Origin of the sequence: Flavobacterium sasangense DSM 21067 (assembly GCF_000686885.1) — a bacterium.
GTDB classification, from domain to species: Bacteria; Bacteroidota; Bacteroidia; order Flavobacteriales; family Flavobacteriaceae; genus Flavobacterium; species Flavobacterium sasangense.
On the sequence record NZ_JMLU01000007.1, the window covers coordinates 1 to 115343 of the forward strand.

The 115343-nt window shown below is 32.3% G+C and carries 106 protein-coding genes, 1 tRNA gene and 1 pseudogene (1 of these 108 running past the window's edge); 63 read left to right on the plus strand and 45 right to left on the minus strand.

The genetic code is table 11. From position 1 onward, the window contains the following. From BP92_RS0106740 to BP92_RS0106750, 3 genes and pseudogenes are all read right to left on the minus strand, one after another. A pseudogene (locus BP92_RS0106740) lies at positions 1–225 on the minus strand (IS982 family transposase); the annotation flags it as partial. A gap of 169 nt (positions 226–394) precedes the next feature. Continuing rightward, positions 395–571, minus strand: a complete 177-nt coding sequence (locus tag BP92_RS17095) for a hypothetical protein (RefSeq protein WP_160169119.1) — start codon at positions 569–571, stop codon at positions 395–397. A gap of 19 nt (positions 572–590) precedes the next feature. Further along, a complete protein-coding gene (locus BP92_RS0106750) occupies positions 591–806 on the minus strand; it encodes a hypothetical protein (RefSeq protein WP_026725363.1) in 216 nt (71 codons plus the stop codon). Between the two features lie 153 nt (positions 807–959). Here BP92_RS0106750 and BP92_RS0106755 point away from each other — a divergent pair, with 153 nt between their 5' ends. The 10 genes from BP92_RS0106755 (at position 960) to BP92_RS0106805 (ending at position 9403) form a co-directional block, all read left to right on the plus strand. After that, positions 960–1694, plus strand: a complete 735-nt coding sequence (locus tag BP92_RS0106755) for a metallophosphoesterase (RefSeq protein ID WP_026725364.1) — start codon at positions 960–962, stop codon at positions 1692–1694. Between the two features lie 39 nt (positions 1695–1733). Next, entirely contained in the window at positions 1734–2231 is a 498-nt protein-coding gene (locus tag BP92_RS0106760) for a DUF6646 family protein (protein ID WP_026725365.1), read from the plus strand. 117 nt (positions 2232–2348) lie between these two features. Beyond that, positions 2349–2924 carry a PhnA domain-containing protein gene (locus BP92_RS0106770; protein WP_026725366.1) on the plus strand — a complete coding sequence of 192 codons (576 nt, stop codon included), beginning with the start codon at positions 2349–2351 and terminating at the stop codon, positions 2922–2924. A 461-nt stretch (positions 2925–3385) separates the two neighbouring features. Continuing rightward, positions 3386–3664, plus strand: a complete 279-nt coding sequence (locus BP92_RS0106775) for a T9SS type A sorting domain-containing protein (RefSeq protein WP_026725367.1) — start codon at positions 3386–3388, stop codon at positions 3662–3664. A gap of 53 nt (positions 3665–3717) precedes the next feature. Then, positions 3718–5124, plus strand: coding sequence for a T9SS type A sorting domain-containing protein (locus BP92_RS15900; protein ID WP_051604411.1), 1407 nt, complete (start codon positions 3718–3720; stop codon positions 5122–5124). A gap of 130 nt (positions 5125–5254) precedes the next feature. Further along, positions 5255–5791, plus strand: a complete 537-nt coding sequence (locus BP92_RS0106785; RefSeq protein ID WP_026725368.1) for a T9SS type A sorting domain-containing protein — start codon at positions 5255–5257, stop codon at positions 5789–5791. 53 nt (positions 5792–5844) lie between these two features. Further along, positions 5845–7251, plus strand: a complete 1407-nt coding sequence (locus BP92_RS0106790) for a T9SS type A sorting domain-containing protein (RefSeq protein ID WP_026725369.1) — start codon at positions 5845–5847, stop codon at positions 7249–7251. Between the two features lie 422 nt (positions 7252–7673). Continuing rightward, positions 7674–8012 carry a type II toxin-antitoxin system RelE/ParE family toxin gene (locus BP92_RS0106795; protein ID WP_026725370.1) on the plus strand — a complete coding sequence of 113 codons (339 nt, stop codon included), beginning with the start codon at positions 7674–7676 and terminating at the stop codon, positions 8010–8012. 1 nt (position 8013) lies between these two features. Beyond that, a complete protein-coding gene (locus BP92_RS0106800) occupies positions 8014–8313 on the plus strand; it encodes a helix-turn-helix domain-containing protein (RefSeq protein ID WP_026725371.1) in 300 nt (99 codons plus the stop codon). 262 nt (positions 8314–8575) lie between these two features. Next, on the plus strand, positions 8576–9403 hold the full coding sequence (locus BP92_RS0106805; protein WP_026725372.1) for a hypothetical protein: 828 nt from the start codon (positions 8576–8578) through the stop codon (positions 9401–9403). A gap of 81 nt (positions 9404–9484) precedes the next feature. On the opposite strand, the gene amaB is transcribed toward BP92_RS0106805, so the two are convergent. From amaB to BP92_RS0106820, 3 genes are all read right to left on the minus strand, one after another. After that, a complete protein-coding gene (amaB, locus tag BP92_RS0106810; protein WP_394331852.1) occupies positions 9485–11035 on the minus strand; it encodes an L-piperidine-6-carboxylate dehydrogenase in 1551 nt (516 codons plus the stop codon). A gap of 95 nt (positions 11036–11130) precedes the next feature. Beyond that, the gene (locus BP92_RS0106815) at positions 11131–11670 is read right to left on the minus strand and encodes a 3-hydroxyanthranilate 3,4-dioxygenase (protein ID WP_026725374.1); all 540 of its coding nucleotides are present in this window, start codon (positions 11668–11670) and stop codon (positions 11131–11133) included. Positions 11671–11764: 94 nt separating this feature from the next. After that, positions 11765–12883, minus strand: coding sequence for an endonuclease/exonuclease/phosphatase family protein (locus BP92_RS0106820; protein WP_026725375.1), 1119 nt, complete (start codon positions 12881–12883; stop codon positions 11765–11767). Between the two features lie 139 nt (positions 12884–13022). Here BP92_RS0106820 and BP92_RS0106825 point away from each other — a divergent pair, with 139 nt between their 5' ends. The 4 genes from BP92_RS0106825 to hflX all read left to right on the plus strand — a co-directional run bounded on the left by BP92_RS0106825 (position 13023) and on the right by hflX (position 19034). Continuing rightward, positions 13023–15803 (plus strand): TonB-dependent receptor domain-containing protein, encoded by a 2781-nt coding sequence (locus BP92_RS0106825; RefSeq protein ID WP_026725376.1) that lies wholly within the window; start codon positions 13023–13025, stop codon positions 15801–15803. 11 nt (positions 15804–15814) lie between these two features. Continuing rightward, positions 15815–16393 (plus strand): choice-of-anchor J domain-containing protein, encoded by a 579-nt coding sequence (locus BP92_RS0106830; protein ID WP_026725377.1) that lies wholly within the window; start codon positions 15815–15817, stop codon positions 16391–16393. A 5-nt stretch (positions 16394–16398) separates the two neighbouring features. Next, complete coding sequence (locus BP92_RS0106835) at positions 16399–17721, plus strand: DUF5689 domain-containing protein (protein WP_026725378.1); 1323 nt, start codon at positions 16399–16401, stop codon at positions 17719–17721. An 89-nt stretch (positions 17722–17810) separates the two neighbouring features. After that, the gene (gene hflX, locus BP92_RS0106840; protein ID WP_026725379.1) at positions 17811–19034 is read left to right on the plus strand and encodes a GTPase HflX; all 1224 of its coding nucleotides are present in this window, start codon (positions 17811–17813) and stop codon (positions 19032–19034) included. A gap of 26 nt (positions 19035–19060) precedes the next feature. On the opposite strand, the gene BP92_RS0106845 is transcribed toward hflX, so the two are convergent. From BP92_RS0106845 to BP92_RS0106900, 12 genes are all read right to left on the minus strand, one after another. Further along, positions 19061–19564 (minus strand): DUF2480 family protein, encoded by a 504-nt coding sequence (locus tag BP92_RS0106845; protein ID WP_026725380.1) that lies wholly within the window; start codon positions 19562–19564, stop codon positions 19061–19063. A gap of 81 nt (positions 19565–19645) precedes the next feature. Next, complete coding sequence (locus tag BP92_RS0106850; RefSeq protein WP_026725381.1) at positions 19646–19969, minus strand: SUF system Fe-S cluster assembly protein; 324 nt, start codon at positions 19967–19969, stop codon at positions 19646–19648. A 33-nt stretch (positions 19970–20002) separates the two neighbouring features. Continuing rightward, positions 20003–20419: a GxxExxY protein gene (locus BP92_RS0106855; RefSeq protein WP_026725382.1), complete on the minus strand. Its 417-nt coding sequence runs from the start codon at positions 20417–20419 to the stop codon at positions 20003–20005. A 72-nt stretch (positions 20420–20491) separates the two neighbouring features. After that, entirely contained in the window at positions 20492–20911 is a 420-nt protein-coding gene (locus BP92_RS0106860; RefSeq protein ID WP_026725383.1) for a SufE family protein, read from the minus strand. A 2-nt stretch (positions 20912–20913) separates the two neighbouring features. Continuing rightward, complete coding sequence (locus BP92_RS16710) at positions 20914–21663, minus strand: META domain-containing protein (protein WP_051604412.1); 750 nt, start codon at positions 21661–21663, stop codon at positions 20914–20916. 11 nt (positions 21664–21674) lie between these two features. Further along, the gene (locus BP92_RS0106870; protein ID WP_026725384.1) at positions 21675–22889 is read right to left on the minus strand and encodes an aminotransferase class V-fold PLP-dependent enzyme; all 1215 of its coding nucleotides are present in this window, start codon (positions 22887–22889) and stop codon (positions 21675–21677) included. A gap of 71 nt (positions 22890–22960) precedes the next feature. Continuing rightward, positions 22961–24118, minus strand: a complete 1158-nt coding sequence (locus BP92_RS0106875; RefSeq protein WP_026725385.1) for a hypothetical protein — start codon at positions 24116–24118, stop codon at positions 22961–22963. Further along, positions 24105–25103, minus strand: coding sequence for a DUF2157 domain-containing protein (locus BP92_RS0106880; protein ID WP_026725386.1), 999 nt, complete (start codon positions 25101–25103; stop codon positions 24105–24107). Before BP92_RS0106880 ends, BP92_RS0106875 begins: the two co-directional genes overlap by 14 nt. A 149-nt stretch (positions 25104–25252) precedes the next feature. Continuing rightward, positions 25253–26569, minus strand: a complete 1317-nt coding sequence (gene sufD / locus BP92_RS0106885) for a Fe-S cluster assembly protein SufD (RefSeq protein WP_026725387.1) — start codon at positions 26567–26569, stop codon at positions 25253–25255. A gap of 67 nt (positions 26570–26636) precedes the next feature. Beyond that, positions 26637–27386, minus strand: a complete 750-nt coding sequence (gene sufC / locus BP92_RS0106890) for a Fe-S cluster assembly ATPase SufC (protein WP_026725388.1) — start codon at positions 27384–27386, stop codon at positions 26637–26639. Positions 27387–27522: 136 nt separating this feature from the next. After that, positions 27523–28971, minus strand: a complete 1449-nt coding sequence (gene sufB, locus BP92_RS0106895; RefSeq protein WP_026725389.1) for a Fe-S cluster assembly protein SufB — start codon at positions 28969–28971, stop codon at positions 27523–27525. A gap of 10 nt (positions 28972–28981) precedes the next feature. Next, positions 28982–29311, minus strand: a complete 330-nt coding sequence (locus tag BP92_RS0106900) for a HesB/IscA family protein (protein WP_026725390.1) — start codon at positions 29309–29311, stop codon at positions 28982–28984. Positions 29312–29456: 145 nt separating this feature from the next. Here BP92_RS0106900 and BP92_RS0106905 point away from each other — a divergent pair, with 145 nt between their 5' ends. The 12 genes from BP92_RS0106905 (at position 29457) to BP92_RS0106960 (ending at position 44542) form a co-directional block, all read left to right on the plus strand. After that, positions 29457–30317, plus strand: coding sequence for an MBL fold metallo-hydrolase (locus tag BP92_RS0106905; RefSeq protein ID WP_026725391.1), 861 nt, complete (start codon positions 29457–29459; stop codon positions 30315–30317). Between the two features lie 72 nt (positions 30318–30389). Beyond that, positions 30390–31985, plus strand: a complete 1596-nt coding sequence (locus BP92_RS0106910; protein WP_026725392.1) for a S8 family peptidase — start codon at positions 30390–30392, stop codon at positions 31983–31985. A 75-nt stretch (positions 31986–32060) separates the two neighbouring features. Further along, positions 32061–33941 carry a M1 family metallopeptidase gene (locus BP92_RS0106915; RefSeq protein WP_026725393.1) on the plus strand — a complete coding sequence of 627 codons (1881 nt, stop codon included), beginning with the start codon at positions 32061–32063 and terminating at the stop codon, positions 33939–33941. Positions 33942–34089: 148 nt separating this feature from the next. Beyond that, entirely contained in the window at positions 34090–36210 is a 2121-nt protein-coding gene (locus BP92_RS0106920) for an elongation factor G (protein ID WP_026725394.1), read from the plus strand. Between the two features lie 137 nt (positions 36211–36347). After that, entirely contained in the window at positions 36348–37037 is a 690-nt protein-coding gene (locus BP92_RS0106925) for a hypothetical protein (protein ID WP_150111884.1), read from the plus strand. Between the two features lie 24 nt (positions 37038–37061). After that, positions 37062–37433, plus strand: a complete 372-nt coding sequence (rnpA, locus tag BP92_RS0106930; RefSeq protein ID WP_026725396.1) for a ribonuclease P protein component — start codon at positions 37062–37064, stop codon at positions 37431–37433. Between the two features lie 71 nt (positions 37434–37504). Next, positions 37505–39139, plus strand: a complete 1635-nt coding sequence (locus BP92_RS0106935) for a S41 family peptidase (protein WP_026725397.1) — start codon at positions 37505–37507, stop codon at positions 39137–39139. Between the two features lies 1 nt (position 39140). After that, a complete protein-coding gene (locus BP92_RS0106940; RefSeq protein ID WP_026725398.1) occupies positions 39141–39995 on the plus strand; it encodes an OmpA family protein in 855 nt (284 codons plus the stop codon). Positions 39996–40106: 111 nt separating this feature from the next. After that, positions 40107–40763, plus strand: a complete 657-nt coding sequence (locus tag BP92_RS0106945) for a response regulator transcription factor (protein ID WP_026725399.1) — start codon at positions 40107–40109, stop codon at positions 40761–40763. A 73-nt stretch (positions 40764–40836) separates the two neighbouring features. Then, a complete protein-coding gene (locus BP92_RS0106950) occupies positions 40837–41136 on the plus strand; it encodes a hypothetical protein (RefSeq protein WP_026725400.1) in 300 nt (99 codons plus the stop codon). A 48-nt stretch (positions 41137–41184) separates the two neighbouring features. Further along, entirely contained in the window at positions 41185–41874 is a 690-nt protein-coding gene (locus BP92_RS16715) for a GLPGLI family protein (protein ID WP_160169120.1), read from the plus strand. Between the two features lie 7 nt (positions 41875–41881). Next, the gene (locus BP92_RS0106960) at positions 41882–44542 is read left to right on the plus strand and encodes a TonB-dependent receptor (protein WP_026725401.1); all 2661 of its coding nucleotides are present in this window, start codon (positions 41882–41884) and stop codon (positions 44540–44542) included. A gap of 138 nt (positions 44543–44680) precedes the next feature. On the opposite strand, the gene BP92_RS0106965 is transcribed toward BP92_RS0106960, so the two are convergent. The 4 genes from BP92_RS0106965 to BP92_RS0106980 form a co-directional block, all read right to left on the minus strand. Further along, positions 44681–45127 carry a GNAT family N-acetyltransferase gene (locus BP92_RS0106965; RefSeq protein ID WP_026725402.1) on the minus strand — a complete coding sequence of 149 codons (447 nt, stop codon included), beginning with the start codon at positions 45125–45127 and terminating at the stop codon, positions 44681–44683. Between the two features lie 36 nt (positions 45128–45163). Further along, positions 45164–46147, minus strand: coding sequence for a DUF4837 family protein (locus tag BP92_RS0106970; RefSeq protein ID WP_026725403.1), 984 nt, complete (start codon positions 46145–46147; stop codon positions 45164–45166). A 15-nt stretch (positions 46148–46162) separates the two neighbouring features. After that, positions 46163–47707, minus strand: a complete 1545-nt coding sequence (locus BP92_RS0106975; protein WP_035693056.1) for a lytic transglycosylase domain-containing protein — start codon at positions 47705–47707, stop codon at positions 46163–46165. A gap of 67 nt (positions 47708–47774) precedes the next feature. Beyond that, a complete protein-coding gene (locus BP92_RS0106980) occupies positions 47775–48962 on the minus strand; it encodes a phosphoglycerate kinase (RefSeq protein WP_026725405.1) in 1188 nt (395 codons plus the stop codon). A 157-nt stretch (positions 48963–49119) separates the two neighbouring features. On the opposite strand from BP92_RS0106980, the gene BP92_RS0106985 reads away from it, so the two are divergent. From BP92_RS0106985 to BP92_RS0107015, 7 genes are all read left to right on the plus strand, one after another. Then, the gene (locus BP92_RS0106985) at positions 49120–50271 is read left to right on the plus strand and encodes a DNA polymerase III subunit (protein WP_026725406.1); all 1152 of its coding nucleotides are present in this window, start codon (positions 49120–49122) and stop codon (positions 50269–50271) included. Between the two features lie 2 nt (positions 50272–50273). Then, entirely contained in the window at positions 50274–50663 is a 390-nt protein-coding gene (locus BP92_RS0106990) for a DoxX family membrane protein (RefSeq protein WP_026725407.1), read from the plus strand. A 72-nt stretch (positions 50664–50735) separates the two neighbouring features. After that, positions 50736–51329 carry a TetR/AcrR family transcriptional regulator gene (locus tag BP92_RS0106995; protein WP_026725408.1) on the plus strand — a complete coding sequence of 198 codons (594 nt, stop codon included), beginning with the start codon at positions 50736–50738 and terminating at the stop codon, positions 51327–51329. Between the two features lie 7 nt (positions 51330–51336). Continuing rightward, entirely contained in the window at positions 51337–52671 is a 1335-nt protein-coding gene (locus BP92_RS0107000) for a TolC family protein (RefSeq protein WP_026725409.1), read from the plus strand. Positions 52672–52684: 13 nt separating this feature from the next. Continuing rightward, complete coding sequence (locus tag BP92_RS0107005; protein WP_026725410.1) at positions 52685–53773, plus strand: efflux RND transporter periplasmic adaptor subunit; 1089 nt, start codon at positions 52685–52687, stop codon at positions 53771–53773. Between the two features lie 3 nt (positions 53774–53776). After that, entirely contained in the window at positions 53777–55000 is a 1224-nt protein-coding gene (locus BP92_RS0107010; protein ID WP_026725411.1) for an ABC transporter permease, read from the plus strand. A gap of 3 nt (positions 55001–55003) precedes the next feature. Next, positions 55004–55678: an ABC transporter ATP-binding protein gene (locus BP92_RS0107015; RefSeq protein WP_026725412.1), complete on the plus strand. Its 675-nt coding sequence runs from the start codon at positions 55004–55006 to the stop codon at positions 55676–55678. On the opposite strand, the gene BP92_RS0107020 is transcribed toward BP92_RS0107015, so the two are convergent. From BP92_RS0107020 to BP92_RS0107045, 6 genes are all read right to left on the minus strand, one after another. After that, a complete protein-coding gene (locus BP92_RS0107020) occupies positions 55667–57943 on the minus strand; it encodes a helix-turn-helix domain-containing protein (RefSeq protein WP_026725413.1) in 2277 nt (758 codons plus the stop codon). The two genes, BP92_RS0107015 and BP92_RS0107020, sit on opposite strands and share 12 nt — an antisense overlap. Positions 57944–58020: 77 nt before the next feature. Next, a complete protein-coding gene (locus tag BP92_RS0107025) occupies positions 58021–58596 on the minus strand; it encodes an OmpH family outer membrane protein (protein WP_026725414.1) in 576 nt (191 codons plus the stop codon). A 241-nt stretch (positions 58597–58837) separates the two neighbouring features. Beyond that, positions 58838–59686: a class I SAM-dependent methyltransferase gene (locus BP92_RS0107030; protein ID WP_026725415.1), complete on the minus strand. Its 849-nt coding sequence runs from the start codon at positions 59684–59686 to the stop codon at positions 58838–58840. 103 nt (positions 59687–59789) lie between these two features. After that, on the minus strand, positions 59790–61661 hold the full coding sequence (gene mnmG, locus BP92_RS0107035) for a tRNA uridine-5-carboxymethylaminomethyl(34) synthesis enzyme MnmG (RefSeq protein WP_026725416.1): 1872 nt from the start codon (positions 61659–61661) through the stop codon (positions 59790–59792). Between the two features lie 55 nt (positions 61662–61716). Then, complete coding sequence (ybeY, locus tag BP92_RS0107040; protein ID WP_026725417.1) at positions 61717–62136, minus strand: rRNA maturation RNase YbeY; 420 nt, start codon at positions 62134–62136, stop codon at positions 61717–61719. Next, on the minus strand, positions 62129–65458 hold the full coding sequence (locus BP92_RS0107045; RefSeq protein WP_026725418.1) for a DUF4175 family protein: 3330 nt from the start codon (positions 65456–65458) through the stop codon (positions 62129–62131). The genes ybeY and BP92_RS0107045 overlap by 8 nt, the downstream gene beginning before the upstream one ends. 210 nt (positions 65459–65668) lie before the next feature. Here BP92_RS0107045 and gltX point away from each other — a divergent pair, with 210 nt between their 5' ends. Next, the gene (gltX, locus tag BP92_RS0107050; protein ID WP_026725419.1) at positions 65669–67171 is read left to right on the plus strand and encodes a glutamate--tRNA ligase; all 1503 of its coding nucleotides are present in this window, start codon (positions 65669–65671) and stop codon (positions 67169–67171) included. Between the two features lie 33 nt (positions 67172–67204). Here gltX and BP92_RS0107055 read toward each other — a convergent pair whose 3' ends face one another. Next, a complete protein-coding gene (locus BP92_RS0107055; RefSeq protein WP_026725420.1) occupies positions 67205–67852 on the minus strand; it encodes a hypothetical protein in 648 nt (215 codons plus the stop codon). Positions 67853–67951: 99 nt separating this feature from the next. Here BP92_RS0107055 and BP92_RS0107060 point away from each other — a divergent pair, with 99 nt between their 5' ends. After that, entirely contained in the window at positions 67952–68929 is a 978-nt protein-coding gene (locus tag BP92_RS0107060; RefSeq protein ID WP_026725421.1) for an SPFH domain-containing protein, read from the plus strand. 451 nt (positions 68930–69380) lie between these two features. On the opposite strand, the gene BP92_RS0107065 is transcribed toward BP92_RS0107060, so the two are convergent. Further along, positions 69381–71063, minus strand: a complete 1683-nt coding sequence (locus tag BP92_RS0107065; RefSeq protein WP_026725422.1) for a glutamine--tRNA ligase/YqeY domain fusion protein — start codon at positions 71061–71063, stop codon at positions 69381–69383. Between the two features lie 97 nt (positions 71064–71160). Here BP92_RS0107065 and folB point away from each other — a divergent pair, with 97 nt between their 5' ends. Further along, positions 71161–71520, plus strand: coding sequence for a dihydroneopterin aldolase (folB, locus tag BP92_RS0107070; RefSeq protein WP_026725423.1), 360 nt, complete (start codon positions 71161–71163; stop codon positions 71518–71520). Positions 71521–71535: 15 nt separating this feature from the next. Here the strand turns inward: folB and BP92_RS0107075 are convergent, their stop codons facing one another. Then, positions 71536–73455 (minus strand): LTA synthase family protein, encoded by a 1920-nt coding sequence (locus tag BP92_RS0107075; protein WP_026725424.1) that lies wholly within the window; start codon positions 73453–73455, stop codon positions 71536–71538. Between the two features lie 123 nt (positions 73456–73578). On the opposite strand from BP92_RS0107075, the gene BP92_RS0107080 reads away from it, so the two are divergent. Next, a tRNA-Cys gene (locus tag BP92_RS0107080) sits at positions 73579–73649 on the plus strand. A gap of 225 nt (positions 73650–73874) precedes the next feature. Here the strand turns inward: BP92_RS0107080 and BP92_RS0107085 are convergent. From BP92_RS0107085 to rnr, 3 genes are all read right to left on the minus strand, one after another. Further along, a complete protein-coding gene (locus BP92_RS0107085; protein WP_026725425.1) occupies positions 73875–74570 on the minus strand; it encodes a LysE family translocator in 696 nt (231 codons plus the stop codon). Positions 74571–74680: 110 nt separating this feature from the next. Beyond that, entirely contained in the window at positions 74681–75349 is a 669-nt protein-coding gene (locus BP92_RS0107090; protein ID WP_026725426.1) for a head GIN domain-containing protein, read from the minus strand. Positions 75350–75381: 32 nt separating this feature from the next. Then, a complete protein-coding gene (gene rnr, locus BP92_RS0107095) occupies positions 75382–77559 on the minus strand; it encodes a ribonuclease R (RefSeq protein WP_026725427.1) in 2178 nt (725 codons plus the stop codon). Between the two features lie 116 nt (positions 77560–77675). Here rnr and BP92_RS0107100 point away from each other — a divergent pair, with 116 nt between their 5' ends. The 3 genes from BP92_RS0107100 (at position 77676) to BP92_RS0107110 (ending at position 79828) form a co-directional block, all read left to right on the plus strand. Continuing rightward, the gene (locus BP92_RS0107100; protein ID WP_026725428.1) at positions 77676–77915 is read left to right on the plus strand and encodes a hypothetical protein; all 240 of its coding nucleotides are present in this window, start codon (positions 77676–77678) and stop codon (positions 77913–77915) included. 623 nt (positions 77916–78538) lie between these two features. Next, positions 78539–78970, plus strand: a complete 432-nt coding sequence (gene rpiB / locus BP92_RS0107105) for a ribose 5-phosphate isomerase B (protein ID WP_026725429.1) — start codon at positions 78539–78541, stop codon at positions 78968–78970. 24 nt (positions 78971–78994) lie between these two features. Further along, a complete protein-coding gene (locus BP92_RS0107110; RefSeq protein WP_051604415.1) occupies positions 78995–79828 on the plus strand; it encodes an NAD(P)H-hydrate dehydratase in 834 nt (277 codons plus the stop codon). Here the strand turns inward: BP92_RS0107110 and BP92_RS0107115 are convergent. Further along, positions 79793–80065, minus strand: coding sequence for a DUF1294 domain-containing protein (locus BP92_RS0107115; RefSeq protein ID WP_026725431.1), 273 nt, complete (start codon positions 80063–80065; stop codon positions 79793–79795). The genes BP92_RS0107110 and BP92_RS0107115 overlap by 36 nt on opposite strands. 53 nt (positions 80066–80118) lie before the next feature. On the opposite strand from BP92_RS0107115, the gene BP92_RS0107120 reads away from it, so the two are divergent. Further along, positions 80119–82245: a Tex family protein gene (locus BP92_RS0107120; RefSeq protein WP_026725432.1), complete on the plus strand. Its 2127-nt coding sequence runs from the start codon at positions 80119–80121 to the stop codon at positions 82243–82245. Between the two features lie 76 nt (positions 82246–82321). Here BP92_RS0107120 and tatA read toward each other — a convergent pair whose 3' ends face one another. Continuing rightward, the gene (tatA, locus tag BP92_RS0107125; protein WP_026725433.1) at positions 82322–82528 is read right to left on the minus strand and encodes a twin-arginine translocase TatA/TatE family subunit; all 207 of its coding nucleotides are present in this window, start codon (positions 82526–82528) and stop codon (positions 82322–82324) included. Positions 82529–82658: 130 nt separating this feature from the next. Here tatA and BP92_RS0107130 point away from each other — a divergent pair, with 130 nt between their 5' ends. The 13 genes from BP92_RS0107130 (at position 82659) to BP92_RS15915 (ending at position 95608) form a co-directional block, all read left to right on the plus strand. Further along, positions 82659–83531 (plus strand): murein hydrolase activator EnvC family protein, encoded by an 873-nt coding sequence (locus BP92_RS0107130; protein WP_026725434.1) that lies wholly within the window; start codon positions 82659–82661, stop codon positions 83529–83531. A gap of 1 nt (position 83532) precedes the next feature. Then, entirely contained in the window at positions 83533–85023 is a 1491-nt protein-coding gene (locus tag BP92_RS0107135) for a GH3 auxin-responsive promoter family protein (RefSeq protein ID WP_026725435.1), read from the plus strand. A gap of 2 nt (positions 85024–85025) precedes the next feature. Beyond that, positions 85026–85904 (plus strand): carboxypeptidase-like regulatory domain-containing protein, encoded by an 879-nt coding sequence (locus tag BP92_RS0107140; RefSeq protein WP_035693062.1) that lies wholly within the window; start codon positions 85026–85028, stop codon positions 85902–85904. After that, a complete protein-coding gene (locus BP92_RS0107145; protein ID WP_026725437.1) occupies positions 85904–86716 on the plus strand; it encodes a carboxypeptidase-like regulatory domain-containing protein in 813 nt (270 codons plus the stop codon). Before BP92_RS0107140 ends, BP92_RS0107145 begins: the two co-directional genes overlap by 1 nt. Positions 86717–86758: 42 nt before the next feature. Then, entirely contained in the window at positions 86759–88450 is a 1692-nt protein-coding gene (locus BP92_RS0107150; protein ID WP_026725438.1) for a DUF6909 family protein, read from the plus strand. A 6-nt stretch (positions 88451–88456) separates the two neighbouring features. Next, on the plus strand, positions 88457–89407 hold the full coding sequence (locus BP92_RS0107155; protein WP_026725439.1) for a hypothetical protein: 951 nt from the start codon (positions 88457–88459) through the stop codon (positions 89405–89407). Then, complete coding sequence (gene rfbB, locus BP92_RS0107160; protein WP_026725440.1) at positions 89407–90420, plus strand: dTDP-glucose 4,6-dehydratase; 1014 nt, start codon at positions 89407–89409, stop codon at positions 90418–90420. Before BP92_RS0107155 ends, rfbB begins: the two co-directional genes overlap by 1 nt. Beyond that, a complete protein-coding gene (rfbA, locus tag BP92_RS0107165) occupies positions 90420–91277 on the plus strand; it encodes a glucose-1-phosphate thymidylyltransferase RfbA (protein ID WP_026725441.1) in 858 nt (285 codons plus the stop codon). Before rfbB ends, rfbA begins: the two co-directional genes overlap by 1 nt. Before the next feature lie 85 nt (positions 91278–91362). After that, positions 91363–91914 carry a dTDP-4-dehydrorhamnose 3,5-epimerase gene (gene rfbC / locus BP92_RS0107170; RefSeq protein ID WP_026725442.1) on the plus strand — a complete coding sequence of 184 codons (552 nt, stop codon included), beginning with the start codon at positions 91363–91365 and terminating at the stop codon, positions 91912–91914. After that, on the plus strand, positions 91908–92771 hold the full coding sequence (rfbD, locus tag BP92_RS0107175; protein WP_026725443.1) for a dTDP-4-dehydrorhamnose reductase: 864 nt from the start codon (positions 91908–91910) through the stop codon (positions 92769–92771). Before rfbC ends, rfbD begins: the two co-directional genes overlap by 7 nt. Beyond that, positions 92771–93868, plus strand: coding sequence for an acyloxyacyl hydrolase (locus BP92_RS0107180; protein WP_026725444.1), 1098 nt, complete (start codon positions 92771–92773; stop codon positions 93866–93868). The genes rfbD and BP92_RS0107180 overlap by 1 nt, the downstream gene beginning before the upstream one ends. A gap of 1 nt (position 93869) precedes the next feature. Further along, on the plus strand, positions 93870–94640 hold the full coding sequence (locus BP92_RS0107185) for a GIN domain-containing protein (protein ID WP_084329680.1): 771 nt from the start codon (positions 93870–93872) through the stop codon (positions 94638–94640). A 2-nt stretch (positions 94641–94642) separates the two neighbouring features. Next, a complete protein-coding gene (locus BP92_RS15915; protein ID WP_035693064.1) occupies positions 94643–95608 on the plus strand; it encodes a glycosyltransferase family 2 protein in 966 nt (321 codons plus the stop codon). 7 nt (positions 95609–95615) lie between these two features. Here the strand turns inward: BP92_RS15915 and BP92_RS0107195 are convergent, their stop codons facing one another. Beyond that, positions 95616–96563, minus strand: a complete 948-nt coding sequence (locus BP92_RS0107195; protein ID WP_026725446.1) for a glycosyltransferase family 2 protein — start codon at positions 96561–96563, stop codon at positions 95616–95618. A gap of 12 nt (positions 96564–96575) precedes the next feature. After that, the gene (locus BP92_RS0107200; RefSeq protein WP_084329682.1) at positions 96576–98060 is read right to left on the minus strand and encodes a glucosyltransferase domain-containing protein; all 1485 of its coding nucleotides are present in this window, start codon (positions 98058–98060) and stop codon (positions 96576–96578) included. 113 nt (positions 98061–98173) lie between these two features. Between BP92_RS0107200 and BP92_RS0107205 the strand changes: the two genes are divergently transcribed. Continuing rightward, complete coding sequence (locus BP92_RS0107205; protein ID WP_026725448.1) at positions 98174–98734, plus strand: hypothetical protein; 561 nt, start codon at positions 98174–98176, stop codon at positions 98732–98734. A gap of 39 nt (positions 98735–98773) precedes the next feature. On the opposite strand, the gene BP92_RS15920 is transcribed toward BP92_RS0107205, so the two are convergent. The 6 genes from BP92_RS15920 to gmd are packed head-to-tail and all read right to left on the minus strand — an operon-like array spanning position 98774 to position 105187. After that, on the minus strand, positions 98774–99541 hold the full coding sequence (locus tag BP92_RS15920; protein WP_051604416.1) for a glycosyltransferase family 2 protein: 768 nt from the start codon (positions 99539–99541) through the stop codon (positions 98774–98776). Next, positions 99538–101034 (minus strand): oligosaccharide flippase family protein, encoded by a 1497-nt coding sequence (locus BP92_RS0107215; RefSeq protein WP_160169121.1) that lies wholly within the window; start codon positions 101032–101034, stop codon positions 99538–99540. Before BP92_RS0107215 ends, BP92_RS15920 begins: the two co-directional genes overlap by 4 nt. A gap of 8 nt (positions 101035–101042) precedes the next feature. Beyond that, positions 101043–101987 (minus strand): hypothetical protein, encoded by a 945-nt coding sequence (locus tag BP92_RS0107220; protein WP_026725450.1) that lies wholly within the window; start codon positions 101985–101987, stop codon positions 101043–101045. A gap of 15 nt (positions 101988–102002) precedes the next feature. Then, positions 102003–103169: a DegT/DnrJ/EryC1/StrS family aminotransferase gene (locus tag BP92_RS0107225; protein WP_026725451.1), complete on the minus strand. Its 1167-nt coding sequence runs from the start codon at positions 103167–103169 to the stop codon at positions 102003–102005. Then, the gene (locus tag BP92_RS0107230; RefSeq protein ID WP_026725452.1) at positions 103162–104088 is read right to left on the minus strand and encodes a GDP-L-fucose synthase family protein; all 927 of its coding nucleotides are present in this window, start codon (positions 104086–104088) and stop codon (positions 103162–103164) included. Before BP92_RS0107230 ends, BP92_RS0107225 begins: the two co-directional genes overlap by 8 nt. A 13-nt stretch (positions 104089–104101) precedes the next feature. Further along, on the minus strand, positions 104102–105187 hold the full coding sequence (gene gmd / locus BP92_RS0107235) for a GDP-mannose 4,6-dehydratase (RefSeq protein WP_026725453.1): 1086 nt from the start codon (positions 105185–105187) through the stop codon (positions 104102–104104). 426 nt (positions 105188–105613) lie between these two features. On the opposite strand from gmd, the gene BP92_RS0107240 reads away from it, so the two are divergent. Genes BP92_RS0107240 through BP92_RS0107270 form a run of 7 tightly spaced genes read left to right on the plus strand, consistent with a single transcriptional unit; the run spans position 105614 to position 113246 of the window. Beyond that, positions 105614–106549: an O-antigen ligase family protein gene (locus BP92_RS0107240; protein ID WP_150111885.1), complete on the plus strand. Its 936-nt coding sequence runs from the start codon at positions 105614–105616 to the stop codon at positions 106547–106549. A gap of 11 nt (positions 106550–106560) precedes the next feature. Continuing rightward, the gene (locus tag BP92_RS0107245) at positions 106561–107712 is read left to right on the plus strand and encodes a glycosyltransferase family 4 protein (protein ID WP_026725455.1); all 1152 of its coding nucleotides are present in this window, start codon (positions 106561–106563) and stop codon (positions 107710–107712) included. Positions 107713–107769: 57 nt separating this feature from the next. Then, positions 107770–108876 carry a DUF1972 domain-containing protein gene (locus BP92_RS0107250; RefSeq protein ID WP_026725456.1) on the plus strand — a complete coding sequence of 369 codons (1107 nt, stop codon included), beginning with the start codon at positions 107770–107772 and terminating at the stop codon, positions 108874–108876. Beyond that, entirely contained in the window at positions 108818–110152 is a 1335-nt protein-coding gene (locus BP92_RS0107255) for an O-antigen ligase family protein (RefSeq protein WP_026725457.1), read from the plus strand. The genes BP92_RS0107250 and BP92_RS0107255 overlap by 59 nt, the downstream gene beginning before the upstream one ends. 2 nt (positions 110153–110154) lie before the next feature. Next, positions 110155–111138, plus strand: a complete 984-nt coding sequence (locus tag BP92_RS0107260; protein ID WP_026725458.1) for a UDP-glucuronic acid decarboxylase family protein — start codon at positions 110155–110157, stop codon at positions 111136–111138. Further along, positions 111139–112491 carry an exopolysaccharide biosynthesis polyprenyl glycosylphosphotransferase gene (locus tag BP92_RS0107265; RefSeq protein ID WP_026725459.1) on the plus strand — a complete coding sequence of 451 codons (1353 nt, stop codon included), beginning with the start codon at positions 111139–111141 and terminating at the stop codon, positions 112489–112491. It abuts the gene before it with no gap. Continuing rightward, complete coding sequence (locus BP92_RS0107270) at positions 112491–113246, plus strand: glycosyltransferase family 2 protein (RefSeq protein WP_026725460.1); 756 nt, start codon at positions 112491–112493, stop codon at positions 113244–113246. Before BP92_RS0107265 ends, BP92_RS0107270 begins: the two co-directional genes overlap by 1 nt. A 30-nt stretch (positions 113247–113276) precedes the next feature. Here the strand turns inward: BP92_RS0107270 and BP92_RS0107275 are convergent, their stop codons facing one another. Next, a complete protein-coding gene (locus tag BP92_RS0107275; protein ID WP_026725461.1) occupies positions 113277–114587 on the minus strand; it encodes a phenylacetate--CoA ligase family protein in 1311 nt (436 codons plus the stop codon). A 112-nt stretch (positions 114588–114699) separates the two neighbouring features. Between BP92_RS0107275 and purD the strand changes: the two genes are divergently transcribed. After that, positions 114700–115343, plus strand: partial view of a phosphoribosylamine--glycine ligase gene (purD, locus tag BP92_RS0107280; RefSeq protein ID WP_026725462.1) — the 5' portion only. Its footprint extends 628 nt past the window's final position; only the first 644 of its 1272 coding nucleotides appear in the window; it begins with the start codon at positions 114700–114702; its stop codon lies off the right edge, out of view.

Here is a 115343-nt window from a genome sequence, read left to right on the forward strand (position 1 = left end):
AAATTGACTACGCTCAATTAGATTGGAAATTTCACCTGGTAGTAGCTGTTTGAAAAGTGAATTTTCGCTGTCTATTGACATAAATTCTGCTGTCAAACTCAAGGCAACTACTTCTATGTCAGACATTTTTGGCTTTCTGCCAATTCCTGATTTAAAATCCAACTCAAAATTCAAAGAACTTATAACTTCTAATACTCTAAAATAATTTTTAACTATATTTGTCATAAATGTTGGTTGTTTTGCGACTTCAAGATACTGATTTTCAGTATCTTGACCAACATTTTTTCAATTTATTTTACTTCAAATAATTTCACCCAACGGGTTAAATAAAGTTATAACCTGTTTCAATTAAAAAAAATTGCTTATAAACAAAAATACTATTTAATGATAATTATTAATCTTTTTTTACAATTATTATAGGTGTTCGCGAATTAATTGCTCTTTCAACTTTGATTTTTTCTGTTTTTTCAATTTTATAAGTCATAACTTTTTCAATTGAATCGTTCTCTACATTATTTGACATCGTGGACAAAAAAATAGAGCTTACTATTAACACAACTATTGTTTTCATTTCTTTAATATTTTAAAAATTAATCTTTTCTAATTATTATTACTATAGGCGTTCCATCTTCAGCAATCGTAGCATTCTGAGTTTCTGCTACATCTCCTTCTGTAAATTGTTGATTTTGGATATTTTCTGTTACTTTTACACTTTGTTCAAGTGCAGCATCGTACTCATCGGTTGTACATGAGAAAAAAGTAATTCCTACTAATGCTAAAGCGAATAATTTAACTGAATTTTTCATAAGATTTTGATTTTAAAGGTTTTGTTTATTTGTTTGCAATGGGTTTATTAACTTGAAATACAAATTTAGATACACTACGAAAATTAATTGCTGTAGTTTTTCTGCATATTTTTCTAAAAATTGAATAAAAATTGAATAAAAATTGAATTATTTATGAGAAAATTCGTACTAGGAGATATTCATGGTGGATTAAAAGCCATTCACCAAGTTTTAGAAAGAGCTAATGTTACTAAAAATGACACTTTGATTTTTCTTGGAGACTTCGTAGATGGTTGGAGCGAATCGCCAGCCGTTTTAGATTTTTTGATTGCATTACAAAAAAAACAACCTTGTATTTTTATTCGTGGCAACCACGACGAACTTCTATTAGACTGGCTATTAGGTAATAACGAAAATATTGATGAAAAATTGTGGTTTCAACACGGTGGTGAAGCTACTGTAAAATCATATCAAAATATTGACACTGAAACGAAAGAGAAACATATTCATTTTCTACAATCGCTTCAAAATTACTATTTAGATACTGAAAACCGATTGTTTATTCATGCTGGTTTTACGAATATGAAAGGTGTAGAACACGAATATTTTAAACCGCTTTTTTATTGGGACAGAACCCTTTGGGAAACCGCCCTAGCTCTTGATCCGAATCTTTCTAAAGATGCCATCACTTATCCAAATCGGCTAACTATTTACAAAGAAATTTATATCGGGCATACTCCAGTTACCAAAATTAACGAAACGATTCCAGTTAATAAAGCTTGTGTGTGGAATGTAGATACCGGTGCCGCTTTCAAAGGAAAACTTACGATTATGGATATCGACACGAAAGAATTTTGGCAAAGTGATGCTTTACCTGAGTTATATCCTAACGAAAACGGAAGAAATTAAAAAATTGTATCTTTGTATAATAATAAAAAATCGAAAGCTATGAAAAATATTCTGACAGTAATATGTTTGTTTGTTACAATTCAAATGGCAAATGCGCAAGTCTTTAAAGGTAAAGGAGATACAAAATTCCAAGTAGGTGCCAACATTCAGGAAAAAGGAACTGGAGTAATTGCTACGTATGATAGAGGAATCGGAACTAATATGTCGTTTGGTTTTACCTCATTATATTTATTAGGAATTGAAGAAGTTGCAGGCGAAAAACCAAATTTTGACGACCGTTTTGATCTTAGAGCCCGTTTTAGTGCCAACATTGCCGATGTATTTGGTATTGAAAAACAAGTGGATATCTATCCTGGATTAAATATCGGAATTAAAAATTTTGGAGCACATTTAGGCGCTCGCTATTTTATTACCGATGGTTTCGGGTTGTATTCTGAAATCCAGTTTCCAATAGCACATTACGATAACAACCCAGTTGGATTTGAAAAATACAACAATCAGTTTAATTTCTCTATTGGAGCAAGTTTTAATCTGTAAAGCATTATTCGAATTTATTTTAAAGCAACTCCTCAAAAAAGTTGCTTTTTTTTATGCTGTTTTGTTACAATTTATACCTTTGCTTCAAATTATTTATTTACGTAAAATCCATTCAAAATGAGTGTAATAGAAAAAAAACTGAAAGACCGTAGTGGTTCAGTTTGCGAAATTAGTGGTACCGAACACGATTTAGTTGTGTACACGTTGCCACCTCACACTGCGGAAAGCTTAGAACATTCGGTTTTAGTTGCGAAACATTTAAAAGACCAAATTGAAAACCTAGAAACCATGAATGAAAACGACTGGAGAGGGTTATCTGAAAGTATGTGGAATGAGCATTTGCCGGTTCAAATTTTATCTTGGCGCATGTTAGCGCGTTTGAAAAACAACGATTTGCTTGACATGATGTACTTAGATGAAGAAGCCTTAGAATGGGCAAAAGCAACAGGCGAAGGCGCAGAAGAAGACGAAAACAAAATTGTACATAAAGACAGTAACGGCGTTATTTTACAAGATGGCGACTCGGTAGTGTTGATTAAAGATTTAGATGTAAAAGGCGCTACTTTTACTGCAAAACGTGGAGCTGCTGTGCACAACATTAAATTAGTTTGGGACGACGCAAACCTTATTGAAGGTAGAGTGGAAAACCAAAGTATTTACATTTTGACGCAATACGTGAAGAAAACGAAGTAGTTTTTAATGTGCCAATGTGGCAATGTGATAATATAAAACCCTGCAAATTTGATTTGTGGGGTTTTTGGTTTTTGATAACTTTCTGTTACCATTAAGACAACTTAAATATTTAATGCTATATCCGTGTTATATCAGTGCTGTAACAGTGCTATATCTATAAAGAAAACACCAACTTGACTACTTAATTATAAAAGTTGACTTTACTTTTTTTAGTTACAATTTGTTATCTTTGATTGAAATGAACCACGCGAAAGGATTCGCGCGGGAGCGGGGGCACGGAATGTAATTCCGCGCTATAGGTTTTTCTATTTTCTACGAGGCCTTTTTGATCATGCTTATATAATTAGCATTTTAATAAATATTTCACTAGCTTTGTTTGAAGGAACTTGTGGGCACGGAATGCAATTCCGCGCTATCGGGTATTTGAAGTAGATATCCCATGGTGTAACTCTTCAAGTAAAATGAATTACGAAAGTGAAGATAAGCTAGTAAGTACTAATAGTTTTAGTATGTATCCTAATCCAGCTGCTACCCAAGTGACGCTTGCTTATACTATGGAATTAGAGGGTGCCACCTTAGAAATTTATGATTTGACAGGCAGAAATATTGCTAAAAAAGCCTTATCTTCGGCTGATAAGGAAGTCACTTTAGCGATTGACTCTTATCCTGCAGGTATTTATATGTTAGTTGTAAAACAAGCAGGTGCTATCTTATGGCAAAACAAGTTAATTATTAAATAGAATAACCCTAAACAGGTACGCTTTTAGCGTACCTGTTTTTAAACTAAGAAATTATGCTTAAAAAAATTACTTTATTCTTTTTATGGGTATCTGCTTCTACTTATGGTCAATGTTATAATGGTTTTCAAATTGGCGACTATCATGTTGCTTCTATCAAATCAGATGGCACTCTATGGGGGTGGGGATTAAGTGATATAGGACAATTGAGTAATACCCTTTTTTCAAATCCTACTCCTTTTCAGTTATCTCCTGCAACAGATTGGTCTAAAGTAAGTGCTGGAGACAATAATACTTTTATTATCAAGAGCAACGGTACCTTATGGGCTATGGGAAAAGGAAGTTATGGACTTTTAGGTAATGGTTCTACTACCCAATCAAATCCAACGTTACAACAAATAGGAACTGCTGCTAATTGGCAAAAAATATCCGCATCGACCGATATGACCATTGGATTAAAAACAGATGGCACCATTTGGGGCTGGGGGCAAAATGATCAATATGAAATGGGGAATAATACGTGTTGTGCTAATCAACTTACTCCCATTCAAATTGGTACAGCCAATCATTGGGTGGATATTGAAACTAGTCGAGGCGCCTCTGTTTTTGCTTTAAAAAATGATGGTACTATATGGGGGTGGGGATTGAATCTTGGAGGTTTATTAGCTGATAATACCGTTATGGCTCGAAGTGTTCCTACTCAATTGAATACGGATACCGATTGGGCTAGTATTCATGTAGGAGCTGCTCATATTTTAGCTTTAAAAACCAATGGCACCTTGTGGTCTTGGGGGGGGGGGGAATATGGCCAAACAGGCGATGGTTTGTCTCCTTCATTATATCGTTCGTATCCAAGACAAGTTGGAACAGATACTTGGTCTAAAGTATTTGCTGGTTGGAAAGTATCCTTTGGGATTAAACCAGACGGTACTCTATGGGCTTGGGGTCGTAATGATGTTGGACAATTAGGAATAGGTAATACTACTAACCAATTTACTCCTGTTCAATTGGGTACTGATACTGACTGGGTTGATGTTGTTTCAGGTGGGGCTGGTAATGACCAGTTTACTATTGCTACAAAATCAGATGGTACGGTTTGGGCATGGGGAGATAATCAAGTGGGGCAATATGGTAATGGTACCGTTGGAAATCCGGTTTATGTACCTACCCTAATGACGGGGCTTTGTGCTACCTTAAGCACTGATGAATTTGAACAAGAAAATGTTTTTACGATGTATCCCAATCCTGCAAAAGATGTGGTAAATTTAGCTTATAATTTAACTGATGCTAATGCAACTTTTGAAGTTTTTGATGTAACTGGTAGGTTGATTCAAAATGTGGCTTTGAATTCTGTTACAGGAAGTAGTGAGCTGAATGTTAGTGCTTATCCTGCTGGGGTGTATTTGGTTTTGATTAAGCAAGGAGCTGCGGTGGTTTCTAGTAGTAAGTTGGTTGTTGAGTAGCGGGTTACGAGTTTTAGGTTTCAAGTTTCAGGTTGTTGACTAAACTGCGTTTAGTGAGGTGCCTAAGGTTAGGAGATTCCTAGCAGGCTCGGAATGACAAGAGAGTAAATACTTGGAAAACAGCAAAATAATGATTTATAGTGGTATGACAATTCCTTATCAAGTGACATTGAGTGAAGAGACGAATCAAGTAGTACTCCTCCCTTCTTCGTTTACCTTACAACCAGGACAAAATGTAATTCAAGTAACCGTTATTCCACAAAGTCCTTTTAACGGAGGTGTATTGACTTGGATTTTGCAAGGAACAGTGCCTTACAAAGAAGTATATGAATTGTGTATCACTAAATTTGATGTTGATGTTGCAGGATGTGATTCTACTGGAAAAATGGCTAGTGTAGATAAGAATGAAGTTAATTCTAACCCAACTAGTTTTAGTTTGTATCCTAATCCAGCTGTTACAGCCGTAACCCTTTCTTACTCTCTAGATTTAGAGGGTGCCACCTTAGAAATTTATGATTTGACAGGCAGAAATATTGCTAAAAAAGCCTTATCTTCGGCTGATAAGGAAGTCACTTTAGCGATTGACTCTTATCCTGCAGGTATGTATATGTTAGTTGTAAAACAAGCAGATGCTATCTTATGGCAAAACAAGTTAATTATTAAATAGAATAACCCTAAACAGGTACGTTTTTAGCGTACCTGTTTTTAAACTAACGAATTATGCTTAAAAAAATTACTTTATTCTTTTTATGGGTATGTGCTTCAACTTTTGGTCAATGTTTTGATGGTTTTCAGATAGGAAGCTATCATGTTGTCTCTATTAAATCAAATGGAACTTTATGGGGTTGGGGTGAGAGCGATGCTGGAAACTTAGGAAATACCAATTCCATAAATTCTTCCTCTTTTCAAATAGGGTCATCTACTGATTGGTTGAAAGTAAGTGCTGGCCCATACAATACTTTTATTATTAAAAATAATGGTACTTTATGGGCTATGGGAGATGGAAGGTACGGACTATTAGGTAATGGTTCTACGACTACAATAAATCCTACTTTACAACAAATCGGTACAGCTTCTAATTGGCAAAAGATATCCGCTTCATCTGAAATGACTATTGGTTTAAAAACCGATGGGACCATTTGGGGCTGGGGACAAAATGATGAATATGAAATGGGAAATAATACGTGTTGTGCCAATCAACTTACTCCCATTCAAATTGGTACAGACAATCATTGGGTGGATGTTGAAACTAGTTTGGGTGCCTCTGTTTTTGTTTTAAAAAATGATGGTACTATTTGGGGATGGGGATTGAATCTTGCAGGTTTATTAGGTAATAGTACTGTTATGGCACGAAGTGTTCCCACTCAATTGAATGCAGATACCGATTGGGCTAGTATTCATGTTGGCGCTGCCCATATTTTAGCCTTAAAAACCGATGGCACCTTGTGGTCTTGGGGGGGGGGGGAATATGGCCAAACAGGCGATAATTTCCCTTCATCCTATTATAGAGACACTCCAACTCAAGTAGGCACTGATACTTGGTCTAAAGTTTTTGCTGGATGGAAAGTATCCTTTGGAATTAAACCCGATGGTACCCTTTGGGCTTGGGGACTTAATGATGTTGGACAATTAGGAATAGGCAACACCACTAATCAATTTACCCCCGTTCAAGTGGGTACTGATACCGACTGGGTTGATGTGGTTTCAGGTGGCGCTGGCAATGACCAGTTTACCATTGCTACAAAATCAGATGGCACGGTTTGGGCATGGGGAGATAATCAAGTGGGACAATATGGTAATGGTACTGTTGGAAATCCAGTTTATGTTCCTACCCAAATGACGGGGCTTTGTGCTACCTTAAGTACTGATGAATTTCAACAAGAAAATGTTTTTACGATGTATCCTAATCCTGCTAAGGATGTGGTAACCTTACAATACGATTTAACAATAAACAATGCTACTGTAGCCATTTTTGATGTAACTGGTAGGTTGATTCAAAATGTGGCTTTGAATTCTTTTTCAGGAACTAATGAGTTGCATGTGAGTTCTTATCCTGCAGGAGTTTATTTGGTTTTGGTTAAGCAAGGAGAAGCTGTGGTTTTTAGTAGTAAGTTGGTTGTTGAGTAGAAAATTTCGGGTTGTGGATATTTTTTTTACACCGAGCTACACCGAGTTTTTTTTGATAATCTTTGTCATTAAAGAGTTACACCGAGGCGTTACACTTTATATCTTCAGGTTACGAGTTTTGGGTTAACTTTTTTGTAAAAATTATCTTAGTAGCTTTGTTTTGAAGTAGATTGTGGGCACGGAATGTAATTCCGCGCTATCGGGTAACTTTTTTGTAAAAACTATCTTAGTAGCTTTGTTTTGAAGCGGATTGTGGGCACGGAATGTAATTCCGCGCTATCGGGATTGCATTCCGTGCCCACAAAGAAAAACAAAAACCCTGCAAATTTGATTTGTGGGGTTTTTACTTGATTATCAACAACTAATTATCATAATTAGAAAATTAATTTGGAAAATGTTAACTTTTAAGATAACTTTGCGGTATGATTAGAAAAATTATTTTTCATGAAAATCACTTTATTAGCTTTTACCAAAACCAAGATGAAAAGGTAAAAACTAAGATTTTATATGTTTTAGAATTAATTAAACAAGTGGATCGTGTTCCTGAGAAATTCCTAAGACATTTAACGGGTACAGATGGTCTTTATGAAATAAGAATAGAACACAAATCAAATATTTACAGGTTGTTTTGCTGTTTTGATGAAGGTAAATTGGTGGTTTTATTTAATGGCTTTCAAAAGAAAACACAAAAAACACCCAAAGGAGAACTAGAAAAAGCATTAAGATTGATGCAGGACTATTTTGAACAAAAAAATAAATAAGATGAAAAATTACGAAAACATAAAATCATTTGACGAGCTAATTGAAGTGGAACACGGCAAAATAGGAACCGAAAGCCGTAACAAATATGAAGAAAACTCTCAAATGTTCATTATTAGCGAAATGCTAAAAGAAGCCCGCAAAGAAGCAAAACTAACACAAGAACAATTGGCCGAAAAAACAGGAACAAAAAAAAGTTATATCTCAAAATTAGAAAACGGAAAAGGAAATATTCAACTTTCTACCCTAATTCGAATTTTTGAAATTGGTTTAAACAAGAGAATTGGTTTAACTTTTTTGTAAAAATTATTTCAGTAGTTAGTTTTGAAATGGATTGTGGACACGGAATGCAATTCCGAGCTATCTGAAAAACCAAAATATTTATATTTTAACACAATACGTGAAGAAGACGAAGTGATACTTTTTGTCATTCTGAACTTGTTTCAGAATCTAAAAAGAGAAGCTGAAACAAGTTCAGCTTGACAGAATGATAATAGAAAACCCTGCAAATTTGATTTGTGGGGTTTTTGGTTTTATAATAAAATCTTACATTTACAAAAAAAGCATGAAAAAAACATATCTTTTATTCTTATTGTTCTTTTTAGAAATTTGTTTTTCACAAATACCAGTTGAGTCCTATAGAAATGAAATATCAAGTTTAAAATCTATTGATGAGGTAAGTATTTATTGGGATAAACTTTTAGATATAGATCAAAATGTTTTATTGAATGAAAAAGATTTAATAAAAAAGGATTCTATCTCAACAAGTTTAATGATAAGAACAATTTTAATGTTTGAGTATCATAATGAAAGCACCTTTAGATTGTATAAAATTGCGCCTGTTATGAATATGGCACATTGTAGTAATTCAAATTCAGCAAAACTATTTTGGCCAATTATTGAAAAATATAAAGTTGTAATTAATCAAATAATGAAAAACTATCCTGCGTATCCATTAGAAAGCATTAGTTTAAATTATTACGGATATTCTTTATTAAATCAGGATAAAATTTATGACAACCTTATTTCGAAATTACAGAACACCTTTTCAAATGAAGAATTAATTTCAAAATTAATAACGTCTCACAAGAATTTTAAAGCTTCTCATTCATTAAAAGAGATAAAAACAATATTTAAATGGCAATTCCAGCCTTTTAAAGACAGGAAGGAAGAAGGTTTTTTCGAATTTGTAAAAATGTCAAATGGGAAATTGTATAAAAGAACGGATGACGGAATTTTACAGAAAATTAATTTGATTTCTAAAAAAGATGGTTTCAAATATTATCAAATTGAAGGAGAACCTTTTGGTTGGATTTATAAACTTGGAAAAAACGGAAGCTTAACTTTGTTAAATGATGATGAAATTCTCATTGAATACACAAGAATAGATTAATTCAATACCAACAAAAAACCCTGCAATTGCAGGGTTTTTCTATATCCAAAAGTAACTAATTACTTTTCACTCTTCGCTTAATTAAAAATCAAACTTAATACCTTGTGCTAATGGTAACGCTGTTCCGTAGTTAATGGTGTTGGTTTGTCTTCTCATGTAGGCTTTCCATGCATCAGAACCTGATTCACGACCACCACCTGTTTCTTTTTCTCCACCAAAAGCACCACCAATTTCAGCACCCGAAGTTCCAATGTTTACGTTAGCAATACCACAATCTGAACCGGCAGCAGAAAGGAATAATTCCATTTCTCTCATGTTGTTCGTAAAGATAGAAGAAGATAATCCTTGAGGAACTGCATTTTGCATTTCGATAGCTTCTTCAATTGTGCTGTATTTCATTACGTATAATACTGGAGCAAATGTTTCGTGCTGCACGATTTCGAACTCGTTTTTAGCTTCGATAATACATGGTTTTACATAACAACCGCTTTCGTATCCTTTTCCTTCTAAAACACCCCCTTCTACTATAACTCTTCCGCCTTCTGCTTTTGCTTTTTCGATAGCGTTTAAGTAATCTTGAACCGCACCTTTATCGATAAGTGGTCCCACGTGATTGTTAGCATCTAATGGATTTCCAATTTTTAACTGCGCGTATGCTTTTGCTAAAACGTCTAAAGTTTTATCATAAACACTTTCGTGAACAATTAATCTACGAGTTGAAGTACAACGTTGACCAGCTGTTCCTACCGCTCCAAATACCGCTCCAACCAATACCATTGATAAATCCGCTTCTTTAGAAACGATAATCGCGTTGTTTCCACCTAATTCTAGGATAGTGTTTCCAAAACGCTCAGCAACCGTTTTTGATACGTGACGACCAATTCTTGTAGAACCTGTAAACGATACTAATGGAATACGTTTGTCATTATTAATTAAATCTCCAGACTCGTTACCCACTACTAAACAACTGATTCCTTCTGGTAAATTGTTTCTTTCTAATACAGTTTGAATGATGTTTTGACAAGCTACACCACATAAAGGTGTTTTAGAACTTGGTTTCCAAATACAAACATCACCACAAATCCAAGCTAACATCGTGTTCCAAGACCAAACCGCTACTGGGAAGTTGAAAGCCGAAATGATTCCAACAATTCCAAACGGATGCCATTGCTCATACATTCTGTGCATTGGACGCTCAGAGTGCATTGTTAATCCGTGTAATTGACGTGATAAACCTACTGCGAAATCACAGATGTCAATCATTTCCTGAACTTCTCCAAGACCTTCTTGATACGATTTACCCATTTCAAAAGACACTAATTTTCCTAATGCTTCTTTATTTTTACGTAATTCTTCTCCCATTTGACGCACGATTTCTCCTCTTTTTGGAGCTGGAACCAAACGCCATGTTTTGAACGCTTCTTCTGCAGCACTCATAGCTGTTTCGTAATCTTCTTTTGTTGAAGATTTTACTTTTCCAATTAACTCACCAGTAGCTGGAGAATATGATTCGATAATTTTTCCGTTAGAAAACCACTTGGTTCCAGTAGAAGTTCCTTCGTTAATTTCTTTAATGCCTAATTGTTGCAAAGCTTCTTGCATACCAAATTGAATTGCTGCTTCAGATATCATTTTATAACTTTTTATTCGGTTTTTGTTAAATTTTCACAAATGTAAAAAATATATTTTAATAATTGTGTCTCTCAAGTTACACAGCTATTTTTTAACTATTTCTTGGTCGTAAACTTAGGATTGGTTTCCATTACAGTGCCACATTTTTTACATGTTCTTTTTTCTTCCGAATTGTAGAACGTACTGAAATGAGGTAAAAAGTCTTTTTCAATGTCGTGTAATTCGAAATAGACTTCGTGTAATTTATGATTGCAATTATCGCAAAACCACAACAAACCATCATTGAATCCTTTTCCCGCGCGCTTTCTTTCGATTACCAAACCTACTGAACCTTCTGTCCTTGCTGGCGAATGCGGTACTTTGGCAGGATGCAAATACATGTCGCCTGGCCCTAATTTCATGGCTTTCTTTTCACCATCTTCCTGAATAAAGACGGTAATTTCTCCTTCTAATTGATAAAATAGTTCTTCGGTTTCATTGTAGTGATAGTCTTTTCGGGCATTGGGTCCACCCACAATCATTACAATATAATCATCTGAATCAACATATAAATTCTTATTACCTACAGGTGGTTTTAATAATCCTTTATTATCTTCAATCCACTTTTGCAAATTAAACGGTTTTCTTATTGCCATCTTTTTTGAATTTAAAAACGTAAAGTTACTAAAAAGAAAAAAGGTTAGCCGCATTTTATTGCAAACTAACCTTATTAAATTATTAAGACTGAAATTACTTCACTTCTTTCACTAGATAAATATAAACCGGGAAGTGATCTGAAAATCCTGGAACTCCATTTTGATTTCTCAGTGGATATCCTTTGTATTGTCCTGTTTTTTGGATTAAGAAAGGTTTGTTGTAAATTCCTGCTTTCCAATATTTGAATGAACCATAATCGTTATTATCAGCTGGAATTAATTGCTGACTTACCATGATTTGGTCGAAAATATCACCTGAATCTCTATAAAACAATGAAGCATGTCCGTCTTTTGCCATTTGCTCAAACGGGTTATAAACATCTCTTGGTTCTTTTAATTCTGATTTTTTTAGTTTAGCACCAATACCTTGTTTTACACTTTTATTGTACGCTCCGTCATTTAAATCTCCCATAGTAATAAACTTAGCTTTTGGATTGATTTTGATGATAGAATCCATAATTTTTCTATTCAATCTTCCAGCAGCTTCTCTGTATGGGCTACTTTTTTTCTCTCCACCAGAACGTGATGGCCAGTGGTTAACAATTACGTTAATTTCTTCTCCGTCTAATAAACCAGTAACCAAAAGTTGATCACGTGTATAAATACGTTTTGTTTTTTTATCGTAGTTTACATTTTCCTCAACTTCTTTTTCTTCTTCTTTTGTACTTTTCTTATCAGAAGTAGTTTCTGTTTCATAAACATACAACGGCACATTTATGTAACTAGTTGGCTGAAAATACTTTTCTTGATATAAAAATCCAACGTCAATTCCACGTTTGTCTGGAGAATCAAAATGGACTACTTTGTATCCTTTATTAATTAAAGTAGGATGCTTAACTAAGTCTTCTAGCACTCTTCTGTTTTCAATTTCACAAGCGCCAATAATTACTGGAGAATTTTTTTGACTTTCGCTTGTACCTAATTCGATAAGAACACGACTTAAGTTATCTAATTTCTTTTGATAATTCTTTTTTGTCCAACCATTTACAGGAGTATACTCTTCATCATAAGTATCTGGATCATTAATTGTATCAAATAAATTCTCAAAATTGTAAAATGCCACGGTATGCACTTTAAATTTTTTATCCTGTGAAACAGCACTATTTACAGACAAAATCACAGTAAAAACAGCCAAAAGGTGTTTAATTTTCATAAATCAAATGTTATATTAATATCAAGTTTATTACAAATTGGGTGCCAAAGGTAAATAATATTATTAAAAGTTATACATTTGTAGGCTGTTAAGTTTGTAACTACTTAACATTAAATTAGTATTAATTTTAATATTCTTTATGAAAAAACTTGTATTGAGCACGTTATTAGTGCTGCAAGCTGTTTTTGTTTTTGCACAGCAAAATCCAGCCTTAAAAGGTAAGGTTATCGATGCTAAAAGTCAAAAACCATTACAAAATGTTGTTGCAACCATTCAAAGTACGAACCAATCTGCTTTGACTGATTTTGATGGAAACTTTGTTTTTCAAACTATCCCAACGGGTGAACAAGTGTTGACAATCAAAACTTCTGGATACACGCAACAAACTTTTATGTTAGAACCTTCTGCTAATGGCGAAACTCTTGATTTAGGAGTAGTTGTGCTAGAAGAAGACATTACATCTGAACAACAATTAAGTTTAGTAACAATTACTGAAAATGATTTAGGAGATGACAACAGTGGTTCTGAAAGTACTTCTGGGCTTTTACAAGCAACTAGAGACACGTATCAACAAGCTGCAGCATTTAACTGGGGTTTAGCACGTTTTAGAATTAGAGGTCTAGATAATGAATATGGAGTTACCATGATTAATGGTTTGTCTATGAATAAGTTATATGATGGAAGACCACAATGGAGTAACTGGGGTGGTTTAAATGATGCAACAAGAAATCAAGAATTTACAATGGGTTCTGCTCCATCTGATTACACATTTGGTAGTGCTTTAGGAACTCAAGAAATTAATACAAGAGCTTCTTTTTACCGTCCTGGAACAAGAATTTCGATGTCGGGTACTAACACCAACTATAGCTGGAGAATGATGGGAACTCACGCATCTGGTATGAACAAAGACGGATGGGCATTTGTGGTTTCAGCTTCTAGAAGATGGGCAGAAGAAGGTTATTTTGAAGGAACTGACTATAGTGCAAACTCATTATTTGCTAGTGTTGAGAAAAAAATTAATGACAAACATAGTTTGAATTTAACTGCTATTTATGCTCAAAATAGTAGAGGAAAAAACTCTCCAAACACTAAAGAAGTAAATGATTTAATGGGAATTAAATACAATTCTTATTGGGGATGGCAAGATGGCAAAAAACGTAATTCAAGAGATAAAGATGTTGAAGAGCCAATTACAATGTTATCTCACTACTGGAAAATTACTGAAAAAACAACTTTAAATACAAATGTTGCTTTTCAAACAGGTAAAATTGGAAACTCTAGATTAGATTACCAATTAGGAAACAATCCAGATCCAACTTACTATAAAAACTTACCAAGTTACTACAGTAATTTAGGAGGTTATACTCCAGACCAATTAACTCAAATTGGAAATGGATTTAGATCAAATTCACAAATTGACTGGAATGCTATGTATATTGCGAACCAAAATAGTGCTTTTGCAGGAAGAAGTGTTTACGTTTTATACCAAGACAGAACGGATGACAATCAATTAAGTGCTAACAGTATCTTGAATTCAAGTATTTCTGAAAATGTTAGCTTAACAGCAGGAGCAAATTTCAGAAAATTACGTTCTCATAATCACCAAAACTTATTGGATTTATTAGGAGGTCAATACTTCTTAGATATTGACCCATTCTATACAGGAAATGCTAGTCAGTCTGACTTAAATAATCCAAACAGACAAGTTGTAGAAGGAGATACTTATGGGTATAATTATTTATTACATGCTTTAACATTTGATGGATTTACTCAATTTAAATTCACTTACGACAAAGCTGATTTTTATTTAGCTCAATCGTTCTCTAGATCAGAATACCAAAGAGAAGGTCTTTACAAAAATGGAATTTATGCAAATAATTCTTATGGTAAAGGAGAGAAAATTATATTTGAAAACTTCGGTTTCAAAGGAGGTTTAACTTATAAATTAAACGGTAGAAATTACTTAGATTTCAATGGTTTATATCAAACAAAAGCACCAAGTTTAAGAAACTCATTCTCAAATGCTAGAATGAACAACATGATTACTCCAGACTTACAAAGCGAAAGCATTACAAGTGCTGATGCAAGTTACATCTTAAGAGCACCAAAATTCAAAGCTCGTTTAACTGGATTTTACTCTAAAATTCAAAATGCAACCGAAATTTCATTCTTCTACGGAGAAGGAATTGGTGGTGGTGACGATGGTGGTGACGAAGACACTTTCGTTAGTGAAATCGTTACTGGAATTGACAAACAAAACATGGGTGCAGAACTTGGTTTAGAATACCAAATTACATCTACTATTAAAGCTACAGCTGCTGCTTCTTACGGACAGTACATCTATTCTGATAATGCTAAATTAAAAACAAATGATGATGCATTAGCTGCTGCTGGAAATGAAAGTTTAACAGATTTTGGAACTGTTTACATGAAAAATTACCACCAACCAGGTATGCCACAAACTGCGGCTTCATTTGGTTTAGAATATAGAGATCCTAATTTCTGGTGGATTGGAGCAAATGTTAATTACTTAGCTAACAGTTACATTGATTTTGCTAACATTTTAAGAACTGATAACTTTAGTATTGATAGTAATACAGGAGATAATTACTCTGGAGCTACTCCTGAATCAGTAAGAGATATCTTAAAACAAGAAAAATTTGATAGCTTTACATTAGTAAACTTGACAGGAGGAAAATCGTGGAGAATTAGTAAAGCAAATCGTAATACAGTGGGATTCTTTGCTTCTGTAAACAACGTTTTTGATGTTACTTATAAAACAGGTGGTTTTGAACAATCTAGAAAAGCAACTTTCCCAGATTTACAAGCTGATCAAGCTAACGGAACTCCTTCTTTTGGATCTAAATATTTTTACGGATACGGAAGAACATTCTTTGTTAACTTCTACATTAACTTCTAAAAAAATATACTATGAAAATAAATTTTTTAAAAACAATTTTTTTGTTAGCACTTAGTACAAGTGTATTAACAAGTTGTGTAGGAGATGATGATTATGTTATTCCTACAGTTTATGACTATGCCTTTACGGATGGATTTGAAACTAATTGGGCTGATTGGACAAAATATAGTGTGAATGGATCCCAAGAATGGCAATTAGACACACAGTATGGAAATCCTGGAAATTGTGCTAAAATGTCAGGTTATGCTGGCACAAGCAATGCCAACGAAGATTGGTTAATTTCTCCTGAAATTAATTTAAGTGAATTAACTACTGCCTATTTATCTTTTCAAACAGCTTCAAAATTTACTGGAAATGTATTAGAAATAAAAATTTCTTCTGATTATAGTGGTGGTGATCCTAATACTGCAACATGGACAAATTTATCTGCTACCTTAGATTCTTCAAATGCTTATACATGGACAAATTCTGGAAACATTGACATTTCTTCTTTTGTAGGTGGAAATGTTCACGTAGCATTCAAATATACATCTACTTCTTCTGCTTCAATGACTTGGGAAGTTGACAATGTTAAAATCACTAAAAATTAATAGCTATGAAAAGATTAAAATTAGTATTAACAACTGCTGTTTTAGCATCTTTAGTTGGATGTGTTAATGGCGATGATTATGGAACACCTGATTTATCGAATGATTGTATTAGTATAGCTGCAACTAAATCTGTACAAGATATTGCAACTTTAGCTAATACTACTGTTCAACAATATCCAGATTCTGATTACATAGAAGCTTATGTTACTTCTAGTGACGAAGGTGGAAATTTTTACAAATCGATATCATTTGTTTCTGTTGACGGAGCAAAAGGATTTACAATGCCGATTGATGATTACAACTTATACACTAGATATGAGCCAGGAAGAAAAGTAACTATTAACATGAAAGATCGTTATTATAATTTTGATAGTCAAATATCTTCTTTAGAAATTGGTTCACTTTTTGAAGGTAGTGTAGGAAGAATTTCTGGTGTTGAATATAAAGATGCTATCTTAAGAAGTTGCGATAAAGTTGATGAAGAAACTTTAGTACAGCATATTACACTTTCTGATATCAATGATACTTATTTACACAAATTAGTAGAGTTTGATGAGGTGCAATTTGCAAATGCTTCTTTAGGACACACTTATCACGATGAAGCATTATCCTATGTGGGTGCTACTGCTACTAATCATTCCGTAATTGATGCATCTGGAAATTCAATAACTGTTCGTAATAGTGCATTTGCTACATTTGCGACAGAAGAAATTCCAAGTGAAAACGGTAAAATTCGTGGTGTTTTAACTAAATATAATGGTACTTTTCAATTAATGTTAAGAACTCTTAATGATGTTAAGTTAACTAATCCAAGATTAAACCCTGCAATCGAAAACTTTGAATCTTTTGCATCAAACACTGCTATTTTTCCTAATTATTTTAATTTAAAAGTTGTAGGTACTAACGATTGGTTTGTGGGTTCTTTCAACGGAAATAAATATTTACAAGCAAGAAAAGGTAACAGTACAGGGGCAACTAAAATTTTCTTTGTAATGCCATATAATTTTGACATGCATACAAAAGTTTCATTCAAAACTTTATATGGTTACATGTCTCAAACATCAACTCCTATAATGAAAGTGTATTACTCTACAAATTTCAATAGTGCTAACCCTACTGCTAACCTTGTAGATATCACTAGTAGTTTTACATTCTCTAATCACACAGGAACAGGATGGGCTTCTGGCTTTACAAACTCTGGTATTCATACCTTTACAGGAATGTCTGGACAAGGGCATATTATTTTTGCGTATGATGTAGCTGCAACCTCAACTACTAATGCAGAAACTAGACCAGGTGCTCAAATAGATAATATTTTATTTCAATAAGTTATAAGAATAAATTATAAAAGCGACTCTAATCGAGTCGCTTTTTTTATGCTTGCTATTTCGTACCTTTGTATTCTTAAAGAACGATTATGTTAGAGAAAGAAGTTATTGACTTTGAAAAATCAATTATTGTTGGGATAGTAACACAAAACCAAAGTGAAGATAAACTAAACGAATATCTTGACGAATTGGAGTTTTTGACATTTACCGCTGGTGGAACCGTTATCAAGCGTTTTTCACAAAAAATGGATAAACCTAATCCTAAAACATTTGTAGGAACTGGAAAATTAGAAGAAATCAAATACTTCATTAAAGATAACGATATTAAAACTGTAATTTTTGATGACGAATTAACACCTTCACAATCGAAAAATATTACCAAAGAATTAGATTGTAAAGTCTTAGACAGAACCAATCTTATCTTAGATATCTTCGCGCAACGTGCCGAAACTTCGTATGCCAGAACACAAGTAGAATTAGCACAATGCCAATATTTGTTACCTCGTTTAACCGGAATGTGGACCCACTTAGAACGTCAAAAAGGGGGAATCGGAATGCGTGGTCCTGGAGAAACTGAAATTGAAACCGACCGTCGTATTGTACGTGATAGAATCTCTTTACTAAAAGAAAAAATTAAAGTAATCGACAAACAAATGGCAACGCAACGCAGTAATCGTGGTGCCATGGTTCGTGTAGCTTTAGTAGGTTATACCAATGTTGGAAAATCTACTTTAATGAATGCTGTTGGAAAAAGTGATGTGTTTGTAGAAAATAAATTATTCGCAACCCTTGACACTACTGTTCGAAAAACTGTAATAAAGAATTTACCGTTCCTTTTAAGCGATACGGTTGGATTTATTAGAAAACTACCAACACAATTAGTTGAGTCGTTTAAAAGCACGTTAGATGAAGTTAGAGAGGCTGATTTGTTGCTTCATGTGGTAGATATTTCGCATCCTGACTTTGAAGACCATATTGCTTCGGTAAATCAAATTCTGCAAGATATCAAAAGCGCAGACAAACCTACGATTATGGTTTTTAATAAAATCGACGCATACAAATCAGAGCATTTTGATGAAAATGATTTAAGTGTTGAAAAAACTACCAAACATTATACTTTGGAAGATTGGAAAAGAACTTGGATGAGCAAATTAGGTGATAAAAACACGTTGTTTATTTCAGCTACTGAAAAGGCAAATTTTGAGGAATTCAGAGAAAAAGTATACGAGGCAGTAAGAGAGATTCACATTACAAGATTTCCTTACAACAAATTTTTATATCCAGATTATAAAGATGCCGTTGAAAACGAATAAAAAAAGACCTCAATTGAGGTCTTTTTTTATTTTGATTTATATAATGGAACTGCTGAACAAGCTTCGCCAAACATTACGCTTTTAGCAACTTTCATTAACTTTTGAATCGCTAACGTATACACTTGATTAGGAACTGATTTTTTAGAACAACCTTTAAGAATTACTGGCTTTTGAAAATAGTCAGTATAATCCAATTTGCTCAAAATATCCTGATACCATTCTATTGTAGCATGTTCTTTATTTCCATGAATAACCTTTAAAGCATACGGAGCTAAATAAACCGAAACTAAAGCAAATGTCCAAGCAGGTAAAATAGCATCCGTTGAACAATACAAAGCCACATATTTATCTTCAAATTGTGACCAGTCTGTTTCTTTCAATTTTATTCTAAAATCAGATTCTTTTAAAATAAACCCTTCTAATAACCATTGCGAAATATCTAAATCTACCACATGATTATCTGGATAGTAATCCTCTAAATCGAATACCATCAAGGAACTTTGCGCTACTTTATTTATTATTTCGTCCATATTTTAGTCGCAGTTTTCAGTCGCAGTTTTCAGAAGTAAGTGTAAAAACACTGTTAACTGTGACTGCGACTGCTTACTATTTTAAAGCATTCCTAATTCTAATTTAGCTTCTTCGCTCATTAAGTCTTTGCTCCAAGGTGGGTCGAAAGTAATTTCTACTTCACATGATTTTACCTCATCTATAGATTTTACTTTTTCTTCCACTTCTTGAGGTAACGTTTCCGCTACTGGACAATTAGGTGATGTTAAGGTCATTAAGATTTTTACATCGTTATCTTCGTTAATCATCACGTCGTAGATTAAACCTAATTCGTAAATATCTACTGGAATTTCTGGGTCGTAAATTCCTTTTAAAACTTTGACTACGTTTTCGCCTAAGTTGATTGTATCGTTAAATTCTTCCATTTTTTTTATTTTTAAACATATAAGTCATATAAGTTAATCCCATAATGTCTTATATATTTCGTTTACATATGTTTGTTGTCCTTCGTAATAAATGTTCTTTACATTAAAATTAATTAATAATCCTATTGGTTTTTGCAATAAGTTCATATAAGTTAAAAGTTGCGCTTCATAGATTGGATTCATCTCGGCAACTGCTTTCAATTCAACTACTAAAATGTCTTCAACCAAAATATCACATCTTAACTTTGATTCCAATTCAAATCCTTTGTAATTAATTGGAATATTGTATTCTGAAATTGAATTTATATTTCGTAATTCTAATTCCTTAATCAGACACTGGTGATAAACGGTTTCGAGCAATCCTGGTCCTAATCTTTTATGAACTTCTATTGCTGCTCCGTTAACATGATAAACTAAATCTTTTAATTGTGTTTTTGTTACATTCTTCATGGCTTATATTAATTTTAGTGGTGTATATCATATTATAAAACTTATATGGCTTATATGTTTAAATTTTTCAGTTTATTGCTTCGATTGAAATGCCAAAGCATACATTTTAATTTGTTTTATCATCGAAACTAAACCATTTGCACGTGTTGGCGATAAATGTTCTTTTAAACCAATTTCATCTATAAAATCGGTATTCGCATCTAAAATATCCTTTGGTGATTGATTAGAAAAAGTACGAATTAAAATAGCAATAATTCCTTTGGTTAAAATCGCATCGCTATCGGCTGTAAAAACGATTTTTCCGTCTTGCTCTTCGCCGTGAACCCAAACTTTTGATTGGCAACCTTTGATGATGTTTTCGTCTACTTTGTATTGTTCATCGATTAATGGAAGCGACTTCCCTAATTCGATGATGTATTCGTAGCGTTGCATCCAATCGTCAAACATAGAGAACTCGTCTACAATTTCGTCTTGTATTTCTTTAATTGTCATTCTTATTTTTTTGTTGCTTTCAAAACTACTTTATTATTGCTGTCTAAAAGAAAAATTGTTTTATCTTCCATTTCAAAATGAGAAACATTAGAAGCAGTTTTGAACCAAAGATCTTCATTTTTCATTTCATTTTCACAATATTTTTTTGTTACCATCAAGGGTGAAATAGTTATATTTTCATCATTCAGTTTATACGTTCCTGAATACATATTGCATCCCATAAAGCCAGAAATTTTATCGTTATCAAAACTAATAAAATAGTTTTTTTCAACTACGTTAACTCCAACTAATTCTTCTACAACATAACTTCCTAAAATTGGATTTTTAAAAACAGAATCATCAGCAATTTTATTGATATAATCGACAAATTCTTTAATTTTAGCAGGCGGAATTGTATGATCAAATCCTTTAGTTGTATAGGTTTTATCTTTCACCACAATTGTCATGTCAGCATGAGGTTTCCCATCATACGCACGCTCCATAGTTGGACCTTCTAAATCGTTGAAAGTTTTTAAATCTATTTTACTATATAATTCCGCTAACTTTTTCCATTGTGCATCTGTTAAATTGACAACACTAGGTTTTCCATCTCTTTGACTAACTAACGAGAATGTCCCATTTTCAATTGTTATCATTCTGTGATAACCTCTTGTATTGGCACCATAAACAACTTTAACATCAGATAATTCTTGGTCTTGCGCACAACCTTTTGAAAGGAAAATAGACAAGAAAATAGTAAGCATAATTTTCATAATTTTACTTTTTAAGATAACATCATTTGCGCTTTTTTAACCGCTTCTACAAAGATATCAATTTCTTCCTTGGTATTGTAAAAAGCGAAACTCGCTCTAATCGTTCCTGGAATATTGAAAAAATTCATAATAGGTTGGGCGCAGTGATGACCAGTTCTAACCGCTATACCTAACTTATCTATAATTGTGCCAATGTCATACGGATGAATGCCTTCAATATTAAACGAAATTACTGAAGCCTTGTTTTCACTTGTGCCGTAAATCGTTAAACCTTCAATTTCTAGTAATCTTTTGGTTCCGTAATCTAATAATTCTTGTTCGTAAGCCGCAATGTTATCAAAACCTATCGAATTCATATAATCGATAGCAGTTCCTAAAACAATTCCGCCTGAAATATTAGGAGTTCCAGCTTCGAATTTATGTGGTAAATCTGCGTAAGTTGTTTTTTCGAATGTTACCTCAGCAATCATTTCACCTCCGCCTTGATACGGTGGCAATTTACGTAACCACTCTTCTTTTCCGTACAAAATTCCAACGCCAGTTGGTCCGCAGACTTTATGACCTGAAAACACATAAAAATCACATTCCAATGCTTGTACATCTGGACGTAAATGTGGTGTTGCTTGTGCTCCGTCGATTAAAACAGCTGCTCCTACTCCATGTGCTTTTTTGATGATGTATTCAATTGGGTTAACCGTTCCTAACGCATTTGAAATGTGATTTACGGTTACGATTTTCGTTTTTTCGGAAAGTAATTTATCGAATTCGGAAAGGATTAATTCCCCTTTTTCATTCATTGGAATTACCACCAACTTCGCTCCTGTTTTTTCACATAAAAATTGCCACGGCACAATGTTACTATGATGTTCCAAAGCCGAAACCATTACCTCATCACCTGCTTTTAGCAAACTTGCAAAACCATTCGCCACCAAGTTAATTCCGAAAGTAGTTCCCGAAGTAAAAATGATTTCGTGATTGTATTTCGCATTTAAGTGGTTTTGAATCGTATTTCTCGATACTTCATACGCATCGGTAGCCAATTGACTCAACGTATGCACACCACGATGTATATTCGCATTGATTTCGCTGTAATATTTTGAAATAGCATCAATAACCACTTGTGGCTTTTGCGAAGTAGCGCCGTTATCAAAATACACCAAGGGTTTTCCATTTACTTTTTGCGATAAAATGGGAAAATCAGCTCTTACTTTTTGAACATCAAACATTTTTGTACAATTTGAGTACAAATTTACAATTTCATTGTTTATAATTAGAATAAATAAAGGTTAAAATCAAATTAAAACTTCTCTCCTACTCCGCCGCCACTAAATCCGCCGCCACCAAATTCCATTGGATTGGTTTGAGTTGGGGCTGGTGTGGTAGCATTTGCTAAAGATAAAATAGCTTGAGCGTTGAATAACAAAGAATCATCGGAATCTCTATCGGGTTGGAACGTGATACCTTCGGTTTTATTTTTTAGCTGTTGGATAAACAAATAAGCTAATCCAAAAAGTAAAATTCCGCTGATTACCATAACGTATTCTATTGGGAAGAAATAGTAATAATGACGAATGGAGTAAAATCCGAATACTAAAGTGGCTAATCCGGTGTATAAAACCAATTTATCTTTCCATTTGATTCCCAAAAAGAAATAAAGCAACGGAATTAAAAACGTCAATCCATAAAAAACAAATGCAAGCGGAACATCGGATTTATTAGTGATTTCTAAGTTCATTAAAGATTGAGATAATTCGCGAACTACTAAATAATTCATTGACAAATAACCTAAAAGCAAACTCGCAATTCGGATTGTATCGAACGTTTTAAAATACGGATAATAATTTTGGTTTTTACTTAATTGAACTACAAAAAAATAAACCAAAATTGTTAAGATCAATCCGACAAAAGACAAATAAAACTTAGGCATTACATCATGCTCGACTATTAAATTGAAAAATATCCCAACCAATCCAATAAATGCCATTAAAGCCGAAATTGTATTGATAAATCGAATAGCGAAAAACACCCCTAAAACCAACATCGTGATTAAAACGGGTAATATGGCTTCTGTAAGAATTCCAATACCAATTGAAAAAGATATTTGAGAAGTAAGCACGAAAGCGTCATCTAATCCATGTCGAAAAAACTTCATTCGAACCAAAACTTCTAATCCAATGTAAGCCACAATCGCATAAAAGAAGAAAATGAATTCGAAATCCTCTGAAATTAGTGGAAATAAAATTAATCCAAAAGCGCTGATAATAGTTGAAATCAAGAAACTTCCTAAGAAAAAGAAACCAATTCTAAAGAAAATATTAGCATTCGATTTTAATTGGACTAATTGCGCGAAAATGATTTGCAATTGCTCTTTGGAAAGGAATTTCTTTTGATATAATTTTTTCGCTTCTTCGGCCAAAAAATAGTTTTCTAATTCGGATTTATTATACGCTTGCATTCTTTTTGGTATTAAATTGTTTGACTAATCGGATAAACAGATAAATACTCGCTACCACATAAAATGGAGCTAACATAGTTAGAAGTTGGTAAATAAATTCAAAATGGATAAACGAAATAATTCTCCCACCCAAAATATTCACTCCGAAATACCCATACAACAACATAAAAGCGAAAAGTGATGTAGCAAAAACGCGATAACTAAATCGGTAGAAATAATAAATAAACCCTAATAAAATTGGAATAAAAACAAACCAATGTTCCGAAAGTAAGCCAGCAATAATACAAACGCCCAACAAATGCAAAGCAAACGTAGCGTAAACAAAGTGAAAATGCGCTTTGATTTTATGTTTCAACGAATATTCCATCCAAACCAATAAAAGTATTCCTAAAATCAATCCCGAATAGGTTAATTCTAGATTGGAATAGACTTCGTTTTGAAACAAACTTTTTGGTGTTATGCTGATTCCAATGAAAGCCGCCAAACTCGTAATCGCCATAGAAAGTACAATTCGATTGTCGAAATAATAAGCAACAGCAAAACATAAGACGGCTGAAATTAAGGAAACATAAGCATACGAATCATCAAAAATTTGATATTGAAAATTGATGTAACCCAAAAAGATACACGCCAACAAACTTCCGGTTAAAACCAAATAATCATACAACGGATTTTCGAACAAAACCTCATCATTGAAATATCCTTTTGCTTTTTTAAAACTGAAATAAAAGCAAACCAACATCAAGATAAAATTAGCCGAAAGTATCGCTAAATGTCCGATAGAATCGATGTTGTTGTAGACAATTACTCCAATTCCAGAAGTAAAAAGGATTATTGAAACGTAAATCATTAAAAGCAGTTCGCTTCGCAAGGAAAAAATACCTTTCTTTTGATAATTAGCAATTTCTTCCAAATGGTTATCGTTCAAAAATTCCTTTTGATGAAGTTTTTGAAGTTGTAGTTCTGAAAAATGTGGTTTTTCCATGAAGTAAAGTTTGAATAAAGATAAGGAAATTCCTAATTGTTTGAATAAAACAACGCAAATCCATTTTCTAAAATAGAAAAATAAAAAAGAGCACAAAGTAGAAAACCTTGCGCTCTTAGTGTATTACTTAGTGTCTTTGTGGTTTGATATTACAAATCAAATCCCATATTTACGCCTAATTTATCAGCAATAATTCTACCAATTTTAGCTTTTAATTCTGGTATTTTAATGCTGTTCGTTACTTCGCTGGTAAAGGCATACATCAACAAAGCTTTCGCTTCTTTTTTCGGAATTCCGCGTTGTTGCATGTAAAACATTGCGCTTTCGTCTAATTGTCCAATCGTACAACCGTGTGAACATTTTACATCATCGGCAAAGATTTCCAATTGTGGTTTTGCGTTGATAGTCGCTTTATCGCCAATTAAAATGTTGTTGTTTTGTTGGAATGCATCGGTTTTTTGTGCTTCTTTTTCAACGAAGATTTTCCCATTGAAAACTCCTGTTGAATTATCATGTAAAATCGTTTTATAGTTTTGGTGACTTTCGCAATTTGGTTGCGCATGGTGCACCAATGTATAATGATCTACGTGTTGTTTGTCGCCAATAATAGTAATTCCTTTTAATGTGGAATCGATTCTTTCTCCTTGGTGATAGAAATTCAAGTTATTTCTGGTGATGTTTCCACCAAACGAAAACGTGTGCACCGCTACTCTACTCTCTTGCTTTTGGGCAATGTAAGTATTATCAATCAAATTCGCAGTTTGTACATCATTTTGTACTTTGTAGTAATCTACAATCGCACGTTTTTGAGCGAAAATTTCGGTAACCGAATTCGTTAAAACCGGATTACTATTCAAACTTTGATGACGTTCTACGATTTGCACGTGAGCGTTTTCTCCAACGATGATTAAGTTTCGAGGTTGTACCATCAAAGCCGCTTCATTTCCGGTTGAGAAATAGATGATTTCGATTGGTTTTTCAACCACTTTACTTTTTGGAATATTGATATACGCACCTTCCAATGAAAAAGCCGTATTTAGAGAAGTTAAACTCTCTTCTTTGCTTGCAATTTGATTAAAATAGGTATCAATTACCATTTTATATTTAGGTTTGGTCAATGCCGAAGCCATCAAACAAACATCTAAACCATCATGTGTAGTAGAAGACAAAAACGAACTGAAAATTCCGTCGATGAAAACTACTTTGTAGGTGTCAATTTCGTGTAAGAAATACTTTTTTACATCTTTAAATTCGATGGCGTTATCCTTTTTTGGGAAAACCGAAAAGTCATTTTTTAAAATGGCATTTAACGACGTGTATTTCCAAGCTTCCTCTTTTTTAGTAGGAAAACCTTTGTTTTCGAAATTTTTTATGGCGTGATTTCGAACTTCGTGCAAATCTTCATTGTCTTTGATTTTTTCTTCAAAGGCCATGAAGGAAGCTAATAATTTATCTTTTAATTCCATTGTATTTAGTGTTCAGTCGCAGTGTTCAGTCGCAGTGTTCTGATAACTGTGACTGAGACTGTAAACTCTAGTTCAATTCATTCTTTATCCAATCGTATCCTTTTTCTTCTAATTCTAAAGCTAAATCAGCTCCACCCGTTTTTACGATTTTTCCATCCATTAAAACGTGAACGAAATCTGGAACAATATAGTCTAACAAACGTTGATAGTGCGTAATCACTAATACCGCGTTGTTTTCGTTTTTCAATTTGTTTACACCATTGGCTACAATTCGCAACGCATCGATATCTAAACCTGAATCGGTTTCGTCCAAAATTGCGATTTTTGGTTCTAACATTGCCATTTGGAAAATTTCGTTACGTTTCTTCTCACCACCCGAAAAACCTTCGTTTAGAGAACGTGACAAAAATTTTCTGTCCATTTCTAATAATTCTGATTTCTCACGGATCTTCTTCAGCATTTCATTCGCTGGCATTTCTTCTTCACCATTCGCTTTGCGCTTTTCGTTGATAGCGGTTTTGATGAAATTCGTTACCGAAACACCTGGAATTTCCACTGGATATTGGAACGATAAGAACACGCCTTTGTGCGCTCGTTCTTCTGGAGCTAATTCTGAAATTTCTTCTCCGTCTAAAAAGATTTCACCTTCAGTTACTTCGTAATTTTCGTTTCCAGCAATGATAGAAGATAACGTTGATTTTCCGGCACCGTTTGGTCCCATAATTGCGTGCACTTCTCCTGCTTTAATTTCAAGGTTGATTCCTTTTAATATGTCTTTGTCTTCTACCGAAGCGTGTAAGTTTTTTATCTGTAACATTTTATTTAGTTTCAGGTTTAAAGTTTCAAGTTTGTAAAATGTTGTTCTTGAAACGTTTATATTAAATTATTTTTAAATTCTTTTATAATTGTTTTTTTGTTCAGGTATAACTTGAAACCTGAAACTTGAAACAAAACTATCCTACCGAACCTTCTAACGAAATTTCCAATAATTTTTGAGCTTCCACTGCGAATTCCATTGGTAATTTATTCAATACTTCTCTACTAAAACCGTTTACGATTAAAGCAATGGCTTTTTCGGTTGGAATTCCGCGTTGGTTACAATAGAACACTTGGTCTTCTCCAATTTTGGAAGTCGTAGCTTCGTGTTCAATTTTTGCCGAAGCATTTTTACTTTCGATGTAAGGAAAAGTATGTGCTCCACAATTGTTTCCCATTAACAATGAATCACATTGTGAGAAGTTACGAGCGTTTTCTGCTCTTGCTCCTATTTGTACTAATCCTCTATAGCTGTTTTGTGATTTTCCAGCTGAAATTCCTTTAGAAATGATGGTCGATTTTGTGTTTTTTCCCAAATGAATCATCTTTGTTCCAGTATCGGCTTGTTGGAAATTATTAGTTACGGCAATCGAGTAAAACTCTCCAATTGAATTATCGCCTTTCAACACACAAGAAGGATATTTCCAAGTTACCGCCGAACCTGTTTCTACTTGCGTCCAAGAAATTTTTGCGTTTTTCTCGCACAAACCTCTTTTCGTAACGAAATTGTAAACTCCACCTTTACCTTCTTTGTTTCCAGGATACCAGTTTTGAACAGTTGAATATTTAATTTCAGCACCATCCATGGCAATTAATTCTACAACGGCTGCGTGCAATTGATTTTCATCACGACTTGGAGCGGTACATCCTTCTAAATAAGACACATAACTCTCTTCATCAGCCACCAATAACGTTCTTTCAAACTGACCCGTTCCTCCTTGATTGATGCGGAAATACGTTGATAATTCCATAGGACAACGAACGCCTTTTGGAATGTAACAGAAACTTCCATCAGAGAAAACCGCCGAATTTAACGCAGCGTAAAAATTATCTTTCATCGGAACAACTGTGCCAATGTATTTTCTAACTAGTTCTGGATGTTCTTTGATGGCTTCCGAAATCGAACAGAAAATAATGCCTTTTTCGTTTAATGTTTTCTTGAAAGTCGTAGCTACAGAAACTGAATCTACCACGATATCAATCGCCACGTTATTCATTTTCTTTTGCTCATCAACCGAAATTCCTAACTTTTTGTACATCGCCAAAAGTTCTGGATCAACGTCTTCTAATTTTTTATTCGGATCCGCTTTTTTAGGTGCCGAATAATATGAAATTGCCTGAAAATCGGGTTTTTCGTAATTTACGTTGGCCCATTCTGGCTCTTCCATTTCTTGCCAAGCGCGAAAAGCTTCCAAACGCCATTCGGTCATCCATTCAGGCTCTTCTTTTTTCTTCGAAATCGCACGAACAATGTCTTCATTTAAGCCAATAGGAAACGTTTCCGAGTCCAATTCGGTGTAAAATCCGTATTCGTATTCTTTATTTTCTAATTCGACTTTTAAGTCGTCTTCTGTATACTTACTCATATTTTTTGATTTATAGAGAGAAACTCTCTCCACATCCACACGTTCTTTGTGCGTTTGGATTGTTAAACACAAATCCTTTTCCGTTTAAACCACCTGAAAACTCTAATATAGTTCCTGCCAAATAAAGAAAACTCTTTTTCTCAACGGCAATTTTTACATTATTATCTTCAAATATTTTATCGTTTTCTCCTATTTCTTTGTCAAATTTTAAATCATAAGACAAACCCGAGCAACCACCACTTTTTACGCCTACTCGAACGTAATCTTTGGCTGCATCAAAACCATCTTCTTGCATCATAGCGATGATTTTTTTACTTGCTGTATCAGATACTTTAATCATATTCTTATTTTGATTTTGTCTAAATTAACCGCAAAGATAAGCCATAAATTGCTTTTCACAAGAGTTGCTAACATTTTTATAACTTATAGATTCATAGTTTCTATTTATAGTATTTTTTGTAATTTGGCTGAAAATTGTTTTGATCATGAAATTACATCCTATTGAAGCTGGAAATTTTAAATTAGATGGTGGCGCTATGTTTGGCGTGGTGCCTAAAACCATTTGGAATAAAACCAATCCGGCCGACGAAAATAACCTAATTGATATCGCTGCGAGATGCTTATTAATTGAAGACGGGAACCGATTGACGTTGATTGATACCGGAATGGGAAACAAACAATCGGAGAAATTTTTTGGATATTATTCGCTTTGGGGCAATCATTCTTTAGACAAATCATTAAAAAATGCTGGTTTTCATCGCGATGATATAACGGATGTTTTTATGACGCATTTACATTTCGACCATTGTGGTGGAAGTGTAAATTGGAACAAAGACAAAACCGGTTACGAAGTCGCATTTAAAAATGCCAAATTTTGGACCAATGAAAACCATTGGAAATGGGCAACAGAACCAAATGCGCGTGAAAAAGCCTCTTTCTTACACGAGAATTTATTTCCAATGCAAGAAAGTGGACAATTGCATTTCATAAATCGTCCTGATAGTGATTTTGGGTTTTCAAATGAATTAGGTTTTGATATATTTTACGCTGATGGTCATACCGAAAAACAAATGTTACCGCACATCAACTACAACGGAAAAACCATTGTTTTTTGTGCCGACTTACTAGCAACTGCTGGACATATTCCAATTCCATATGTGATGGGTTACGACACTAGACCTTTGTTGACATTGGATGAAAAAGCAAAATTCATGAACGCTGCGGCTGATAATAATTATTATTTATTCCTAGAGCATGATGCCCACAATGAAATTATTACGGTAGAGCGAACCGAAAAAGGGGTGCGTTTGAAAGAAGTTTTCAGATGTGAAGACCTTTTAAAATAATGTTAAAAAGAAATATTATTGTAACAAATACAAATCACTTCAGTCCAATAACTGAAATTAATTAATTGAAAAATGAAGAGAATTTTTAGACCGCTTTATTTAAGTTTAGCTTTTGCATTCGCATTAGCAAGCTGCGGAACTCAGCAAATGGTTTCAACTCCGGTTGAAAATATTGATAACTTACCCTTAAAAACTACTCCAGTCGCAGAAAAAGATTTGCAACGTTGGAGTCATTTAGATTTAGTAAAAGATACACTTCCTGGAATGAGTGTTGATAAGGCTTACGCTGAATTATTAAAAGGGAAAAAAGGGAAAAAAGTCATTGTTGGAATCGTAGATTCAGGTGTTGATATCAACCATGAAGATTTAAAAGCGGTTATTTGGACCAATCCAAAAGAAATTGCAGGTAACGGAATTGACGATGACAAAAACGGTTATATCGACGATATTCACGGATGGAATTTCTTAGGAAATGCTGTTCATGAGCAATTAGAAATGACACGTATCGTTAAAAAAGGTCCTGGAACTCCTGAATATGACAAAGCAAAAACAGAATTAGCAGAAGAATTAAAAGGAATTCAACCTCAAAAACAACAATTAGATTTCATTCTAAATGCTGAAAAAGCCTTAGTGGGCTATTTCAAAAAGAGTGATTTTACATTAGAAGAAGTAAAAGCAATTCCTGCAACAGAAACTTCATTATCTCAAGCTAAAGCTGTTTTTACACAAGTTTTAAGTAATAGCACAAAAGCGGATTTTGATAAACAAATTGAAGAATTCAAAGATTATATCTACGGACAAGTTAACTACAACTTAAACGTTGATTTTGATGGAAGAAAAATCGTTGGTGACAATCCAGATGATTTAAAAGATACTAAATACGGAAACAACAACGTAGTAGGTCCAGAACCAAAAGAAGCAAAACACGGAACGCACGTAGCTGGAATTGTAGCGCAAGTTAGAGGCAATAATAAAGGTGGTGATGGTGTTACGAATAATGCTGAAATCATGGCGTTAAGAGCTGTTCCAAATGGAGACGAATATGACAAAGATATTGCGTTGGCTATTCGCTATGCTGCAGATAATGGTGCGAAAGTAATCAATGGTTCTTTTGGAAAATACTATTCACAACACAAAGAATGGGTTATGGACGCTATTAAATATGCTGAATCTAAAGATGTGTTAGTAGTTATCGCTGCTGGAAACGAATCTTATGATTTAGATGTTACGAACAAATATCCAAACGACACTTACGATGGAAGTCCAGAATTCGCTAAAAACGTATTAATCATTGGAGCACTTTCTCCATCTTACGGAACTAAAATGGTAGCAAGTTTTTCTAACTACGGAAAAAACAATGTAGATATTTATGCTCCAGGAGATAAAATTTATGCTACTACTCCATTAAATACGTATGAATATTTACAAGGAACTTCAATGGCTTCTCCTAACGTAGCTGGTGTTGCAACATTAATTCGTTCTTACTATCCAAGTTTAACTGCAGTTCAAGTAAAGCAAATCATCATGGAAAGCGGAACACCATTAAAAAACACAGTTACAATTGGTGAAGATAAGCATAAAGCAAACTTTGCAGACGCTTCTAAATCTGGAAGAATTGTAAACGCTTACAACGCTTTAGTTTTAGCGGCTAAAATGGCGAAAAAATAATTTGTAAATTCATTTAATCTAAATAATTCCTACAAGGTCGCAAAAGCCTTGTAGGTTTTCTTTTAAAAAGCAACTATGAAAAAATTTCTTTTTTTAAGTCTCTTCCCAATCTTAGCATTGGCACAAAACAATCCAAATCCAGGGTATTGGCAACAACATGTTGACTATAAAATGGAGGTGAATATGGATGTGAAAAAATTCCAATACAAAGGAAAACAGGAAATTGTGTACACAAATAATTCACCTGACACCTTACACAAAGTTTTCTATCATTTGTACAACAATGCGTTTCAACCAGAAAGCGAAATGGATGCCAGACTTCAAGCTATTTCTGACCCTGATAAGCGAATGGTGAAAACGTTCAAAAAAGAAGGAAAAGAGGTTAAAGAAAGTAGAATTAGTACTTTAAAACCAAATGAAATTGGGTATTTAAACATCGCTAATTTTAAACAAGATGGAGTTTCTGCAACCACAAAAGTAGTAGGAACTATTTTAGAAGTTACTTTAGTAAAACCTATTTTACCTAAACAAAAAACAACTCTTTCATTAGATTTTGATGGACAAGTGCCGTTGCAAATTCGTCGTTCAGGAAGATTGTCTGAAGAAGGCGTTGCTTTATCAATGACCCAATGGTATCCAAAATTATGTGAATACGATTTTGAAGGATGGCACGCTAATCCATATATAGCAAGAGAATTTCATGGTGTTTGGGGAAATTTTGATGTAAAAATCACAATTGACAAAGCCTACACGATTGGTGGAACGGGTTATTTACAAAACAAAAACGAAATTGGGCATGGATATCAAGATGCTGGCGTGCAAGTTGTTTATCCAAAGAAAACCAAAACTTTGACTTGGCATTTTTATGCGCCAAACGTACATGATTTTGCTTGGGGAGCGGATAACGAGTTCATTCACGACATGATTTTAGGTCCAAATAATGTGGAATTGCATTTCTTGTACAAAAACAAGAAAGAAAATTTAGAAAATTGGAAAAAAATGCAACCTAAAACTGCGGAATTATTAGCGTTTTTTAATGAAAATGTTGGACAATATCCATACAAACAATATTCTGTAATCCAAGGCGGTGATGGTGGAATGGAATATGGCATGTGTACTTTAATTACAGGAAATAGAGCATTTGGAAGTTTAGTTGGTGTAACCGCTCATGAAATGGCGCATTCTTGGTTCCAATTTGTATTAGCAACTAACGAAACCAAACACGAATGGATGGATGAAGGATTTACTTCATACATTTCTAACTTGGCGATGAACAAGGTATTGCCTCCAAAAAAACCTGAAGTTCCTTATGAAGATGCATATAACAATTACATTTATTTAGCCAAATCAGGTAAAGAACAACCGCTTTCTACACACGCTGACCGTTACGATATCAATATGGCGTACGGAATTTCAGCATACAGTAAAGGAGAAGTATTTTTAGTACAATTGGGTTATTTAATTGGGCAAGAAAACCTCAACAAAACCATCAAACGTTATTACAACGACTATAAATTCACGCACCCAACTCCAAATGATATTAAGCGTGTGGCGGAAAAAGTTTCAGGTGCTAATTTAGATTGGTATTTGTTAGATTGGACATTAACCACCAACACGATTGACTACAGCATCAAAGAAGTTTCTGAAGCCAATGCAGCCAATACTAAAGTAGTTTTTGAAAGAAAAGGCAGAATGCCAATGCCTTTAGACGTTATGGTAGAATATACCGATGGAACCAAAGAATTCTTCTACATTCCAAATACGTTAATGCGTTGGGAAAAACCAAATCCATATGCAGGAATTAAAGGAAATGTTTTGAAAGGTTGGGATTGGGCTTATCCAACGTTCACTTTTGAAATTGCAAAACCAAAAGATAAAATTAAATCCATCACCATTGACCCAGAAAATATGATGGCAGATGTGAATAAAGAAGATAATATTTTTCCGAAAAAATAAAATTTAAAGCGACTTTCAAGTCGCTTTTTTTATGTTGATTTTGAATAATTGAGATGATAATTATCATGATTTACGTGTTTGGTCTTTCGTAATTTTAATGTGCTAAAAATGCAGTTAAAATTAGTTATTCATTTAAACACATAAAGTCATGAGCATTGCAACCAAAGACATTAGAAACGTGGTATTTCTTGGGCATTCAGGATCAGGAAAGACCACTTTTATCGAGACCATGTTATTTGAAAGTGGAGCAATTCCACGCCGTGGTTCGGTAGAAAATCACAATACCATTTCGGATTTTACCGATTTAGAACACGAAAGAGAAAACACCTTATACAGCCACTTAATGCACGTTAAATGGCACAACAACAAAATCAACATCATTGACACTCCGGGTTTCGACGATTTTATTGGTGAAGTAGTTTCTTCCCTTAAAGTTTCCGATACCGCTGTAATTCTATTGAATGCGGCTTCTGGTGTAGAAGTGGGAACGGAAATCGTTTGGGAATACGTTCAAAATTATCAAACACCTGCTTTTTTTGTCATCAACCAAATGGATCAACCGAAAGCAGATTTCGAAACTACTTTGGAACAAGCGGTGAATCGTTTCGGAAACAAAGTGATTCCGATTCAATATCCTTACAATTCAGGTGAAAAATTCAATAGTATTATTGATGTACTTCGCATGACGATGTATGTTTTCCCAGAAAATGGTGGAAAACCTGAAAAAATGCCTATTCCTACATCTGAATTAGAAAAAGCAAATGCGCTTCATAACGCCTTAGTAGAAGCGGCTGCAGAAAACGAAGAAGGTTTGATGGAAAAATACTTCGAAAAAGGAAATTTAGACGAAACCGAATTAGCAAAAGGATTAACTATTGCGCTTGCTAACCAACAAATATTTCCTGTTTTCTGTGCTTCTGGATTAAAAGATATGGGAAGTGGAAGAATCATGGGATTCATCGATGATATTGCGCCATCTCCAGCAGATAGACCAGCAAAAAAACTAGAAAATGGTGGCGAATTAAAATGCGATGCTTCTGACAAAACCACGATTTTCATTTACAAAACGCTTTCAGAACCTCAAGTGGGAATGGTTTCCTATTTCAAAGTGCTTTCGGGCGAATTGAATGCTGGTGATGAATTGGTAAATGCCGATAACGGAGAAACCGAACGCTTAACCCAATTATTCGTAGCAGAGGGAAAACAAAGAACTTCCATTGATAAATTAGTCGCTGGTGATTTAGGAGTTACCGTTCGATTGAAATACGGACATTCCAACAATACGTTGAATGCAAAAGGTGTGGAAAGAAAAGTTAGAAAAATGCAATTTCCAGAAAGTCGCATCAGAAAAGCGGTTACAACTGCTAATCTAGCCGATATGGAAAAAATGATTAAAGCCTTACATCAAATCGAAGAAGAAGATTTAACTTTCAAAGTAGAGCAATCTTCGGAACTTAAACAAACCATAGTGTATGGTCAAGGGCAATTGCATTTGGATTTAATCAAACATCGTATCGAAAGCGAAAACAACATCGAAATTATTTTTGAAGAACCAAAAGTGCCGTATCGCGAAACCATAACTAAAGCTGCTAAAGCAGAATATCGTCATAAAAAACAAAGTGGTGGTGCTGGGCAATTTGGAGAAGTTCATTTAACTATTGAGCCATATTACGATGATATGCCAGAACCACAAGGTGTAAACGTTCGAAACAAAGAAATTGAAGAATTGCCTTGGGGCGGAAAATTTGCCTTCTATTGGTGTATTGTGGGTGGTGCTATCGACAATCGATATGCCACAGCCATTAAAAAAGGAATCATGCAATCCATGACCGAAGGTCCATTAACGGGTTCTAATTGTCAAAACATTCGCGTTTGTATTTACGATGGTAAAATGCATGCAGTAGATAGTAATGATATCTCGTTCCAATTGGCCGCTTCTCATGCATTTAAAGAAGCTTTTAATGAAGCAAGACCTCAACTTTTAGAGCCTTACTATCAGCTTGAAGTACTTTGCGAAGATGCTTACACTGGTGACGTCATGGGCGATTTACAAACCCGAAGAGCCATCATTCAAGGAATGGATACCGATGGTCATTATCAAAAAATTATTTCCGAAGTGCCGCTAGCCGAACTCAAAGATTATGGTTCTACACTTCGTTCTTTAACACAAGGAAAAGCAAAATTCAAATTGGAATTTAGTTCTTATCAACTGGTTCCTCCTCATGTTCAGGAAAGTTTAGTTATAAGCAATGCGGTTTTATCTGAATAAGGAATGGATTTTGTATTTAGAAAAGCTTCTTCGGTTTGAGGAAGCTTTTTTTATGCTTATTTTTGTAGGCTTAAAAATAAAACTACAAAATAAAAAATATACTACTGATTATTAGTAAATTAGTATAAAAATAAAAGGTGGAAATCTTAGATAAAAATAAAACGGTATCCCAATTAACAATACTATACATTTTAGTGGTTGTTGCCTTTTCATTTTTAAATCTGAAATCATTTCCCGTTCTTGAATTCCTGTTAGGTAGTATTCGAATTCCGATTCTTATTTTGATGTATTTTCTTGCTTCCAAAATCAAAAGTACGCTTTATTTTAGTGCTTTAATTTTGTTCTTTTTTGCCTATTTATTCTTTAGGGAAAATACGCCTTTTTTTAATTTTATTGGAGCTATCATTTCTCTTGCTTATCGGATTTTAATCTTTATCATCGTTTATAAAAGTATCGAAAATAAAAATTGGTTAGCGATAGTGTTGGCTTCCATTCCGTTCTTTTTTATCTATTTGTATGCGTTACTTTTGATAGAAAAAGAAGTGAAAATGGATTTTTATCCATGGGTTATAAATGGCTTTTTAACTTCTTTCATTGGCGGAATGGCAACTTTCAATTTCCTTTTTCAAGACAAAAAACGATTGTATTGGTTATTCATAAGCGCTATTTTATTTGTGATTCAAATCGGCGTGTTTTTAATCAACAAATATTATTTTCCTGATGAAATTTTAAGAACACTAACCATAATTTTATTTGGAATTTCCAACTTCACTTTTTACAAATTTGTGATTCTAAAAGAAGAATTAAAACTTAAATACACATCTTAATTTAAAGTTTTCTAACTTTGCTTCATGAAATTCACTTATCCCAAACACGAAAAATTAAAAAGCAAAACTACGATTGACTTGTTGTTTTCGGAAGGGAAATCAGTTTCAAAATACCCGTTGCGTTTGGTTTATGTTGAAAATACAGAGCCTAATGCGGAACTGATTAAAATGGGTGTTTCCGTTTCTAAAAAATACTTCAAAAAAGCGGTCGACCGTAATTATTTCAAGCGTGTTTTGCGCGAAACCTATCGTTTAAACAAGCATCTTTTGATTGATTATTTAGAAAAACCGCATGCGTTTATGTTTTTTTATCAAACAAAAGAGCGTCTTTCTTATCAAGAAATCGAAGAGAAAACCATCCAACTTTTTCAAAAATTCAACGAAAGGCAGAAGTAAATTGCACTTTTGGTTTAATTTTTGCTCAAGATTCTTTACTTTCGTAAACTGGTATAATTCAATACTTCAACATGAAAAAATATTTCAGAGGAAAAATAATCATTCCTGTTCTGGCAGCGGGTTTCTTATTTGTGGGTGTTAGTTTCAAGAACGACTTTTTTGAAATTGCCAAGCAAATTGAAATCTTTACTGGACTTTTCAAAACCGTTAACCAAAATTACGTGGACGAAACCAATCCGGGTGAAATGATGGATAACGCCATAAAAAACATGTTGAAAGAATTAGATCCGTACACGGTTTTCTTCAACGAACAAGATGTTTTAAAATTCAAAATCAACAATACGGGCGAATACACAGGCATAGGTGCCATGGTGCAACGCAAAGAAGGCAAAGTTTTTCTAAAAGAAATTTACAAAGGGTTTCCAGCCGATAAAGCCGGATTAAAAGCAGGTGATGAGGTAATTCAAATAGGCGATATCAGCCTAAAAGAATACAAAGAAGACGCTTCGCAATTGTTTCGTGGTGCAAAAAATACGAAAGTTGAAATTCAATATATTCGTCAAGGAAAAACCCAAAATGCAACGATTGTTTTAGACGATGTTGAAATAAAAGCCGTTCCGTTTTTCTCGCTTTTAAAAGACAATACGGGTTATATCGTTTTAACGAAATTCACTGAAAAAGCGAGCTTTGAAACCAAAGCCGCTTTGTTAGAGCTTAAAAAACAAGGAGCAACCAAAATAATTTTAGATTTAAGAGGGAATCCAGGTGGTTTATTGCACGAAGCGGTAAACATTTGCAATCTTTTTGTACCTAAAAACGAGTTAATTGTTACGACAAAATCGAAAAACCCAAAACACAATTTAGAATATCGCACTAAAAACGAACCTATCGATTTAGAAATTCCGATTGCAGTTATTGTAGATGGAAAAAGTGCTTCGGCTTCTGAAATTGTTGCGGGTGCGATTCAAGATTTGGATAGAGGAGTGATTTTAGGAACTAGAAGTTTTGGAAAAGGATTGGTACAACGTCCACTAGATTTGTCTTACGGAACACAAGTAAAAGTTACGATTTCAAGATATTACACCCCTTCTGGAAGATGTATTCAGGCTTTAGACTATTCTAAAAAAGACGCAAACGGAAAAGCTATCAAAAAATCTCAAGATGAATTCAATGCTTTTAAAACCAAAGCAGGAAGAACCGTTTATGATGGCGGTGGTGTTTTACCAGATATAGAAATTGAAGAAACAAAAATGGCAACCATTACGGATGCTGTAGTTAAAACAGATGCAATTTTTAACTTTGCTACGCAATGGTATTTTAAAAACCCAACCGTTTCAGGAATTCCTACCATTTCAGATGCTGATTTTATTGCTTTTAAAGCGTTTTTAAAGCAAGAGAAGATCAGTTTAGATACCGAAACTAACAAAGCACTTAAAAACGTGCTTGAAACCGCTAAAAAAGAAAAAATAGACACTCAAATTTCAAATGAATACAAACAATTAGAGTTGGCTATAGAGAAAAATCAGGAAATAGAATTGGACAAAAACAAGAACCAAATCAAAAAACTGATTCAGGAAGATTTAATTACACGTTACCAATATCGCGAAGGTTTATATCAATTTTACACAAAAGAAAACTTAGAAATTGAAAAAGCCATTGCTTTATTAAATAATCAAACGCAATACAAATCAATATTAAAAAAATAAGATGACACGTTTATTTTCCCTACTATTTTTACTTTTTTCATTAGTAACTTTTGCTCAAGAAGATGAGGAAGTACACTCAATATTCTTTGAATTTGACAAATACAATTTAAAAGAAGAGCAAGCGAATGCCGTGGTAGCTTTCGTTAGCAAAATTGATACTACGCGCATCGAATCCGTTCAAATTTTTGGCTATTGTGATGATCGTGGTAAAGATGCTTACAATTATACTTTATCTACCAATAGAGCTAATACCGTTAAAGATAAACTGATTGAAAAAGGAATTAAAAGTAAAATTATCATTACGTTGGAAGGAAAAGGTAGAATCATGCTTGACGAAGACATGCAAACCAATGTTCCAGAAGCCCGTTCTAAAAACCGAAGAGTAGACGTAGTAGTAAACTTCAAACCTGTTGTAATTGAAGATTTAAAAATTCCTGGGATTTACAGTACAATTAAAAAAGACCGAATTGTAGGCGATAGAATATACCTTGACCACGTTTTATTTGAAAGAGGCAGTAGCCAATTAACCTACAAAGCCAAGAAAGAATTAGACCGAATTGCTTTAGAATTACACAAATACAAAAATATTCATTTCGAAATTCAAGGACATGTTTGTTGCACCCCAACTTTTCAAAAAGAAGCCATTGATCGCGACACCAAAAAACGTGAATTATCTACCAATCGTGCTAAACGAGTATACAATTACTTTTTGATGAAACGCATCAGTAAAACCCGTATGACGTATAAAGGATATGGCAATACGCAATCCTTAAAAAAAGGTAGTACTTTAGACCGAAGAGTAGAGCTTTTAATTACTAAAAATGAGGTAACTCCTACAGAGCAAACTAAAAAGTAATTACGTTTTAACATAAAGTATGGTTTTTATATACATTATGTTAAAAATCACTAAGGTGCTTTTTTTATTAAAAACTTTTAATAATTTGCTTATCAATATAAGCCATTTATTATGAGAGTTTTAATTACAGATGACCATCAAAACATGATTGATTCACTCAAAACCATACTAACGTATGCTTTTGAAAGTGAAAAAAACGTTCATATTGTAGAAAGTTTAAATTGTACTGATGCTATTTTAGCAATTAAAAAGCATACTGAAGCCGATGAACCTTTTGACTTAGCAATATTAGATTATTCAATGCCGGGTAATCCTGAATATGAGATTTTTAATGGTGGTGATCTCTGTTTGTTTCTTCGAGAAAAAATGCCTTTATGTAAATCGTTCTTTTTTACTGCGCATTTAGAAGATTTTACTGTGATGGATCTCGACCAACGAGTAAAACCTGATGCTATTGTAATTAAAAGCGATGTCAGTGGCAGTGAATTAATGAATGCTATTAAAGATGTTGTAAAAGGGAACAAGTACAAAAGCACATCTGTTTTACAAAAAACCCACAAAATGTGGGAAGAAGAAATTTTCACTAAAGAAACCAACCGCAAAATTGTTAAATTAATAAGCAGTGGTTATAAAATTAGAGAAATTGCAGACGCACTTTCATTAACTGAAGTTGCCATTCAAAAAAGGATTGCAAAAATAAAAAAAGGATTAAATATTACGGATGATACAAGCATTTTACGCGAAGTAAAACGCAGAGGTTATCTTTAACCATACCAACACGTATGGTTTTTTGATACATTTTGTTAAACGTTATTGTCGACATTTGGAAATGCATTTTTAAATGTTAAAATTTGAATTGGATATCCAAAAACAAAACATTAATTTTAAAAATTTAAACAAAATGCAAAAAATGATTTTTAGTGCCGTAGCACTTGTAGCGTTTTCTTTTGCTGGGATGGCAAATGAAATTGAAGAGAAAAAAATAGAACTTAAACCAATTGAAAAAGAATATGCCACTATATTAAAGCCATGTTATGCTGTTTATTTAGACACTTACCAGTCTGCAATTGATAATGGTGCAAATGAAACACAAGCAGGAAATGTTGCTTGGGCTGCATATTCCTCTTGTACAGGATTATAAAACATTAATTCCTGTGCCATGATTATGGCACAGGATAAATTAATTAACATGAAAAAAATATCTATATTCTTTATTCTCATTTGTTTCCATTTGTTTTCACAAAATAAATCGGGAAAAATTACCTACAATGTTAACCTTGGATTTGATGAAGGATTTTCAAATTCTGAAACTTTAAAAGATTTTTATGAAAAAGCACGGTTAGGAGTGAAAAACATTACATTCTCTTTGCTTATAAATAGTGAAAATTCACTGTTTACAATGAATGACATGATAAGTAATGAAGATATTAATTTTGCAAAAGCCTTTATCGAAGCTTCAACGATATATTACACAAATATTAAAACTAACAATAATATAAAGCAGATTAATAACCACTTAGGAAAATATGTAATAAATTATTCTGCAAAAACAGAATGGATATTAGAAAATGAATCTAAAATGATAGGAACCTATTTATGTTATAAAGCTACCTCTGAACTAAGAGTTAAGAACAGAAAGGGAGAGTTCAAATACCCTATTATTGCGTGGTATTGTCCATCTATTCCTTTTAATTTTGGACCTAAAGGATATTATGGTTTACCTGGATTAATACTGGAATTACAAGAAAGAAATACAACTTATGGTGTCATTAAAATTGATTTAAAAAAAGAGAATACCCCTATAGGTATACCTAATGAAGGAAAAGTTGTCAAACAAGAAGAATTCAATGAAATTGTTTCAAAACCTCCAACTTTTTAATTTTTAAATGCCAAAATTCTTAATTTTATTCCTACTTTTTCCATTTTTTACATTTTCCCAAACCCTAACCGGCACGGTAAAGGACACGGTAGGAAACCCATTACAAAATGCCAATGTAATTGCCAAACCTTTAGTTGAAAAACAAGGATTAAAATTTGCTATTGCCGATCATTTGGGGCTTTATAAATTAGAATTAGAAAAAGATGTCCCGTATGAAGTTAGGGTTTCATATTTAGGTTTTAAAGAAGAAATTTTAAATCTTCCCGCTAATTTTTCGCAAAAGGAACATCACTTTAAACTTAAGGAAACAGGGCAACAACTCAAGGAAATTGTTATTACCTATGATTACAAACCCGTTATCGTAAAAAAAGATACGTTAATTTATGATGTAAAAGCCTTTGCCAATGGAAACGAACGAAAACTCAAAGAACAATTAGAAAAACTACCAGGTGTTGAAGTAGATAAAAACGGTGGCGTAACGGTTCAAGGCAAAAAAGTAACCAAGTTTTTAGTAGAAAACAAATCATTTTTTGGAGGTGGAACTAAATTAGGTGTTGAAAATATTCCAGCAGATGCAGTTGATAAAGTAGAAGTAATTGACAACTTTAACGAAGTAGGTTTTCTAAAACAAGTTTCCGATTCTGAAGACTTGGCGATGAACATCAAACTGAAAGAAGACAAAAAGAAATTCATTTTTGGCGATGTTGATGCAGGGGCTGAAGTCGCTAACGACAACGGATTTTATTTAGGTCACGCTGCTTTGTTTTATTATGCACCAAAAACGAATGTGAGTTTCATTGGCGACCTCAACAACATTGGTAAGCGCACTTTTTCTTTTCAAGACATGATGCGCTTTCAAGGTGGTGCTAGTAGTTTTATTTCAGGAAGAAAACAATTGACTGATTTGTATTCCTTTGCTAGCGACAACACGGATGTCATTGAAAACAAATCGCAATTTAGCGCTTTGAACTTTCGCCAAGAAATCAATTCTAAATTAGACGTAGAAGGTTTTGCTATTTTTTCTAAACTTTTTACCAGCACTTTAACCGAAAGTTCTATCGAATATCTTCAAAACACAACCGCCACTTCAGAAGAACGCATCAATAAAGGTGAAAATAAATCGATTTTAGGCATTGGAAACGTAAAACTAAACTACACGCCCAACACTAAAGAGAAATGGTTTTACAACGGTCAATTTCAATCGAGCGCCAATGATATGACTTCGGTTTTAAATTCAAGACTCGATGGACAACAAACTTCTTTTGAAACGTTAAATTCAGCTGATAATGTTCAAATCAAGCAGTTTTTAGAATGGCACAAACAAGTAAATTCTAAACATACGACCACTATAGTCATTAATCAAAGTTACGATAACCAAAAACCCATCAATACTTGGCTTACCGATACTGAATTCTTAACCGGATTAATTCCGTTAGAAAATGATTCGTTTTACAACATTCAGCAAGTAAAAAAAGTAAAAAACAGCAGTTTTGATGCGCTTTTTAAACATTATTGGATTATCAACAATTACAATCATTTGTATACCAATGTTGGAAATAATTTAGGAACCACACAATTACAAATCACCGAAAAACAATACCTAACCGATGGCACTATCAATGATTTTGCTACCGATGGTTTTGGGAACGACATGGATTATTTGTTAAACGATTTGTATTTAGGTTTAGAATATAAGTTTAAAATTGGAAAATGGGTGAACAAACCTGCCATTTATGCCCATTACTATCATTTGAAAACCGAGCAAATTGCAAACAATTATACGTTAAACAACACGTTTTTACAACCAAGTTGGTTAAGCGAATACGAATTCAATCAATCCGAAAACTTAAAATTCAATTACCGTTTAGTGAATGAATTCCCAGAAGCGAATCGTTTGTTAGAACGTTATACGCTACAAAGTTATAATTCGGTTTTTAGAGGAAATGCGTTGTTGCGAAACGAACGTTTTCATAATGCAACTTTAAACTATTCCAAAACCAGTATGTATCGCGGCATCATGTTGTTTGCTAATGCAAGTTTTACCAAAAAAGTAAGAACCATTCGTAATGAAATTGGTTTAGATGGCATCAATCAATTTACAACGCCAACCATTACTGATAATCCAGAAACTACATATCGTGCTTATGGAAATATTGATAAAAAAATCCACAAATTTAGATTGGGCTTAAATGCTAATTTATCTTGGTTCAACTACATTCAAACCGTAAATAATCAAACAATAACCAACGATAGAAACAATCAAAGTATTGGAATTAAGTTACGAACAGCCAACAAAAAATGGCCAAGTGCGAGTGTAAGTTATAACAAAACATTTAGTCAATTTTCAGGATTAACGAATTCGAAATTGACTACAGATCGATTGGGTTTTGATTTTGATATCGATTTTTGGAAACATTTTAATTTTAAAACTGATTATGAAGTAACCTTCAACGAAAACAGCAACAACATTGCGACTGATTTCAGAATTGCAAATGCGTATTTGAGTTATCAAAAGAAAAACAACCCGTTTAGATTTGAACTTTCGGCACAGAATTACTTAAACAATGGAACTAAAATCAACAACTCATTTTCTGATTTTATGATTTCGAGTTCCACCACTTACACGTTACCAAGAATTGTAATGTTGACAGTTAGTTATAAGCTCTAAATAAGTTCGCAGTTGAGGTTTTCAGTCGCAGTAAAACTACATTTCTGAACTTGGAATTTCTTAGTTCGTATTTGATTATAATTACCTATAATCTGTGTTACTAGCGGTTGAGTTGTGACTGAAAACTGCGACTAAAAACTAAGAACGCTTCATCTGAATATGAGGAATATCGTCTTCCAAATACATTTCGCTAGTTTGGATAAATCCGTGCGATTCGTAGAATTTTTTTAAATATTCTTGAGCGGAAATGGTTATAGCGGTTTCGTTGAAATTTTCTTTAATTGCTTCAATAGAAACGCGCATTAAATCGTGACCGAATTTTTTATCACGGTATTTTGGGCTTACCACAACTCTTCCTATCGAAGTTTCCTCAAAATAATATCCTTTGTTGAACAAACGAGAATATGCAGCCAAATCTCCGTCATAATACCCTAAAACGTGAAGTGCTTTCTCGTCTTTGCCATCAATGTCTTGATAAACGCAATTTTGCTCTACCACAAACACTTCTGAGCGAAGCTGAAGCAAAGAATATAGTTCAACCGTAGAAAGTTCTTTAAATCGCTTTATTTTGAATTTTATTTCCATGATAAAAAAGAAGTTCCCTATGAAGGGAACTTGATATTATTTTAAAAACTTAACTGATTGAATAATCGCTTCCAATTCGAAAACCAAATCACGTTTCGATTTTGACGGATTATAAGTGAATCCTTCTAAAATTAAATAACGATTGTTTTTAGTGTCTTTAATGGCGTAATTAACAAAAGGTCCCGCCATGAAATCGTTTTTTAATTCCCAAGTTCCTTTGGTTAAATACGTTTTTTTACCTGCAACTGTTACGTCAAACAAATAAGGAGCATAAGCTGCTTCTGTAATCATCCAAGTGTTTGGTAATGTCCCGTGAATATTAGCTTGTCCAATTTCATCTCGCATTACAGTAATATTGGCAATGATATTGTTATCTTTTTCTACTTTTTCAATTGGAACTTGATAAATTAAAATACTGTTATAACCTGATTTAAATTCTTTTCGTAACCAAATAAAATTGTCTTTGACCATATCGTATTTATAACCAAAACCAATTTGCAAGCTAACACCAAACATTTTCTGAACTTGAGCATCTGAAACCAATGATTTTTTCATTCGAATTTGATTCTCAGTAACCTCAGCAGCTTTAATAGTTTTAATAATTTCGGCTGATTTTTCTTCTAGAACGTTTAATACATCTTCTGTATCTGTACCAGAAATAAAAAACACATTTTGTGGTTTAGCAAATTTATTAGTGTTCGAAGAAAATCCAGCTTCTTTCCCTTTTTTTACAACAATAATATTGCGGCTCTTACGAACGAATCCTTCAAAAACTTTTGTTGGATATTGATTTAAAGTAAACAACGGCTCTTCTTGCGGTAAACCATCTACTGGAGCAGCAAATTTTTTACGAATACTATCTCCAATTTCTCCATTCCACAAATTGTCATCAATGATAATCGAAACATTATTGATTTTTCCGTTGGACTCAGAAAGTATGGCTTGGGTTTCTTCTTTAGAAGTTTCTTTACAAGACAAAAACGATAGGGCAACAAACGTTAGAACAGCTAATTTTTTCATGGTGTAGATTACATTTTATCCGTTAATTTTTAATTTCATTCCAGGTTGTATATTATCACCGCTAATATCGTTCCATTTTTTAATATCATCAATGGAAACGCCTGGAAACTGTTTTGAAATCGAGAATAACGAATCACCGCTTTTAACCGTATAAGTCCCGTCGTTATTAGACTTAGACTCGGTTTTAGCAATTATTTTTTTGTCGGAATAAATTTTTAATTTTTTTCCTGCCTGAATATTATTTCCTTTTATATTGTTCCATTTTTTAAGTTCGGAAATAGAAACATTGTATTTATCAGCAATCTTACCTAAACTTTCACCGCTTTTAATGGTGTGAAACTGTGTTTTTCGTTCAAATTTAGGCTTGTTTACAACCGTTGAAGTCGAATCTATACCAGAAGCTATTGAATCTTTTGATGTTGAAGCAATAAATTCAGTTTTTGTTTTTTCTTTATACGTTTCCAGATAATTCAAATACGCGTAAATTTTCTCCTCATTCGAAACAAAAACTCCCATTTTATTTTTCGGTAAACGTAAATAATGAGGTTTATCCGCTTCAAAAGGAATAACTTTTAATTTATAAATCGGATTTAAAAACTCCAATTGATCAACAGGAATATCTAATAAATCAGAAATTTGTTTGAACGACATTTGTTTTTTTACCATAATAGTATCGGTTTCAAAGTAAGTAACCGGTGCTTTTTTAGGCTGAATTCCATGTTCTTTTTTGAATTCGTAAATGTAAAAAGTAGCTAAAAAGGCTGGAACGTAATTCGCAGTTTCTTTTGGTAAATTTTTACGAATGTTCCAATAATTTTGACTTCCACCCGAACGACGAATTGCTTTTGAAACGTTTCCTGGTCCACAATTGTATGCTGCTAAAACCATGCTCCAATCTCCAAAAATTCCGTATAAACTTGATAAATATTGACAAGCAGCTTCAGTCGCTTTTAACGGATCATAACGCTCATCTACATACGAAGTAACTTCTAAATTGTATTGTTTTCCTGTTGGATACATAAATTGCCACAAACCTGAAGCGCCAACACGAGATTTCGCTCTTGGATTTAATGCTGATTCTACAATAGCCAAATATTTCAACTCTAACGGAATGTTGTATTTTGCTAAATGCTCTTCAAACATTGGAAAATAATATTCTGATACCGCCATTAATCGCTCAAAAGCTTTTGGTCGATTTTTTAAAAAGGCTTTAATAGTATTTTCTAAAGCTGGATTATATTCAATATTGAAAGGCGATTTAGCATCCATTTTTGCCAAACGCTTTTTTAGTAATTCTGTAGATAAGTCGTAACTTACTTCTGAATCAATGTTAATATCTGCAATATCAGAAAACATGTTGTCAGATAACTCAGTGCTCGCTAATTCCGTCAACCATCTTTCATCGATACAATTACTCGTGCTATGATTTACAAACGTTGTCTTCAATGAATCCAAGTAGGACATTTTAGGCAACGGAAGTAAATTTTCTTTTTCTGCAGTTTCCTGCGCAAAGCTAAAAAGCGACAGAAAAAGGGATGTTATAATAATTGTTTTTTTCATTCTGTTTTTTGTTTTTTTGGGGCATGTTAATCATTAATAACTTAATAACCAACGTTTTATTGTATTCTTAATCTAAAATAGCTGCAATTCCAGGTAAGGTTCTGCCTTCCAGCATTTCTAACATCGCTCCACCGCCGGTAGAAACGTAACTCATCTTTGGTTCTAATCCAAATTGCTTTACAGCCGCAACGCTATCGCCGCCACCTACAAGTGAAAAAGCACCATTTGCAGTAGATTCTGCAATATATTCTCCTAACGAAATGGTTCCGTTAGCAAAACTTTCCATTTCAAAAACTCCTAATGGACCATTCCAAAGAATTGTTTTTGAGTCTAATATAATTCGTTTGATAATTTCTAATGATTTTGGACCTGCATCCAATCCTTGCCAACCGTCTGGGATTTGTTTAACATCCACCACTTGCGTATTGGCATCGTTTGAAAAAGCATCAGCAGCCACAACATCCACAGGTAAGTGAATTTGAACGCCTTTTTCTTTTGCTTGTTTTAAAATTTCGATAGCCAATTCTAATTTGTCGTCTTCGCAAATAGAATTTCCGATTTTTCCACCCAAAGCTTTAATGAACGTAAAGGTCATTCCACCACCAATAATCATGTGGTTTACTTTATCTAAAATATTTTCAATCACCGTGATTTTTGAAGAAACTTTACTTCCTCCTAAAATCGCAACCACTGGTTTTTCTGAATTTTTCAATACTTTTTCGATGCTTTCAATTTCTTTAGCTAACAAATAACCAAAGCATTTCGCATCATGAAAAAATTGCGCAATAATTGTAGTTGAAGCATGTGCTCTGTGCGCTGTTCCAAATGCATCGTTCACATAAATATCACCTAAAGAAGCTAATTTTTTAGAAAATTCAACATCTCCTTTTTCTTCTTCGGCATAAAAACGTAAGTTTTCTAATAATAAAATTTCGCCCGGTTTAAGATTTTTTGCTGCATTTTCAGCAATTTCTCCAATACAATCCGAAGCAAAATGCACTTTTTGACCTAAAATTTCTTCCGTTTTTGAAACAATGTGTTGTAACGAATATTTCGCTTCAACTCCTTTTGGTCTTCCTAAGTGACTCATTAAAATTACACTTCCGCCATCTTTCAAAATTTTATCAATTGTAGGCTTTGCTGCCTCAATTCTAGTAGCATCTGTTACTTTAAAATTTTCATCTAAAGGCACGTTAAAATCTACTCGAATAATTGCTTTTTTGTTATTGAAATTGAAGTCGTTAAGTGTTTTCATTTATATCGAATTTTAATTTGAGCGAATGCAAATATAATTTATTGTATTTTAAATCTTTATAACAAATATCATATTTTGCATTTTTTTAAATTCTTCTAAAACCAACTTTTTGATTTCTTTTCTACCAATTTTGGTAATTTTTGATTAGGTTTGTTCCATGCTTTTCAAAGATATTTTAGGACAGGAACATATTAAAAATCACTTAACTAAGAGTGCCGAAGCCGGAAGAATTCCGCACGCACAATTGTTTGTTGGCCCTGAAGGTTGTGGAACACTTCCGATGGCGATTGCCTATGCGCAATATATTTTGTGTGGCAATGTTGGCGGAGAAAATGTAGGTGAAAACACCACTTGTAACCTAAAATTCGAACATTTTTCGCATCCCGATTTACACTTTGTTTTTCCTGTTGCTTCAACCGATAGCGTTAAAAGTCATGCCGTTAGTGATAATTTCATGGTCGAATGGCGCCAATTTTTAACTGAAAGTCCATATGGAAGTTTGTTTGATTGGTTGAAAAACCTCGGAATTCAAAACAAACAAGGTTTAATTGGTGTTGATGAAGCTACTGAAATCAACAAAAAATTAGCGCTAAAAGCTTATGAAGGTGGTTACAAAGTCATGATCATTTGGATGGCGGATAAAATGAATGGTTCTTCAGCCAATAAATTATTGAAATTATTAGAAGAACCGCCAGCTAAAACCGTTTTCATTTTAATTACCGAAAGCACCAGCGATATGTTACAAACCATTCTTTCACGTTGTCAAGTGATTGATTTTATTGGTTTAAGCGAAAGTGTAATTGCAGAAGCTTTGGTTTCACGTGAAAATTGCGAACCAACAGTTGCGAAAAAAATCGCGCATCAAAGCGAAGGAAATTATAATAAAGCCTTGCATATTTTACGAAAAGAAGACGATGAATTTCCGTTTGACGAATGGTTTGTGGAATGGGTGAGAAGTGCTTTTCGTGCCAAAGGAAATGCCGCCGCTATTAACGATTTAATTGCTTGGAGCGAAAACATTGCATCTACTGGAAGAGAAACACAAAAGCAATTTTTACACTATTGCATTCACTTTTTCAGACAAGCTTTACTGCTTAATTATCAAGCGAATGACTTGGTTTTCTTAGAAACAAAAGTACCAAAATTTGAATTGGAAAAATTTGCTCCGTTTGTAAATGGTGCCAATATTTCAGATATTTACAAAGAATTAGAAGATGCTATTTACCACATTGAAAGAAATGGAAATAGCAAAATCATACTAACCGATTTATCTATAAAACTAACACGATTAATCCATAAAAACGCATAATTATGATACAAGTTGCTCCACTTTTAGTCTTAGCTTTTTTAGCCATCACTTTTTTACAATCTGGATATGATAAAATTAAAGATTGGAAAGGTAATGTAGAATGGTTAACAGGTCATTTTGCGAATACAATTCTTGCTAAACAAGTTCCGTTTGCTTTAGGAATTGTATTAGTTTTAGAGGTTGTTTCTGGAATTTTATGTGTTTCTGGAATTATCCAACATTTAGTGCAAGATGTAGTAATTAGAGGTCTAGGATTTTATGGCGCTATTTTGTCTTGTATTACGTTACTTTTTCTTTTGTTCGGACAACGTTTAGCAAAAGATTACGATGGTGCAAGAACGATTGTAATTTACTTTATTCCAGCAGTTTTAGTGGTTTTTTGGTTGAACTAATTTAAAATTATTTGATTTTTTATTAGTTAATAAATATTTGCATATCTTTGTAGTGTGAATATTCACTAACCTATGACAATTACAAACGAAATATCAAACAGACAACTTGAAATCATTGAGGTTTCAGGAAAAATACTTATTGAAAAAGGAATAAAAGGCTTAACTACAAAAACGGTTGCTTCAGAAATGAATTTTTCAGAAAGTGCTATTTATCGCCATTTCAAATCGAAAGAAGAAATTTTAATTGCTTTACTATCGCTATTAAAACAAAACATGAACAAGCGATTAACCTCAGAAATTAAACCGCAAAATACTGCGGCTGAAAATTTCAAAGCAGTCTTTACAAGTCAATTCAACTATTTTAAAAAGAATCCTCACTTTGTTGTTGCTGTTTTATCAGATGGTTTATTGGATGAATCCAAAGAAATTAAAACGATAATTCTTCAATTGATGCAAAACAAAATGCAATTGTTGGGTCAAATACTTGAACAAGGAAAACAAACCAACGAATTCAATACAGAAATTTCAACCGAAGATTTATTACCAATTATACTCGGTTCATTTCGTTTTCAAATGCTAAAATGGAAATTATCAAACTTTCAATATGATATCACTACAGAAGGCAATAAAACAATTAACAACTTATTGGCTTTAATACAGAAATGAAAATGCCATGAAAAAAATTGAAAATATTCCTATACCTTTAAAAAAAGGATTTTTGATGTTCTTTTCAATCTTTTGTGGATTGTCAAGTTTTTCACAAGAAGAAAGAATTGTAAATTCATTACCAGAAGTACTACAACTTTCTAAAGAAAAGAATTATGCCTTGCAAAATGCGACATTACAAACACAATTAGCAAATTTGACAAAAAAAACAGCGATAGGAAATATATTAAATCCAAGAATTCCAGTAACCGCTCAATCCCTGAATAATTTTGAACAACAGGTAAGTTTTTTACCTGGACCCATCTTTGGACTACCTGTAGGAACTTTTAAGGAAGTTACCATGGGACAACAATATACCAGCACCTTTTCGATACAACCTCAATTTGATATTTTAAATTTTGGAAGTATTGCCCAGATTAAAAGTGCAAAAATCAACGAACAATTAGTTGAAAATCAAAACAAACTCAACGAGCAAAACATTTATAATCAAATTAATGGTGTATATTTTAACTTACTTTCGTTTGAAGCTCAGAAAAAAATTCTCCAAGAAAACATCAAAATTGCCGAAAGCTTAGTTTTAATCAATCAAAACAAGTTTAACGAAGGAATTACAAGAAAACAAGATGTAAATGAAGCAGAAGCTAATTTAATTGCACTACAAGATAAATTATCGCAACTTATCTTAAACCAAAAAATACAAAAACAAAGTTTAGCGCTTTTCTTTGAAAATGAATTTGATTTAAAACTTACAGAACAGCTTTCAAATTATGAAAATAGGGAAGAATTGGTTGCAACCAACTCCAATTTTAAAAGCGAAAACTACAAATTACAATACCAAATGATGCAACAAGATTTAAAAATTGCTCATTTGCAACAATTGCCTGTTTTATCTTTTATTTCATCATTTAATTGGCAAAATCTAAGTAATGTAAACTATTTTGATGCGAATTCAAATTGGGTAAATTTCAACTATGTGGGTTTAAAAGTTACTTGGGATTTTCCTACTAATGTGCAAAAATTAGCCACCGTTTACAATAAAAAAATCCAATTGAATCAATTGAAAAACAATGCAGACCATGCCGAAAAAGAAAATGAATTTGCCAACCAACAACTAGAAATTGAATATGAAAAAGCGATTGAGCAATATAAAAATTTCAAAAAAATATATCTGCTAAAAAAAGACACTTTTGAAAAAAACTTCAATCAATATCAAGAACAAATTTTGCCATTAGATAAACTTCTAATTTCGCAAAACGATTTGTTAATCAGTGAGATAAATATGATAAATGCTTTAGCAAACATAGGATTCTCAAAAAATAAAATTGTGATAAACAACAACTAAAAATATTCTAAAAATGAAAAATAGTCTGTTTCTTTTACTAACACTTTCTACTTTGGTTTCATGTGGAACAAAAGAAGAAGGAAAGCCTGTTGTACAAGACATTAAAGAATTAGTTTTTGCTTCGGGCGAATTAGAATGGGACAATTCCTATAATTTAACCGCTCAAACAGATGGAATTTTAGTAAATGCAACTTTTGATGTTGGAAATAAAGTAACTGAAAACCAAATTATTGCTTCAATTGACAATAAAACCAATGAAAACAATACCGCTTCAGCTAAAGATTTAGTGGTTATTTCCAAAGAAAATTTAACCGAGAATGCTCCAGCTTTACAACAATTACAACAAAATATTAAGTTTGCAGAAAGCAAATATCAGCAAGATAAAACGCAAGCCGAACGCTACAAAAGATTGTACGATTCGCAAAGTATTGCCAAAGTTGAATATGAAAACATGCAATTAGCTGCAGAAAATTCCTTATCACAATTAAATGCTTTAAAAAAACAATACCAACAAGTCTTACAGCAATCCAAACAAAATTACATCAACACTGAAAATCAATTGAAAAACAATCAAGTAGTTCTAGGATATAATAAATTGGTTGTTCCACAAAAAGGAACGATTATTAAAAAGCTTAAATTCTCTGGGGATTATGTAAAAAAAGGAGATGTGATTGCCGTAATCGCAGATGAAAATAAAGTAGAAGGCGTGTTAAATGTAGATGAAAATAGTATTGGAAAAGTAAAAATTGGTCAGACTGTTTTTGTGCAATTAAACACCAATAAAAACGAAGTGTATAATGCAAAAATCAGCGAAATATTAGCTGCTTTTGATGAGCAAACACAATCGTTTATTTGTAAAGTAATTTTTGATAAACCTTTAAATACTTCGCTGTATGGAACGCAATTAGAAGCTAATATTTTAGTTGGAGAAAAGAAAAATGCACTATTAATTCCAAGAAACTTTCTAGGTTTTGGAAACAAAGTAATGGTAAAAGGAAAAGACGAAGCTGTTATAGTAAAAACAGGAATAGTTTCTACAGAATATGTAGAAATTTTAGACGGAATCACTAAAGAAGATGTTTTGTTGCCTTTAAAACCATAAGCTATGAACATCAATACCGAAATAGCAAAAACGTATATTATTTCCAACAAAAAATTAACAGCTGTTGCAGCGGCTGGTGTGGTTTTAGGAATGTCTATTTATATTTTTATGAATAGTATGTTAGTTGGTTTTGATAAGAGTTCGAGCGCCAGTATTTTTAAAACAACATCTCATATTCGAGTATATAAAGATGACGAAATTAGCAAGGTTTTAGTTAAAAATTCAAAAGAAAATTATTTGATTATTAACCCAAAAATTGTTCCTTCAAACAATACAATTATTAATCCGAAGTTAATTTCTGAAACCATTTTAAAACAGCCCGAAGTTACTGTGGTGACTCCTCAAGTGAGCGTTAATGTTTTTTACAATAACGGGAAATCACAAATTTCAGGATTAGCAATTGGCATCAAACCTGAAGAAGCAAATGTGATGTACAACATCAAATCGTTTATGGCTGAAGGTAATTTCGACTTATTAAAATCAAATCCAAACGGAATTATCATTGGAAGCGGAATTGCAGAAAAAATGAATGCAAAAATTGGCGATAATATCAATTTAACTTCCTCAAAAAGTGTCATCAAAACGTATAAAGTTGTTGGGATTTTTAAAACCAATAATTCAAAAGTTGATAAATCAAATTCCTATGTAAATTTAGCCAGTTCTCAACAATTATTGAAAGAAGGAGCGTCTTACATTACAGATATTAACGTAAATATTGTTGATCCAGAAAAAGCAAAAGCAATAGCTGAAAAAATTTCAAATATAACAGGTTATAAAGCAGAAGGCTGGAAAGAAGCAAACGAAAGCGCAATGGCTGCCAACAAAATGCGAAAAATGATTATCACATTTGTTTCACTGACTATTTTGTTAGTCGCAGGTTTCGGAATTTATAATATTTTAAACATGACGGTTTCTCAAAAAATTAATGATATCGCTATTTTAAAAGCTATGGGTTTTAAAGGAAAAGATGTCATTAGAATATTCGTGACACAAGCGGTAACAATAGGAATCATGGGTGTTATCGGCGGAATGATTATGGCAACCGTTTTAATAACTTTCTTGAAAAAAGTATATGTTGGTGGTGATATTGGTTATTTTCCTATTGATTATGAACCGACAAAATATTTGCAAGGCGTTGTTATTGGTCTAGTAATTACTTTTTTCGCAGGTTATATTCCGGCTAAAAAAGCCGCAAAAGTTGATCCTGTCACCATTTTTAGAAAATAAATTATGCGACAAACTATTCTAAAAACCGAAAATATAGATAAATATTTCTATGACCCTATTGAATTTCAAGTGTTGAAAAATATTTCATTTGAAGTCCAAAAAGGAGAATTTCTTTCAATGGTTGGAAAATCGGGCAGTGGTAAATCTACGTTGTTGTATGTCTTGTCAACTATGGATACAGAATACAAAGGAAATTTATTCATTGACAACGAATTAATGACGGGTTTATCTACCGATAAATTAGCGGCAATTCGAAATGAAAAAATTGGATTTGTTTTTCAATTTCATTACTTACTTTCTGAATTTACGTGCTTGAAAAACGTTATGATTCCTGCAATTAAACTTGGTAAATATTCCGAAAAAGAAATTGAAGAAAAAGCATACGAAAAACTAAAAATTCTTGGCTTAGAAGATCAAGCTTTAAAACCTGCCAACAAACTTTCGGGCGGGCAACAACAGCGAGTAGCAATTGCTCGTGCATTGATAAACGACCCATTATTAATCATGGGCGACGAACCTACTGGAAATTTAGATAGTAAAAACACGAATATTGTTTTTGATATTTTTCAAGAATTAACTCAAAACTATGGCCAAACCATCATTGCTGTAACACATGATGATGATTTTGCAAAAAAAAGTGACCGAATTATTGAAATGAAAGATGGACTAATTATTTAAACTCGCTTTATACAATCGCAATTCATCCCAGGAGAATTGATCGCCGTGAATTTCTTTTAATTCGCCTAAGCTTTCACCTTTAAAATCTTTAAAAGCTGCTCTTAAATCCGATATTTTATCTTCTGGTAAAATGTCGGAAAGTTGCACGATTTCCATTTGGATTAACTTGGCAAAATGGTTGTAAATCGTTTGTGGTGTAAGTTTTCGTTGTTTTGCGATTTCGTAAATCGATAAGTTTTGTTTCCACAATTCTAAAGTATCTTCGTAAGTAGATTTCTTTGGTTCTTTTGTTTTTTTCTTTTTGGTATCGGTGTAATAGGAAACGTCTTCATCGTCTTCTACTAAAGCAGCATGCGAAGTTCTAAAACGCTCAGCCACAACTACTAACTTATTAATTTTGTAGGTACTCATCTCTTCCGAAATTAAATTTTGCTTTGAAATTTCTTTTCCTTCGACAATGATATTGGTCAATAATTTTGCTTTTTTAAGTTGTAAAATCGCTTTGATTTGAAGTTCTTCTAAAACCAATAATTCGTCATAAAATGCTTTTACTTTTTTGATGCGTTTTACTTCTTCTATTTTCAACAATAATTCTTCTGCAACAGTATCTAACGTTTTAAAAAAGTACTGATAAGCCGCATCACATCGTTCTTTAACGAAATTCACGTCTAAATTTTCATCGGAAAAAATTTTATGCAATTGCGACATAAATTTCCCAGATGGTTCGAGAATTTCGGCGATTTTATCGTGTTGGATTTTAGCCCAGTCGTTATGCTTAGTTTTTGGTGATTTTGGTGCTTCAGAATTATAACTGAACAAATGATTGCGCCATTCTTGGCCTAATTCTTTGAAATCAAATGAATTAAGTAAGGTATTTAACCAAAAAATCAAGGTTTCTTTAGCTAATGAATGTTGCAAAATTTCTTCGGAAGCTTTATTTTCGGCATAATTGAGTACTTCTTCATCGCTCGAAATGCCATTCATACGCAACGGAGAAAGCAAAATAAGCCCTTTTAACGAACGCAAACGCGATAAAGCTACATACGCCTGTCCAGGCGCAAAAACTTGCGATACATCAAGCGCTGCTTTGTCAAAAGTTAAACCTTGACTTTTATGCACGGTAATTGCCCAAGCCAACTTGATAGGGTAGTGGACAAAAGTTCCAATGACTTCTTCTTCGATTTCTTTAGTGTTTTCGTTTACTTTGTAGCGAATATTTTGCCACTCGTAGCGTTCGACTTCAATCGTTTTGTTTTCTTCGGGAAAATGAACAAAAATTTCCTTTTCAGTTAAAGAACTGATAACACCCATTTTTCCATTGAAGAATTGCTTCTCGAAATTCAAATCGTTTTTAATAAACATGACTTGCGCTCCGACTTTTAACTGCAATTGTTCTTCTAATGGATAGATTTTTTCAGGAAAATCTCCCGTAATTTCAGGTAAATAGGTGAATTGTTTTCCTTCTAAATCTTTTAACGACTGAGCATTTATGGTATCAGCTTTGGAATTATGTGTAGTTAAAATAATGAAACCTTTGTTTTTCTTCAGATCAAAATTTGGTTGTACAAATTGATTTAGAAGTTGCACATCTTCCGAAGTGATTTTATTATGACGTAAATTATTCAAAACATCAATAAATTCGGCATCGGTTTGACGAAAAATTTTATCTAATTCGATATACAATGGAGGAAACTGGTGTATCACATGCGAATGAAAAAAGAACATGCCTCGATAATAATTCTTTAGCATTTCCCACTCCTCATTTTTCACCACTGGTGGTAATTGTAGTAAATCTCCTATAAAAAGAACTTGAACTCCGCCGAATGGTCTTTCATTTCTTCTCACTTTTCGCATCATGAAATCCATCGCATCCAACACATCAGCACGGAGCATGGAAACCTCATCGATAACCAATAATTCCATATTTCTAATTACAGAACGTTTCACGTTGTTCATCTTAAAATGACGTCCAAGTGAATCGCGATTTTCGAATTTTACAGTGTCAGAAAAATGTGGAAGTTGCTTATTATCAGGAATAAAGGCAGCAAAAGGCAATTGAAACATGGAATGAATTGTTACACCATTTGCATTCAAAGCGGCAATTCCAGTAGGTGCTACAACAACAGTGTTTTTATGTGTCGTAGCGATAATTTCCTTTAAAAGTGTGGTTTTTCCGGTTCCTGCTTTTCCGGTTAGGAAGATAGATTTATTGGTTTGATTAATAAATCGGAGTGTGTAATTAGCTGCGGCTGATACTTGTTCCATGTGGCGTAAAAATTTAAAAAACAAATATATAGAAACGGATGGAAATAAAAAAGTCCTGATTTCTCAGGACTTTCAAATTATTTTTTCTCTTCTTCTTTAGTAGCTACTTTATCGTCTTTCTTAGTCGCTTTATAAGTATCATTAAGCTCTTTCAAAACTTCTTTAGTGATATCGTAACCCTCTTTAGCGTAAAGAACTGTTGCAGCATCACCTGTACCGTAGATATAATCATACCCTTTTTTCTTTCCGTAATCTTTAATGAATTTTTTCATTTCACTAATTAAAGTATCTTTTAAGACAGCTCCTTCTTTTTGTAATTGTTGGATTAAAGCATTTTGTTCAACGCCTAATTCTTGCTCTCTTTGTTGTAAAGCAGCACCCATTTGTTGTGCCCATTGTGGACCTTTAGCTTGTGCATTTCTCTGAAAATTCTGTGCATCAACTTGAAAAGCTCTAACTTTTGCCTCAAGAGGACGACCTAATTCTTCCGACTTCACTTTGAATTTATCATCTTCATCTTTGAATTTTTCGTATTTCTCGATTAACTCAGCAGTATCTATATATGCAGTTTTAAAATCTTTTGAACTTGTTTCTGTTTTGTTACATGCTAAAACGCTTAATGCAACACCTAAAATCAATACTAATTTTTTCATGGTTGTATATTGGTAATTAATAATTTTTCGTAAAAGTAATAATAAGTTGTAAAGTAACAAATTTGTTGCTTTTTTATTTATTTTTCAATTATAAGAATTTCTTATGTGATATTTTAAAAATGATAGATTCAAGCTATTAAAAGTGACTTTCATAATTTAAATTAGACAAATCATCTAAAAAAAGACAATAAATTACATCAAATTGAATAAAAAAGTTTCTAAAATCGCTTTAAAATGATTTTTACTTGTTTTTTAACACGTAAATATGTGAAGAAAACTCTTTTTTAAAGAATCCCGAAACATTTGAGATCAAACCAATAAAAAATCCGGAAATGAAATTCATTTTTCCAGTTTTATATTTTTCAGATAAAAGTGACACATAAAAACTATCAAACCACATGGGTTTAATATCTTCCAAATTCATGTTTTGTTTATCGAATAATTTTTCGATTGCTGTTTTTGAGAAATGCCACAAATGTCTCGGCACATCATAAGCTGCCCAAAATTCTTTGTAATATTTTGCATCGTACGATTTGAAATTTGGAACAGCGATAATAATTGTCCCTGAAGGTTTCAACAAACGTTTCAATTCAGCTACTTGATGTTCGACATCTGGAACGTGTTCTAAAACGTGCCACATGGTAATTACATCAAACGAATTACTTTCTAACTTTTCAATCGTATCACCAAATTTAATTCCTTTTCCAACAGCAATTCCTTTTGCTTTATCATTAGGCTCAATTCCTAAGATTTCCCAATTCTGATTTTTACATTCCAAAAGAAAATCCCCTGTTCCGGCTCCGATGTCTAAAATTCTTCCTTTAACTGGTTGGTAAGAATTAATTAATTTAACTTTATCGCGAATGGCTTTTCTTTTGATGAAGTGATACATTTTTTCAAATAACGTACGTTTTCCATCGGTGTGAGAAATATAATCTTCAAATTCGTAATACGAACCTAATTTATCTAACGTAGGTTGCGGATGTGTTTTTAAAATTTGATATTCCTCATTTAACAACAAGGAAAAAGATTCTCCAGAAACTGAAAAATCTTTAACTTTAATAAAACTTTTATCTTCTAAAAAATTCATTTATTTTATTTTTATGCGAAAGGCTTATTTTAATGGGGTTGACAAGGTTGTTTCACGTGAAACATTTTTACTGAACACTAAAAACTGAACACTGTTCACTTTCTTATCTTCCCATGTATATTAACAACACCGAAATATCACTTGGCGAAACTCCACTAATACGAGAAGCTTGTGCGATAGTTCGTGGTCGTATTTTATTTAATTTTTGTTTGGCTTCAATTGAAATAGATTGGATTTTATCGAAATTAAAATTATCAGGAATAATCATATCTTCTAAACGAGTTAGTTTATCCGCGTTGTTTTTTTCCTTTTCAATATAACCTGAATATTTGACTTGAATTTCGGCTTGCTCAACCACTTCTTGATCTAAATCGTGTTCTTCGATATAAGCAGCTACTTTTTTAAATTTTCTAAAATCTTCCAAATCCAATTGCGGACGAGAAAAGACTTTAAACATTTTATCAGGCTGACTCATCGGAGCCGAACCTTTAGCTTCTAATATCGGATTTGCTTCTTCAGGTTTTAGACTTGTTTCCCTAAAGAAATTTACCATCGCTTCCGATTGTGAGAATTTTTGCTCCATACGAATCAAACGCTCTTCTTTAGCTAAACCTATTTCGTATGCTTTTGGTGTTAATCTGAAATCCGCATTATCTTGACGAAGCAATGTTCTGTACTCAGCACGCGAAGTAAACATACGATATGGTTCTTCTGTGCCTTTAGTAATTAAGTCGTCAATTAAAACTCCGATGTAAGCTTCATCTCTTTTAAGGATAAACGGTTCTCTATTCTGAACTTTTAAAGCTGCATTTATTCCAGCCATTAAACCTTGAGATGCTGCTTCTTCATAACCAGTTGTTCCATTAATTTGTCCAGCAAAATACAAACCTTCGACTAATTTAGTTTCTAAGGTGTGTTGTAATTGCGTAGGAGGGAAGTAATCGTATTCAATAGCATAACCAGGTCTGAAAAATTTCACATTCTCAAATCCTGCCACAGAACGCAATGCTTTGAATTGAATATCTTCTGGTAACGAAGTGGAGAAACCATTGATGTAATATTCGCAAGTTGTCCAACCTTCTGGTTCAACAAATAATTGATGACGTTCTTTATCTGCAAAACGATTAATTTTATCTTCGATTGAGGGACAATATCTCGGACCTAAACTTTTGATTCTTCCGTTGAACATTGGACTTCTATCAAAACCTTCGCGTAAAATATCGTGCACTTCTAATGAAGTATACGACATCCAACAAGAACGCTGTGTTTTTAATGGAGCTGTTAAATTAGAATATGAAAATTTTTCTGGATGTTCGTCACCAGGTTGTTCTACCATTTTAGAAAAATCTAAAGAACGACCATCCACACGTGGAGGTGTTCCGGTTTTCATTCTACCTGATTCAAAACCTAATTTTACTAAATCTTCTGTGATTCCAAATGAAGCACTTTCTCCAGCGCGACCTCCACCGAATTGTTTGTCTCCAATATGAATCAAACCATTCAAAAAAGTTCCGTTTGTCAACACAACTGACTTAGCTTTGATTTCCACCCCAAGCGAAGTTTTCACGCCTACAATCTTTCCATTCTCTGATAATATTCCAGCCACCATCTCTTGGTAGAAATCCAAATTCGGAGTATTCTCCAACATAGTTCTCCATTCATCCGAAAAACGCATTCTGTCCGACTGTACTCTTGGCGACCACATCGCTGGTCCTTTTGATTTATTCAACATCTTGAATTGAATGGCTGTTTTGTCTGAAACAATTCCAGAATATCCACCCAAGGCATCAATCTCACGCACGATTTGTCCTTTTGCAATTCCTCCCATAGCAGGATTGCATGACATCTGTGCAATGTTTTGAAGATTCATTGTTACCAAAAGCGTAGCGCACCCCATGTTGGCAGCAGCAGCAGCAGCTTCACAACCGGCGTGGCCAGCACCCACAACAATTACATCATATTGATTTAAAAACATCTTCTATAAATATTATGTTCCACGTGAAACATTTAAAAAATTCTAGTTTATAAGCTTAATGTTCCACGTGAAACATTTGCATTTTTTCTTCTTCTTTCGAACGCATCAAAGCTTCGTCTTTTGGAGATTTATCTTTGTATCCGCAGTAGTGTAAAACTCCATGAGATAGAACACGCTTTAATTCTTCCTCAAAAGAAACATTAAAATCGTTAGCATTATCCTTAACGCGTTCAACAGAAACGAAAATATCACCCTGTATTAAATTTCCTACTGTGTAATCGAAGCTAATAATATCGGTTAAAGTGTCATGATCTAAATACTCTACATTAATTTTATGTAAGTATTCGTCATCACAAAAGATATAGTTGATTTCCCCTTCATCAAATCCTTCGGATTCAATAATGCGAGAAATCCAATCTTCGTATTGTGCTTCGTTTTCGAGTTCGAAATCTGTTTCGTAATTAAAACTAATCATTGCCTTTAAAATAGTTTTGAACCTTCTGGTTAAAATTGGGTTGCAAAGGTAAGCTTTGTCTGTTTAATATTTCAACACTATTCAGATAATCTTTTAATTCCATAGAAAGTGGAGTAGTGGAACCATTATAGTTCTTGTCATTAGTTTTAGACTGACGTTTGGTATCTTCTCCTTGTTGCTGAATGGCTTTTTCTAATTTTAAAAGTTCGTGTTTTAAATTCAACATCTTTTGCAACGTTTCATTTTTGAAACCTTTATTAATGAGTTGCTTTTCAAATTCCTTCATTTGATTCAATGTTCCCATACCTTGATTCAACATTCCTTCTTTCTCTAGGGCTTTTTGTAAAGCATCACGTAATTGTCTTTGCTCTTTAAGAATTTCTAAAACTTTACCTGCATCACCTTCAGAACCATTTTCTCCTTCTTCTCTGTTCTCGCCTGATTGACCTTTTTGTTTTCCTTGTCCAAGTTTGTCGCCTGGCTTATCTCCGGGTTTATCTCCAGGTTTTTGACTAGGTTTCATTCCTTCTTTCATTTTTTCACCTAAACCTTCTTGCTGTTTGATGATGTCTGGCAGCTGCATTCCACCTTTACCACTACCAGGTTTTGGTTTGCCTTTTCCAGAACCTTGACCTTGCATTTCCATATTCATTTCACTTTGCACATTGCTAAGATAATCAGCCAAACGGTTAGCCGAAGTTAAAACATATTGCTGATGCGAAGCTCCTTTTTGGATGTTGTTATCTGCTAACGTTTCTAAAGTCTTGTCTAAATTATAATGGATTTCTCCAACTTCATTCAGAATGGTTTCTGTAATTTTTGGATTACGTAAAGCAACAGCAAACAAACTATCGTCAACATGCTTGAATTGTAGTTTCAAATCTTGTTGCTTTTTTAAAACTTTGTTCAATTGCAAAGAACGTGTTTGTGTTGTATTCGTAGTTTTAATTAAAGTCTCTTCGTCAAAAGAAAAAGCTAATAAATTATCTAAAATTTGTCGCAACAATTTAGCATCTTCTTGCATTTGTTCCATGTCACCTGATTGCATAGATTGAGACATTTTCTGACTCATCTGTTTCATTTTAGCGACTGCTGATTTTTGCTTTGGTTTTGCTTTCTGTTGATTTTGCTTTTGCAATTCTTCAGAAGCTTTTTCCATATCTTTCTTCACATCTTCTTGTTCATTCTTATCATTAGGAATGTCCATTGGAGCTTTCAATTCTTTATTCTCCTTGTCTAACTCTTGAAGCTCTTTTTGAATGTTTTCAAATTCTTTATTGATAGCATCCTGATTTTCCTTTGAATTTTCTTTAGCATCATCCGCTAATTTATCTTCCTTCTCAGCTAGCTTGTCTAATTTATCAGCGATTTGTTCCGCTTTTTGTTCAACATAAAAACGTTTCGTTAATTCAACTAATTGCTCTAAATTCTGTTGTTGGCTTTTAGCATTTTGTTTTAACTTATCGGCTTTATCAAACAATTGATCTTTCTCTAATTTCTTAGAAAGTTCTTCTAACTCTTTCAATAATTTTTCGTTTTTCTCAGCTTGTTTTTCTGCTTCTTCTAAACGGCGTAATAATTCTTCTTTGTCTTTATCTTGTGATTTTGGATTGAACTCTTCCAAATTCTCGGTTAACTTTTTTGTGAATTCTTTCATCATTTCGTCTTGTTGTTTTTGACGATTAATAAAGTCTTCCACTTTCTTTTGATCTTTGAAATCTAAAGTCGATTTCTCTTTATTCATCTTTTGCAGTTTGTCCAATTCAGAAAGTTGCTTATCTTGATTTTGAAGCGATTTTTCTAAACTATTGATGTTTTCATTCTGCTCTTGCAGTTGTTTGTCTTCTTTTTGCTCTTCTGTAAGCTCATAATGAAGAAAAACAGATGATTTTGTGCTTTTATAATTGTTAACTACATCATTATCAAACACTTCAAAGTAATATTCGTAATTTACACCTTGCTCAATTGATAAACCATTAGGAAATGAATAAATAAATTGGTCAACGGCTTGTTTATTGATAGCTAAATTCGCTTTTCGAACAGCGTTTGGGTTTCCTTTCGGATAAAAAACAACTTGTAACTTCGATAAACCATGATCATCGGCAACTTGCCCAATCATCATTTTTGATTTTAACTTTAATGAATCAGGCGCAATTTGAACTGAAATTGTTGGATATTGATCTTTAATCGTTGCTATTTGATACGACAATTTTTCAAACTCGTTGATGTTTCTATTCGATGTAATTACTTCGTAACTCAAATTATCTGTGATTCTTCTTGAAAGCGAAAAGTTATTTTCTTTATTAGCAAAAACACTTACTTGGTTATTCGATTTGAAACTAACCTTATCGGTTGCCAAAGCGTTAATTCTCCAATTCACAACCGTTCCTTCAGGAACTACAGCATTTCCTGTTCCTTGAATAACTTCTGCTTTTTTACCTAAATAAGAAGGATATTGCAACACCATTTCAAAGTTGGCAATCGTGGGAACATTCACAACATTAATCTGATAATCTTTGGAATTTAATCCATTCGCTAAAAGTGAAAAAGTAACATCTTTAGATAATTTTGAAAATGTATATTCGAAAACTCCTGGTTTTGTACTTTGTAAAAAATATTCTTCATCACCAATTTGAATCGCTACATTTTCAGGCATTACTTTTCCTTGCGTTTTCACTTGAAGTACAAAATCGGAATTCTGTTGCGCGGTTAACGATTTATTCAAAACCACAAATTCAAAAGGAGCTGGTGGAGCAAATTTCGTTTCATAATTCACAACTCGAGTAAAACTTTTCGATATGATTTCGGAATTTCCGGTAACGAAAAACAAAATCAATAATAGAATTGGGATAATCGCATAAGGCAAAAACTTTTTATTCTTAGCGAAATTGACTGCATTTGAAAACGGAATCGGTTGTAACGAAGCTGCTTTTTGTTCGATAGAAGCCGCTAATAATTCGGAGGTTTGACTTTGATTTGCCAATTGTAAAAAGTTCAACAACTTGTCTTGTACTTCTGAAAAGTGATTTCCGATGATTTCTGACGCTTGTTCGTAATTGATTCCTTGTTGTAATTTGAATAATTTGAACAACGGAAAAGCGATAAAACGAATCAATAAAAACGATTCTACACCTACGAACAACCAAAACAAAATGGTTCTTCCTGAAGTGGATAACCATAAAAAGTATTCAATCAATAAGGTAAAAATGAAATACAACAAGCCCAATCCGATGAAAAGAATGACACCTTTTATCAGTTCATTGGTATAAAACTTCTTGATAAACCCTTCGAGCTTATCGAAAATAATGCTTTTTGCTTCCAAAATTGTTGATATACTGTTTATAACCGATAAAAATACAACATCTTCCTAGAATTGTCAATAGGTTTTTAGTGAAACTTAACATTTGCAGCTTTGGATTGTTAATAACCTAATGATTTTCTAAAATCTAAATTCTTACTTCTAAATTGGAATCGTATCTTTGCACAACACTTCGACAAGCTCAGTGTGACAATAAAGAAAAATAAAAATAAAATGTCAAAACAAGTTAGAGTAAGATTTGCACCAAGTCCGACTGGACCTTTGCATATTGGTGGTGTTCGTACCGCTTTATTCAATTATTTATTTGCCAAAAAGCATGGTGGTACTTTCTATTTACGAATTGAAGATACCGATCAAACCCGTTTTGTTCCAGGAGCAGAAGCTTATATTTTTGAAGCTTTAGAATGGTTAGGAATTGCGCCAGACGAAACCGTTGGAAAAAACGAAAAATTTGGACCTTACCGTCAAAGTGAACGTAAATCGATGTATCAACAATATGCTGACCAATTGATTAATTCAGGTTGGGCATATTATGCTTTTGATACGGCTGAAAGTTTAGATACGATGCGAAAAGAAGCTGAAGCAAATGGTAAAACATTCATTTACAATCATTCGGTAAGAGAGCAATTGGATAACTCGTTGACGGTTTCACGTGAAAAAGTGGAGGAGAGAATTGCAAATGGTGAGCATTATGTTATCCGTTTTAAAACACCTGTGAATGAAATTTTAGAATTAAAAGACATCATTCGTGGCGATATTAAATTTGATACGAATTTATTAGATGATAAAGTATTATTCAAATCGGATGGAATGCCAACCTATCATTTAGCAAATATTGTAGATGACCATTTAATGGAAACTTCACATGTCATTCGTGGAGAAGAATGGTTGCCAAGTTTGCCTTTACATCATTTGTTATACAAAGCTTTTGGTTGGAATGCTCCAGAATTTGCGCATTTACCTTTGATTTTAAAACCAATTGGAAACGGAAAATTATCAAAGCGTGATGGTGATAAAATGGGATTTCCAGTATTTCCTTTAGAATGGAAAACAGAAGAAGGAATTTCATCTGGTTACAGAGAAAACGGATTTTTCCCTGAAGCAGTTATCAACTTTTTAGCCTTATTAGGTTGGAATGACGGAACCGAACAAGAGATTTTCTCATTGGAAGAATTAATAGAAAAATTCGATTTAAATAGAATTCACAAAGCAGGAGCGAAGTTTGATCCAGAGAAAAACAAATGGTTCAATCATCAATATTTGCAAAAGCAATCAGATGAAAGTTTAGCAGATAGCTTTAAAAAAATATTAGATAAGAAAGGAATCTCGACTTCTCTTGATTTGACAAAAGTGGTTGCTTTAATTAAAGAAAGAGCGCATTTCGTAAACGAGTTTTGGGATTTAGCGGATTATTTCTTTGAAGCACCAACATCATACGACGAAAAAGCTGCTAAAAACTGGAAAGAGGAAACACCAGGATTAATGCAACAAGTGATTTCGGAATTAGAAAAGATTGAAGATTTTACTTCAGCTAACATCGAAACCTTATTAAAAGAATGGATGACAGCTAACGAAATTGGGATGGGGAAAGTAATGCAACCATTACGATTGAGTTTAGTAGGCGCGTTAAAAGGACCACATTTATTCGACATTATCGAAATGATAGGGAAAGCCGAAACAGTGAAGAGAATAGAAAAAGCAATTGCTAGTTTATAAAAAAGAAACCCTCTGAAATTCAGAGGGTTTTTTTTAAAGATATATCGTAATCTGACCACTAATCAAACCTATATTTCCTTTCATTTTTTCGCCAAGTAACTTTACATTATCATTGTTTTTTAAGTTGCCGAAGAAATTCGTTAAACCATATTGGTAACCAATTCTTGCTCTTACGTTTTTAATTCCGCCGTTAATCCCAACATAAATGTTCGCATTAAATTTTGAAACATCTAGAATGTCTTTAGCAATTAAACCCGGTTGATCTAATAATAAATTGTTTTCGTCGTTTTTATTAACTCCTAATTTTCCATTTACTTGTAAAACGGGACCAAATTCTAAATTCAAATGGTCTTCAATTGCCACATAACTAGGAACAATATAAATTTGAACCGCCGACATTTTAAAACTAGTTTGTGTTTGTAATAATCCTTTTTGTGTTGGAATCGAAAAATTACTATCGGTAAAAAACATACCAAAACTCATTTGCCAATTGTTGTAATAATTTCCTCTAACACTTAAACCTCCGATCCATCCACTTTCTGGTGTTACGGTAAAATTATCGGTAAAAATATTTAATTGGGTTAAACCCCCTCCAATTCCAATTCGATTACTGTCTTTGTTACCACGTTGCGCTAGAGCAACTGTTGAAATCATAAGGAATATGAAAGCTAATTTCTTCATTTGTAAAAATTTAAGCGCCAAAAGTAAACTTAAAAAATGGTTTTTTGTAACTTTTTACTTTAAAAAGCGTATAATCATTATAACTAAAACTATAAAATTATGGAGTTTATCATGTTTCCAATTATTTTCGTTGGATTAATTGTACTTTTTTCTTCTTTCTTTACTGTGAAACAGCAAACTGTAGTTGTTGTGGAACGTTTTGGAAAATTTCTTAGCTTGAGAAATTCAGGTTTACATTTAAAAATTCCGGTTGTGGATAGAATTGCTGGAAGAGTTAATTTAAGAATTCAACAATTAGATGTTATCATCGAAACCAAAACGAAAGATAACGTATTCGTTAAAATGAAAGTTTCAGTACAGTTCAAAGTGTTACAAGAAAAAGCATACGAAGCGTTTTATAAATTAGAGTATCCTCACGACCAAATTACGTCTTATGTGTTTGACGTAGTGCGTGCTGAAGTTCCAAAATTAAAATTAGACGACGTTTTCGAAAGAAAAGATGATATCGCAGTAGCAGTAAAACGTGAGTTAAACGAGGCGATGACTACTTATGGTTATGATATCATCAATACGTTAATTACTGATATTGATCCGGATATTCAAGTTAAAAATGCGATGAACCGTATTAACGCAGCTGACCGTGAAAAAACAGCAGCAGAATACGAAGCAGAAGCTGGAAGAATTAGAATTGTAGCAAAAGCTAAAGCAGAAGCAGAAAGTAAAAGACTTCAAGGTCAAGGTATTGCAGACCAAAGAAGAGAAATTGCTCGTGGTTTAGTGGAATCTGTTGATGTATTAAACAAAGTAGGTATTAATTCGCAAGAAGCTTCCGCTTTAATCGTGGTGACACAACATTATGATACTTTACAAGCCATTGGTGCTGATGCCAACAGTAATTTAATTTTATTACCAAATTCACCTCAAGCAGGTAGTGACATGTTGAACAACATGGTAGCAAGTTTTACAGCAAGTAACCAAGTGGGTGAAGCAATGAAAAATGCAAACAAAACCAAAAAAGTAAATAAGAAAGATACTTCAAATGATAATTATGGAATTGAAGATTCTGAAGAAGTATAATTTCGAAACTGATTTTTTTTTAAAATAAAAAATGAAAACCATCAATTTTTAATTGGTGGTTTTTTTATAACCAAATGTTATGAATTTATAAAATCAGTGATAATTTTATAAAAGCAATTCCTGGAAGAGAAAATCAGAATAAAATTACCACAATTTTAGGTAAAAATTAAAATAAAGCGATTTCTGACACTTTCAATAGTAAAGATGTAAAAACACTTTAGCTAAAAAAGTTTTTTTCTTACAATTAATTTATGAAAGTTACTTTTTTAAGTTTTTAATTATTAAAAAAATAATTTTAATAGTTTTTAATAATGATTATAAAATATGATAATATAAAATTTATTAATCAATATAATTTATATTAAATAAAAAAACCTGCAATGAAAATTTTGCAGGTTTAAATTATTTAAAAAAATCGACTTAGATCGATTTGACAAAAATTCTGAAATTTTTATTGTTCTGAAATTTTTGCCCAAGTATCTCTCAAGCCAACTGTTTTGTTAAAAACTAAATTTTCAGGAGTTGAATCTCTATCTACACAGAAATAACCTAAACGTTGAAATTGAAAATGATCTAATTCTTTTGAAGTAACCAAACTTGGTTCTACAAATCCTTTAATTACTTTTAATGAATTTGGGTTGATGAATTCTTTAAAATCAACTTCTTTGTCTTTGTCAGGACTTTCGTTTGTGAATAATCTATCATAAATACGAACTTCCGCTTCTTTTGCATGAGGAATCGAAACCCAATGAATCGTTCCTTTTACCTTTCTTTGGCTGGCTTCTGTTCCGCTTCCTGATTTAGAATCTACGTCGTAAGTAGCGTGAATTTCAGTGATATTACCGTTTTCATCTTTCACAACTGACTCACCTTTAATGATATACGCATTTTTCAAACGAACTTCAGTTCCTAATGTCAAACGGAAAAATTTCTTGTGTGCTTCTTCTTGAAAATCTTCTCTTTCGATATACAGTTCTTTAGAAAACGGCACTTTTCTGTACGTCATTACTTCTTCTTCCGGATTATTTTCGGCTTCTAACCACTCTTCTTGACCTTCTGGATAATTCGTAATTACTAATTTCACAGGATCTAAAACAGCCATTACACGAGGAGCAATCTTGTTCAAATCTTCACGAACACAGAATTCTAAAAGCGAAACATCAATTAAATTATCACGTTTTGCAATTCCGATAGTTTTAGCAAAATTTCGGATAGAAGCAGGTGTGTAACCGCGTCTTCTCATTCCAGAAATCGTTGACATTCTTGGGTCATCCCAACCTGTAACATGCTTTTCTTCAACTAATTGTAATAATTTACGTTTAGAAACTACGGTATGTGATAAATTTCTACGGGCAAATTCTCTTTGCTTTGGTCGCACCTTTGTAGGATCATAAATTTGATTTAAAAACCAATCATATAATTCACGGTGAGGTAAGAATTCTAACGTACAAAACGAATGCGAAATTTGCTCTAAATAATCACTTTCGCCATGCGCCCAGTCGTACATTGGATAAATACACCAATCGTTTCCTGTTCTGTGGTGATGTGCGTGCATGATACGATAAATGATAGGATCACGCATCAACATATTGTTGGCTCCCATTGAAATTTTAGCACGTAAAACGTGAGTTCCTTTTTCGAATTCTCCGTTTTTCATTCGTGTGAATAAGTCTAAATTTTCTTCGATAGAGCGATTTCTGTAAGGAGAATCGGTTCCAGGAGTAGTTGGCGTACCTTTTTGTTGCGCCATTTCTTCCGAAGTTTGGCTATCTACATACGCTTTATCTTTTTTGATTAATTCCACTGCCCAATCATGCAATTGTTGAAAATAATCCGAAGCATAACATTCTTTGTCCCATTTGTAGCCCAACCATTCTACATCGCGCTTAATAGCATCAACGTATTCTTGCTCTTCTTTTGATGGATTAGTATCGTCGAAACGAAGGTTAACTGGAGCATTGTAATCGATTCCTAAACCAAAATTTAAACAAATAGCACTAGCATGACCTACATGCAAATACCCATTTGGTTCTGGTGGAAAACGAAAACGTAATTTATCTGCTGACAAACCATTTTTTAAATCTTCTTCAATGATTTGTTCTATAAAATTCAATGATTTTTCTTCTGTTGACATAGTATCAAAAATTTATGCAAAGATATATAAACTTTCATGGTTTAATACCTTAAAAATGGCTAAAAATTGGTAAATTTGGTATATAATAAATGAAAAAATGGGAACTATTAAATTACAAAATATTAGAACTTTTTCTTACCACGGTTGTTTAATTGAGGAAGGAAAAATAGGCTCTGATTACCGAGTAGATTTAGAAATTAAAACCGATTTACGTAAATCGTCTCAAACTGATGAATTGTCTGATACCGTTGATTATGTACATTTAAACAAAATTGTGGTGGAAGAAATGGCGATTCGCTCTAAATTATTAGAACATGTTGCCCAACGCATTATCACGAGATGTTTTGCGGAAATTCCGTCGATTTCTCGAATAAAATTAGCGGTTTCTAAATTGAATCCTCCTATTGGTGGTGATGTAGAAGCAGTTACAATAGAAATGGAAGAGTTTAGAAATTAACTCTTCCATTTGTTTTTAGTCTATTTTGTAAACTCTTTTCTTGTATAAATTGCTCGATGCCACAATATGAGCAAGTGCGTCTTTAGCAAATTCTTCATTCAAAGCAACTGGAATTAATTCGGTGTCACTTTTTACTTTGAACTGCAATGGTTTTGCATTTGGATTTAAGATAACAATATCATCTTCTACCCTAAAAGCGTAAGTTTCATGGAATAACATAATGGTTCTTCCTTTTGTTCCTTTTAGTAGTTTTAATAAATTTCTACCTGGCATTGGTGTTTTAGTAGTGATACCTGATAAGGCTAAAACAGTTGATGGAATATCCATTTGACTTGCTAAATTATCATAGGTAATTCCCTTTTCAACATTTGGCGCAATAATTAAAGCTGGAATATGAAATTTATTTACAGGGACTAAATTTTTACCATACGTTCTAGTGTTATGATCTGCAATAACAACAAAGATTGTGTTCTTAAAATAGGCTTCTTTTTTGGCTAATTCGAAAAATTTTCCAATTGAAAAATCGGCATATTTCATCGCATTATGAACTGTATTTTTAGGTTGTTCGTAAAGTTGAATTCTACCATCAGGAAATTCAAATGGTTCGTGATTTGAAGTAGAAAACATCAAAGAAAAAAAAGGTTTGTTTCCAAGATTTTTATAATATTCATTAGCTTTCACTGCTAAATCTTCATCTGAATAACCCCAAGTTCCTTTCATAGCGTATTTTTTTCCATCTTTATCGAAATCTGTTTCATCGATAATGTTTTTAAATCCGTTTCCATTGAAAAAAGAAGCCATATTATCAAAATTTGCCATTCCACCATAAATGAAACTCGTATCGTAATTTTGACGACCAAAAGCATCTGCTAGTGTAAAAAATCCTTGTTGTGAACCACCTAATTTCACAATACTTTCTGATGGATTAGGTAAAAATCCAGCGGTTACTTGCTCAATCCCTCTTACACTTCGAGTTCCGGTACAATATAAATTGGTAAATAATAACCCTTCTTTTGCTAATTTATCTAATTCAGGTGTTAAAGGTAAACCGTTTAAACATCCCACATATTCAGCTCCTAGACTTTCTTGTAAAAAGATTACCACGTTGTATTTTGGTTGTGGAGCATCTGGTTTTTGAAGGTGTAAAAAAGGAACTTCACCTGGAATAAATTCGGTAACATCCATGTATTTTTTTACACGCGTATAAGCTTCCAATTCGTCCATTTTACCGTATTTCTTAACATCACCTTCATTCTTCATCGAATAAGCTGCAAATGCAACCGTGTAAAGCGAATTTAATCCTAATGAATTCGTCATTTGATCGGAACAAAAGATGGCATTACTAGCATTTATAGGACGTTTAGAAGTTAAACTTCCACGAGCACCCCAAAACAAGAAAAAAGCAACAACTAAGAACAAAAGTAATTTGGTTTTATAGTTACTTTCTTGAGGATAAAATATTTTTTTACCGTGTTTAAAAGCAAAAAACAAAGCAATTCCAAGTAAAATAGTAGTGATGATTAAAGAAGGTAAATAACTTTTTAATAGTGTTCCTACTACTTCTTTAGGATAAATAAGATAATCTAAAAACAAGCGATTTGGACGCGTATCGTATTGATTGATAAAATCTAATGTTGATAATTCCATCAACAGAAACAAAAACAAAAAGAAGATAAAGTAAATATTAAAGAACTTTTTGAAGTGTTTTAAAACCGAATCGGGAAGTAATGAAATTAAAACCGTTGGTAAAAATGCGATGTAACACATTAAAATTAAATCGAAACGAAGACCAATTAGAAACAATTGTCCATAGTTAGGATTCTCCACAACACGTTCTTTGAACACAAAAAACAAAAGAATTCTACTAATAGTGGTTATAGATAAACCGATTAAGAAAAAACTAAATATGGGTTTTAAGTAACGTAAATTCTTCATAATTAATCAACTATTTGTTTTGCACAAAATTAAACTTTAAAACTAAATATTTGTACTTAATAAATGCTTAATATTTTTGGAAAAGAGGAAATAAAATGTAAATTTGCAGTCCGTTCAAATAATGGCGTCGTGGCCGAGCGGCTAGGCAGCGGTCTGCAAAACCGTCTACCCCGGTTCGAATCCGGGCGATGCCTCTAAACCTTCAAGGAAACTTGGAGGTTTTTTTATGTGATAATTTTTAGAAAAAATTAATTAAAAGATATATCGAATCGGGGCGATGCCTCTAAAGAGTTACTAGAAATAGTAGCTCTTTTTTTGTTTTAATTTTTAAGAAAAATTAATTAAAGATATTCCGGAAGATGCATTTAAAAGCTTAAAAAAACTTAGAGACTTCTATATTGGATGATTTTTAGGAAATTTTATTCAGTAACTGCATTATCAGGCAATAACTTATTCGTTATCATTTCTTTTTCCTTTGGGAAGAAACCTTGTAGAATAAAAAACAATCCAAAAATTAAAATTACAATACTTATAACTCTTTTAATTTTGTAAATGTTTACTGGTGTTAATCGGTGTTTTAGTTGTTTTGCTAACAATATTTTAGCCACATCAAATAACAAATAAAAGAAAAGAATTGCGGCAAAAAATACAGAAATTCGAGAAGTATTCATTTCCATTTGAGGTCCGTAAGTAATGATAATCATCATCCAAAAACCTAGAACTCCAATGTTGATGAAATTCAATAAAAAACCTTTGAAAAATAAAGCGAAATAGTTCTTTTTAGGAATGTTATCGTCGTCTTGTTCTATTACTTGTTGTTTTTGGAAATTTCTTTTTAGCATTATAAACGAAATCAATCCGTAAGCCAACATAATAATTCCACCAATAACAAAAAGTGTCGGATTATCTTTTAGTTGTTCTAAAAGTTGATTTGTACTTAAATACGCAATTAAAATAAAGATAATATCACCAAAAACAATTCCTAAATCAAAAACAAAAGCTGCTCTAAACCCTTTGGTAATACTGGTTTCAAGTAATACAAAAAAACCAGGACCAATTGAAAAAGCTAACAAAAGTCCCCAAGGAATTGCGGTAAGTATATCGTGTAAATGCAAATTTTAGTCTCAGTCTTGGTTCTCAGTCGCAGTTTTGCAAACTAAAAAATTGTTAATAGTACGAAATTACAAAAAAAACTGAAAACTGTGACTGAAAACCGTGACTAACTTTACTTCGCTTGTTCAATAGTTCCTCCAGCGATTTTCTTTTCGTTAATTTGTTTTGGTTTCCCATAAATAGTGATTTCACCACCTGCTCTTGTTTTAGCATCCACAAAATCAGTTGCATATACATTTGCCATTCCACCAGCATTTACAGTTACAACAGTTTGTTGAGTTTTACAATCTTGACCATCATATTTTCCACCTGAATTCGATACAATATCTTGGTTTTTAACTGTTCCTTTTGTAGTTACAATACTTCCTTGCGAAACACGAACTTGTAATCTATCGGCTTGTAAATTAGTAAGTTTAATTTCAGAACCTTCTTTACAAATGATATCAAAATTAATGGCAGAAATTTCATCTTTGGATGCAATTCTACTTCCTTCATTAGCTTCTACAGCATCAATTTTTTTATAATAAACTGTTGCTGAAACGTCATCACCACTTAACATTTTTGTTAAAGGCATTCTGATTTTTAATTCGCCATTTTTGTTTACCAATTCTACTTCTTGCGAATTAGCGCCTTTTAAAACAACTTTATTTTCAGATGAAGCCACTAAGTTGACATCAATTTTATCAAATGCGGTTACTTTAGTAAAATCACCAACGTTTTTTTCGGTTTGTGCAAAAGCTATTGAACTAATTAATAGTAAACTATAAACTATTTTTTTCATTTTAATATTTTTAAATTCTTATAAAAAAATAATTACTCTCTCTTTCTCAAATAATGAAAATCCAATTGTTTTTTCACTAAATCGGCATTTTTTACTTTAACGTAAACTTCGTCACCTAATTGTAAAATATTTTTAGAAACTTCACCTACTAAAGCATATTGTTTGTCATCAAAGGTGTAATAATCATCTTTTATTTCACGAATACGAACCATTCCTTCGCATTTATTTTCGATGATTTCTACATAAATTCCCCATTCGGTTACACCAGAAATTACACCTAAAAACTCTTGATCTTTGTGATCTTGCATGTATTTTACTTGCATGTATTTCACAGAATCTCGTTCGGCTTGAGCGGCTAAAGCTTCCATTTGAGAAGAATGTTGACATTTTTCTTCGTATTCTTCTTCACTTACACTTTTTCCACCATCTATGTAATGTTGTAACAAACGATGTGCCATAACATCAGGATAACGACGAATTGGCGAGGTAAAATGACTGTAATAATCAAATGCTAATCCGTAGTGACCAATATTTTCAGTCGAATAAGCAGCTTTACTCATACTTCGAATCGTAAGTGTATCAACCAAATTTTGTTCTTTTTTACCAACAACTTCCGAAAGTAAATTATTCAACGAACTTGAAATATCTTTTTTCGATTTGAAATTTATCGAATAACCAAACTTAGCAATCACAGTTTGAAGATTGATTAATTTATCTTCATTAGGTTCATCGTGAATTCTGTAAATAAAGGTTTTCTTTTGTTTACCAATGAATTCCGCTACTTTTCTATTCGCTAACAACATGAATTCTTCAATCAAATGATTCGCATCTTTACTTTGTTTGAAGTACACTCCGATTGGTTCAGCCTCTTCATTTAAATTGAATTTTACTTCTACTTTATCAAACGAAATTGCGCCAGCTGCCATTCTTTTTCTTCGAAGAATTTTAGCTAATTCATCCATTTTTAAAGTAGCTTCAACAATTGGTTTTGGAACAATATATTCACTTCCAGTTAATGAAATCTCAGCTGGAATAACATCTGATTTTGTTTCGATGATACTCTGAGCTTCTTCATAAGCAAAACGTTGATCTGAATACGTTACTGTTCTTCCAAACCATGCATCTAACACTTCTGCTTTATTATTCAGTTGAAAAACCGCTGAAAACGTATATTTCTCTTCATGTGGTCGAAGCGAACAAGCAAAGTTAGATAACACTTCTGGTAACATTGGAACCACTCTATCTACCAAATACACAGAAGTTGCTCTTTTATACGCTTCATCATCTAAAATAGTTCCTTCTTGAAGATAATGTGAAACATCGGCAATATGAACTCCAATTTCGTAATTTCCATTTTCTAAAACTTGAAACGATAACGCATCATCAAAATCTTTTGCATCTTTCGGGTCAATCGTAAACGTTAAAACATCACGCATATCGCGACGTTTTTTAATTTCTTCTTCGGTTATTGAAGTATCAATTTTATTCGCATAAGCTTCAACTTCTATTGGAAAATCATACGGTAAACCGTATTCCGCTAAAATTGCATGAATTTCAGTGTTGTGTTCACCTGGTTTTCCTAATACTTTTATCACAGAACCAAAAGGAGAATCGGCTTTTTTTGGCCAATCTTCTAAAGTTACTAAAACGACATCACCATGTTCTGCATCACCAATTTTATTTTTTGGAATGAAAATATCGGTATACATTTTAGCATTGGCAGTGGTTACGAAAGCAAAGTTTTTTTGAATATCGATAACCCCAACAAATTCTGATTTTTTACGTTCTAAAATTTCTAAAACTTCAGCTTCTGGTTTTCGTGAACTTCTTCTATTGTAAATATAAGCTTTCACTTTATCGCCATCTAAAGCATGATTCAAGTTAATAAACGGAACAAAAACATCATCTTCTAATTCATCACAAACAAAATATCCTGTTTTACGAGAGGTCATATCAATAACTCCTTCGTAATATTCGGCTTTGGAAATAATTTGATATTTTCCAATTTCCGTTTCGTGAATTTTATCTTGTGCTTTAAGTATTTTTAAATCTCTAATTATTTCATTTCGGCTTTTGGTATCGCTTAACTCTAAAACAGCAGCTATTTGCTTGTAATTAAAAGATTTAGAAGGTTCTCTTGAAAGTATTTTAAATATTTGTGCAGTAAAATCTTTTGGTTTATTTCCTAATTTTTTTGGTTTCTTACTCATTGTATCATTTTCAATTATTGGTTAAAGTTACAAAATACAACGATGTAAAACGAAAATGTATTTCAGTTTTAATATAAAAATAACTTATCGTAACTTTATAGAGTAAATTAATTCAGATGGAAAATTTTGTAACCGTTGCTGTTTTTAACTACCAACACGAAACTTTAATTATTAAAAATTTATTAGAACAAGAAGGTATTGCTTATTTTTTTGAAAACGAAACCATCGTTGGAATCGATCCTTTTGCCACAATAGCTTACGGCGGTATCAAATTAAAAGTACATCCAAACGATGAAGCAACCGTAAAAGAAATTCTTAAAAAACTAAACGAAGACGATCATTTAAAAATTGTTTAATTTTTTAAAAGCTGAAAGTTTTCAACATATATTAAAAACAACAAAAAATATTTTTAATTAAATTTAAATTTATAATGGTTATTATAGTGTGTTAATATGTGGAATAAGTTTTTTTACAGAAGTAGTTTTTAAAAGTTATTGTTACTTATACAACGTAATTAACAATTTAAAAAATTAGTAAAGAACTGAAAATAAGACCTTCTAAATTCTTTATTTTATAGTTATCAACAGTTGTTAAAATTTGATTTTATATTTGTTTTGTAAATAACTTCAATTGTTGATTTCTGTTGAAAACTAATTTTTTTCTATTGATAACTTTTCTAAAAATTCATGAAACTAAATTAGGATTTTTAATTCCAGTTTTGGATTACAATTTTTTAATTAACATCCAAAAAAAACTTCTTATTTTCTATTCAAAGTTGTTAACAATTATTGTTAAATTAAGGTTAACTGATTATCAACGATTTACGTAAAGAAGTTAACAATATGTAATTTTTGGTTTACTTTATTACATAATTCATTGGTTTTAAAGTATTTGGTTAAAAAAATATCAAAATACAAATCATATTATTATTACTCCTTTATCTTTAGTAATTTTGCATATACAAAACACACAACAACTTATGAAAATTTCAATTGGAAATGACCACGCTGGTCCAGATTACAAAAAGGCTATTGTTCAATTTTTAGAAGAAAATGGACATACCGTTTTCAATCACGGAACTGATACTTTTGATAGTGTAGATTATCCTGATTTCGGTCACCCAGTAGCTTACGATGTAGAAAGTAAAAAAGCCGATTTAGGAATCGTAATTTGTGGCTCTGGAAACGGAATAGCTATGACTGCTAACAAACATCAAGATATTCGTTGCGCACTTTGTTGGACAAAAGAAATTGCTGCTTTAGCACGCCAACATAACGATGCTAATGTTATTAGTATTCCAGCTCGTTATACTTCTATTCAACAAGCTATTGAAATGGTAGACACATTTTTAAATACCCCATTTGAAGGTGGAAGACACGGAAATCGTGTAAAAAAAATCGCTTGTAAATAATCAATAACCTTAAAATCAATTCAAATGGAAGTTATTAAAATATATTTGAATTGCATTAAAAACACTTATAAAAAAAGACCATGTGATTCTCACAAAGGAACACATGGTCATGCTTTGTTAATTGCTGGAAGCACTGATAAAATGGGTGCTGCGATTATTGCTTCAAAAGCTTGTTTACGTTCAGGTGTAGGGTTGTTAACCGTTGCTTTTTCTCCTGAAAACAAAAGCGTTCTTTTCAATTCAATTCCCGAAGCGATGTATGCTAATACTTGTGTGATGAACGATTTATCACCTTACAATGCTATCGGAATTGGTCCTGGAATTGGCTTAGATGAAATCAGCCTGCAATACATTTACGAATTATATGAAAACAAACTTCCCGTTGTTTTTGATGCCGATGCTTTGAATTTAATTGCGAAATACAAAATCGATTGGAAGCATTTTAATTTTTCATTTGTGCTAACACCACATCCAAAAGAGTTTGACCGTTTATTTGGCGAACACGATTCAGAATCAGAAAGAAGAAATACAGCCATCCAAAAATCTAAAGAATTAAATTGTGTTATTGTTTTAAAAGGTCATAAAACTTTTATCACGGATGGAATTAAGAATTTTGAAAACACTACTGGAAATTCTGGTCTCGCAAAAGGTGGTTCTGGTGATGCGTTAACCGGAATGATTACTTCGTTTTTAGCCCAAGGTTATACAATTTTAGAAGCTGCTAAATTAGGCGTTTATCTTCACGGATTGGCTGCAGATATTACACTTCAAACACAAAGTGAGGAAAGTATGTTAATAACGGATGTTATTGAAAATATAGGTTTAGCTTTTAAACATTTGAATTCCGAAATACAATAAAACAATCTGAAGTATTGCAATAGCATAAAAGGCTAATATAAAAGAAAACTTATTGGTTTTGTGTTTGAAAAGATACATGCTTACAATTCCTCCAATAGTTCCACCAACGCTAGTCAAAAAAAGTAATTTGAATTCTGAAATTCGTCTTTTATTGTTTTTAGCTCGCCATTTATCGTAACCAAATGTTAAAAAACAAAGGCTGTTAATCACAATTAAATAAATAAATAGTACTTCCAAAAGCTAATAATTTTGTCCAAAGATAGTATTTTAGCAATTCAATTTTATTTACGATGACCCACATACAATTCATTCAAAATCAAACCAACATTGCTCCAAAAAGCATTGAAGCTACTATAAAATTACTTTCTGAAGATTGTACCATTCCGTTTATTTCGCGTTACCGAAAAGATCAAACTGGAAATTTAGATGAGGTACAAATCGAGGCGATTTCGAAATTAAACAAGCAATTTGATGAAATCATCAAACGAAAAGAAAGTATTTTAAAATCGATTGAAGAGCAAAATGCACTTTCACCCGAATTGAAATCCAAAATTGAAAACAGTTTCGATTTACAAGAATTGGAAGATTTCTATTTACCTTATAAAAAGAAGAAAAAAACCAAAGCCGATGTTGCTCGTGAAAGCGGATTAGAACCGTTGGCCAAAATCATTATGAGTCAAAAAAATGAGGATATTGAGTTTTTAGCTTCCAAATATTTGAATGAGAATGTAAAAAATGAAGACGAAGCTTTACAAGGTGCTCGCGATATTATTGCCGAATGGATTAACGAAAATATCTTTATTCGTAAAAATTTACGTCGTATGTTCCAAAGAAAAGCTGAAATTTCAACAAAGGTTGTTAAAACAAAAAAAGACGACGAAGCTGCTCAAAAATTTTCTCAATATTTCGATTGGTCAGAACCGATTTCCAAAGCACCATCGCATCGTTTATTAGCTATGTTACGAGCTGAAGCCGAAGGTTTTGTAAAATTAAATGTCGCAATTGAAAAGGAAGAAGCATTAGATTTTATCGAAGAAAACATTATCAAAAATAAAAATTCGGATGCAACCGAACATTTGGAATTGGCGATAAAAGACAGTTACAAACGTTTGTTAGAACCTGCTATTTCTAATGAAACTTTACAAGAAGCAAAAGCAAAAGCTGATATCAAAGCGATTGACGTATTTTCAGAAAATCTACGTCAGTTGTTGTTAGCGCCACCATTAGGTGAAAAACGAATTTTAGCCATCGACCCGGGTTATAGAACTGGTTGTAAAGTCGTGTGTTTGGATGAAAAAGGAGATTTGTTAAACAACGAAACCATTTATCCACACGCACCACAAAACGACACCGCTATGGCGATGAAAAAAATCCGTTCGATGGTGAATGCGTACAATATTGAAGCTATTTCTATTGGAAACGGAACAGCATCTCGTGAAACCGAATTTTTTATTAAAAAAATCGCTTTTGACAAACCCGTTCAGGTTTTTGTAGTTTCAGAAGCTGGAGCATCGGTTTATTCTGCGAGTAAAATTGCGAGAGAAGAATTTCCAAATTATGATGTAACCGTTCGTGGTTCGGTTTCGATTGGAAGAAGACTTTCTGACCCGTTAGCAGAATTGGTAAAAATCGATCCGAAATCCATTGGTGTGGGACAATATCAGCACGATGTGGATCAAACCAAATTACAATCTGCTTTAGATAGCACAGTAATGAGTTGTGTGAATTCTGTTGGGATTAATATTAACACTGCAAGTAAATCGTTGTTGAGTTATGTTTCTGGAATTGGTGAAAAAATGGCGGAAAATATTGTAACGTATCGTTCAGAAAACGGACCTTTTGAAGATAGAAAGCAGCTGAAAAAAGTACCACGATTAGGCGAAAAAGCTTATCAACAAGCAGCAGCTTTCATTAGAATTCGCGATGGAAAAAATCCGTTGGATAATTCAGCGGTTCACCCAGAAGCGTATCCTATTGTAGAAAAAATGGCAAAAGATTTAGGTATCAAAACAACGGATTTAATCGCTAATAAAGAAAAAATCGCTCAAATAAAACCTGAAAATTACACCACAGCCGAAATCGGAATTTTAACTTTAAAAGATATTCTAAAAGAGCTAGAAAAACCAGGTTTAGATCCAAGAAAAGCCGCAAAAATTTTCGAATTCGATCCAAATGTGCGTTCCATATCAGATTTAAGAACCGGCATGATTTTACCCGGAATTGTGAATAACATTACCGCTTTTGGATGTTTTGTAGATTTAGGAATCAAAGAAAGTGGTTTGGTTCACATTTCGCAATTGAAAGAAGGCTATGTTTCCGATGTAAATGAAGTTGTAAAAATGCACCAACACGTGCAAGTAAAAGTCGTTGAGGTTGACGAAGCGAGAAAGAGAATTCAGTTGACGATGATATTGTAATCGAGTAAAAAGATAAAATCCCAAACTCTAACTAATAAAAGTTGGAATTTGGGATTTTAAATATTTAAAAGAAAAACTATTCTTTTTCTTTCGTTTCTTCTTCTTTTTTAGAATTAGCAGGTTGGTCATCTTTTGCTGCGTTTTTGAACTCTTTGATACCAGTTCCAATTCCTTTCATTAATTCAGGAATTTTCTTACCACCAAAAAGTAAAACAATAATAGCGATTATAAGAATAACTTGTGTTGGACCAACAACTCCTAAAAATATAGCTAGTGCATTCATTTTTTCTAAATTTTAAAGTACAAAGATATAAAGAAATTAACAAATGATTATTTTTTAACGATTAATTATACAATTCGAAATTAGAAACCCGTTGTATTTAGTATATTTGTGTAATTAATATGTTTTAAAAATGGCTAATAAAAGGCTAAAAAGACAACTTTTATTAAGAAAATTATTCAATAAGAGAAGGTTAGTTATTCTTAACGAGGATACTTTTGAAGAAACTTTTTCATTAAAATTAAATTTAATGAACGTCTTTGTGGTGGCAACGGTTGGCGCTATTTTAATCATTTTTGTTACTACTTATATCATTGCTTTTACACCACTTCGCGAGTATATTCCAGGCTATGCTTCTACTAAATTGAAACAAGAAGCCTTGGAAATGGCAATAAAATCAGATTCTCTTGAAAAATCGGTAAAAATCAATAACGCTTATATCGCATCTATAAAAAAAGTGCTTACAGGCGATTTAGAATATGCGAAGTTAAATAAAGATTCTATTAAAGCTTTAGATGCTGCAGAATTGGATTTATCAGAACTTGCTCCAACCGATAAAGAAACAGAACTAAGGGAACAAGTTATTAAAGAAGATAAATACAACGTTTTTGAATCTTCAAAACCTAAAGTAAGTTTTGTATTGTTTCCGCCGGCTCAAGGAAGTATTTTACAAAAGTATAATGTTGGAAATAAACATTTGGCCGTTACGATTGCACTTACCGATAATACACCAATCAAAGCTGTTGCAGCTGGAACCATCATTTTTTCGGATTGGACACCAAGTTCGGGTTATGTGGTGATTGTGCGTCATAAAGATGATATTTTATCGGTGTATAAAAATGCAGCTTCGGTAACTAAAAAACAAGGAAATACAGTGAAATCAGGAGAAGTTATCGCTCTTGCTGGAAATGCAAATACGGTTCAAAATTCAGGTGCTACCTTGCATTTTGAATTATGGAAAGACGGTTTCCCAATTGATCCAACTCAATTTATCAATTTCAATTAACATGTCAGTAAAAGCTTTTGCGGCTAAGTTATTTGCCAAAAGAATTCACGCCAAAACTCAAAAATGGGCTAATAATCCTATTGAAACCCAACAAAAAGTTTTTGAAGAATTAATCAGAGAAGCAACTCAAACGCAATTTGGAAAAGACCACGATTTTAGTTCGATAAAATCTCATTCTGATTTTGTTCAAAAAGTTCCCGTTCGCGATTACGAAGGTTTGAAACATTATGTAGATAAAGTGGTAAAAGGTGAAGAAAATGTACTTTGGAAAGGAAAACCGCTTTATTTTGCTAAAACTTCTGGAACTACTTCGGGTGCCAAATATATTCCGTTGACAAAAGAATCAATGCCGTTTCATATTCAAGCCGCTCGAAATGCAATTTTGAGTTACATACACGAAACTGGAAAAGCAGATTTTGTATCAGGAAAAATGATTTTCTTGCAAGGAAGTCCTATTTTAGAAGAAAAAAACGGTATCAAACTCGGAAGGTTATCCGGAATTGTAGCGCATTTTGTTCCGAAATATTTACAAAAAAACCGCATGCCGAGTTGGGAAACCAATTGCATCGAAGATTGGGAAACCAAAGTCAATGCCATTGTAGACGAAACTATTAACGAAGACATGTCCGTGATTTCAGGAATTCCGTCTTGGGTACAAATGTATTTTGAGAAATTAAAGGAAAAAGCAAACAAACCCGTTGGCGAAATCTTCAAAAACTTCAATTTGTTTATTTACGGCGGTGTCAATTACGAACCTTATCGAGCGAAATTCGAAAATTTAATTGGAAGAAAAGTCGATTCGATTGAATTGTTTCCGGCTTCCGAAGGCTTTTTTGCCTACCAAGATTCTCAGAAAGACAACGGAATGTTGTTACTTTTGAATTCAGGAATTTTCTATGAATTCATTAAAGTTGACGAATTTTTCACCGAAAATCCAAAACGCTATACGATTGGCGAAGTAGAATTAGGAGTCAATTACGTTTTAATAATTTCAACAAATGCTGGACTTTGGTCATATAATATTGGTGATACGATTCAGTTTACGAGTTTAAAACCATATCGAGTAATCGTTTCAGGAAGAATCAAACATTATATTTCTGCTTTTGGTGAACACGTTATCGGAAAAGAAGTAGAATCCGCGTTAAAAGAAGCGATGGAAGGAACTGATATTCGAGTAAATGAATTTACAGTGGCGCCACAAATAACTCCAACCGAGGGCTTACCGTATCATGAATGGTTTATTGAATTCGAAAACGAACCAATCAATTTAGAAGATTTTGCACTAAAAATAGATGCTGCCATGCGCAAACAAAACGTGTATTATGACGATTTGATTGTTGGGAATGTTTTGCGAACGCTAGTTATTACAAAAGTTCCAAAAAACGGTTTTCAAGAGTATATGAAATCCATTGGAAAACTTGGCGGACAAAATAAATTACCAAGGTTAAGTAACGATAGAAAGATTGCTCAGTTTTTTGAGATAAAAGAATAAAGATGAGAGATAAAAGACTGATTTGGATTTTTTTGATTGTTTCACAATTTACTTTTTCACAAATCCGCGGCGTGGTCAAAGACAGTATTTCTGGTGAACCGATTCCTTTTGTGAATATTTGGGTGGAGAATGAAACTGTTGGAACTACTTCGGAAACAAACGGCAGTTTTTCATTGGATATAAAAGACGAAAAGTTGTTAGTTTTTTCGGCATTGGGTTATGAAACAAAAAAAATATCATCAAAAAGCGAGATCATTTTATTAAAACCAAAAGTTTTTGAGTTGAAAGAAGTGATGGTTTTAAATCAAAAAAAAACTAAAGAATTAGAAATTGGTGATGCTCATAAAGTTCATATAAGTCAATTATCGGGAAATAAACCATGGATTTATGCTAAGTTATTCAATTATGACGATAAGTATAAGGAAACTCCATTTGTTAAGAAAATTGTTTTTTACTCAAATAGCGATATTAAAGGCGCAAAGATTAAAATAAGAATTTTTGGTTTTAATGATTCAATTCCATCCGAAGATTTAATAAATGAAGACATAATTGTTACGGTAAAAGGAGGAATGAAAAAAAACACCATAGATGTTTCTCACTATAACATTGAATTTCCAAAAAGTGGCTTGGTAATTGGCTTGGAATGGTTAATTATTGAAGAGAATAAATATTTCTTTACTTATAAAGACACAAAAACAAAACAAAAAGTAAGTTTAGAAAACTACGCACCATCATTAGTAATCAATCATTCACCTGATGAAATTTCATTTACTTATTCAAAAGGGAAATGGTATAAGCATAAAAGACATTCTTCTAATTTCAAAAAAGAATGGAATAATAAAGTTAACACACCTGCAATAAACCTTATACTAACAAATTAATGAAAACCTTATTTTTCTTTTTTATCTCATTTTCCCTTTCCGCACAAATCCGTGGCGTCGTCAAAGACAGTATTTCAGGCGAACCGATTCCTTTTGTGAACATTTGGGTGGAGAATGAAACTGTTGGAACTACTTCGGAAGCGGATGGCACGTTTTTTTTAGAAGCTTCAAAACAAAAAAGCATTGTGATTTCGGTTTTAGGGTACGAAAGAAAAACCTTGAAAGGAAGTGAAATTTCGGAAGTGTTTTTAAAACCTACCACTTACAATTTAAGAGAAGTGGTGATTTTAAATAAAAAGCAATCCAAGCAAATTGAAATTGGCGATATCAAGAACGCTATTTTTCAATCGTTTGATAACGGACCAAAAATCGAAGCGAAGTTTTTTCCTTATCAAGCTTCGTACAGTAAAACAAAGTTTATAAAAGAAGTAACTATTTTTACTGATAGTCGAATAGATGATGCGACAATAAAACTTCACTTTTATAGTGTAGATGAAAACGGATTTCCGGGCGAAGAATTGTTAACTAAAGATTACATTGTTACCTTGAAAAAAGGGGTTATCAAACATCGTTTTAATATTTCGCAATTTGATTTGGTTTTTCCTGAAAAAGGAATGTTTGTGGCCTATGAAAAATTGTTAATTGAAAGTAATAAAACAGGTACAAAATACCAACCATATGTATTATATAATTATGTTGAAAGAGACTTTTTTTACACCTATGCTTACGGAAAATGGAGTAAACAAGCGGGAAATAATTCAGAGAAAATCAGTGTTAATGAGCCGTCAATAAATCTGATATTATCTAACTAAAATAAAAATCGTAACTTTGCAGGTTAGAAAAACAAAATATTAATGAAAGACATTAAAAACATTTCGCGTTCTAGAGCGCAAGAGTCCTCAGCAGCTATTGAGCGACTGTACATTACCATGAGACATTTATTTAACAGAGGTTTTTATAAACCAATGGGTGTTTCAGGAGAAACTTTAAGAGAAGCCTTATTAGCGCTTCGACCAGAAATTTACGGCTCTATTGCCGAAGAAAAAGTAGAATTAAACGGACTTTTATACGTAATTGAACGTTTACCAATTGGAATAGAAGAATGCCGTTACATCAACTTAACTTCAGATGAAGGCTATTCAAATTCGCACTTTAAAGCGATTGTTCCTCCAAAAAGAAGAAGAAATTGTTACCGTATTGACGACGAGCAAATGAATGTGGAAATCACACGAGGACGTTCGGATATTTACGATATTTTAACGCATTTGACCTTTATTTTTATCGAATCACACAAAATTAAAGATAGAGTTTTAATTGATGATGAAGGAGCGGTTTCACGCGATTGGCAAAAATTAGAATTAGCGGTAAAACAAACTAAAAAACTTCCTTTAGTGGAACGTGAAAAAGCAATTTCTCACGCCGCAAATGTATTGGGAAGAACGTTCGCAGAAGTACAAGACATTTATGACGATTTTGCAACAGCTGAATCACCGGATAGATTTTTACATGTAGTGTATTGGTTAGGAAAATTAGCTATCGAAGAAGTTGTTGACAACAACAAAAGAACGATAACTTTTAGTCCAATTTTACGAGAAAGATTAGGTCATCATATTTATGGCGACATTTGGGCAACTACTATTAAAGAAGTTTTATTAAAAAATAATTTATTAGAACGTCCTATTCATATTATTAGTGCAAATATGCACAGTGTGATGAATTCTATTTTTGCGGAACCTGTTTTAGGAAAAAAATACAAAAACACACCTGAATTTCAGATATTTGAAGATTTAAGTAGTTCGGCAAACAAAGATTTACGCAAGAAAGTGGAAGATTTTGCGTTACAACAAGGAATGATTTCGTTGCCAGATGCATCTGGAACTAATATTGATGTTCAAATTTTTGATACAGCGAAAATTGATTTAACAAAAACCATTTTTGCTACTTCGAAATTAGCTAAAGAAAAACCAGTTCTTATTGTAATGGATTATGCCTTTGGCGAACAAGCTTTTGAAACGATTGATGAGTTGTTAAAACCCTACAAAGCTGAAAAGAAAAGCAAAACGTTTTTAAATGTAGAGTCTGTTTCAATCATGGGTAAAGCCGGAATTCTAGAAGGAGGAAAAGGTGACATCATGATTCCAACAGCGCACGTTAATGAAGGAACAGCGGATAATTATCCGTTTGAAAATGAGTTAACTAAAGCTATGTTTGAAGGAAATGATATACCCGTTTTTGAAGGACCAATGATTACCGTTTTAGGAACATCACTTCAGAATAGAGATTTGTTGAAGTTTTTCCATGAATCTACTTGGGAAGCAATTGGTTTAGAAATGGAAGGTGCTTATTATCAAAAAGCAATTCAATCGGCTTCAAAAATTAGAAAAAGCATTAATCCTAATGTAAAGGTTAGATACGCTTATTATGCTTCTGATAATCCATTAGAAACAGGAAGTACATTAGCATCAGGTGGTTTAGGAACTACAGGAGTAAAACCTACGTATTTAATAACGATTAAAATATTAGAACAAATCTTTAACGTAAAATAAGTTTAAATGAGTACAAATTCTCAAGATCAAGAAATCGATTTAGGACAAATCGGAACTGGAATTAAGAGCCTTTTTAATGGAATAATTAATTCTGTTTTCGATTTTATATTCTTTTTGAAAAAGAAAATAATAATTGTAGGTGGACTTTTTGTAGTAGGTATAATATTAGGTTTTTTATTGGACAGAAAACTTTCCTATAATCAAGAGATTTCGGTAATTCCTAATTTTGGAAGTAATGAGTATTTGTACACCAAAACCGCTTTTTTACAATCACGCCTAAAAGAAAAAGATGAAGCTTTTTTTAAATCAATTGGGGTTAAAGATTATAAAAAAATAAACAATATTAATGTTGAAGCTTTTAATGGAGTTTTTGGTTTTATTAGTTCTAGTGAGCCAAACTTTGAATTATTAAAGTTAATGGCAGAAGATGGAAATTTAAAGGAAATTATAAAAGAAGATTTTACAAGTAAAAATTACTATTCTCATAATATTACCATTTCTACTTCTGAAAAGATAAATCAAAAAGAAATCATTGATCCCATCTTAAAATATTATCAAGAAAACACATTTTATCAAAAACAACAGGTAATTCATCAAGAAAACATTGATGAAAAAATCAAATTTAATGATTCATTAGTGAATCAAATCGATGGTTTAATAGTTAAATTAACGGATTCTAAAAGTGCTAGTAATGTAACTATTTCAGAAAATAGTAGTATTACAGCATTGATTAACAAGAAAGATGAATTGATTAAAGAGTCTCAAAATTTAAAACTAAATAAAGGGGAATACGAACAAATTGTTAAAGTAATAAATGTCTCTTTAAATAATCTTAATACAAAAGGACTTAACAGCAAAATGAAACTGCTTTTACCCTTCTTATTTGTATTTTTATATTTAATAGGTTTTGCATTTAATAATTTATATAAAAAGCAATTAGCAAGAATTAAAGGGTAATGAAACACATATTAGTAACTGGCGGTGCCGGATTCATTGGAGCTAATTTTGTTCCTTATTTTATCGAAAATAATCCAGATTATCATTTAGTAAATTTAGATTTACTTACTTATGCTGGAAATCTTAACAATGTAAAAGAAGTAGAAAATCACCCAAGATACACTTTTGTTCAAGGGGATATTTGCGATAGAAATTTTGTGGAGCAATTGTTCCAAAAATATCAATTTCATGATGTAATACATTTTGCAGCTGAAAGTCATGTAGATAACTCTATTTCGGGTCCAGAAGCTTTTATTAAAACCAATGTTTTAGGAACGTTTAATTTATTAGATACCGCAAGAAAACTTTGGATGTCAGCACCCAATCAATACAATGTTGGATTTGAAAATTCGCGTTTTCACCATGTTTCTACTGATGAGGTTTATGGAACATTAGGTGAAACTGGTTTGTTTGAAGAAACGACTCCGTATGCTCCAAATAGTCCCTACTCGGCTTCAAAGGCAGGTTCTGATATGATTGTGAGAAGTTATTTTCATACCTATGGAATGAATGTGGTAACAACTAATTGTTCTAACAATTACGGACCCAAACAACACGATGAAAAGTTAATTCCAACGATTATTCGTAAAGCAATTTCTGGCGAAAATATTCCAATTTATGGCGATGGAAAAAACGTACGCGATTGGTTATATGTTTTAGATCATTGCAAAGGAATTGAATTAGCGTTTAAAACCGGAAAAGCTGGAGAAACCTACAACATTGGAGGAAGAAACGAACGTAATAATTTATATATAGTTGACACTGTTTGTTCAATTTTGAATGAATTACAACCAAAATCAGAAGGAAAATATCAAGATCAAATTACATTTGTGAAAGATAGACCTGGTCATGATTTACGTTATGCTATTGATGCCACCAAAATTGAAACCGAATTAGGCTGGAAAGCTGATGAAAATTTCGAATCAGGTATTAAGAAAACCATCGAATGGTATTTACAAAAATATAACAACTAATGAAAGGAATTATATTAGCTGGAGGTTCAGGCACACGTTTACATCCGTTAACATTGGCGGTTAGTAAGCAGTTGATGCCAATTTACGATAAACCCATGATTTACTATCCATTATCAACTTTGATGTGGGCAGGAATTAGTGAAATATTAATTATTTCAACACCTCATGATTTACCTTTATTTCGTCAATTATTAGGCGATGGAAGTAAATTAGGCTGTCGATTTGAATACGCTGTTCAAGAACATCCTAACGGATTAGCAGAAGCGTTTATCATTGGAAAAGATTTTGTTGGAAACGACAAAGTAGCTCTGATTTTAGGAGATAATATTTTCTACGGAACTGGTTTGGCCGAGTTACTTCAAGCGAATAGTAATCCAAATGGTGGAATCATTTACGCCTACCATGTTCATGACCCAGAGCGTTATGGTGTAGTTGATTTTGATGCAGCTGGAAAGGTGTTGTCTATTGAAGAAAAACCAGCCCAACCTAAATCTAATTATGCTGTTCCAGGAATTTATTTCTACGATAATGATGTTTTAGATATTGCAGCTAATATAAAACCAAGTCACCGAGGCGAACTAGAAATTACCGATGTGAATAAAGAATATTTAAACCGAGGTAAATTACAAGTAAGTATTTTAGATAGGGGAACTGCTTGGTTAGATACAGGAACGTTCCAATCGTTAATGCAAGCTGGTCAATTTGTTGAAGTTATTGAAGAACGTCAAGGATTAAAAATTGGAGCCATTGAAGAAGCGGCATACAAAATGGGCTTCATCGATGCGAATCAGCTAAAAGCATTGGCCGAACCGTTATTAAAAAGCGGTTATGGAAAACATTTAATAAGCCTAATTTAATTAGTCAATTTGTCAATGTGATAATATGCTAATGTGAACAAAAAGGACTCATTGACATATTAAAAATTGGCACATTATGTAGAATATGACATTTATAGAGACCAAACTAAAAGGATGTTTTATCCTGGAACCCAAAATATTTAAAGACGAACGTGGTTACTTCATGGAAAGTTTTAATGAAAAGACTTTTCAAGATGGAGTAGGGCATAAAGTAACTTTTGTTCAAGACAATCAATCGTTTTCAACTAAAGGTGTTTTGAGAGGTTTGCATTATCAATGTGGCGAACATGCGCAAGCCAAACTAGTTCGTGTTTTACAAGGTGAAGTTTTGGATGTAGCTGTAGATTTGCGTCCCGAATCACCAACTTATGGACAATATGAAACTGTTTTACTTTCGGGTGAAAATCAAAAACAGTTTTTTGTTCCAAGAGGTTTTGCACATGGTTTTTTAGTGTTATCTGAAACAGCAACTTTCTTTTATAAATGCGATAATTTTTATAATAAAGAAAGCGAGGGCGGATTAATTTACAATGACCCAACCGTTAATATCAATTGGAATTTTCCTTTGAATGAATTGATAATTTCCGACAAAGATCAAATATTACCTAATCTTGAAAACACTAAGAAAGTATGGTAGTATTAGTAACGGGAGCTAACGGTCAATTAGGACAATCGATACAGTTTATTGCTAATAAATATCCAAATATTCAGTTTGTATATACCGATTTTCAAGAAATGGATATTACTAATATTGAAAATTGTAAAGCCGTTTTTGCAAAACACCAACCTCATTTTTGTATCAATACAGCCGCTTATACTGCTGTTGATAAAGCTGAAAGTGAATCGGATAAAGCGCATTTAATTAACGCTGTTGGTCCTGAAAATTTAGCCAAAGTTTGTAAAGAATTCGATACTATTTTAGTTCATATTTCTACAGATTTTATTTTTGATGGTACTTCAAAAGTTCCTTATTTAGAAACCGATGTTCCAAATCCGAAAAGTATTTACGGACAAACGAAATTAGATGGAGAACTCGCTATTAAAAGGAATTGGGAAAAACATTTCATTGTAAGAACTTCTTGGGTGTATTCTCAATTTGCAAATAATTTTATGAAAACCATGTTACGATTGGCTTCAGAACGAGACACTTTATCTGTTGTGAACGACCAAATTGGAACACCTACAAATGCAGTTGATTTAGCTGAGTTTTTACTAAAAATAATTACATCTTGTCAGACTGAGTCACACGAAGTTTTCGGGATCTATAATTTTTCAAACGAAGGCGTTTGTTCTTGGTACGATTTTGCGGCAACAATATTCCATCAAAAAGGAATAGAGATTGATTTGAAGCCTATTCCAACAGATTCCTATCCAACGCCTGCTAAAAGACCTGCTTATAGTGTTTTGGATAAAACGAAGATAAAAAAGGTTTTTGGAGTTGAAATTAAAAATTGGAAAGAAAGTTTAACCGTAAGTTTAAACCATTTGAATTAATGAAAAAAGCCCTACTTTTTATCTGCTTTTCTGTTTCATTATCTTTTTCTCAAGAGAAATCATCGGGTTATTTTGATGTTCAACTTTTTAGAGGGAATATTATAAAACATTCAGAAGATGTTGGACATTTGATTTCAGGTCATCCGGATGGATTTTTAGTAAGTTACAACTGGAAAACTTTTGGTAAAAAAGAATGGGAGCAAGTTTATAATTATCCCGATTATGGAATTTCATTTCATTATTTAGACTTTAAAAATCAATATTTAGGGTATAATGTTGCTTTAGGATTACATTATAATTTTTACTTTTTTAATAGAAATTTAATGTTTCGAATTTCACAAGGAATTGGAATGACATCGAATCCTTATGATAAGGAAACCAACAATAAAAATAACGCTTTTGGAACGAAAGTAATGGATAACACCTACTTTATGTTGCAGTATAAAAAAGAAAATCTTTTCAATCGAATTGGTTTTCAAGCAGGATTTATGCTAACGCATTTTTCAAACGGAAGATTCAAAGCCCCAAATAGCGGAATTAACACCATTGCATTAAACGTTGGATTAAACTATAATTTAGGCGAAAATCAAGAATACATCAAGGATTCTTTACCAGCATCATCAACGTATAAAGAACGAATTAAGTATAACGTTGCTTTTAGAACGGGTATTTCAGAAGGACCAGTTCCAAATTTAGGACAACGTCAATTTTATCACATCGGTTTATATGCCGATAAAAGAATAGGAAGAAAAAGTGCTTTACAATTAGGAACCGATGTTTTCTTTTCAAGATATTTGAAAGATTATATTGATTTTGTTTCGGTGGCTTTTCCTCAAGGTCATGAATCATATGCTGCTTCTGATACCGATTATAAAAGAGTTGGATTGTTTGTTGGGCATGAATTATTCATTAATAAACTTTCCATTGAAACACAACTTGGTTATTATGTTTATAAGCCATTTGATTATGAAATTGATATTTATCAAAGAATCGGAGCAAAATATTATCTTTACAAAAACTTCTTTACAGGAGTTGGATTAAAAACCCACGGCGGAAGAGCTGAAGCAATAGAAGCTACCCTAGGAGTACGATTATAAGATGAGAAAATTTATTTTACATATAGTTACTTTGTGTTGCCTAATTTTGGTAACAAGCTGTGGTATTTCCGAAGATTGTTTTAAAGGAAATGGCAATCAAATTACGCAAACATTTCCTTTTGAAGGTTTTTCTAAAATAAAAGTATATGATGGTGTTGGGTTAGTTGTTAAAGAAGGACCTAATTATGAAGTTAAAATAAAAACATCAGAAAATATCATTGACAACTTAGATGTTAAGCTAGAAGGAAATATGCTGGTGATTAAAGACAATTCTTCTTGTAATATTGCTAGGGATTACGGACAAACGACTGTTTATATTACCATTCCTGATGGAACTATTTTACCTTTAGTTCAAGAGTTAGAATTACATTGTAAAACGGAACAAAAGATTGCATCAGACGGGATATTACATTCTCCAATTATTCGTTTATTTTCTATTGGAGATGATGGAGATGGTGCTGGAACTGGTGATTTCCATATTACAGTTAATAACGGACAGTTAGTTGTGGAAAGCAATAATGTTTCTAACTTTTATATTAATGGACATTGCACCGAAATGTTATTAAATTTTTACTTTGGAGATGGTCGTTTTTATGGCGAAAACTTACAGGTTGAAAATATAAAAGTATATCAAAGAGGTTCAAATGATATGTTTGTGTATCCAATTCAAAAAATAGAAGGAACTATTTTTGCAACAGGAAATGTTGTTTTAAAAAATGTACCTCCTATAGTTAATGTAGATGAGGTATATAGAGGAAGAGTAATTTATTAAACATGAATCAAAAGAAAAACATCTATTGCTTAACACCCATTTATAACGATTGGGAAAGTTTTGCTGTTTTGGTTCAAGAGATAAGTTTTTTAAAGCAAAATTTTAGTGCTTACGATTTTTTTATAGTAGCCGTAAATGATGGTTCTACTGAGGATATTTCAGAAGACTTTGATTACAAGAATATACCTGCTACGGTTTTAAATTTAAAAATAAACATTGGACATCAAAGAGCTATTGCTGTTGGGTTGCAATATATTTATAATGAAGTTTTCGATTATGATTTTGTTGTGGTGATGGATAGTGACGGAGAAGATAAACCTCAAGACATAAAAGAATTAATCAACAAAGCGGAACAAGAACAAGAAAAGAAAATCATTTTCGCCCAACGAAAAAAACGTCAAGAATCTACATTTTTTAAAATAGGATATTTCTTTTATAAATATCTATTTTACTTCTTAACAGGACAAAAGATAAGCTTTGGAAATTTCAGTGTAATTCCAAAAAAGTTACTTTCAAAAGTAGTCCATCAAAACAACATTTGGAATCATTATTCAGGTGGAATCATTCAGTCTAAAATTCCGTTTGAAAAAGTTTTACTCGACAGAGGAAAGCGTTACAAAGGTGTTTCAAAAATGAATTTTAATAGTTTAATAGTTTACGGATTAAGTTCTATTTCGGTTTATTTTGATTTTTTATCCATCCGTATTCTTAGATATTCATTGTATGGAATAGGCATTTGTACGATTTCTGTTTTATATATATTATACCAAAAATTATTTACCGATAATGCGATTCCTGGTTGGGCATCAAGTTTAACATTGATTATTTTGGGCATTATTTTACAATTGTTTTCAGTAACTCTTGTTGTTTTGTTATTGCAATTGAGTTCTAGGAAGAATATAAATAGTCCCAATTCAGAAATATATTTAGATTTTATTGAAGGTAAAACCGTGTCTGTTTTCGTTTAAAAAAAAGTTATTTTGTTTTTTTATCTATAAAATATCTAGGTCTTTTCTTAACCTCTAAGTATATTTTACCTATATACTCTCCTAAAATTCCAAAACAAAACAATTGCACTCCTCCTAAGAAATACATTGGCAAAACAGTAGAAAGCCAACCTGGTACAATGTTTTCTGAATAAAGAGATAATAAAGCATATCCAGTTAATAGAATACATATAATAAATATTGCAAAACCAGTGATAGTTACAATTTTCAAGGGATAATTACTAAAAGAAGTAATTCCATTCCAAGCGAAAGACAACATCTTTTTTAATGGATATTTAGATTCTCCAGCAAATCTTTCTAATCTGTTGTAATACACATAATCTTTGTTGTATCCAATAGATGGAATTATTCCTCTCAAAAACAAATTAACTTCATTAAATTCACTTAATGAATCTAAAACTCGTTTACTACACAATCTATAATCAGCATGGTTATGTATAATATTTACTTTCATTTTTTTCATTAGTTTATAGAAAAAAAGAGCAGAATTTCTTTTGAAAAAAGAATCTGTTTTTCTCTCTTTCCTAACAGCATAAACCACATCAATACCTGAAATAAATTTTAAGATCATTTCCTCTATTACTGAAATATCATCTTGTAAATCAGCGTCAATAGAGATTAAAGCATCAGTTTCTTCTTTATATGTTAGTAACCCAGCAAGAAGCGCATTTTGATGTCCAACATTGCCTGCTAGTTTTAATCCTTTAATGTTTGTATGTTTCGAAGAGTTTTTTTCTATGATCTCCCAGGTTTTATCCTTACTGCCATCATCTACAAAAACAGCAAAACTCTTATTAGAAATAAGATTTTTTACAATTAAATTAGAAATTATTTCTTGAATTCTTGTAGTAGTTTCTTCCAACACTAATTCCTCATTGTAACAAGGTAATACAATACCAATAATAGGGTTTTCCATAAAAAAATTATTTTATTCAAAAGGTAATGGTGTTCCTTTTGTATCACCAATTTTGACTACCACCACATTGTTTATTTTTTTTACCGATTCTGGGCTTGGCCAAATAGGCATAGACGGAATAGAATCTTTTACCTCATCAAAAGCTTCTTTATTATCTAAAAATTTGTAATAAGCAACGTCATTATATCTAAAAAAATTAATTATTCTCCAGTTATTTCCACCATCCCAACAGAATAATGAACCACCAAAAACATCTGAATTAGGAATTTTTAACTTATCATGGTTTGATTGTGGTAAAGAACCGTAAAAATAGACGTAATGAAGATTTGGGTTAAATTCAGGGTATTTGTTTAAAATTGTATTGTCAATTTTTTTAGCCACTTCTAAATCATGATGAAATATTTTATAATTAGAATAGAAAAGATTTGTAATAAAATAAATGTTTGCTATGATAATTAATAACACACCAAATAAAAGTGGTTGAAAATATTCTTTTTTAAATACTTTAATAGTATAAGTAATTATGAAAGCGTAAATAATTCCAGAACTCACATAAAGTCTTGGTGGGTGAGAACCGTTAGTAATAAAAAAAGATATAAAAAAAGGTAAAATAAATAAAGCTAACAAACATAGTATTTTTAACAAAATATTCTTTTTTTCAATAATAATACTCGTAATTAGAGCGATACAAGCCAATGAAGAAAAAACAAAAGTTTTGTTACCATAATAGAAATTCCCTCTTATATTGTCTACCCATAAATTATAAAAATCAACAAATCTGTCATTTGTATTTCCAGATGTATATGATGAAAGATAGCCTCCTTCGACTGGAGGACAAAACATTTTAACTGATATATAATAGAGAATGATAGATATAATCATTAAAACAGCAAATTTTAATAATTTTATAATTTCTGTTTTAAATTTAAAATCAGGATTAGATAGATTTATAAAAAAATAAACAAGGTATGTAACTACTGGCATGAAAATTAATGCTTGATAGACAGCAATACCAAACAAAATGAACAAACTCGAAATTATAAGTAATACTAACGAAATAGGTTTTTTAATGTTGTCAATATTTTTTATGAATAAGGTTACTCCTAAAATCGAGAAGAAAAAGCCAATAGGAACTGCATCTGCCTGCATAGTAAATGCTAATTGGTAAGCATGTTGAGGTAGAGTTAGAAATAAAGCACAAAAGATAAAACTAGATATCCCTTTTAGTTTAAAAATTTTTGAAAGTTCCACAGCAGTTAAGCTTAAAAAAATTAACCCCAATAACAAAGTGAAATAAGGTAAATGGCCTTCAAAAATTCTATATCTAATTAAATTAGTTCCCCATCTGCCTAAACCCATAGAGTAATCAGAAAAAGCAGGTGACTCACTATCAACGGTTAAGCTGTAATTTGTTAATGCAAAACCATAAGTAGCCATGCTAATAATAAAGGAGAACAATAAAACAGAATAGTTTTTAAAGAATAACTTTTTATCCATAATTAAGTATTAAATTTTAATAAAGAATTTTTTTTCTAAAAAAAGGAAAAAAATCTTTTCAAAGTTAATGTTTAAATAGAAAAAAAAATATCTTTGCATAAAATTTTTTAAAAATGAAGACAAAGTATATTTCATTAGCACTTTTATTTTTTGTGTTAATTGGTTGTAAAGTTGATAAAGAAAATTCTAATTCAGATGCAAATTCAACGGGAAAAACAGAAAGTTCAAAAGCTACAGGGGCTGGTTTTAAAGTTTCTTTTAATGCTTTAGTTGACAAAGATGATGCTTTCCAACTTTTCTACAATGAAGATGGTACTGAGAGTTTTACAGGGGAACAAATGGTAGAATTCAAATTAAAAGGAAGTAACGAGCCTCAAAACATTGAATTTTTATTACCAGACGATGCTATGCCATTAAATTTTAGATTTGATATTGGATCAAATAAAGATCTTAAAGAAGTCAAATTTAACAAATTTAAAATGGAATATAATGGCAAGTCATTTGAATGTGATGCTGCAACATTTTTCAAATATTTTTATCCAAATGATCAAGTTGTTTTAGATACAGTTAATACTGTTGCCAAAACAGTTGGGAAAAAAGATGCTCCTTTTGATCCAATTATTGGAGGTACTTTACATTTGAGAAATGAATTAGAAAAATTTTATCAAAAATAAATTTGATTTAAATATAAAAAAATAGGAACCTAATGGTTCCTATTTTTTGTTTAACATTATTTTGATGTAGCATTTAATTAAAGAACTGTAAAACTTATAGTAAGAAAACCATTTTGAGGTATAACCATATTTAAGTTTTACTTGTAATGCTTCTTTTAAAGCTGTATATATTTGATTACTTACACCGCCATTTTGCATGTTTGCAGTGATTGTTTTAAAATACTCAGGACGAATTTCTTCTTTGCAGCGAATGTAAAAATCTAAATCACCTACAATTTTATATTCCGTACTAAAAACACCAACTTTTTCAAACAATTCTCTTTTGTGAAAAGAACCAACTTGAGCGATATTAATATCGGTTATTACATTCTTCCACTTGTATTTTTTACCAAAAACAGAAAGTATTTCACCTTTATCATTAGTTAAATTAACTTGTGAAGAAATGTAATTAATTACTTCGTTTTTATTAATCTCATTAAAGTATAATTGCAATGCGTTATGTAAATAAGAATCATCAGATCCCAAAAAACTAATCCAATTACCCGAACTTAGCTGTATTCCTTTGTTCCAGGCGTCGTAAATTCCTTTATCTTTTTCGGAGATAAATTTATAGGAAATTCCTTTAGCTTCAAATTTGGGAACAAATGATTTTATAATTTCCAAAGTACCATCAGATGAATTACCATCTATAATAATGTATTCGAAATCTTTAAAATCTAAATTTAATACAGATGTAATGGTATCTGTAATGGTTTTTTCGCTATTATAAGAAGCGGTAACGATGCTAAAAAATGGGGTTGTACTCATTTATTTTTTGTAAATAATTGCATTACTTTTTCGATTACACTTTTCAAATGATAATTCTTGAAAAATGAAAAGACAAAAAAGATAAGACATAAAACAAAAATACAGATAAATAAGTAATTTAAAGTACCATTAAACCAACTAATTATGGTAAAATATCCAAAAAAGCTTGAACCAATTGCCGAAATTACAAAGAATACATCATTTTTTGAAAGTAAGCTCTTCCATGAAATGTTGTTTTCTTGTTGGTAAGAAAACAAAACTAATAATGAACCTATTAAAAAAGCAACGTTCCAACCTAATATAACGCCATAACCACCAAAATGAACACCTAGAAAATAGCCTAATATTGGATTGATAATCGTAATGGCTAAATATGAATACATCAACCAATTCAATTTGCCTTCTCCTAAGTAACTAAAATAAGCAGGATTGCTGCAAATATTAACAAAGGCTACAATGCTGTTTAAAACTACTGCAAACAAGAAAAAAGGAACGATTTCACCAATCCACAAAAATGAAACGATTGGAGCTGTTATAATAATGCCTGTAATTAAAACAATATCAAAAAGCAGTACTATTGAAAACGTTTTGACGTATAGTTCTTTAACATAACTTTCATCGGTTTCTTTTGCTTCGGCTACCACAGGAATAATAACTTGGTTCGCACTTACAATTAGACCACGTAATTGCGTAACCAATCGACTTGCCATTTCATAATAACCTACCATGGCTAACCCACCATATTTACTTAAAAACGCTTTAGTTATAGGTTCAAATGACATTTGCATAAACGATAAAGCTTGCATTTTTAAACCATAATCAATGATTTCTTTGAATAAACTTTTAGACCAATTCCATTGGAAGGTAAAAATCCCTTTTATGTATTTAGATAAAAAGTATATTGAAGTTAGTAAGACTACTGCAGCTTGAACAATTTGGGCAAAAATTAACCCTTTTAATCCAAATTTTGGTGTTAGTAAAACACTTAAGGCAAAAAGTAAAATAGAAGTAAAGCTAACAATATAACTTTTGATATAATTTTTCTGAATTCCATCTAAACAGCTGCTAATAACTCCTCCTAAGGCATTAATAACTAAACTGATTAATGAAAATGGTAATATTTCTAATGCTATTGGTAGATATTGAGCTTCAATAAAATGAGGTAAAATATAAGTGCCTGCAATTAAGATGATAACCGAAATAATGGAATAGGTAACTATTATAAAAACGGAAGCAGTAAAAATGAGTTTTTTTAAACTTTCAAAATCGTTTCGGGTATGATAGGTAGCTACAAATTTAACGATACTTGTGCTAATGCCAAAATTAGCAATTAAAGCTAGCGAAGTTGAGGCAATGATTAAAGACCAAACCCCAAGCAATTCAATTCCTAATTTAACCAATAAGTAACGATACAAAAGCAAATAAACAATTCCCACGACCAGAACTTGTCCTATCGCAGCGATTGAATTGAAAAGAAGTTTCGATTTTTGCAAGCGTTTTCCTATTTAGAATTGAGAATAAAATTTTCAATTTGAGTAACTCTATTGTCCCAATTGTGGAAGTTTTTTACAACTTCATAATTTTTTTCTATAAGTGGGATATACGTATCAAAATTAGCTAAAATCGTTTCGATTTGTGTCACAGGATTTTCTTCGTCAATTTCAATTATCGGATTGTAATCAAACAAATGAAGCATATCGTATGGTAGTTTGCCTAAAATTAAACATCTAGACGCCATCGATTGTAAAAAACGATTGGTAATAGTTGAAATATAACCAGTAACTTTTGGATGTGTAATATTGGAAGGAACACAAATTGAAATTTTAGAATTGGCTAAACCAAACAAAAATTCTTCGCGGGTTGGAAAAATAATTTGTCCCGCTTTTTTTTCGTATTGGTAAACTAAATCGTTTTCAACGATTTTAATTTTTTCGTGATATTCATTCCATTTTCTACCTAGTTGTAATATATCGGTAGTTCTTTCATGGTAGGGAATAAATTGATATTGGGTAACATCAATTCCTTCTGGTATCCAATGTGATTGAAAATTTGGAATATTTAAAGTGTTGAAATAATCTGCCGATTGCTTACTTGCTGTGAAAACCAAATTAATTTTATAAGCTCTTATGGTTTTTTCAATCTCATCAAACAAAGGTTCCCAGGCATCATACATCCAAAGCACTTTTAAATCGGCATTGAAATGAAAATAAGGAAAAAACTTTTCTTTTTGATACCCAATTACCACATAGTTTTTATGCTTTTTAATGGGTAGTTGAATCGGCGGAATAAACTTAAGAAGTTGGCGAAGCACTCGCGCTTGAATGCTTCCCACTCCATTTATTATTTCCCAGTTGGGTTTATTTATAATTCTAGCTTCAAACTCATAATACAAGTCCATAGAAACATGGTGATTGAAATTGGTTTTAACCAAAGTAAATTGTTTCATGAGTAAAAATTTTAATTACAAAGAGGTTAACACTCGATGTAAATGCTTAATTTCTTCCGTTAAATCAATTTGGTGATTTCCAACAAAGAAACCTTTTTTGTCTAAGTATTGTGCGTTTTTCATTTCACCAAAAATTTCACAATCAAAGTATTTTAATACTTCGTTTTTAGTAAAATCTCCTGTAACAATTGGACGACAATCGATGTGATTTTCTTCTAACGCTTTTACAATATCTAAACGATTTAGTGTTGATTCGGGTTTAATGATAAAACTAAATCCAAACCAACTGCTGTTGTCGATGTCTTTTTGAATATAGAAATCTTTATTATCTCTAAATAAAGAAACAAATAATTCAGCATTTTTTCTTCTTTGGTCTAAGAAGGAAGGTAATTTTTTTAATTGTTCCACACCAATTACACCACTCATTTCAACAGGTCGCACATTGTAACCTGGTAATAAAAAACGGAATGATTCTTCGAACCAATTATCACTTTTGTTAGAAATTTTATTTTCTTTTGGTAAATGACGTGTCCAGCCATGCGCTCTTAAGCAAACCATTACATGATACATTTCTTCGTCATCGGTTACAATTAAACCACCTTCCATGGTAGCCATGTGATGCGAAAAGAAAGTAGAAAAAGTGCCAACTAAACCAAAAGTTCCCGTTTGTTTTCCTTTGAATTCAGCCCCCATCGATTCACAGTTATCTTCCATTAAGATAATGTCTCTAGAACCAATGATTTCTTTTATAGCATCAAAATTATTTGGGTTACCCAAAAGATTTACCGCTAAAATTATTTTTGTGTTATCGGAAACGGCTAGTTTCAATTGGTCTAAGTCGAAATTTAACGTGTGTAAATCTACATCTACAAACTTCAATTTTAATCCATATTGGTATAGTGGATAATAAGTGGTTGACCAAGAAACGGCTGGTACAATAACTTCGTCGCCTCTTTTTAATTTTGGATTTTTAGTATAAAACATTGCGGCAACTGCAATTAAATTAGCAGATGAGCCCGAATTTACCATAACCGCGTATTTTGAATTGACAAATTTTGCAAAATCGTCTTCAAATTGTTTTACGCCTTCGCCCATAGTGTACATATCTTTTGCGATAACACCATTGATGGCTTCTATTTCTTTTTCATCCCAAGTTGAGGATGCTAATGGATATTTAATCATGTAAAACCGATGTTTTAAAGTATTCAACTGTTTTTTTAATTCCTTCTTCTAAGGAGGTTTGATGTTGCCAACCAAATTGTCTTAGTTTCGTATCATCAATTAATTTTTGTTTCATTCCGATTGGTTTAGACAAATCGTGAACAAATTTTCCTTCAAATCCAATTACGTTAGCAATAGTTTGATAGTATTCATTTATGGTATAATCAAATCCTAATCCCACGTTGATGTTTTGTGGCATTTGGTCAAATTTTTCTAAAGCATAAAATACAAAGTCGGCCAAATCTCCTGTGTACATGAATTCTCTTCTGGCTAAACCATCGCCCCAAATATCAATTTCAGTAGCGTTGTTTTGTTTGGCTTCATAAATTTTCTTTATTACTGCCGGAACCATGTGTGAATGTTCAGGTGAAAACTTATCGTATTTTCCATATAAATTGCATGGAATAACAGTTTTGTATTGCAATTTTGGATTTTCTTTAACTATGTATTCGCACAAACGAGTAGCGACAACTTTTGCAATAGCATACCCTTCATTTGTAGGTTCTAATTCACCTTTTAAAATTAATTCTTCTTGCAATGGATTTTGTGCTTCACGCGGATACATACAAGAACTGGCCATATTCATAAATCCTTTGATTCCGTTTTCTTTAGCCGCCATGATTATGTTTCTTCCCATGTCTAAATTGAAAACTAGGAAATCTACAGGTCTTGCCATGTTGGCTTGAATTCCGCCAACTAAACCTGCGGAATGGATAATAAAATCAGGTTGGTGTTTTTTTAGATAAGCATCAACTGCGTTATAATCTCGTAAATTCAGTTCAGCACTTGATGGTGATAATAAGATGTGCTGATTTGCTTTTGGATGTTCCAAAATATTTCTGCCCACCATGCCATTACCGCCTGTAACTAATATTTTCATATGGAAATTTTAGTTATTCGTATCTTTTCAATGAATCTCTGTCTTTAAAACGAACTACATAGTTTAAATCGTGTTGCATCATGATTTTAACTAGTTCTTCGATAGAAGTACGACTTGGATTCCAACCCAATTGCGTTCTTGCTTTTGTAGGATCTCCTAATAAACTTTCTACTTCAGCAGGTCTGTAATAGTTAGGATCAACTTCAATAATTACTTTTCCAGTAGCTTTGCAAATTCCTTTTTCATTTTCATTTTCACCTTGCCATTCTAGCTCAATTCCAGCTTCTCTAAAAGCTAGTTCACAGAAGTAACGCACCGAATATTGAACCCCTGTTGCAATTACATAATCTTCTGGTTGTTGTTGTTGTAGCATTAACCACATACATTCTACGTAATCTTTAGCATAACCCCAATCACGCATAGCATTAAGGTTTCCTAAATATAATTTCTCTTGTAATCCGTGTTTAATTCTTGAAGCTGAAAGCGTGATTTTTCTTGTAACGAAAGTTTCCCCTCTACGCTCTGATTCGTGGTTGAATAAAATTCCGTTTACAGCGAACATCCCGTAAGATTCACGGTAATTTTTGGTAATCCAAAATGCATAAATTTTAGCTACACCATAAGGAGAGCGTGGGTAAAAAGGAGTAGTCTCTTTTTGAGGTACTTCTTGCACTTTTCCGTATAATTCAGAAGTAGAAGCTTGGTAAATTTTTGTTGTTTCGGTTAACCCACAAATTCTGATGGCTTCTAACAAACGTAACGTACCAACCGCATCGGTTTCTGCGGTATATTCTGGCATATCAAAAGACACTTTTACATGCGATTGTGCTGCCAAATTGTAAATTTCGTCTGGTTTTATTTGTTGCACTAAGCGAATTAGACTTGTTGAATCAGTCATGTCGCCATAATGAAGGTTGATTTTTTTATCTTTATGTAAGTCTCTGATTAGAGACTCTATATATAAATGCTCAATTCTTTCGGTATTAAAAGTAGAACTTCTTCTTATGATTCCGTGAACTTCGTATCCTTTTTCTAATAATAACTCGGCCAAATACGAACCATCCTGCCCATTAATTCCGGTAATTAACGCTTTTTTCATCTCGGGTTAAAAATTTAATAGCTACAAATATATATCTTAAAAAGTAATTGTATAATTTTTAGCAATATATTTTGTGAAATAGCTTTATATTTGGGAGCTAAATACTAGAATTTGATTGCAAAAAAACACATCCCAATAACGTTATTTACACTTGTTTTGTTGTGCGAACTTTATTTGCCTTCTTACAAGTTAAATTTTGCTATTCAGTTTGTTAGTTTAGTTACAGTCGTTTTTATTAGTAAGACTAGTATTTCTTTACGTTTTTTTAAAACAATTCTTCCTTTATTATCCATTTTTCTTGTTGGGTTTCTAGGATATTTACTAGATTTTTATCCGCTGTCTGCCACGATTAAAGATATTACTTATTTTTTAAAACCTATCGTTGTTCTGGTCTTAAGCTACGTCTTAATTAAGAAGCAAAACGATATGTTTCTTTTCTTAAAAGCAATTGTTTTTATTGCTGCTTTTACTGCTTTTTTACATTTATTTGGAATATTTATACTAGGAGATTTTAGATCTAATTCGATACATGAATTAAGAGGTGATTTTGGATTGGATAATTTCATTGAAATTTTTGCTTTATATATTCTTTTGTTTTTCAAACACTTTTTAGGTAAACCAATTGTAGAAGATAGAAGATGGTATTATGTATTGGTTGTAGTTTTTCTTTTATCGATTTATTTGTATTTTTCCAGAACTATGTTGGTAGCCTTCTTTTTAGTAGGTTTTTCAATGCTCGGGTATGCTAAAATTACGACAGGAACCTTAAAATTCATAGGATTTGCATTTTTATTGATTGGGTTATTATATGCTTATTTATTTTCAGTTAAAATTGACCGAAATGCCAAAGGAGTGGAAGCGTTTTTATACAAAATAAAGATTGCTCCAGAAGAAATTTTCGAAACAAAAATAGATAGGGAAAATCATAAAGAGTTATGGGATCACTGGCGCGGGTATGAAGCTAAAAGAGCTCTTGAATTAATGAATGAAAATCCTACAAGTTATTTTTTTGGAACAGGTTATGGATCTTTAATTAATTTAAAATTTAAGGCGCCTGTAGGAGAGCAAGACATGAAGTATATTTCAAGAATACATAATGGCTATGTTTTTGTTTTGTATAAAACAGGTTTTGTAGGTTTGATTCTATACTTTATTTTTTTAATCAAATTATACTTAAAAATTTATACTAAAAAAAAATCAGAAGAGGCTTATTTTGTAGATAGAATTATTGTTAGTATTGGTGTTTTTTATGTTTTCACATCTTTGATTATTACTGGAATTTATATTCCTATTGATGCAGTAATTTTTATTCTTGGTGGATTGTTGAGTTTTGATACACTTTTGGTTAATAAAAAAACATAATTTTTGAAATAATGAAAAATGTACTTTTTGTTCATCAATCTGCTGAACTTTATGGTTCAGATAGAACTTTGTTATTATTAATGAAACACATTAATAAGCAAAAATTTCATCCTATTGTTGTGTTGCCTAATGAAGGACCTTTGAAAATTGAATTAGAAAAGGAAAAAATTGAGGTTCATATAGCCCCTGTTATAAAGTTACACAGAAAAATGTTTAAGCCTCAGAGTTTTATTGGATTTTTAAAACAATTAAAGCAAGGTTTTTCAATTTTAAATCATTTAAATGAAATACATCAGTTTGATTTGATTTATTCAAACACTTTGGCTGTTTTATTAGGGTTTATTTATGCAAGAAAAAAAGGCATGAAACATATTTGGCACGTTCATGAAATAGTAGAATCACCAAAAATAGTTTCAAAAGTTTTTAGATTTCTATTAAACAGAAAAAGTAATTTTTTTACTATTTACAATTCAAACGCAACAGCTGATTTCTGGAACTCATTCAATAATGTTGTAAATTATAATAGTTTTTGTATTATTCATAATGGTTTAGAAATGCCTAAAGAAGACATTTCTTATGATGAAATTAATTTAATTAGAAGGGATTGTTTTAAAGTTAAAGAAGAAATTGTAATTGCTTTGGTTGGAAGAATTAATAGACTAAAAGGGCATAAATTAGTATTAAATGCTATTGAAGGATTAGATAAAAAGCTATATAAAGTTTTATTTATTGGGTCATCAGTAGAAAATCAGGAATTTTATATTGATGATTTAAAAACAATAATAAAAGAAAAAAAACTTGATAATAACGTACTTTTTATACCATTTAATAATCAAATGGACAGAATTTGGAAAGCTGTTGACATAGCTGTTGTGCCATCAACAGAGCCTGAGTCTTTTGGATTAGTCGCAGTAGAGGCTATGTTAGCAAAAAAACCCGTGATCGCATCAAATCATGGAGGTCTAACAGAAATAATTAAACATAAAGAGACAGGTTTTTTAATAGAACCAAACAATGTTAAGGAGTTGACTAATGCAATAGAGTTATTAGTTAATGATAAGCAATTGAGAACAGAAATGGGAGAACAAGGTTACTTAAGGGCCATTGAGGAATTCTCTATTCAAAAATATGTTTCTAAAATTGAAAAAGTCCTATTAGATTGAGGATTTAGAATTTAATACCTTAAAAGTTTTATATTTGCTTTTGTTAAAAAAATCTAAATGAAAATTGGAGTTTTAGGAACGCGCGGAATCCCTAATCACTATGGGGGTTTTGAGCAGTTTGCAGAATTTTTCGCCACTTATGCCGCAAGTCAAGGACATGAGGTGTATGTTTATAATTCCCATAGTCATCCTTATCAAGAAAAGGAATTCAGAGGTGTGAATATTGTGCATTGCTATGATCCTGAAAATAAAATAGGAACTGTTGGTCAGTTTATTTATGACTTAAATTGCATTAGAGACGCCAGAAAAAGAGATTTTGATATTATTCTTCAATTAGGCTATACCAGTAGCTCTGTGTGGTTTTCTTTACATCCAAAAAACGCTATTGTAATTACCAATATGGATGGTTTAGAATGGAAACGCACTAAATATTCAAAAAAAGTACAAAAAGCACTTCAAATAGCAGAACGGTTAGCGGTAAAAAAGAGCGATTATTTAATTGCAGATTCTATTGGAATTCAAAAATATATCAAGGAAAAGTATCAAAAAGAAAGCACTTATATTGCCTACGGCGCTCACAATTTTAACAATCCCAATCCTGAAATTTTAAAAGAATATCAAGTCGAAAAAGAAAATTTCAACATGATTATGGCCCGTTTTGAGCCTGAAAATAACTTGGATATGGTGCTTGAAGGAGTTGCTATGGCAGAAGATAAAACACCAATTTTAGTAATTGGAAATCACAACACTAAATACGGAACTTATTTAAAAAATAAATTTGAAGCCTTTTCTCATATTCGATTTTTAGGAGCGGTTTATAATTTAGACCATTTGAATAATCTACGATATTATTCCAATCTGTACTTTCACGGGCACACCGTTGGAGGAACCAATCCGTCATTACTAGAAGCTATGGCATCTAAGGCTTTAATTGCAGCTCATAACAACGATTTCAACAAAGGCGTATTAAAAGAAAATGCTTTTTATTTTACATCTGCCGAAGAGGTTAAAAAAATCTTAAATGCAATCAAAAAAAGTAATAACTTGCAGTTTGTAGAGAATAACTATAATGCAATAGCTTCAGCTTTTAATTGGGAGAAAATAAATGAACAATATTTACAGCTTTTTCAGCAATGTTTGGAAGGAACTTTTAGAGGAAAATAGACAAAACACAGCGTTTATTCCTTTTTTATTATTGTTAATTACTTTGCCAATTTCAATGGCAGTTAATAATATTTTATTAGGGGTCTTTTTTTTATCGTCGCTTTTATATGTAAGAAAAAATAAGTTCGTTTTGTCGGTTACTTTTTTGATTCCAATTCTGTTGTTTGTTTGGATGTGTGTTTCCTATTTTTGGTCTATCGACTTAAAAAGAACCCTTAGTGCTATTCCAAAAGAAATCGCATTACTACTGCTTCCTATCGCTTTTATGTTAATTCCTACTTTTACTAAAGAGCAAAAAGATAAGATTTTAAAATATTACAGTTACACAATGTTGATTTACGTTGTGTTCTTTTTAATTCGAGCTTTAATTCGGTTTTTAATAACCAAGGAGACAAGCGTTTTCTTTTATCACGGACCAGACAATGAAACGGATACAGGATTAGTACCTAGATTATTAAATGCTATTCACGTTTCGGTATATGTTTCAATTGCATTCTTTTATTTTTTTATTAAAGAACACAAAACAAAGTGGGAACAAGTTGCAAGTATCTTATTGTTTGTTTTTGTAATTCTTTTATCCTCTAAAAATATTATTTTAGTTTTAGTTTTATTAATTCTAATTCAGGTTTTTTTCTATTCAAAAATTGCTAATCGTCTTAGATTACGAAATCTTACCATTATATTAATTTTATTAGGGTTTATAGTATCTTTTAGTAAAATTAAAGAACGCTTTTTGGTTGAATTTAGAACTAATTCTGACAAAAGTATTTCACACAATGTAGCGCTAAATAAAAGCGAAGGAATCAACAACATTAGTATTGCTGATGCTTGGACCAAAGAACAATTTCACCCATCGGATTATTTTCCTGGAACTGCTTTTCGAGTTTATCAATTTAGAATGTTTACTGAATTTTTAGAGGAAGATGCTATTTTTTGGAAAGGATTTGGCCTTAATGCTTCCTTAAATAAATTATTAGAAAAGGAAAAACAGTATAATTTGTACTCGGGCTACGGAACTTTTAATTTTCACAATCAGTATGTGCAAAATTTTGCTGAGTTAGGTGTAGTTGGATTCTTACTATTACTGATTATTTTGTACATAAACACAAAAAAAGCCTTTGGTACTAAAGATTTTATGCATATTGCTTTTGCAGTTTTAATGATAAGCTTATTTTTGACAGAATCTTTCTTGTGGAGACAGCGAGGCGTTTTGTTTTTTATGTTATTATATTGTCTTTTTAATGTAAAAACCAGAATAAAATTAGAAAAAGAATAAAAATGAAAAGAATATTAATAACAGGTGCGGCAGGTTTTCTTGGCTCTCATCTTTGTGATCGATTTATAAAAGAAGGTTATTTTGTAATTGGAATGGATAATTTAATTACAGGAGATTTAAAAAATATTGAACATCTTTTTAAACTTCAAAATTTTGAGTTTTATCATCATGATATCACAAAATTTGTTCACGTTCCTGGTAAATTAGATTATATTTTACACTTTGCTTCTCCAGCTAGTCCAATTGATTATTTAAAAATTCCAATTCAAACCCTAAAAGTTGGTTCTCTAGGAACGCATAATTTATTAGGTTTGGCTCGTGTAAAAAAAGCAAGAATTTTAATTGCTTCCACATCTGAAGTTTACGGAGATCCATTGGTTCATCCACAAACAGAAGAATATTATGGAAATGTAAACACCATTGGACCTCGTGGCGTTTATGACGAAGCCAAACGTTTTCAAGAATCGATAACTATGGCTTATCATACTTTTCATGGTGTAGAAACTAGAATCGTTAGAATTTTTAATACTTATGGACCAAGAATGCGATTAAACGATGGTCGTGTAATTCCAGCTTTTATTGGACAAGCATTGCGTGGTGAAGATTTAACTATTTTTGGCGATGGAAGTCAAACGCGTTCTTTTTGTTATGTGGATGACCAAGTTGAAGGTATTTTCAGATTATTACATTCTGATTATCATTTACCTGTAAATATTGGGAATCCTGATGAAATCACTATTAAAGATTTTGCAGAAGAAATTATCAAACTTACAGGTACAAATCAAAAAGTAGTATATCATCCATTGCCAGTTAACGACCCGATGCAAAGACAACCTGATACTACAAAAGCAAAAGAAATTTTAGGTTGGGAAGCAAAAGTTTCAAGATCCGAAGGCATGAAAATTACGTATGATTATTTTAAGACCTTGTCAACAGAAGAATTATTAAAAGAAGAACACAAAGATTTTACAAAATTCATTCACTAATTGAAAAATAAAACCGGAAGATACTCAGTCTATATTAGGCCCATAATAATATTTTTAGATTTAGTTATTGTAAATCTATTGGTATTATTGTGTATGCGTTCGGCTATGAGTAATTTTGGTTATCACTCAATTCTAACCGTGTTTTGGCTAATAATATCTTATTATTCAGGATATTATGAGGTTTATCGCTTTACTAAAGGAATTGAAATTTTTGGAAAATTATTAAAGCAGTTTTTCTTTATAAGCTTAATTACTTTTGCTTATGTTGGATACAAATATAAATATGTAACAACAGAAGAAGTTGGACGATATATCCTTTGGTCGTTTCTTTTAGTCGGGTTATTGAAATTTTCAATTTTTATTTTACTCAAAAAGTATCGCCTTTTATATGGTGGAAATCATAGGAACGTAATCATAGTTGGACATGGTAAGAGTGTTGATGAACTAAAGGATTTTTTTACCAACAATCCGGATTATGGATACAATCTTGTCCATATTTTTGATTTAAAAGGAAATAAGAAAACTGAACTTTTAGAGAGTAATGACTACGTAATTACTCATAAAATAGATGAAATATACGCCTCTATTAATACCCTTACAAATAGGGAAATTGATAATTTAATTCATTTTGCAGATAACAATTTAAAAACGATTAAATTTTTACCAGATAGTAAAAATACTTTTTTAAGAAATTTAGCGGTCGAATATTACGATTATATCCCAATTATCTCGTTAAGAACAATACCATTAGACAAAGAAGTAAATAAACGATTAAAAAGAGTATTTGATGTTGTTTTTTCTTTGTTAATTATTATTGGACTACTATCATGGTTGACACCTTTGATAGCCTTGTTGATTTTATTTGAATCAAAAGGACCAATATTTTTTAAACAAAAACGAAATGGATTAAACTACGAAGAATTTTATTGTTATAAATTTCGTTCGATGCATTTGAACCCTATCGCAGATGTTGAACAAGTTCAAAAAAACGATCCAAGAATTACTAAAATAGGTAAGTTTATTCGTAAAACAAGTATTGATGAACTACCTCAGTTTTTTAATGTTTTATTAGGAGACATGTCGGTTGTTGGACCAAGACCTCACATGGTAAGCCATACAGAAATGTATGCTAAAACTGTAGATAAATTTATGGTGCGACATTTCATTAAACCTGGGATTACAGGTTTAGCACAAACCAATGGATTTAGAGGAGAGGTAGAAACAGAAAAAGACATCATTAACAGAGTTAAATATGATATTTTCTATCTAGAAAACTGGTCTATTTTGTTAGATATTAAAATTATTTTTGCAACAGTAGTAAACGCCATTAAAGGAGAGAAAAAAGCTTACTAATGAATGATGCTTTAGTTTCCATAATTACACCTTCCTATAATTCTGCAAAATTTATTGCCGAAACCATTCAATCAGTACAAAATCAAACCTATTCAAACTGGGAAATGATTATCGTAGATGATGGTTCGTCTGATGAAACGGAAAATGTAGTTTTATCGATACTCCAAAAGGATAATCGCATCCAATTTTATAAGTTAAGTCAAAATTTAGGACCAGCAGTAGCTCGAAATACAGGAATTGAAAAAGCGTCTGGAGATTATATGACGTTTATTGATGCCGATGATATTTGGTTCCCAACCTTCATAGAAAACAACATCAAAACCATTCAAGAAACCGGAATTCCATTCGTATTTTCATCTTACAGAAGAGCCAATGAACAATTAGAATTTGTCTATTCTGATTTTATTGTACCACAGAAAGTTTCGTATACCGATATTTTAAAATCCAATTCCATAAGTTGTTTAACGGCATTTTTGGATATTAAAAAGTTAGGTAAAAAATATATGCCACTCATCCGAAAACGTCAAGATATGGGATTGTGGTTGAACTATTTAAAAGTAATTCCTTTCGCACACGGAATCCAAGAAACGCAAGCGATTTACCGAATCAGAGAAAATTCGCTTTCCAGAAAAAAATCGGATTTAATTAAATACCAATGGCAATTTTATAGAGAAGTTGAAAAGCTCAATATTTTCCAATCCGCATATTATATGTTACATTGGATGTATCGCGGTTTTATGAAGTATAGAAATTAGTTTTCGACTTCGCTCAAACTGACAAATGAACTATAAATTTGATTGAAATTGCTTCAATTTTCCTCTTTTTGTGCGTTCCAAAACTTCTTTTCTATTGTAAGTGAAATGCAATCCAGGTTCTAAATATTTGGCAATCGCTTTTTCAATTTCCTGAATTTGTTCCGAAGTCAATTCTACCGAACTCACATAATCAATTTCAAAACTATCCAATTTCGTTTGACGCACAATGAATTCTTTTACGTTTCCATCGTCTTCAATAATGCTTTTAGTTACGTAGTAAAATGTTAATCCAGGCGATTTTTTCCCGCTTGGTAAAAGTGCTACATCGCTGGTTCTTCCAATTAATTTTTTAAGGATTGGTTTTTTCAATGTGCTTTTTTCATCCAAAATTCCCACATCACCAATTTCATAACGAATAAACGGATGCGCTTTATTGTACAACGAAGTAATTACCACTTTTCCTTCTTTTCCATATGGAACCGGTTGATTATTTTCATCTAAAATTTCCACAAATAAGGTTTCTGAATTCACTTGCCATTCGTCTTTTGGATTTTGAAAAGCAATCAAATCCAACTCCGAAGCACCATATTCATTTACAACGGGAATTCCCAAATGTTTTTCAAGCAAGATTTTGTCTTCTTCAAACAACATTTCCGAAGTCACCATACAAACTTTCAACGTCGGACAAACATCGGTTAAAATGATATTTCGTGCTTGTAAATATTTTCCAAAAAGCACAATCGAACTCGTGTAACCATTGATGTAATCAAACTTTTTCGTTTTAAAATGTTCCAAAACACCATCTAAAACTTTGTCCGATAAATCAAAAATTGGGAAACGATATCTTTTGCTTAAAAAGTCTTTCAAACGTTCTTTTCTGTACCCAATAAAATCCAACGGAATTCCATAAAAACGCGCTTGATACGACGAATTAAAATCAACACCATACCAACCAAAACGATGAATAATCGAAGCCCAAGTAATAGCATGCGCTTCTTTATCCTTAGCAAAAACAAATGGATCACCACTCGAACCCGAAGTTTTATTCACGAAAACAGTTTTCTCAGTATAACCTTTGGAAAGTCTATCTTTTAATGGTTTTTGTAAATCTTTTTTGGTCAGAACGGGTAAATCATCCCAATTCTTAAATGAATTTTTCCCAACTAAATTTTGATAAAAAGCATTGTTTTTCAAATGAAATTCTACAATTTCTCGCTTTTTAGTTTCGAGATAATTGGGATAATCTGCCTCTGAAATTTGTAGAATTTTCTCAAAATCAGCCTGAGCTTTCACAATCGGAAAACCGCTTAATTTTAAAGAAAGATGAAACAAGTTGAACATTCGTTGGAATTTATCCAAAAGTAATAAATCTGAAAATAATCTTTCTTCTTTTTTCTTTTTTCTTTCTTCTTAAGAAATAGTACTTTTGCCAAACAACATAACAACACACAAAATGACTATTTTACTACTTGGTTCTGGCGGTCGCGAACACGCACTGGCTTGGAAAATGCTTCAATCTTCAAAATGTACATCTCTTTTTGTTGCTCCTGGAAATGCAGGAACAGCAAACATCGCAAAAAATGTGGATTTGAATCCGAATGATTTTGATGTCGTTAAAGCTTTTGTTTTACAAGAAAAAGTAGAAATGGTTGTCGTAGGACCAGAAGATCCATTGGTGTTAGGAATTTATGATTTCTTCAAAAATGATGCTGAAATCAATCATATTCCTGTAATTGGACCATCAAAAGTGGGAGCACAATTAGAAGGTAGTAAAGAATTTGCTAAAGAATTTTTAGTAAAACACAACATTCCAACCGCTCGTTACGAAAGTTTCACTAAAGAAACCGTAGAGCAAGGTTGTAAATTTTTAGAAACTTTAGAAGCGCCATACGTTTTAAAAGCAGACGGATTAGCCGCTGGGAAAGGCGTTTTAATTTTATCTGATTTAGAAGAAGCGAAAACGGAATTACGAAATATGTTAGTGGGTGCTAAATTTGGACAAGCAAGTTCAAAAGTAGTAATCGAAGAATTCTTAGACGGAATTGAATTAAGTTGTTTCGTTTTAACTGACGGAAAATCATATAAAGTACTACCAAC

Bases quoted from the DNA above. Each gene is read 5' to 3' on its own strand.
- BP92_RS0107100 (WP_026725428.1), top strand. From the start codon at position 77,676: ATGGAAAATTTTGTAACCGTTGCTGTTTTTAACTACCAACACGAAACT.
- BP92_RS0106815 (WP_026725374.1), bottom strand. From the start codon at position 11,670: ATGGCAATAAGAAAACCGTTTAATTTGCAAAAGTGGATTGAAGATAAT.
- BP92_RS0106845 (WP_026725380.1), bottom strand. From the start codon at position 19,564: ATGGACGAAATAATAAATAAAGTAGCGCAAAGTTCCTTGATGGTATTC.
- BP92_RS0107030 (WP_026725415.1), bottom strand. From the start codon at position 59,686: ATGAATTTTTTAGAAGATAAAAGTTTTATTAAAGTTAAAGATTTTTCA.
- BP92_RS0106835 (WP_026725378.1), top strand. From the start codon at position 16,399: ATGAAAAGATTAAAATTAGTATTAACAACTGCTGTTTTAGCATCTTTA.
- BP92_RS0107225 (WP_026725451.1), bottom strand. From the start codon at position 103,169: ATGATTAAATATCCATTAGCATCCTCAACTTGGGATGAAAAAGAAATA.
- BP92_RS0106860 (WP_026725383.1), bottom strand. From the start codon at position 20,911: ATGACAATTAAAGAAATACAAGACGAAATTGTAGACGAGTTCTCTATG.
- BP92_RS0106775 (WP_026725367.1), top strand. From the start codon at position 3,386: ATGAATTACGAAAGTGAAGATAAGCTAGTAAGTACTAATAGTTTTAGT.
- BP92_RS0107075 (WP_026725424.1), bottom strand. From the start codon at position 73,455: ATGAAGAATTTACGTTACTTAAAACCCATATTTAGTTTTTTCTTAATC.
- BP92_RS0107150 (WP_026725438.1), top strand. From the start codon at position 86,759: ATGAAAGACATTAAAAACATTTCGCGTTCTAGAGCGCAAGAGTCCTCA.
- BP92_RS0106805 (WP_026725372.1), top strand. From the start codon at position 8,576: ATGAAAAAAACATATCTTTTATTCTTATTGTTCTTTTTAGAAATTTGT.
- BP92_RS0106975 (WP_035693056.1), bottom strand. From the start codon at position 47,707: ATGAAAAAAACAATTATTATAACATCCCTTTTTCTGTCGCTTTTTAGC.
- amaB (WP_394331852.1), bottom strand. From the start codon at position 11,035: ATGATATCTGAAGCAGCAATTCAATTTGGTATGCAAGAAGCTTTGCAA.
- rnpA (WP_026725396.1), top strand. From the start codon at position 37,062: ATGAAATTCACTTATCCCAAACACGAAAAATTAAAAAGCAAAACTACG.
- BP92_RS0107145 (WP_026725437.1), top strand. From the start codon at position 85,904: ATGAAAACCTTATTTTTCTTTTTTATCTCATTTTCCCTTTCCGCACAA.
- rnr (WP_026725427.1), bottom strand. From the start codon at position 77,559: ATGAGTAAGAAACCAAAAAAATTAGGAAATAAACCAAAAGATTTTACT.
- BP92_RS0107230 (WP_026725452.1), bottom strand. From the start codon at position 104,088: ATGAAAATATTAGTTACAGGCGGTAATGGCATGGTGGGCAGAAATATT.
- BP92_RS0107090 (WP_026725426.1), bottom strand. From the start codon at position 75,349: ATGAAAAAAATAGTTTATAGTTTACTATTAATTAGTTCAATAGCTTTT.
- sufB (WP_026725389.1), bottom strand. From the start codon at position 28,971: ATGAGTAAGTATACAGAAGACGACTTAAAAGTCGAATTAGAAAATAAA.
- gmd (WP_026725453.1), bottom strand. From the start codon at position 105,187: ATGAAAAAAGCGTTAATTACCGGAATTAATGGGCAGGATGGTTCGTAT.
- rpiB (WP_026725429.1), top strand. From the start codon at position 78,539: ATGAAAATTTCAATTGGAAATGACCACGCTGGTCCAGATTACAAAAAG.
- BP92_RS0106920 (WP_026725394.1), top strand. From the start codon at position 34,090: ATGAGCATTGCAACCAAAGACATTAGAAACGTGGTATTTCTTGGGCAT.
- BP92_RS0107025 (WP_026725414.1), bottom strand. From the start codon at position 58,596: ATGAAAAAATTAGTATTGATTTTAGGTGTTGCATTAAGCGTTTTAGCA.
- BP92_RS0107185 (WP_084329680.1), top strand. From the start codon at position 93,870: ATGAGAAAATTTATTTTACATATAGTTACTTTGTGTTGCCTAATTTTG.
- BP92_RS0107055 (WP_026725420.1), bottom strand. From the start codon at position 67,852: ATGAAGAAATTAGCTTTCATATTCCTTATGATTTCAACAGTTGCTCTA.
- BP92_RS0107060 (WP_026725421.1), top strand. From the start codon at position 67,952: ATGGAGTTTATCATGTTTCCAATTATTTTCGTTGGATTAATTGTACTT.
- BP92_RS0107065 (WP_026725422.1), bottom strand. From the start codon at position 71,063: ATGTCAACAGAAGAAAAATCATTGAATTTTATAGAACAAATCATTGAA.
- BP92_RS15900 (WP_051604411.1), top strand. From the start codon at position 3,718: ATGCTTAAAAAAATTACTTTATTCTTTTTATGGGTATCTGCTTCTACT.
- BP92_RS0107220 (WP_026725450.1), bottom strand. From the start codon at position 101,987: ATGAAACAATTTACTTTGGTTAAAACCAATTTCAATCACCATGTTTCT.
- BP92_RS0107180 (WP_026725444.1), top strand. From the start codon at position 92,771: ATGAAAAAAGCCCTACTTTTTATCTGCTTTTCTGTTTCATTATCTTTT.
- BP92_RS0106785 (WP_026725368.1), top strand. From the start codon at position 5,255: ATGATTTATAGTGGTATGACAATTCCTTATCAAGTGACATTGAGTGAA.
- tatA (WP_026725433.1), bottom strand. From the start codon at position 82,528: ATGAATGCACTAGCTATATTTTTAGGAGTTGTTGGTCCAACACAAGTT.
- BP92_RS0107250 (WP_026725456.1), top strand. From the start codon at position 107,770: ATGAAAATTGGAGTTTTAGGAACGCGCGGAATCCCTAATCACTATGGG.
- BP92_RS0107010 (WP_026725411.1), top strand. From the start codon at position 53,777: ATGAACATCAATACCGAAATAGCAAAAACGTATATTATTTCCAACAAA.
- BP92_RS0106900 (WP_026725390.1), bottom strand. From the start codon at position 29,311: ATGATTAAAGTATCTGATACAGCAAGTAAAAAAATCATCGCTATGATG.
- BP92_RS0106965 (WP_026725402.1), bottom strand. From the start codon at position 45,127: ATGGAAATAAAATTCAAAATAAAGCGATTTAAAGAACTTTCTACGGTT.
- BP92_RS0106960 (WP_026725401.1), top strand. From the start codon at position 41,882: ATGCCAAAATTCTTAATTTTATTCCTACTTTTTCCATTTTTTACATTT.
- BP92_RS0106790 (WP_026725369.1), top strand. From the start codon at position 5,845: ATGCTTAAAAAAATTACTTTATTCTTTTTATGGGTATGTGCTTCAACT.
- BP92_RS0107205 (WP_026725448.1), top strand. From the start codon at position 98,174: ATGAAGACAAAGTATATTTCATTAGCACTTTTATTTTTTGTGTTAATT.
- BP92_RS0107200 (WP_084329682.1), bottom strand. From the start codon at position 98,060: ATGGATAAAAAGTTATTCTTTAAAAACTATTCTGTTTTATTGTTCTCC.
- BP92_RS0106850 (WP_026725381.1), bottom strand. From the start codon at position 19,969: ATGGAAGAATTTAACGATACAATCAACTTAGGCGAAAACGTAGTCAAA.
- BP92_RS0106750 (WP_026725363.1), bottom strand. From the start codon at position 806: ATGAAAAATTCAGTTAAATTATTCGCTTTAGCATTAGTAGGAATTACT.
- BP92_RS0107270 (WP_026725460.1), top strand. From the start codon at position 112,491: ATGAATGATGCTTTAGTTTCCATAATTACACCTTCCTATAATTCTGCA.
- BP92_RS0107135 (WP_026725435.1), top strand. From the start codon at position 83,533: ATGTCAGTAAAAGCTTTTGCGGCTAAGTTATTTGCCAAAAGAATTCAC.
- BP92_RS0107260 (WP_026725458.1), top strand. From the start codon at position 110,155: ATGAAAAGAATATTAATAACAGGTGCGGCAGGTTTTCTTGGCTCTCAT.
- BP92_RS0106800 (WP_026725371.1), top strand. From the start codon at position 8,014: ATGAAAAATTACGAAAACATAAAATCATTTGACGAGCTAATTGAAGTG.
- BP92_RS17095 (WP_160169119.1), bottom strand. From the start codon at position 571: ATGAAAACAATAGTTGTGTTAATAGTAAGCTCTATTTTTTTGTCCACG.
- BP92_RS0106830 (WP_026725377.1), top strand. From the start codon at position 15,815: ATGAAAATAAATTTTTTAAAAACAATTTTTTTGTTAGCACTTAGTACA.
- BP92_RS0107155 (WP_026725439.1), top strand. From the start codon at position 88,457: ATGAGTACAAATTCTCAAGATCAAGAAATCGATTTAGGACAAATCGGA.
- BP92_RS0106985 (WP_026725406.1), top strand. From the start codon at position 49,120: ATGCTTTTCAAAGATATTTTAGGACAGGAACATATTAAAAATCACTTA.
- BP92_RS16710 (WP_051604412.1), bottom strand. From the start codon at position 21,663: ATGAAAATTATGCTTACTATTTTCTTGTCTATTTTCCTTTCAAAAGGT.
- rfbA (WP_026725441.1), top strand. From the start codon at position 90,420: ATGAAAGGAATTATATTAGCTGGAGGTTCAGGCACACGTTTACATCCG.
- BP92_RS0106990 (WP_026725407.1), top strand. From the start codon at position 50,274: ATGATACAAGTTGCTCCACTTTTAGTCTTAGCTTTTTTAGCCATCACT.
- BP92_RS0107195 (WP_026725446.1), bottom strand. From the start codon at position 96,563: ATGGAAAACCCTATTATTGGTATTGTATTACCTTGTTACAATGAGGAA.
- BP92_RS0106940 (WP_026725398.1), top strand. From the start codon at position 39,141: ATGACACGTTTATTTTCCCTACTATTTTTACTTTTTTCATTAGTAACT.
- ybeY (WP_026725417.1), bottom strand. From the start codon at position 62,136: ATGATTAGTTTTAATTACGAAACAGATTTCGAACTCGAAAACGAAGCA.
- BP92_RS0106950 (WP_026725400.1), top strand. From the start codon at position 40,837: ATGTTAAAATTTGAATTGGATATCCAAAAACAAAACATTAATTTTAAA.
- BP92_RS0107120 (WP_026725432.1), top strand. From the start codon at position 80,119: ATGACCCACATACAATTCATTCAAAATCAAACCAACATTGCTCCAAAA.
- gltX (WP_026725419.1), top strand. From the start codon at position 65,669: ATGTCAAAACAAGTTAGAGTAAGATTTGCACCAAGTCCGACTGGACCT.
- BP92_RS15915 (WP_035693064.1), top strand. From the start codon at position 94,643: ATGAATCAAAAGAAAAACATCTATTGCTTAACACCCATTTATAACGAT.
- BP92_RS0106825 (WP_026725376.1), top strand. From the start codon at position 13,023: ATGAAAAAACTTGTATTGAGCACGTTATTAGTGCTGCAAGCTGTTTTT.
- folB (WP_026725423.1), top strand. From the start codon at position 71,161: ATGGGAACTATTAAATTACAAAATATTAGAACTTTTTCTTACCACGGT.
- BP92_RS0107275 (WP_026725461.1), bottom strand. From the start codon at position 114,587: ATGTTCAACTTGTTTCATCTTTCTTTAAAATTAAGCGGTTTTCCGATT.
- BP92_RS0106795 (WP_026725370.1), top strand. From the start codon at position 7,674: ATGATTAGAAAAATTATTTTTCATGAAAATCACTTTATTAGCTTTTAC.
- BP92_RS0106935 (WP_026725397.1), top strand. From the start codon at position 37,505: ATGAAAAAATATTTCAGAGGAAAAATAATCATTCCTGTTCTGGCAGCG.
- BP92_RS0106995 (WP_026725408.1), top strand. From the start codon at position 50,736: ATGACAATTACAAACGAAATATCAAACAGACAACTTGAAATCATTGAG.
- BP92_RS0106880 (WP_026725386.1), bottom strand. From the start codon at position 25,103: ATGGAAAAACCACATTTTTCAGAACTACAACTTCAAAAACTTCATCAA.
- BP92_RS0107110 (WP_051604415.1), top strand. From the start codon at position 78,995: ATGGAAGTTATTAAAATATATTTGAATTGCATTAAAAACACTTATAAA.
- BP92_RS0107000 (WP_026725409.1), top strand. From the start codon at position 51,337: ATGAAAAAAATTGAAAATATTCCTATACCTTTAAAAAAAGGATTTTTG.
- BP92_RS0107140 (WP_035693062.1), top strand. From the start codon at position 85,026: ATGAGAGATAAAAGACTGATTTGGATTTTTTTGATTGTTTCACAATTT.
- sufD (WP_026725387.1), bottom strand. From the start codon at position 26,569: ATGGAATTAAAAGATAAATTATTAGCTTCCTTCATGGCCTTTGAAGAA.
- BP92_RS0106855 (WP_026725382.1), bottom strand. From the start codon at position 20,419: ATGAAGAATGTAACAAAAACACAATTAAAAGATTTAGTTTATCATGTT.
- BP92_RS0107245 (WP_026725455.1), top strand. From the start codon at position 106,561: ATGAAAAATGTACTTTTTGTTCATCAATCTGCTGAACTTTATGGTTCA.
- rfbB (WP_026725440.1), top strand. From the start codon at position 89,407: ATGAAACACATATTAGTAACTGGCGGTGCCGGATTCATTGGAGCTAAT.
- BP92_RS0106770 (WP_026725366.1), top strand. From the start codon at position 2,349: ATGAGTGTAATAGAAAAAAAACTGAAAGACCGTAGTGGTTCAGTTTGC.
- BP92_RS16715 (WP_160169120.1), top strand. From the start codon at position 41,185: ATGAAAAAAATATCTATATTCTTTATTCTCATTTGTTTCCATTTGTTT.
- BP92_RS0106905 (WP_026725391.1), top strand. From the start codon at position 29,457: ATGAAATTACATCCTATTGAAGCTGGAAATTTTAAATTAGATGGTGGC.
- BP92_RS0107020 (WP_026725413.1), bottom strand. From the start codon at position 57,943: ATGGAACAAGTATCAGCCGCAGCTAATTACACACTCCGATTTATTAAT.
- BP92_RS0106915 (WP_026725393.1), top strand. From the start codon at position 32,061: ATGAAAAAATTTCTTTTTTTAAGTCTCTTCCCAATCTTAGCATTGGCA.
- BP92_RS0106875 (WP_026725385.1), bottom strand. From the start codon at position 24,118: ATGCAAGCGTATAATAAATCCGAATTAGAAAACTATTTTTTGGCCGAA.
- BP92_RS0107130 (WP_026725434.1), top strand. From the start codon at position 82,659: ATGGCTAATAAAAGGCTAAAAAGACAACTTTTATTAAGAAAATTATTC.
- rfbD (WP_026725443.1), top strand. From the start codon at position 91,908: ATGGTAGTATTAGTAACGGGAGCTAACGGTCAATTAGGACAATCGATA.
- BP92_RS0106910 (WP_026725392.1), top strand. From the start codon at position 30,390: ATGAAGAGAATTTTTAGACCGCTTTATTTAAGTTTAGCTTTTGCATTC.
- BP92_RS0106870 (WP_026725384.1), bottom strand. From the start codon at position 22,889: ATGTTTGATGTTCAAAAAGTAAGAGCTGATTTTCCCATTTTATCGCAA.
- rfbC (WP_026725442.1), top strand. From the start codon at position 91,363: ATGACATTTATAGAGACCAAACTAAAAGGATGTTTTATCCTGGAACCC.
- BP92_RS15920 (WP_051604416.1), bottom strand. From the start codon at position 99,541: ATGAGTACAACCCCATTTTTTAGCATCGTTACCGCTTCTTATAATAGC.
- BP92_RS0106970 (WP_026725403.1), bottom strand. From the start codon at position 46,147: ATGAAAAAATTAGCTGTTCTAACGTTTGTTGCCCTATCGTTTTTGTCT.
- BP92_RS0106760 (WP_026725365.1), top strand. From the start codon at position 1,734: ATGAAAAATATTCTGACAGTAATATGTTTGTTTGTTACAATTCAAATG.
- BP92_RS0106755 (WP_026725364.1), top strand. From the start codon at position 960: ATGAGAAAATTCGTACTAGGAGATATTCATGGTGGATTAAAAGCCATT.
- BP92_RS0107240 (WP_150111885.1), top strand. From the start codon at position 105,614: ATGTTTCTTTTCTTAAAAGCAATTGTTTTTATTGCTGCTTTTACTGCT.
- BP92_RS0106980 (WP_026725405.1), bottom strand. From the start codon at position 48,962: ATGAAAACACTTAACGACTTCAATTTCAATAACAAAAAAGCAATTATT.
- BP92_RS0107005 (WP_026725410.1), top strand. From the start codon at position 52,685: ATGAAAAATAGTCTGTTTCTTTTACTAACACTTTCTACTTTGGTTTCA.
- BP92_RS0106945 (WP_026725399.1), top strand. From the start codon at position 40,107: ATGAGAGTTTTAATTACAGATGACCATCAAAACATGATTGATTCACTC.
- hflX (WP_026725379.1), top strand. From the start codon at position 17,811: ATGTTAGAGAAAGAAGTTATTGACTTTGAAAAATCAATTATTGTTGGG.
- BP92_RS0106820 (WP_026725375.1), bottom strand. From the start codon at position 12,883: ATGAAAATTAAACACCTTTTGGCTGTTTTTACTGTGATTTTGTCTGTA.
- BP92_RS0107255 (WP_026725457.1), top strand. From the start codon at position 108,818: ATGAACAATATTTACAGCTTTTTCAGCAATGTTTGGAAGGAACTTTTA.
- sufC (WP_026725388.1), bottom strand. From the start codon at position 27,386: ATGTTACAGATAAAAAACTTACACGCTTCGGTAGAAGACAAAGACATA.
- mnmG (WP_026725416.1), bottom strand. From the start codon at position 61,661: ATGTTTTTAAATCAATATGATGTAATTGTTGTGGGTGCTGGCCACGCC.
- BP92_RS0107015 (WP_026725412.1), top strand. From the start codon at position 55,004: ATGCGACAAACTATTCTAAAAACCGAAAATATAGATAAATATTTCTAT.